General features: G+C 36.5%; 79 protein-coding genes and 2 tRNA genes. 50 read left to right on the top strand and 31 right to left on the bottom strand.

What is annotated here, in order from left to right:
- Positions 1–366: 366 nt before the first annotated feature.
- Positions 367–440, bottom strand: a tRNA-Asp gene (locus D0817_RS23025).
- A gap of 408 nt (positions 441–848) precedes the next feature.
- On the opposite strand from D0817_RS23025, the gene D0817_RS23020 reads away from it, so the two are divergent.
- Positions 849–1,028: a hypothetical protein gene (locus D0817_RS23020; RefSeq protein ID WP_127340692.1), complete on the top strand. Its 180-nt coding sequence runs from the start codon at positions 849–851 to the stop codon at positions 1,026–1,028.
- Positions 1,029–1,351: 323 nt separating this feature from the next.
- On the opposite strand, the gene D0817_RS23015 is transcribed toward D0817_RS23020, so the two are convergent.
- The 4 genes from D0817_RS23015 to D0817_RS23000 form a co-directional block, all read right to left on the bottom strand.
- A tRNA-Asp gene (locus D0817_RS23015) sits at positions 1,352–1,425 on the bottom strand.
- Positions 1,426–1,511: 86 nt separating this feature from the next.
- The gene (locus D0817_RS23010; protein WP_127340691.1) at positions 1,512–2,438 is read right to left on the bottom strand and encodes a DUF58 domain-containing protein; all 927 of its coding nucleotides are present in this window, start codon (positions 2,436–2,438) and stop codon (positions 1,512–1,514) included.
- 97 nt (positions 2,439–2,535) lie between these two features.
- A complete protein-coding gene (locus tag D0817_RS23005; protein WP_127340690.1) occupies positions 2,536–3,132 on the bottom strand; it encodes a DUF4082 domain-containing protein in 597 nt (198 codons plus the stop codon).
- Between the two features lie 68 nt (positions 3,133–3,200).
- Positions 3,201–3,737 carry a hypothetical protein gene (locus D0817_RS23000; RefSeq protein WP_127340689.1) on the bottom strand — a complete coding sequence of 179 codons (537 nt, stop codon included), beginning with the start codon at positions 3,735–3,737 and terminating at the stop codon, positions 3,201–3,203.
- A 203-nt stretch (positions 3,738–3,940) separates the two neighbouring features.
- Between D0817_RS23000 and D0817_RS22995 the strand changes: the two genes are divergently transcribed.
- Both D0817_RS22995 and D0817_RS22990 read left to right on the top strand, forming a co-directional pair.
- Positions 3,941–4,645: a LytR/AlgR family response regulator transcription factor gene (locus D0817_RS22995; RefSeq protein WP_127340688.1), complete on the top strand. Its 705-nt coding sequence runs from the start codon at positions 3,941–3,943 to the stop codon at positions 4,643–4,645.
- Positions 4,646–6,727, top strand: a complete 2,082-nt coding sequence (locus D0817_RS22990; protein WP_127340687.1) for an ATP-binding protein — start codon at positions 4,646–4,648, stop codon at positions 6,725–6,727.
- An 806-nt stretch (positions 6,728–7,533) separates the two neighbouring features.
- Here D0817_RS22990 and trxA read toward each other — a convergent pair.
- Positions 7,534–7,851 carry a thioredoxin gene (trxA, locus tag D0817_RS22985; RefSeq protein WP_041516662.1) on the bottom strand — a complete coding sequence of 106 codons (318 nt, stop codon included), beginning with the start codon at positions 7,849–7,851 and terminating at the stop codon, positions 7,534–7,536.
- A gap of 265 nt (positions 7,852–8,116) precedes the next feature.
- Here trxA and D0817_RS22980 point away from each other — a divergent pair, with 265 nt between their 5' ends.
- The 7 genes from D0817_RS22980 to D0817_RS22950 all read left to right on the top strand — a co-directional run bounded on the left by D0817_RS22980 (position 8,117) and on the right by D0817_RS22950 (position 15,654).
- On the top strand, positions 8,117–10,585 hold the full coding sequence (locus D0817_RS22980; protein WP_127340686.1) for an AsmA family protein: 2,469 nt from the start codon (positions 8,117–8,119) through the stop codon (positions 10,583–10,585).
- Between the two features lie 105 nt (positions 10,586–10,690).
- Positions 10,691–11,008 (top strand): hypothetical protein, encoded by a 318-nt coding sequence (locus tag D0817_RS22975; protein WP_127340685.1) that lies wholly within the window; start codon positions 10,691–10,693, stop codon positions 11,006–11,008.
- Positions 11,009–11,252: 244 nt separating this feature from the next.
- Positions 11,253–11,474 (top strand): helix-turn-helix domain-containing protein, encoded by a 222-nt coding sequence (locus tag D0817_RS22970; protein WP_127340684.1) that lies wholly within the window; start codon positions 11,253–11,255, stop codon positions 11,472–11,474.
- Positions 11,475–11,476: 2 nt separating this feature from the next.
- Positions 11,477–12,706 carry a DNA cytosine methyltransferase gene (locus D0817_RS22965; protein ID WP_238160934.1) on the top strand — a complete coding sequence of 410 codons (1,230 nt, stop codon included), beginning with the start codon at positions 11,477–11,479 and terminating at the stop codon, positions 12,704–12,706.
- Entirely contained in the window at positions 12,703–14,007 is a 1,305-nt protein-coding gene (locus D0817_RS22960; protein ID WP_127340682.1) for a phospholipase D-like domain-containing protein, read from the top strand. The genes D0817_RS22965 and D0817_RS22960 overlap by 4 nt, the downstream gene beginning before the upstream one ends.
- A 113-nt stretch (positions 14,008–14,120) precedes the next feature.
- Positions 14,121–14,558 (top strand): very short patch repair endonuclease, encoded by a 438-nt coding sequence (locus D0817_RS22955; RefSeq protein WP_127340681.1) that lies wholly within the window; start codon positions 14,121–14,123, stop codon positions 14,556–14,558.
- 298 nt (positions 14,559–14,856) lie between these two features.
- Positions 14,857–15,654 (top strand): HNH endonuclease, encoded by a 798-nt coding sequence (locus D0817_RS22950; protein ID WP_127340680.1) that lies wholly within the window; start codon positions 14,857–14,859, stop codon positions 15,652–15,654.
- Positions 15,655–15,905: 251 nt separating this feature from the next.
- Here the strand turns inward: D0817_RS22950 and D0817_RS22945 are convergent, their stop codons facing one another.
- Complete coding sequence (locus tag D0817_RS22945) at positions 15,906–16,139, bottom strand: hypothetical protein (RefSeq protein WP_127340679.1); 234 nt, start codon at positions 16,137–16,139, stop codon at positions 15,906–15,908.
- A 361-nt stretch (positions 16,140–16,500) separates the two neighbouring features.
- On the opposite strand from D0817_RS22945, the gene D0817_RS22940 reads away from it, so the two are divergent.
- Entirely contained in the window at positions 16,501–16,815 is a 315-nt protein-coding gene (locus tag D0817_RS22940; protein WP_127340678.1) for an HPF/RaiA family ribosome-associated protein, read from the top strand.
- Between the two features lie 85 nt (positions 16,816–16,900).
- On the opposite strand, the gene D0817_RS22935 is transcribed toward D0817_RS22940, so the two are convergent.
- Positions 16,901–17,578 carry a hypothetical protein gene (locus D0817_RS22935; RefSeq protein ID WP_127340677.1) on the bottom strand — a complete coding sequence of 226 codons (678 nt, stop codon included), beginning with the start codon at positions 17,576–17,578 and terminating at the stop codon, positions 16,901–16,903.
- Positions 17,579–17,970: 392 nt separating this feature from the next.
- On the opposite strand from D0817_RS22935, the gene D0817_RS22930 reads away from it, so the two are divergent.
- The 5 genes from D0817_RS22930 to D0817_RS22910 all read left to right on the top strand — a co-directional run bounded on the left by D0817_RS22930 (position 17,971) and on the right by D0817_RS22910 (position 22,260).
- Entirely contained in the window at positions 17,971–18,462 is a 492-nt protein-coding gene (locus D0817_RS22930; RefSeq protein WP_127340676.1) for a nuclear transport factor 2 family protein, read from the top strand.
- A gap of 263 nt (positions 18,463–18,725) precedes the next feature.
- Entirely contained in the window at positions 18,726–20,108 is a 1,383-nt protein-coding gene (locus D0817_RS22925; RefSeq protein ID WP_127340675.1) for an ammonium transporter, read from the top strand.
- A 383-nt stretch (positions 20,109–20,491) separates the two neighbouring features.
- A complete protein-coding gene (gene trmB / locus D0817_RS22920; RefSeq protein WP_127340696.1) occupies positions 20,492–21,169 on the top strand; it encodes a tRNA (guanosine(46)-N7)-methyltransferase TrmB in 678 nt (225 codons plus the stop codon).
- Between the two features lie 40 nt (positions 21,170–21,209).
- Entirely contained in the window at positions 21,210–21,845 is a 636-nt protein-coding gene (locus D0817_RS22915; protein ID WP_127340674.1) for a LysE family transporter, read from the top strand.
- A gap of 88 nt (positions 21,846–21,933) precedes the next feature.
- Complete coding sequence (locus D0817_RS22910; RefSeq protein WP_127340673.1) at positions 21,934–22,260, top strand: MGMT family protein; 327 nt, start codon at positions 21,934–21,936, stop codon at positions 22,258–22,260.
- Positions 22,261–22,402: 142 nt separating this feature from the next.
- Here the strand turns inward: D0817_RS22910 and D0817_RS22905 are convergent, their stop codons facing one another.
- Together D0817_RS22905 and D0817_RS22900 are read right to left on the bottom strand one after the other, a co-directional pair.
- On the bottom strand, positions 22,403–23,728 hold the full coding sequence (locus D0817_RS22905) for a sensor histidine kinase (protein WP_127340672.1): 1,326 nt from the start codon (positions 23,726–23,728) through the stop codon (positions 22,403–22,405).
- Between the two features lie 298 nt (positions 23,729–24,026).
- Positions 24,027–25,373 (bottom strand): sigma-54-dependent transcriptional regulator, encoded by a 1,347-nt coding sequence (locus tag D0817_RS22900; protein WP_127340671.1) that lies wholly within the window; start codon positions 25,371–25,373, stop codon positions 24,027–24,029.
- Between the two features lie 157 nt (positions 25,374–25,530).
- Between D0817_RS22900 and D0817_RS22895 the strand changes: the two genes are divergently transcribed.
- From D0817_RS22895 to D0817_RS22885, 3 genes are all read left to right on the top strand, one after another.
- Positions 25,531–26,775 (top strand): efflux RND transporter periplasmic adaptor subunit, encoded by a 1,245-nt coding sequence (locus tag D0817_RS22895; RefSeq protein ID WP_127340670.1) that lies wholly within the window; start codon positions 25,531–25,533, stop codon positions 26,773–26,775.
- Between the two features lie 102 nt (positions 26,776–26,877).
- Positions 26,878–27,585: an ABC transporter ATP-binding protein gene (locus D0817_RS22890; protein ID WP_127340669.1), complete on the top strand. Its 708-nt coding sequence runs from the start codon at positions 26,878–26,880 to the stop codon at positions 27,583–27,585.
- Positions 27,586–27,720: 135 nt separating this feature from the next.
- Entirely contained in the window at positions 27,721–30,150 is a 2,430-nt protein-coding gene (locus D0817_RS22885; protein WP_127340668.1) for an ABC transporter permease, read from the top strand.
- Positions 30,151–30,235: 85 nt separating this feature from the next.
- Here the strand turns inward: D0817_RS22885 and D0817_RS22880 are convergent, their stop codons facing one another.
- Positions 30,236–31,849 (bottom strand): L,D-transpeptidase family protein, encoded by a 1,614-nt coding sequence (locus tag D0817_RS22880; protein ID WP_127340667.1) that lies wholly within the window; start codon positions 31,847–31,849, stop codon positions 30,236–30,238.
- 413 nt (positions 31,850–32,262) lie between these two features.
- Here D0817_RS22880 and D0817_RS22875 point away from each other — a divergent pair, with 413 nt between their 5' ends.
- The 4 genes from D0817_RS22875 (at position 32,263) to D0817_RS22860 (ending at position 34,813) form a co-directional block, all read left to right on the top strand.
- Complete coding sequence (locus D0817_RS22875) at positions 32,263–33,393, top strand: Mrp/NBP35 family ATP-binding protein (protein ID WP_127340666.1); 1,131 nt, start codon at positions 32,263–32,265, stop codon at positions 33,391–33,393.
- Positions 33,394–33,499: 106 nt separating this feature from the next.
- On the top strand, positions 33,500–33,739 hold the full coding sequence (locus D0817_RS22870) for a NifU family protein (protein WP_026982674.1): 240 nt from the start codon (positions 33,500–33,502) through the stop codon (positions 33,737–33,739).
- Positions 33,740–33,952: 213 nt separating this feature from the next.
- Positions 33,953–34,438 (top strand): hypothetical protein, encoded by a 486-nt coding sequence (locus D0817_RS22865; protein ID WP_127340665.1) that lies wholly within the window; start codon positions 33,953–33,955, stop codon positions 34,436–34,438.
- Positions 34,439–34,495: 57 nt separating this feature from the next.
- Complete coding sequence (locus D0817_RS22860; protein WP_026982672.1) at positions 34,496–34,813, top strand: 2Fe-2S iron-sulfur cluster-binding family protein; 318 nt, start codon at positions 34,496–34,498, stop codon at positions 34,811–34,813.
- A gap of 112 nt (positions 34,814–34,925) precedes the next feature.
- Here D0817_RS22860 and D0817_RS22855 read toward each other — a convergent pair whose 3' ends face one another.
- From D0817_RS22855 to D0817_RS22835, 5 genes are all read right to left on the bottom strand, one after another.
- Positions 34,926–35,408 (bottom strand): DUF7832 domain-containing protein, encoded by a 483-nt coding sequence (locus tag D0817_RS22855; RefSeq protein WP_127340664.1) that lies wholly within the window; start codon positions 35,406–35,408, stop codon positions 34,926–34,928.
- A gap of 12 nt (positions 35,409–35,420) precedes the next feature.
- A complete protein-coding gene (locus tag D0817_RS22850; protein WP_127340663.1) occupies positions 35,421–35,942 on the bottom strand; it encodes a DUF4303 domain-containing protein in 522 nt (173 codons plus the stop codon).
- 150 nt (positions 35,943–36,092) lie between these two features.
- On the bottom strand, positions 36,093–37,082 hold the full coding sequence (locus tag D0817_RS22845; RefSeq protein WP_127340662.1) for an aspartate-semialdehyde dehydrogenase: 990 nt from the start codon (positions 37,080–37,082) through the stop codon (positions 36,093–36,095).
- 172 nt (positions 37,083–37,254) lie between these two features.
- Positions 37,255–37,635 (bottom strand): large conductance mechanosensitive channel protein MscL, encoded by a 381-nt coding sequence (gene mscL, locus D0817_RS22840; RefSeq protein WP_127340661.1) that lies wholly within the window; start codon positions 37,633–37,635, stop codon positions 37,255–37,257.
- 68 nt (positions 37,636–37,703) lie between these two features.
- The gene (locus D0817_RS22835; RefSeq protein WP_127340660.1) at positions 37,704–40,172 is read right to left on the bottom strand and encodes a bifunctional UDP-N-acetylmuramoyl-tripeptide:D-alanyl-D-alanine ligase/alanine racemase; all 2,469 of its coding nucleotides are present in this window, start codon (positions 40,170–40,172) and stop codon (positions 37,704–37,706) included.
- Between the two features lie 186 nt (positions 40,173–40,358).
- Here D0817_RS22835 and D0817_RS22830 point away from each other — a divergent pair, with 186 nt between their 5' ends.
- Positions 40,359–40,964, top strand: coding sequence for a hypothetical protein (locus D0817_RS22830; protein ID WP_167470968.1), 606 nt, complete (start codon positions 40,359–40,361; stop codon positions 40,962–40,964).
- Here the strand turns inward: D0817_RS22830 and D0817_RS22825 are convergent.
- Entirely contained in the window at positions 40,959–41,696 is a 738-nt protein-coding gene (locus tag D0817_RS22825) for a porin family protein (RefSeq protein ID WP_306462226.1), read from the bottom strand. The genes D0817_RS22830 and D0817_RS22825 overlap by 6 nt on opposite strands.
- Before the next feature lie 253 nt (positions 41,697–41,949).
- On the opposite strand from D0817_RS22825, the gene D0817_RS22820 reads away from it, so the two are divergent.
- From D0817_RS22820 to D0817_RS22810, 3 genes are all read left to right on the top strand, one after another.
- A complete protein-coding gene (locus tag D0817_RS22820) occupies positions 41,950–42,243 on the top strand; it encodes a hypothetical protein (RefSeq protein ID WP_238160932.1) in 294 nt (97 codons plus the stop codon).
- 158 nt (positions 42,244–42,401) lie between these two features.
- Complete coding sequence (locus D0817_RS22815) at positions 42,402–44,609, top strand: TonB-dependent receptor (protein WP_127340658.1); 2,208 nt, start codon at positions 42,402–42,404, stop codon at positions 44,607–44,609.
- 163 nt (positions 44,610–44,772) lie between these two features.
- A complete protein-coding gene (locus tag D0817_RS22810) occupies positions 44,773–46,881 on the top strand; it encodes a prolyl oligopeptidase family serine peptidase (protein ID WP_127340657.1) in 2,109 nt (702 codons plus the stop codon).
- A gap of 579 nt (positions 46,882–47,460) precedes the next feature.
- On the opposite strand, the gene D0817_RS22805 is transcribed toward D0817_RS22810, so the two are convergent.
- A complete protein-coding gene (locus D0817_RS22805; RefSeq protein WP_127340656.1) occupies positions 47,461–47,706 on the bottom strand; it encodes a hypothetical protein in 246 nt (81 codons plus the stop codon).
- Between the two features lie 396 nt (positions 47,707–48,102).
- On the opposite strand from D0817_RS22805, the gene D0817_RS22800 reads away from it, so the two are divergent.
- Positions 48,103–49,095, top strand: a complete 993-nt coding sequence (locus tag D0817_RS22800) for a Gfo/Idh/MocA family protein (protein ID WP_127340655.1) — start codon at positions 48,103–48,105, stop codon at positions 49,093–49,095.
- A 384-nt stretch (positions 49,096–49,479) separates the two neighbouring features.
- Here the strand turns inward: D0817_RS22800 and D0817_RS22795 are convergent, their stop codons facing one another.
- Positions 49,480–50,430, bottom strand: a complete 951-nt coding sequence (locus D0817_RS22795) for an outer membrane beta-barrel protein (RefSeq protein WP_127340654.1) — start codon at positions 50,428–50,430, stop codon at positions 49,480–49,482.
- Positions 50,431–50,607: 177 nt separating this feature from the next.
- Positions 50,608–55,146 (bottom strand): DNA polymerase III subunit alpha, encoded by a 4,539-nt coding sequence (gene dnaE / locus D0817_RS22790; RefSeq protein WP_127340653.1) that lies wholly within the window; start codon positions 55,144–55,146, stop codon positions 50,608–50,610.
- A 327-nt stretch (positions 55,147–55,473) separates the two neighbouring features.
- Between dnaE and D0817_RS22785 the strand changes: the two genes are divergently transcribed.
- The 6 genes from D0817_RS22785 to leuB all read left to right on the top strand — a co-directional run bounded on the left by D0817_RS22785 (position 55,474) and on the right by leuB (position 62,744).
- Entirely contained in the window at positions 55,474–56,277 is an 804-nt protein-coding gene (locus D0817_RS22785; protein WP_127340652.1) for an SDR family oxidoreductase, read from the top strand.
- A gap of 73 nt (positions 56,278–56,350) precedes the next feature.
- Positions 56,351–57,271 (top strand): helix-turn-helix domain-containing protein, encoded by a 921-nt coding sequence (locus D0817_RS22780; protein WP_127340651.1) that lies wholly within the window; start codon positions 56,351–56,353, stop codon positions 57,269–57,271.
- A gap of 516 nt (positions 57,272–57,787) precedes the next feature.
- Positions 57,788–59,182 carry a 3-isopropylmalate dehydratase large subunit gene (leuC, locus tag D0817_RS22775; protein WP_127340650.1) on the top strand — a complete coding sequence of 465 codons (1,395 nt, stop codon included), beginning with the start codon at positions 57,788–57,790 and terminating at the stop codon, positions 59,180–59,182.
- A gap of 162 nt (positions 59,183–59,344) precedes the next feature.
- Positions 59,345–59,941, top strand: a complete 597-nt coding sequence (gene leuD / locus D0817_RS22770; RefSeq protein ID WP_127340649.1) for a 3-isopropylmalate dehydratase small subunit — start codon at positions 59,345–59,347, stop codon at positions 59,939–59,941.
- Positions 59,942–60,063: 122 nt separating this feature from the next.
- Entirely contained in the window at positions 60,064–61,584 is a 1,521-nt protein-coding gene (locus D0817_RS22765; protein ID WP_127340648.1) for a hydroxymethylglutaryl-CoA lyase-like TIM-barrel protein, read from the top strand.
- Positions 61,585–61,682: 98 nt separating this feature from the next.
- Complete coding sequence (gene leuB / locus D0817_RS22760; RefSeq protein ID WP_127340647.1) at positions 61,683–62,744, top strand: 3-isopropylmalate dehydrogenase; 1,062 nt, start codon at positions 61,683–61,685, stop codon at positions 62,742–62,744.
- Between the two features lie 157 nt (positions 62,745–62,901).
- Here the strand turns inward: leuB and D0817_RS22755 are convergent, their stop codons facing one another.
- Positions 62,902–63,252 (bottom strand): helix-turn-helix domain-containing protein, encoded by a 351-nt coding sequence (locus D0817_RS22755; RefSeq protein ID WP_127340646.1) that lies wholly within the window; start codon positions 63,250–63,252, stop codon positions 62,902–62,904.
- 114 nt (positions 63,253–63,366) lie between these two features.
- Between D0817_RS22755 and D0817_RS22750 the strand changes: the two genes are divergently transcribed.
- Entirely contained in the window at positions 63,367–64,218 is an 852-nt protein-coding gene (locus tag D0817_RS22750) for a hypothetical protein (protein WP_127340645.1), read from the top strand.
- 277 nt (positions 64,219–64,495) lie between these two features.
- Here the strand turns inward: D0817_RS22750 and rbp are convergent, their stop codons facing one another.
- Both rbp and D0817_RS22740 read right to left on the bottom strand, forming a co-directional pair.
- Positions 64,496–64,855, bottom strand: coding sequence for an RNA-binding regulator (gene rbp, locus D0817_RS22745; RefSeq protein ID WP_026982652.1), 360 nt, complete (start codon positions 64,853–64,855; stop codon positions 64,496–64,498).
- 141 nt (positions 64,856–64,996) lie between these two features.
- Positions 64,997–65,479, bottom strand: coding sequence for a DUF6252 domain-containing protein (locus D0817_RS22740; protein ID WP_127340644.1), 483 nt, complete (start codon positions 65,477–65,479; stop codon positions 64,997–64,999).
- A gap of 195 nt (positions 65,480–65,674) precedes the next feature.
- On the opposite strand from D0817_RS22740, the gene D0817_RS22735 reads away from it, so the two are divergent.
- The 4 genes from D0817_RS22735 to D0817_RS22720 all read left to right on the top strand — a co-directional run bounded on the left by D0817_RS22735 (position 65,675) and on the right by D0817_RS22720 (position 68,133).
- Positions 65,675–66,241, top strand: a complete 567-nt coding sequence (locus tag D0817_RS22735) for a 30S ribosomal protein S16 (protein WP_127340643.1) — start codon at positions 65,675–65,677, stop codon at positions 66,239–66,241.
- 15 nt (positions 66,242–66,256) lie between these two features.
- The gene (rimM, locus tag D0817_RS22730; RefSeq protein ID WP_127340642.1) at positions 66,257–66,781 is read left to right on the top strand and encodes a ribosome maturation factor RimM; all 525 of its coding nucleotides are present in this window, start codon (positions 66,257–66,259) and stop codon (positions 66,779–66,781) included.
- A 162-nt stretch (positions 66,782–66,943) separates the two neighbouring features.
- The gene (locus tag D0817_RS22725; RefSeq protein ID WP_127340641.1) at positions 66,944–67,294 is read left to right on the top strand and encodes a four helix bundle protein; all 351 of its coding nucleotides are present in this window, start codon (positions 66,944–66,946) and stop codon (positions 67,292–67,294) included.
- Positions 67,295–67,425: 131 nt separating this feature from the next.
- Positions 67,426–68,133 (top strand): tRNA1(Val) (adenine(37)-N6)-methyltransferase, encoded by a 708-nt coding sequence (locus D0817_RS22720; protein WP_127340640.1) that lies wholly within the window; start codon positions 67,426–67,428, stop codon positions 68,131–68,133.
- Positions 68,134–68,182: 49 nt separating this feature from the next.
- Here D0817_RS22720 and D0817_RS22715 read toward each other — a convergent pair whose 3' ends face one another.
- The 6 genes from D0817_RS22715 to D0817_RS22695 all read right to left on the bottom strand — a co-directional run bounded on the left by D0817_RS22715 (position 68,183) and on the right by D0817_RS22695 (position 74,862).
- Positions 68,183–68,362 carry a hypothetical protein gene (locus D0817_RS22715; RefSeq protein ID WP_127340639.1) on the bottom strand — a complete coding sequence of 60 codons (180 nt, stop codon included), beginning with the start codon at positions 68,360–68,362 and terminating at the stop codon, positions 68,183–68,185.
- A gap of 384 nt (positions 68,363–68,746) precedes the next feature.
- Positions 68,747–70,042 carry an HlyD family secretion protein gene (locus D0817_RS22710; protein ID WP_127340638.1) on the bottom strand — a complete coding sequence of 432 codons (1,296 nt, stop codon included), beginning with the start codon at positions 70,040–70,042 and terminating at the stop codon, positions 68,747–68,749.
- A gap of 2 nt (positions 70,043–70,044) precedes the next feature.
- Positions 70,045–72,237, bottom strand: a complete 2,193-nt coding sequence (locus D0817_RS22705; protein ID WP_127340637.1) for a peptidase domain-containing ABC transporter — start codon at positions 72,235–72,237, stop codon at positions 70,045–70,047.
- 267 nt (positions 72,238–72,504) lie between these two features.
- Positions 72,505–72,696: a hypothetical protein gene (locus D0817_RS22700; protein ID WP_127340636.1), complete on the bottom strand. Its 192-nt coding sequence runs from the start codon at positions 72,694–72,696 to the stop codon at positions 72,505–72,507.
- 477 nt (positions 72,697–73,173) lie between these two features.
- A complete protein-coding gene (locus D0817_RS25745) occupies positions 73,174–73,326 on the bottom strand; it encodes a hypothetical protein (protein WP_161568458.1) in 153 nt (50 codons plus the stop codon).
- A 75-nt stretch (positions 73,327–73,401) separates the two neighbouring features.
- Positions 73,402–74,862: a vitamin K epoxide reductase family protein gene (locus tag D0817_RS22695; RefSeq protein ID WP_238160931.1), complete on the bottom strand. Its 1,461-nt coding sequence runs from the start codon at positions 74,860–74,862 to the stop codon at positions 73,402–73,404.
- Positions 74,863–75,220: 358 nt separating this feature from the next.
- Here D0817_RS22695 and D0817_RS22690 point away from each other — a divergent pair, with 358 nt between their 5' ends.
- Both D0817_RS22690 and D0817_RS26065 read left to right on the top strand, forming a co-directional pair.
- The gene (locus D0817_RS22690; protein WP_127340634.1) at positions 75,221–75,367 is read left to right on the top strand and encodes an rSAM-modified peptide; all 147 of its coding nucleotides are present in this window, start codon (positions 75,221–75,223) and stop codon (positions 75,365–75,367) included.
- A 44-nt stretch (positions 75,368–75,411) separates the two neighbouring features.
- Complete coding sequence (locus tag D0817_RS26065) at positions 75,412–75,597, top strand: rSAM-modified peptide (RefSeq protein ID WP_193555368.1); 186 nt, start codon at positions 75,412–75,414, stop codon at positions 75,595–75,597.
- Positions 75,598–75,613: 16 nt separating this feature from the next.
- On the opposite strand, the gene D0817_RS22680 is transcribed toward D0817_RS26065, so the two are convergent.
- Complete coding sequence (locus D0817_RS22680; RefSeq protein ID WP_127340633.1) at positions 75,614–77,359, bottom strand: helix-turn-helix domain-containing protein; 1,746 nt, start codon at positions 77,357–77,359, stop codon at positions 75,614–75,616.
- A gap of 165 nt (positions 77,360–77,524) precedes the next feature.
- On the opposite strand from D0817_RS22680, the gene D0817_RS22675 reads away from it, so the two are divergent.
- From D0817_RS22675 to D0817_RS22650, 6 genes are all read left to right on the top strand, one after another.
- Positions 77,525–78,706 (top strand): acyl-CoA dehydrogenase family protein, encoded by a 1,182-nt coding sequence (locus D0817_RS22675; RefSeq protein WP_127340632.1) that lies wholly within the window; start codon positions 77,525–77,527, stop codon positions 78,704–78,706.
- 86 nt (positions 78,707–78,792) lie between these two features.
- Entirely contained in the window at positions 78,793–79,575 is a 783-nt protein-coding gene (locus D0817_RS22670) for a DUF3050 domain-containing protein (protein WP_127340631.1), read from the top strand.
- 62 nt (positions 79,576–79,637) lie between these two features.
- A complete protein-coding gene (locus tag D0817_RS22665; protein ID WP_127340630.1) occupies positions 79,638–80,390 on the top strand; it encodes an SGNH/GDSL hydrolase family protein in 753 nt (250 codons plus the stop codon).
- A 367-nt stretch (positions 80,391–80,757) separates the two neighbouring features.
- The gene (locus D0817_RS22660) at positions 80,758–81,585 is read left to right on the top strand and encodes an AraC family transcriptional regulator (protein WP_127340629.1); all 828 of its coding nucleotides are present in this window, start codon (positions 80,758–80,760) and stop codon (positions 81,583–81,585) included.
- A gap of 70 nt (positions 81,586–81,655) precedes the next feature.
- Positions 81,656–82,618 carry a nitrilase family protein gene (locus D0817_RS22655; RefSeq protein ID WP_127340628.1) on the top strand — a complete coding sequence of 321 codons (963 nt, stop codon included), beginning with the start codon at positions 81,656–81,658 and terminating at the stop codon, positions 82,616–82,618.
- A gap of 77 nt (positions 82,619–82,695) precedes the next feature.
- Positions 82,696–83,202: a GNAT family N-acetyltransferase gene (locus D0817_RS22650; protein WP_127340627.1), complete on the top strand. Its 507-nt coding sequence runs from the start codon at positions 82,696–82,698 to the stop codon at positions 83,200–83,202.
- Positions 83,203–83,258: 56 nt separating this feature from the next.
- Here D0817_RS22650 and D0817_RS22645 read toward each other — a convergent pair whose 3' ends face one another.
- A complete protein-coding gene (locus D0817_RS22645) occupies positions 83,259–83,594 on the bottom strand; it encodes a hypothetical protein (protein WP_127340626.1) in 336 nt (111 codons plus the stop codon).
- A gap of 976 nt (positions 83,595–84,570) precedes the next feature.
- Between D0817_RS22645 and D0817_RS22640 the strand changes: the two genes are divergently transcribed.
- Genes D0817_RS22640 through D0817_RS22630 form a run of 3 tightly spaced genes read left to right on the top strand, consistent with a single transcriptional unit; the run spans position 84,571 to position 91,577 of the window.
- Positions 84,571–87,708, top strand: coding sequence for a hypothetical protein (locus D0817_RS22640; protein WP_127340625.1), 3,138 nt, complete (start codon positions 84,571–84,573; stop codon positions 87,706–87,708).
- 12 nt (positions 87,709–87,720) lie between these two features.
- On the top strand, positions 87,721–91,374 hold the full coding sequence (locus D0817_RS22635; RefSeq protein ID WP_238160930.1) for a DUF6443 domain-containing protein: 3,654 nt from the start codon (positions 87,721–87,723) through the stop codon (positions 91,372–91,374).
- A 2-nt stretch (positions 91,375–91,376) separates the two neighbouring features.
- Positions 91,377–91,577, top strand: a complete 201-nt coding sequence (locus tag D0817_RS22630) for a hypothetical protein (RefSeq protein ID WP_127340624.1) — start codon at positions 91,377–91,379, stop codon at positions 91,575–91,577.
- The last annotated feature ends 290 nt before the right edge of the window (positions 91,578–91,867 follow it).

Below are 91,867 nucleotides of genomic sequence, written 5' to 3'. Positions count from 1 at the left end.
TTTAATACTTAATTCACCACAAAACCTGGTGGTCAATTTGCTCCGGAATTAGGTGGTCAGTTTGCTCCGGAACGGGTGGTCAATTTACTCCGGAATTAGGTGGTCAAATTGACCGGTTTTTCCAGCAAACCGACTATACTAACGGCCATGAATGAAATCTGGAATTAAAATTCTCATGTTCTAAAAATGCCAAATTCCAAAGCTGGGCAGTAAAGATTTAACCGCAAAGAGCGCTATGATTTACGCAAAGGTTCGCAAAGTGATAAATAAACTTTGCGAACCTTTGCGTTTTTCTCCTTGCGGACCTTGCGGTTAAATATAAAAATAAAAAAGCCTTTCCGTTAAGAAAGGCTTCTTCCAATATTGCGGTCTGGACGGGACTCGAACCCGCGACCCCATGCGTGACAGGCATGTATTCTAACCAACTGAACTACCAAACCAACTGCGTTATTGTGAGTGCAAAAATACAATAGAAGTTGGGTTCTGCAAGGTTTTTTTCGTTTTTTAAACAAATAAAATAGTTAAAATTTTAACCAATTGATTTCTATTGAAGTACAAAAACAAAAAGAGCCGGATTTAACCCTTATTAGGTAAGATAAAAACATTAAACTGTGTTAAGTGTATTATCATAATCCTTGAAGGATGAAAATTTTTTATTTTTTACCCTCTTCTACAATTTATAAATTATCTGTGTCAGAATTTTAAAACTGCAATCTAAAAGTATTTATGTTGAATAAAAACTTAATATTTGTAAGGATATGCATCACTGTTTTTTTTTAGTGTTGCAGACACAAATTCCAAGTGTCTTAAATGATTGGAATATTAAACAATATTAAAACCATAGATCTATGTTAAAGAATTTAAAAGGTGCCGAAAAATTAACCGTTAACGAATTAAAATCTATTAATGGGGGCGTTAACCCAACATGCCCGGCAGCAGATGTTACAGACACTTGCTTTACCGGACCGTATTATTGTCCAAATCCAAGAAATCTTCCAAGATGTGTAAAGGATGATGACCAAAACTAGCTGTTCGTTTATTTGAAGTAAAATTTAGGAATTAATCCTAATTTAACCGCAAAGTACGCAAGGTTTAAATCGCAAAGGTTCGCAAAGCTATAAACAAACCTTGCGAACCTTTGCGTTTTTTTCTTTGTGTGCTTTGCGGTAAAATCTTAAAACCCGATAGGTCCTAAATCAAAAAAGCCATCCACAAAAGTGGAAAGCTTTTCATTGGTCTAACTACTAAACCAGCTACGAGTTACAAATTCGTAGCAAACAACACAACTAATCTTAGATACCGTATTTGGGCAAAAAAGCCTTTCCGTTAAGAAAGGCTTCTCCCAATATTGCGGTCTGGACGGGACTCGAACCCGCGACCCCATGCGTGACAGGCATGTATTCTAACCAACTGAACTACCAAACCTCTGCGTTATTGCGGTTGCAAAGATAGTACAGAATTTCATTTCTGCAAGCGTTTTGCTAAAAAAAATTAAATATATTTTTAATTCGTTAGCCAAAGTTTTGTTTTTCAACTAAATATGTAGTCAATATTTTTTCAAAATTATCTCCCACGTTCACCGGAACGTACTTAATCTGGTTCTTTGCACAGGTCAGCGCAAGTGTTTTAAAGTACTCCTCTGCCCTTTTTTCGTATTCTGCTTTTACATTATCGGCAAAAATAGACACTTCTTCTCCTGATTCTAAGTCGATAAATTTTCTGGGAGTATTGTCAAAATCGAATTTCAGTTCCGTTTTGTTGTCAATAACGTGAAACAGGACCACTTTATGCTTGTTGTGTTTTAAATGCTGAAGGGCATTAAACAACTTTTCATCCTCCTCTGATTGCAGCATATCCGTAAATAAAATAATCATCGAGCGACGGTGCATTTTTTCGGCAATTTGGTGCAGATAAGTAATGGTATCGGTGCTTTTTTTGACTTTTGGCTGTTCTAATAACTGTTCTAATTTATTGAGCAGCATTCTGTGGTGACGGTCACTCCCTTTTTCAGGAGCATAGTATTCGTACGTATCCGAGAACACACTCAAGCCAACGGCATCGCGCTGTTTCTTCAGGATATTCATTAAAACCGCCGAAGCCAGGACAGCAAAACCAATCTTCTTTTCGTAAAAAGGCTGATTTGATTTTAATTCCGGGTAATGCATCGACGACGAGTTGTCGACAATCAGGTGACAGCGCAAATTGGTTTCTTCCTCAAAACGTTTGGTGTACAGGCGATCGGTTTTGGCAAACAATTTCCAGTCAATATGTTTGGTGCTTTCTCCGGCATTATACACTTTATGCTCCGCAAATTCAGCCGAGAACCCGTGAAACGGACTCTTGTGCATTCCCGATATAAATCCTTCCACCACCTGATTTGCCAGCATTTCGAGGTGCTGAAAACTGGATACTTTCTCTATTTCCGATTCGATCTTCATCTTTCAAATGTATTAAAAGATTAAATCATTTAAAAATAAAAAAAGGCCTGACTGACGCCAAACCTTTTTAACTAATTCAAATCATCCAAAATAAAAATTATTCAGTTCGTTGAAATTTAAAACTCATATCTCCTGCATAATAAGTATTACGTGCATTTGTCGGAAAAATAGTTTCTACAGCTGTACTTGAGATATACGCATATCCTGTAATGGTTATATTTCCGGCTACAATCGGGTAAGTCGCTGCCGATCCGTCTGTTTTGGTTCTGTTGATCCAGTCGTCGCTGTTTACCGTGAAGAAATATTCTTTATCTTTCGTCAAGGCAATCGGAGTGATCGCTTTTTCAACGGTAACATTGGCTGTTGCTACATTTATAACTTCAGATTTTATAACTGTTTTGGTTGCTGCATCCCATATTGTAATTCTTAAAGTTGGGTTTACATCCGGAATTTTTACCACCAAAGCGTTTATTTTTCCTGTTACTGTTGGTTTAAAGCTAAAACCATATTCGTAGATTCCTGAGTTTTTTACATCAACCGCTTTTTGGCTGAATCCTGAACCTGCCATATAAGCATCTAAAGGATTTTCTTCTGCATATTTAATCGGTTCCGGTCCGTTATCGTTGTCACTGCTGCAGGAAACAGCAAACACAGCAAGGCAAAAAATGGACAAAATTGTTTTTAAAGTTTTCATAATAATTAATTTAACTGGTTATTTATCTGGTCTTTTAAATTCTAAATATTTATTTATTTTTCTAAAAATTAAGGCTGAATATTAAAACGTGCACAAACTTCCTGATAACTCATTTTAGAATAATCCGGTTTTGCAGTTTTAGCTGTTGCAGCGGCAACGCCACCCGGAATCAGGATATAACGCCAGCTAAGTGTTGTTGGAAGGTTGACAGTTCCTCCTGCGTCATGTCTAAATCGGAACAATTTGATTTTCTTTACCGTAGAGATAGCTGTAATGGTGTTAGCAAATCCTCCTGCTGTTGAAGTGTAAGGCAATGGATAGTTTCCTGCTCCGAAAGACATATAAACCAATACCGTTCCTTTCGAAAGAATATCTTCTGTTAATTGGGGCGCAACAATGCTGGTAGACATTCCTGAAGTCCCATCAATAGTTTCTGCAACTGCTGTTGGAGCTGTTAACCACGCGCTGTAAATAACGTTGGCTGTTCCGGTTGCTCCTGTTTGTCCATCGATTCCGTCTTTTCCGTCAGTTCCGTCATCGCTGCTGCAGGACATGGTAGAAATGGCGACTAAAAAAAGCGTAAAAATGGTTTTTGAAATTTTCATAATAATTTTGGTTTTAAAATTTGGCTAAATGATTCGTATTTAATTCAATAACATTATTTTTGTAAATGTCAACCGATCGTAAAAGAATATTCTTTTGGCTGATGACGTAATTACAAAGCAAATTTGCAGCATTAAAACCGGCGGAAAAACAGCTAATAGACAGACGACATTTTAAATAGACAGACGACCTAAAACCGAATTAAATGACCAAAAAATACACCTGCATTATTATTGACGATGACGAAATAGACAGACTTACGGTGGTATCGTTTGCCAAAAAATTTCCGGTCCTGGATATTTTAGGTGTTTTTGAATCGGCCGATGAAGCGCTTCCGTTTATCGAAGAACAAAAAGTCGATATCTTATTTCTGGATATCGATATGCCGGGCCTAAACGGAATAGAGTTTAGAAAAAAGGCCATGGAAATTCCGGTTTGTATTTTTATCACCGCACATCCGGAACATGCCGTAGAAAGTTTTGAAATAGAAACACTCGATTTTATCGTAAAACCTCTAAAACTTGATCGCTTCACACAAACCATGAGTCGTGTCGAAGAGTTTATGGAAATTAAACTCAAAGCTTTACTTTTTGAAGCCAGTATTGGCGGCGATACCATTTATATCAAAGAAGGCCACGAACAGACCAAAGTCAAACTGCATGAAATTTTATATCTCGAAGCCCTGAAAGATTACACGCTGGTGATTACAGAAAAAAAGAGACATTGCGTGTTGTCGAGCATCGGCAATCTTCTCAAAGAAGATCATTTTCAGTCCTTCATACGCATTCACAGAAGTTTTGCGGTGCAGAAACAGTTTATTCATAAAATGAACTCGACGGAAATTATTCTAAACAATAATATTTCAATTCCGGTGGGGAGAAGTTATAAAGAAAACCTAAATCTGATCTAGATGAGAAAGGGCTGTTTTTTATTTCTGTTTTTTATAACGCTTTCTGTTTTTGCACAACAAGAACCGAATTTGTCCCGCTATAAAACCACAAACGAAAAACTAAAAGTCTGGCTAAAATATACCAATGTGTTTTTAGATTCCGAAGATTATCCTAAACTGCTGATCGCGGCACAAAAAGGGATTGCACTTTCTAAAGATCATCCCGCGTACAAATCAAGGTTTTATTTCTTAAAAGGAAACGCTTACGAATTCAACAACAATCAGAACAAACAAGCATGCGTTAATTATGAGCTTGCCTTAAAATTTGCACAAAAGGCCCGCCATCTTAAAAACGAAACCTCAATTTTAATGCGCCTCAGTTATGCCTATTACGCCCTTAATGAAACTTCAAAACGAAAACAATTAATAGCCCATATCAAACAAGTTCTGGACACGACAAAAAGCACCTATACCAAATCTGTGCTTTACGGAAGCCTGGGCGAATATTATCTTGACAATGCCGAATATGAAACCTTTATTAGTTATCAGCTCAAAGCGATTAATTATAAAAAACTGCTTAGAGAAACCGTGGCCAACGATGAGACCATCGGCGTTTCTTATAGCCAGATTGCAGCTGCTTACACCAAAATGAAACAATACAATAAAGCCATTGAATATTTAAATTATGCCCAGCCTTACATACAGACTTCCCCTTATGTCAGTGCTTTTTCCTGCAACTATTACCTACAGTGTTTTGTTCCTTTAAAAAACCTCGACAGCATTCAAAAATATTACCGCTTAGTATATACTTTTCCTTCTAAAAAAGATTCGTTATTTCTTAATTTAAGTTTTGCCAATAGAAGCGTATCGGAATATTACGCTAATGAAGGCCAAATAAATACCGCCTTTAGTTATGCTAAAAAAGCAGTTGTATTAGGAAAAAAATCAAATGATGAGGATATCATTATGGAAGCAAACGCCATAATGGGAAGGGTTTTATATGAAAAAGGAGAATACAAAAAGGCCATCGAAACCTTAAAAAAAGCTTCAGAAAATGCATTGACCTACGATAAGGAATCCTTTGTAAATATCAATAAAAAACTATCGCAGAGTTATGCCGCATTGGGGCTGTGGAAAGAAGCGTACCATTACAACGAAATCTACAGCAAATACAATGACGAGATAATGCAGGAATCGGCCAAACAAAGCATTGCCAATGCCGAAGCAAGTTATCAGAACAAAACCAAAAAGCAGGAAATAAAAAGCCTTTCAGCACAAAACACGATTAAAAACATTCAGATTGAAGAAACTAAAAAACAGCTTTTATTTTTAGTTTTCGGACTGGCATCAGTCGCCATTATCGGATTATTGTTATTCAAACAAAGTCAGAACCGCAAGAAAACCAATCAGAAATTACAGGTTTTGAATCAGGAATTAGATGAAGCCAATAAAATAAAAGCCCGCTTTTTTAGTATCCTGAACCACGATTTACGAAGCCCGGTTTCCAATTTAATTCACTTCCTGCACCTTCAGAAAGAAAGTCCCGAACTCATTGACGAAGCCACCGCTTTGCGAATGCAGACCAAAGTCATTAGCGGGGCGGAGAATTTGCTCTCCTCTATGGAAGATATTCTGTTGTGGAGTAAAGGGCAAATGGAAAACTTCAAACCTCATCTTCAGGAAACGCCGGTTGCCGTTTTATTTGATGAAACCGAAAAGCATTTCTCCGGAATTGAAAACATCGAAATTTTATTTGAAGATCCCGAAAACATCATTTTAGATACTGATGCCAACTACCTGAAAACCATTATCCGAAACCTGACCGGAAACGCCATAAAAGCACTGGATAAAACTCCGGACGGAAAAATAATCTGGAAAGCCCAAAAAGAAAACAACCAAACATGTCTTTCCATCACTGACAATGGCCGCGGCGGAACTCAGGAACAATTTAAAGCCTTATACGACGACTCCGAAGTGATCGGAATCAAATCCGGATTGGGATTACACCTTATCCGCGATCTCGCAACCGCCATTAATTGTAAAATCGAAGTAACTTCAAAACCCGACTCAGGAACTACTTTTACGATTAAATTCTTAAAATAGAGTTTGCCACGAATTGCACGAATTAGCACGAATTAAAATGTGTTTATTTTTTTTTGCCACAGATTAAGGGATTTTCACAGATTAGAAAAATCTTTTTAATCCTTTAATCTGTGGCAACCTTTTTTAAGCAACATCATAATAAATAATTTGTAAAAATTCGTGTAATTCGTGGCAAAAAAAATCTTTTTAATCCTTTAATCTGTGGCAAAAAAAAATCTTTTTAATCCATTAATCTGTGGCAACCTTATTTAAGCAATTTGGCAACCGCCATTAATTGTAAAAATCGAAGTAACTTCAAAACCCGATTCAGGAATGACCTTTACGATTAAATTCTTAAAATAGAGGTTGCCACGAATTTGCACGAATTATTTTCACGCAGATTTAAGCAGAACTACACAGCTTTCATTTTACCGCAAAGCACGCAAAGTTTTTGCATCAGCTTGGTTTGGTAAAACACAAGTTCGCAAAGCTGGTTCAATACAAAGCTTTGCGAACTTTGCATTTTCTGAAGATACTTTTGTAGGTAAAACTTTGCGTGCTTTGCGGTAAAATCAAAGTAGTCCTGGCAAAATAAACGTACAGATTAGAAAAATCTTTTTAATCTTGTAATCTGTGGCAACCTTTTTTAAGCAAAATCAAAATAATTAATTCGCGGCAATTCGTGACATTCGTGGCAAAAAAAACCTTTTAACCTGTAACGATTAGACCCGACAGGTTTTAAAAACCTGTCGGGTCTGACATTTTTTTATAAATAAAAAAGGTCTGACTTTCGCCAAACCTTCTTTATATAAATCATAATCTTACGATTACAACAAAGCGTCTAAACTATCTGCGTAGGTTTGTTTCGGAGCAACTCCTACTTGTTTTCCTACTACTTCACCGTTATGAAAAACCAAAACGGTAGGTATGTTACGCACACCATATTTTGCAGCGAATTCCTGGTTAGCATCTACATCTACCTTACCAACAACTACTTTACCTGCGTATTCTTCGCTAATCTGATCAATGATCGGACCAACCATTCTACAAGGACCGCACCATGCTGCCCAAAAATCTACCATTACTGGTTTATCTGATTTCAAAACTACTTCGTCAAAAGTAGCATCTGTTATTGCTAATGCCATAATAATTTTTATTTAAAGTTTATCCCTTGAATTTCTCTCAGGGGAGCAATTTTTAATTTGTTCCTTAACTGAGTACAAATTTAGAAATTTTAAATCAATCAAACGCCATAACCAAATTAGTTTTCATTATAAACGTATTGTCATTAATTATATTAGTACTAAAATTCTTATTTGTAAGTTTTGTCCTATACCCAATTGAGCGTCCTGTTTTTAGGAATTTCACTCATTTTTAGTGTACCTTTAGTAATCCGGAAAACCCGTTCAGATGAAAACAGCCTTACTTCACATAAAAAATTTCTTGCAATCACCACATTTTAAAAAATACGCCAGACGATTTGGCTATTTCGTTGCAGGCTGCATTGTACTGGTTCTTATTCTGGCCGGAAGCCTGTCTTTTTATTTCAACCGGAACAAGACTGAAATCATCGCGAAGATCAACACCACAATCAACGAAAACATCAACGGACAGTTTCATGTGGGTGATTTTCAGTATAAGTTTCTAACCGGTTTTCCGAACTTCACGCTGGCTTTAAAAGAAGTTGAACTCAAAGACAATCAGTGGAAAAACCATCAGCACACTTTACTAAAAGCCAAAGAAATCGAAGTCCGCCTGAACATCTGGAGCCTGCTGCAAAACGAAATCAACATTCATAAAATCCTCATTAACGACGCGGATATTTACGTCTACAAAGCCGAAAACGGTTATTCGAACGCCGATATCTTTAAACCCAAAAAGAAAAAATCACCCGCAGATCAATCCAATACCGGAACGACAATCGATCAGGTAGACCTTAATGATGTACATTTTATTCTGGACAATCGTTTGGGACATAAACTGTTTGATTTTGATGTTTCGAGCCTGAAAACCAAAGTAGAATACGACGGAGACGACTGGCAAACCGATGTATTTCTGGACACGCAGATCAAAAGCCTTGCTTTTAATACCAAACATGGCAGTTTTGCCAAAGAAAAAGAACTCAGGGGAACTTTTAATGTTGCCTATTCTTCCGAAAAAGAAAAAATAAATGTCGTAACCCGAAACCTAAAAATCGGAACGGACTCTTTTGACATCATCGCTTTTTTTAATCTCGCTAAAGGCAATGCCTTGTTCGGCATCAATATTGGGACTACCATTTTATGGCAAAATGCTTCGAATGTCTTATCTGCCAACATCAGTTCGAAGTTAAACCGGTTCAATTTGAGTAAACCCATAGACGTGAATTGCGACATCAAAGGTGATTTTAATGCCGAGGGTGATCCCAAAATTGTCGTTCAGGCGATTATAAAAGACAACGAACTGAGTATTCCCGACGGATTAATCAAAAACTGTAATTTCAAAGGAATTTTTACCAATAATTTCAAACCCAAAGACGGTTACAACGACGCCAATTCGGCAATTATCCTGACCCAATTTGCGGGTGATTATGAAAATATTCCGCTTACGATTCCGCAATTGTCGATTAACAATCTCAATAAACCTGTGGCTACCGGAAACGTAAGTTCTGATTTTGAGGTGGAAAGGCTCAACGAAATCAGCAACGACAAATGGATTCAGTTTACATCCGGTCACGCCAAAGCCAACCTGAAATTTCAGTTTGATATCGTCGGTTTGCACATCAAAAAACCGCGTTTTATTGGTAAAATAAATGTTGACGATGCTTCCTTTCATTACATCCCGAAGAATCTTCATGCCATAAAAACCAATATCCATCTCAATTTTACAGAGAAAGCTTTACTGATCCAGGAAATTGCTTATAAACACAATAAGAATACGATTTTCATCGAAGGAAAAATTGACAATTTCCTGAACCTCTATTACGACGCTCCGGAGAAAATGATCGTCAACTGGAAAATTTATTGTCCGAATATCGACCTCAAGCAATTTCTGGGTGTTTTGGCTACCTCCAAAAAAACAAAAGCGATTGCAAAAGCGGGCAAAAGAACCACCATATCCAACCATCTAAGAACCGTAATCGATAAATGTTTGGTCGTAATCGACATCAAAGCCGACAAAATCAATTATAATAAACTAACGGCGACTCATACCACGGCAACGGTTCAGATGATCGATTCGAAATTAGTCATCAAAAACGGTTCGCTGCAAACCTCCGGCGGAAGCATCACCTTTAACAGTGAAGTACAGCCCAGCGGAAAAAACTTTGCCTTTAGCGCTGATGCGCAGGTCAAGCGGGTAGATATTGCGAGTTTTTTACGCTCTTTCAACAACTTCGGCGTTACTTCTTTTAATCCCGGCAACATCAAGGGAAAACTCAGCAGTCAGGCCAATGTAACGGGTTTTATCAATGGCAATGGCTCGCTGATCACGAATTCGATGCACGGCAACCTGACGTTCAACGTCAAACAGGGGGCTTTGTTAAACTTCGAGCCTATTGTAAAAATCGGGAAGTTTGCTTTTCCTTTTCGCGATGTCAAAAATATTACGTTTAGTGACTTATCTGGCATTCTTAAACTTCGCGGAGAGCAGATCGATGTCAATGATTTCACCATTAGTTCGAGCGTTTTAAACCTCGATGCCGCAGGTATTTATTCCTTTGGCCGTGGCACCAATCTCGCCCTCACCATCCCACTCCGAAACTCCAAAAACGACATCAACCTCGCCACCCAGGCCGAACGCGATGCGGTTCGCGAGCGTGGTCTTGTCCTGCATTTAAATGCGGTTGATGATGAAGGGAAAATGAAAATTAAGTGGGGGAAGAAGGGTAAAGAGAAATAAAGTTATTTTCACATTTTTCACCCAATCTAAAAAAGCGTATAAATACGCTATCAGACGTTTTAATTTAGTGCTATACTTGTTGTCACTAACTTAATCAAATAAAATATGCCACAAGCAGGAGATTCATTTATCACAACACTAAAACAAGCTCATTTAGAATGGGGAGAATTTAGACATACAACCAGTCGTGGAATTATAATTGGTGAAGGTTATTTACAGATACCTTCTGATGAAGCATATAGGCTTGGAATTACTAATAATAAGTCACCTTTAAGATCCGCAGAGTATGATTTTAGCACTTTTGATGGCTTTATTACTAATAGTAAGCTACTAGCAGCTGGCAATCAATCAAGGGCTGAATTTGCAAAACAATTTCAGGGATCAGGAGCTTTAAAATTACTGGGGATTGGTACAACCATATAAATGCTCAAATTGGTGACCAAATTGAAATTAAATTTATAAGTCCAACAGAAATTCTTTTAACAAAAGTATAATTAAGTCTTAAATAAAAATCTAGCCTTTACGATAATTATTAACGCTGATCAGAAATGATTGGCGTTTTTTTTACGGGATAATAAAACACAGTTAATATCACGTTGAAAACTATTTCCTCATGAGGTCAATTGTAAGCAGGTCAATTGTCCTCACAAAACTACTTTTATAAACTATGAATATCAAAGAAAAATTCGGATTCAAAGTCAAAGAACTTCGAGAACAAAAAGGATACTCAATCGAGTATTTAGCCAATATTTCTAACGTTGACAGAAACTACATTTCAGATATTGAAAAAGGTCAACGAAATGTTTCAATAGAAATTATAGAAAAAATAATTACTGCTCTTGATAGTGATTTTGGGGCTTTTTTTAACGACAACAATTTTAAGAAATGAAAATGAAAGAGCAAATATCAATCGAAGAATTCGATGAAAAGAAGTTTAAAAGCAGAACTTCAGAAATAGACGATGAAAAAAAAGCGGTTGTTACCCATTATTTGCATAACATGCATAATGGAGTTAAAAAGCATTACGAAAAAGAAGCGAAAAAATATTTAAACGAAATTGTTGAATATAAAAATGAGGAAGAAAACCTGAATATGGTTTCCGATTCCGCAATACAACAGTTGTTATATGAAGTTGAAAATGTTCCATTTACAACACCACAAAATTATACTTTCAAATTCATCGACTTGTTTGCTGGAATTGGTGGCTTTAGAATTGCATTACAGAACATTGGAGGAAAATGTGTGTATACAAGTGAGTGGAATGTAGATTCACAAAAAACATATCGTGCTAATTTTGGTGAAATTCCATTTGGAGATATAACCAAAAAAAGCGTCAAAAATTATATTCCTGATGATTTCGATATATTATGTGCTGGCTTTCCTTGTCAGGCTTTTTCAATTGCTGGAAACAGAAAAGGCTTCCAAGATACAAGAGGCACATTGTTTTTTGATTTGGAAAAAATAATTGAAACTAAAAGACCTAAAGTCATCTTTCTTGAAAATGTAAAAAATTTAGTTTCTCACGACAAAGGAAAAACCTTTAAAGTTATTTTAGAAATATTAGAAGAGAAACTTGGTTATAAGGCTTATACTAAAATATTAAATTCTTCTACGCATGCAAATGTTCCACAAAACAGGGAGAGAATTTTTATTGTTGCATTCGACACAGTACAAGTAGAAAATCATGCAGATTTTAAATTTCCTGAACCCATTCCTTTAACAAAAACAATTCATGATATTTTAGAAAAAGGAAAACAAGCCGATAATCTGTATTATAAAAAAGATCATCAGTATTATCCAGAATTAAAAAAAACAATGACTTCAAAAGATACTATATATCAATGGAGACGTGTTTATGTCAGAGAAAATAAAAGTCAGGTATGTCCAACTTTAACTGCAAATATGGGCACAGGTGGTCATAATGTACCTTTAATTTTAGACGATTATGGCATTCGAAAATTGACTCCAAAAGAATGTTTTGCTTTTCAAGGATATCCAATGGATAAATTCATCATACCAAATATTGCTAATAGCAAATTATATATGCAGGCAGGAAATTCAGTAACAACACCTTTGATTGAAAGAATCAGTACTGAAATTATAAAAGTCTTACTACCATGAGTGTTTGGGAACAATTTTCTGGAGAACAAAGAGATGAGTATGTAAAATTTTTGCAAGTTTATGGAGCGTTATCTAATTTGTTTCGTCAGAAACAAGGAGATCTAATACCGTATCTTGATTCTAAATTTCAAGAAACAGTTTTTACGAAAATTTTCAATGGACAAAATGTAGATATCGGCAACACCCCACACGATGTTCTGTCTGTATTTGGTAATGAAAGAGTTGGAATTGGTTTAAAAACTTGGATGGGAAGCAAACCTTCTTTTCAGAAAGTTATGCAACTTAAACGCTATCAGAGCGAAATTAATGAGTATCGTAATGATTTGCATGCATTAGCTTATAAAATTTCTGAAATTAAGAACGAAAGAATGAAAAGCGATTATGTTCGCTTAGGTTTGTCAGAAGATAAAAATATTTATCATTACATAACTCGGGACAAAGGTATCTTTACTGTAAATGAGTGTGCATATCCATTAATTGACTTAACCAGGCTTAATAATTTTAACTTAACGCAATCAGCTTTGTCTTGGTCTGATGGGAATAAGGATTATAGATATACTTTTGGCGACTCTCAAATATGGCAGAAATTCGACTCAAACAATTATAACACTTTAATTCTAAATAAATTTGATGTAAAAATCATTGAAGATCCTTTTTCATTTCTTCTAAAAGCATATTTTGATATCATTGAAACTTCTACTGTTGCAGAGCCAGATATAGTTGAAGCGTACTTACCATTGTATTCATATGAAACAAAAGAAGTAGAAGAAAAATCCGGATTAAATGCTTGGAACGGAGCGCCTAAAAGCAAAGGGAGCAATACTTTAAGGCCACTTAACGAAGTTTATATACCAGTTCCAGTAGAATTTCATCGAAAACACCCTAATTTTTTTACCGAAAACATACTAGAGTTTTTGAAATTTAGAAAAAGTTATGATGGAGCCAAAAATGAAAAGCCTGAAATACGTTTCTATTTACAATTACCCAATGGCAAAAGAATTCCTTCTTTACTAACAGGAGATAACATGAAAAACTTTCAATCAGGAAGTAACACAGAATATGATGAGAGTGGTAAAAGATACGGACAATCTGCATTAGGACAATGGTTATTAGTAGATGTACTAGGATTAAAAGAACGACAACCAGTAACACGTGAATGGTTAAAGAAAAAAGGAACTGATTCTATTCGTTTATGGAGAAAAAAAGATGACTATAAAACAATTAATATCGACTTCGCACCCATAGGTTCTTTCGAAAAATTTATGAAAGATGAACCAGTACCACTAGAAGATGAGGAATAAATTATCTTTGAATACATATTTAGAAAATAAAATAATATAATTTTACTCTAAGAGCATGTAAGATATTATAGAATATTAATTATTAAATTTCAAAAATAATTAATAGTATTATTATGGATTGCTTCACCCCTGAACAACGCTCCAAAAATATGCGTGCAATAAAAAGCACCGCAACAAAAGCTGAACTTACTTTAGCTAAAGCATTATGGAATTTAGGTTATAGATATCGAAAAAATAATAAAACAGTTTTCGGCAAACCAGATCTTACTTTTAAAAAACATAAAATTGCAATTTTCGTAGATTCAGAATTCTTTCATGGAAAAGATTGGGAAACCAGAAAAAAACCTGGAACAAATCCGGAGTATTGGATCAAAAAAATTAACAGAAATATTCAAAGAGATATTGAAGTCAATGCTTATTTAGAATCTCATAAATGGAAAATTTTACGTTTCTGGAGTAAAGACATACAAAAGAATTTAGATAACTGCATTCTTGAAATTCAAAACGCAATAAACGAAAGACAAATAAAAAACATAAACCCGCACAGCTAAGGTGTCCTACGCGTGTAAAAAGCGTTACGGTTCGTTTCCAATACCGCCACCATACCACACGGGTAATTTTTTCTAATATTTAGGACCGCGAAGATATCAAAAAACCTTTGCAATCACTACAGATTTCATTATCAACCAAAAAAACTTTAATCTGTTTCAATAATTGCAACTGAATCACTTTTAGACATTTCTCCGAGATCACGACTACAAGCTGAATAATCTATAAAAGCTAATTGTTTTTATTTCTACGAGTTATTCTATACTTCCTATTCTTTATATTTACTGAAAACAAATTTAAATGCCACAACCAAAATCCAAACCTTTACTTTGGACACGAGATGAGTTTATTCTTGCTTTCAATTTATACCTTAAAATTGAATACAAAAAAATTAACGATCAAAATCCAGACGTAATTAAATTAGCAAATCTAATCAACAGAAGTCCTGGTTCAATATCTATAAGATTAGCCAACTTTGCTAGTGTAGATCCATATCATCAACAAAGAGGTGCTGGAGGATTACAAAATGGAGGGAATCAAGTTCAACAAATCTGGAATGAATTTTTCAATAACAAAGAAGAATTGATATTTTTAAGCGAACAGATTCTTGCACAAAAAGAGAATACTTCAATTGAAAATAAATATGAAGACATACTTTTCGATATAAAAAACCTCAAAGGACAAGATATCATTAGAGCAGTAAAAACAAGAGTTAACCAATCTGTTTTCAGGCAAATGGTTTTATCTAACTATAATAATAAATGTGCAATTACAGGTATTGATATTCCTGAACTTCTACTAGCAAGCCATATTATTCCTTGGTCAAAAAATGAAGAACATCGATTAAACCCAGAGAATGGAATTTGCTTTTCCGCTCTTTACGACAAAGCTTTTGATACAGGATTAATTGGAATCAACACAAATCATGAGATAATATTCTCTGACACAATTAAAAAGAAAAAAGAAAGCGAATTCTACAATAAATATTTTACTTCTCTTGAAAATCAAAAAATCATTGTAGCTCAAAAATATTCTCCCCGAAAAGAATTTCTAGAATATCATTTAGACACAATTTTCAACAAACAAATAACCGTATAAGAATAGAGAAAGCTACTATTAATGTTGGCTTTTCTTTATTGTATTTTTACTTTTTGATTTCATTTGTACAACAAATTTGTTGTAAATATTCTGTTGTACTTTTTTCTCCAACAAAACTTTTACAACAAAACCGTTGTAAATATTTTGTTGTAGTTTTTTTTACAACAGAAATTTTACAACAGAAATTTTTTCAAAATAAACGGTTTTAAACAAAAAAAAGCCACTATTACAGTGGCTTTTCCAATTTTTAATCAGTCAACATCCAGATACGGATTTAGGATTTCGGCTAATTCGTTCATCCAGTAAAAGCAAACTTCGAGACTTCTTTTATCTGAGTGCAGCGGTTCGTGGTCGCGCATGACGCCGAGCGCAAGCAGATAATTGACGTGTCTGATGGTTTTGGCCATACTCTCCGGATCAATTGATTGGGTGAAGAAATCATTTAACCTCAATTCGGTTTCTTTTGAAAAGGTGTTGGTACTCATAATTTAACGGTTAGGAATATGAAGCCCGCATAGCTTAGGTGTCCTACGCCGTTAAAAGCGTTGCAGTTGTTTCCAATACCGCCACCATACCACACGGGCAAAAGTTTAATCGAGTTCATGTTTTAACGTTTAGGACTGCGAAGATACCAAAAAAGATGGAAACTTCTGCAAGTCAGCACAAAAAAATACAGGATAAATTCTTACAATTTATATTTTCCTATTGGTGTGGAGTTTGTGATGTGATTTCTCCTTCGTCGAAATGACAAAATGGGGTAAATATTTTCATAATGTTTTATTAACTCACTTGGCTTTTCACTCTAATTAAGATAGCTTTGAGAAACAATCACTAAATATAAACCATATGAAAATTCAAATCAATACAGACAAGAACATCGAAGGCCACGAAAGATTAGCAACTTATTTTTCTGAAGAACTGGAAAAAGGCCTAACTCGTTTTGAAGAAAAAATTACCCGCGTTGAAGTACATTTCGGAGATGAAAACGGAGAAAAATTCAGCTTAAACGACAAAAAATGCGTGATCGAAGTTCGTGTAGCCAATTTACAACCCTTAACTGTAACAGACCACTCCGATACGATCGAAAAAGCGTTCAGCGGTGCGCTGTCCAAAGCAAAAAAATCACTTACTACGACTTTCGAAAAAATGAAAGAGTATTAATTTATATAGATCAATCTACCATAGCGATATCGCTAACGAATAGAAACAAAAAACCGAATACGATTTGTATTCGGTTTTTTTGTGTTTATGATTTTGGTAACGGCTGCCCAACTGGAATATCGCAACGATGTCCCGGTTGCCCGTGTGCCGGATTCATGCCTTCTGCTACCTGATTGGCGGCTTCTGTACTCAGCAATGCCGGTACGTTACTATTGGCAGGCGGTGGTGTTACGGTGATTTTTTGCGAAAACGATCCGCCTTGCGAAGGAGCCGAAGCTGTAGCGGTGGTGCTTGCTTTCGGAGAATTCAGCGGTGCTCCAACGGGAATATCACATCTATGTCCCGGTTGCCCGTGCGACGGATTCATTCCTTTGGCTACTTTTACCGGTGCTGCCGTTGTAGTCGTCGTTACAACCTGCTTGCCCGGATTGACCTGCATGGTTTGTGCTGTCTGCGTCGTGGTGGCCTGCGTTTGTGTTTGTGTCGGAGCCGAATTTAACGGTGCGCCAACCGCAATATCACAGCGGTGGCCGGGTTGTCCGTGTGCCGGATTTATTCCGCCGGTGGCGTTCATTACGGTATTCGGGTTGGCAGTTGGCGCAGGTGCGGCCGCTGCTGTATTGACTTTGGTGGTGTCTTTTACCAGTCCCAATTTTACCAATTCTGAGGTTGGGGTGTTTTCCTGTGGTTCGAGTTCCTTCTTGCAGGATACCAAAACCAAAGAGGAAAGGACTATAGAGCTTATAATGATTTTCGAATTCATAACGGTAGTATTTTTAGAGCACTCAAATATAGTAAATAAACCATATAAGGGATATAAGTTCATTTAAGTTTTGATTACTGTGTGTTTTTAACCGCTAGGAGCGCTAGGATTAACATTGTAATGGAATAAACCATGTAAGGGAGGTAAGTTCATTTAAGTTTTGAATACTGTGTTTTTAACCGCAAGGAGCGCTAGGATTTACGCAAAGTACGCAAGGCTAAAAAACTTTGCGCCTTTGCGTCTTTGCGTGCAATTCTCGACGCTTTGTGCATTTTTTTAATCACGCAAAGGCGCAAAGAAAAAAATAAAACCTTGCGTGCTTGGCGCTTTTTTCATTGCGCCCTTTGCGGTTAAATATATTTACTAACTTTAAAACCAAAAACAAACCCATTATGAAAAAATCACTTCTCCTTTTATTATTCATTGCGACTTTTGCCCATGCACAAAATGCTGAAAAAGAAAATATCAACAATACTTTAGACCACTGGCACAAGGCAGCTGCCGAAGTAAAGTTTGAGGCCTACTTTAATGCCATGGCCGATGATGCCATTTATATCGGAACCGATGCCACCGAAAACTGGACCAAACCCGAATTCAAAGTCTGGGCAAAGCCTTTTTTCGACAAAGGAACTACGTGGAATTTTAAGGCTTTGGAACGCCATATCTTTTTTGACAAAACCGGAAAAATCGCCTGGTTTGATGAATTGCTCAGTACACAAATGAAAATCTGCCGCGGATCGGGTGTTTTGGTGAAGGTGGGAAAAGAATGGAAAATTCAGCATTATGTTTTATCAATGACCGTTCCGAATGATGAGGTTGACGCTGTGACCAAAATAAAAGCGCCCACTGAAGATGCCCTGATTGCAAAGCTTCAGAAAAAATAAACAAATTAAGGGATTGTTATTATAATCCTAACTTTTTGAGTGCTTTACAAAACCGAATATCGATTTAATTATAACATATTTATCAAGTAAGCCTGTTTTTTTAATCCCGAAAATAGCATACTGTCAAAAAAAGGTATAGAATTTTGTAAAATTGACTAAAATAAAGCCTAGCCCTCTATTTTATGAGCCCTAAAAAGCTGAATATTTATTTTTTTTTAACTTTGACCCCAAAAAAAATAGGGTTTAAATAAAGTATCTGAAAAATGAAAATAGAAAAACGCTGGATCATTTCCTTTATTATTATAAGTATTGTTTGTATTACAGGCGCATTTTGGCCAACGGTTACCGAAAACAATTACGTACTGTCTGAATTTGGAACTACAGACCACATTGTTCCTGCCGATGTTGCCTGGATGCTTACCTCCTGCTGTCTGGTTTTGATTATGACTCCCGGATTATCGTTTTTTTACGGCGGAATGGTCGGCAAGAAAAATGTAATCTCGACAATGCTGCAAAGTTTTATCTGTCTGGGTGTGGTAACGCTTTTATGGGTTACCGTGGGGTTCAGTTTAGCTTTTGGAGACCCGGTAGGTTTTGGCTCAGGAGAACATTTTTACAGTTTCTTTGGCAACCCGACCACTTTTGCTTTTATGGATTATGTGGGCGTTCTTCCGCATAAAAAATTAGCGAGCACGATTCCGTTTATGTTATTCGCTTTGTTTCAGATGAAGTTTGCCATTATTGCTCCGGCGATTATTACCGGTTCATTTGCAGAACGCGTTCGTTTTATATCGTATTTAATTTTCATCAGTTTGTTTACGATTTTCATCTATGCGCCTTTATGCCATGCCGTTTGGTATCCAACGGGTGTTTTGGGCAGTTATTTTGGCGTGAAAGATTTTGCAGGGGGAACCGTGGTACACATGAGTTCCGGCTTTGCTGCTCTGGCCGGAGTGCTGGTTTTAGGAAAAAGAAAAAACAGTTTACATATCCCGACCAATATTCCGTTTGTCTTATTAGGAACCGGAATGTTATGGTTCGGCTGGTTCGGGTTTAATGCGGGTTCTGCTCTTGCCGCCAACGGAACCGCTGCCATGGCTTTTGCCACCACCACGACCTCATCGGCAGCAGCCATGCTGACCTGGGTTTTCTTTGACCGAATGAACGGAAGAAAGGTTTCGGCTCTCGGCGCCTGTATCGGAGCTGTGGTAGGTTTGGTGGCCATAACGCCCGCAGCAGGTTATGTTTCGGTTCCGGAAAGTATGTTTTTCGGATTTATAACGGCTTTGGTTTCCAATTATGTTGTGAACTGCAGCTTCTCGAGAAGATTTGACGATACGCTTGACGTTTTTGCCTGTCACGGTGTGGGTGGAATCATGGGAATGATCCTGACCGCGATTTTTGCGCATGGCGAAAAAGCTAGTTTACTGCACGGTGGCTGGAACGTATTTATGCATCATATGATTGCTTTGGTGCTGGTTTCGATCTTTACTTTCTTCGGGGCTTATTTCTTATTCAAGGTAACGAACTTTATTATTCCGCTGCGTGTTTCCGAAGAATCCGAACACATCGGACTGGATTTATCCCAACACGACGAAACCCTCGACCCTAAAATGCTGGCCGTACCGGAAACACAATACCATTAAAATAGTTGGTTTGCCACGAATTATAATTAAAGGATATGCCACAGATTTCACAGATTCACACAGATTGAAATATAATTTTATTAAAAAATCCTTTCTAAACTTTTAAATCTGTGGCAAAAAAACAATTACAGAAATATATTATCCTAAAATAGTAGTCACAAATTTCGAAGATTCACAGAGATTAGAAAAAGAAATCCAACAAATCTGTGAAATCTGTGGCAAAAAAACATAACATTACGCATAAAATAGTAGCCTCAGATTTCGAAGATTTACACAGATTAGAAAAAAGAAATCCAACAAATCTGTGAAATCTGTGGCAAAAAACAAAACCTGCCTAATTCATTCGTTTATATTCCTTAATTTTGCTGAAAATTTTTGTAAAAGTGGGAAGTAAAAATAAACTTAAAAGATTCAGGGAAAACGAAACATTTGAAAACGTTTTTCAACCAACCAGAGAAGAAGTGGTGGGCAATTTAATGCCCTTAAGAGGAAAATGGAATACTGATTTCTTTAAAAATGACAATCCGTTAGTTTTAGAATTAGGCTGTGGAAAAGGAGAGTATTCTGTTGGATTAGCCGAAAAATATCCCAACAAAAATTTTATAGGAATTGATATAAAAGGCGCGCGTTTCTGGAGAGGTGCGAAAACTGCTGTTGAAACAGGCCTGCATAATGTTGCGTTTATCCGAACTCAAATCGAACTGATTAATCATATTTTTGCTGAAAATGAAGTGGATGAAATCTGGATTACTTTTCCGGATCCGCAAATCAAATACAAAAGAACCAAACACAGAATGACGAATTCTGAGTTCCTGAAATTATACAAAACAATCCTCAAAAAAGACGGTGTTGTAAACCTGAAAACCGACAGTGAATTTATGCACGGTTATACCTTGGGATTACTTCACGGAGAAGGACACGAAGTTTTATACGCCAACCATAATGTGTATACAAACGAAGGAAGTCCGGAAGAAGTAACTGCTTTCCAGACTTTTTATGAGAAACAATATTTAGAAATTAACAAGGCAATTACGTATATTCGTTTTAAAATTAAAGATTAATTTAGTTTTAAAACCAAATACTAACCCATCATTTAACTGAATGGCATTACTTACTCCATTACTTTCAGGTTTTATTGCCGCCTTCATCGGAATTATTCCTCCTGGTCTAATCAACATGACGGCAGCCAAAATAAATCTGAAAGAAGGAAAAAAGAATGCTTTATGGTTTGTCGTTGGTGCGGTTGTCGTTATTTTTTTCCAGGTTTCCTTAGCCGTTTTATTCGCACAGGTCATCGACAACAGGCCGGACGTTGTAACCTTATTGCGTGAAGTTGGATTTGCGATTTTTTCGATCCTGACGATTTACTTTTTGTTTATCGCCAAAGAACCTAAAGCCAAAAAATCGAAGATCAAAAAAAGCAGTAAAAAAAGCCGTTTCTTTCTGGGCATGCTGCTTTCGGGACTGAATTTCTTTCCAATTCCGTATTATGTTGTGGTGAGTGTCACTTTGGCTTCTTACCATCTTTTTGCTTTTGAAAACAATGTGATTTTTACTTTTGTATTTGGATCTGTTTTAGGTTCGTTCGCTGTTTTGTACAGCTACATTGCTTTCTTCGGAAGAATCGAAAAGAAAACCGATTATATCATGCGAAATATGAATACGATCATTGGCAGCATTACCGGTTTGATTGCTGTGGTGACGCTTTTTAATATTCTGAATTACTATTTTGGGTAAAAATATATTTGCCGCAGATTAAAAATGATTCTTGTTGTGAGGAGTATTTTTCACGCAGATTTTGGAGATTTAGCAGATAAAATCAACTATGGCTGAAGATAATTTTTTCGAAAGAGTTTATGCGATTGCCAGACAGATTCCGTATGGGAAAGTAACTTCGTATGGTGCGATCGCAAAGGCATTGGGGACAGCCCGTTCGGCACGAATGGTGGGCTGGGCTATGAATGCCTGTCATAACATGGAAGATGTTCCCGCTCATCGGGTCGTCAACCGAAAAGGACTTCTAACCGGAAAACACCATTTTGACGGAACCAATTTAATGCAGCAGCTTCTGGAAAGCGAAGGAATTGTTATAGAAAATAATCAGATTATCGATCTCGAAAAACACTTTTGGGCACCGGAAATTGAACTTTAAATAACTTTACCATATAAGTAATGTAAGTTCATTTAAGTTTTGCGCGGAACGTTTGAGGTCATTTGTCAAAATGGAACAAGCTAGAATAAACATCCCTGTTATATGAACTTATAATCACTTATATGGTAAAAAAGTTCAAGAGCTAAATCAAACAAATCACAAAACTCGTCCGGTCTTCATCGGTCTGGTAGCTTAAGTAACCGCCGTGTGCTTCTATGATATTTTTAGAAAGCGTTAACCCAATTCCGGCGCCGTCTTTTCTGGTGGTGAAAAACGGGAGAAATACTTTGTCCCTGATCTCGTCGTCGATTCCTTTTCCGTTGTCTGAAATGGTGATGAAAAAGCGATTGTTTTCGGTATAACTGGACAAAAACATTTTCTTTTCGCTCTTCTCTTTCAAAGCATATACGCTGTTGGTAATTAAATTGATAATCACCTGTTCCATCTGGTTTTTGTCAATCAGGATCGATCGTGAACTATTTATTTCGTTTATCAATTCGATATTTTCCGCTTTCAGAATCGGACTCATGATTCGCATACAGTCTTCAAAAAGCGCATTGATGGGTGTCATTACTTTGGTTGGTGTCGGCAGCATGGCCAGTTTTCGGTAATTCTCTACAAAAACCTGCAGGTGATCGCTTCTGTTTATAATGGTCGAAATACTGCTTTTGATGTCCTCAAAATCTTCTTCCTCCAATTGCTCCTGATCGACAATGTGCAGTAAATTTTGGGAAAGTGCCCGAATGGGCGTCAGGGAATTCATTAATTCATGTGAAATAATCTTCATCAGATTGATCCAGGCTTCTTTCTCCTTTTTTTCAATGACGCGCTGTATGCTGTCTAATAAAATGATGAAATATTCTTTGTCGTATGTTTTGGTATGGGAAGTCTGCAACACAAAAGTCTGCAGATCCTGCTCTTCAATTTTTATCGAAATAGCTGATTTTAATTCGGCAAAACCCAGTTTCTCGATTTCAGTACAAAGCGAAGGCAGATAATTTTTAAGGTATTTCCAATGACTGACCTTTGGGACTTTAAAAAGGTTTGAAAAACAATCGTTCATCAGGAAAATATGCCATTCGTCGTTTTCTTTTTCCAGAATTAAAGTGGCGGTATCAATATTGTCCAGAATCGATTGATAAATAAGTTCTTTCGACGTCTGCTCTTGTTCCTTAAACTTTAATGTATTGTACAACAGATACAACGTCTTGAAATTTTCTTTTTTATAGTCTTGCGGGAAATTGGTCGAAAAATCATTCTGCAATATCGAAAGCAGGGTTTTATCGTAAAACAGCAATCGGTTTTTTATGGCAACATACATTTCCGAAATCAGTATAACCGCAAAAAAACCAGCTAAAATGGCATTGTAATAAAGGCCTTTGTAAATCAGAAAAACGCAAAAGAAAAACAATACCATAATACACAGTATTCTTAAAAACAAAGCATTGTAGAATTTCAGGTTTTTCATTGTTTATTTATTTATCGCCACAGATTAAGGGATTTCACATGATTTATTAAAATGGTTTCCCGCAGATTTGGCAGATTGTGCAGATAAAATAGATTAAAAAAATCCGCTAAATCTCCAAAATCTGCGAGAGTAAAAACTGTTTATCAATATAATCTTTTAAATTATTACTTAAATATTGGCTCCCGCAGATTTGGCGGATTGAGCAGACTCTCACTGATTAAAAGTTTAAAGTTTCTAAGCTAATTTATCTGCTAAATCTCCAAAATCTGCGAGAGAAAAACTATTCATCAAGCTACATCTAGGTATTTTTCAAATCGTATTTTTCAATTCTGCGGTACAAAGCCGCTCTTGACAACCCCAGTTCCTCAGCTGTTTTACTAATGTTTCCGTTGTGTTTGAATAAGGCTTTTTCGATCGCATTTTTCTCCAGTTCGGATAACGGGTTATCATCATTTTCCTGAAAATCCTCGAAATCAAGAATATCAAGATCGGTTACCGAAATGGTCTGGTTATCGGCCAGAATCAAGGCACGCTCAATTTTATTCTCCATTTCACGGATATTTCCTTTCCAGGGATACTTCTCTAAATAAGGGCCAACATTGGCTTCAAAATGCCAGTTTTCCTGATTGTATTTGGCCGCAATCTGATCTAAAATAAAATCCGCCATCGGCACAATATCATCTTTTCGCTCACGAAGTGACGGCAGCGAAATTTCCATCGTATTGATTCGGTACAGTAAATCTTCCCTGAAGGTTTTGTTTTTTACCTCAGCCTTAATATCGCTGTTTGTGGCTGCAATAATTCGTACATTCAGCGGTCGTGGCTTGCTTTCTCCCAGACGCGTAACGGTCTTGGTCTGTAAAACATGCAGTAATTTAACCTGCAGATGAAGCGGTATATTTCCAATTTCATCCAGAAAAATGGTTCCTTCAGCAGCCATTTCGAACCGTCCGGGCGTATCGGTTTTGGCATCTGTAAAAGCTCCTTTTGCATAGCCAAAAAGCTCACTTTCGAATAAACTATCGCTCAGTGAACCCAAATCTACATGTACAAACGGCTGTTTCTTTCGCGCTGAATTCAAATGGATAAACTCGGCGAAAACATATTTTCCGGTTCCGTTTTCTCCCAAAATCAAAACATTGGCCTCTGTTCGGGCTACTTTTTCGGCCATCAGATAGGCTTGTTTTATTTTAGCCGAGGTACCTACAAAATATTTTTTATCTTCTTTTTCAGCTGGTGTTTTTTTGCTGTTTTTTCGGCTTTCGGTAACTGCTTTATCAATGGTTTCCAGTAATTTTTCGTTGTGCCAGGGTTTCAGTACATAATCGAAAGCCCCTATTTTGATGCCTTCAACAGCGGTATCAATTTTTCCGAAAGCAGTCATTAAAATCACAACGGTTTGCGGCGAAAGTGTTTTGATTTCTTTCAGCCAGTGAATTCCTTCGCGTCCGTCTTCAAAACCTATCCGGTAATTCATGTCCAGTAAAACCACATTAATTTCATTTTCATTCAGGATTGAAATTATTTTTTTTGGACTGTTTGCCGTAAAAATGGTTTCAAAATGCTTTTTCAGAATCATTTTTGCCGAAAAAAGAATTTCTTCCTGATCATCAACAACTAATATTTGGGCTAGTTTTTTTCGCATGTCATTTGTTTTTGTTCGATTTCGAACGGTCAACTGTTCATTATCGGACACTCCTTTTTTTGATGTTTTTTAAAGTCTCTTTAAAATCAATGCTTTACCAATAATACTTTTTATGGCACAATATTTACCTATTGATTATCAGTAAATTATTTAAAAAATGGACAAGGTAATTCCTCGTAAAAATAGAAAATTTAGAAATCTCACAATACTAATTGGTGTTTTTTTAGCTTTGGCAGTAATTGTCTTTTTTTCTTTCAGTACTAAACGAACGCTGAATGTAAAAGCAGAGGAACTGACGGTTCAAAAAGTCGAAAGAGCATTTTTTGAAGACTTCGTGGTTTTTCAGGCCAAAGTAGAACCTCTGAACGTAATGCTTGTCAACGTAACCGAAGGCGGATCGGTAAAAGAGATTTTTGTAGAAAATGGTGCCATGGTAAGCAAAGGACAATCGTTGGCCCGTTTGTACAATCCGAACACCGAACTTAATTACCTGACGCAGGAAACGGCCATTATCGAGCAAATCAACAATCTGAATTCAGGCAAACTGAACATTAGAAATCAGGAGCTGAACCTCAACAAAGATTTGGTGCTGATTGAGCATGATTATAACGATGCCAAAAGATTGTACGACATGAACTCAAAATTGTTTGACAAAGATGTGATTTCGAAAAATGACTGGAATACGTTTAAGGAAGGACTACGTTTTCAGGAAGAACGAAAAAGAACGATTCACCAAAGTATTCAAAAAGAAAAACAAAGCAATCAGGTTCAGATTTCGCAAATCAACCGCTCTATACAAACGATGGAAAAGAGTCTTGAAATTCTGAGAAACAACAAAAATAACTTTTTGATCACGGCTCCGGAATCCGGAAGACTGACTTCTTTTGAACCGGTATTGGGAAAAACATTTCAGGCCGGGGAAAGCATCGGAAAAATCGATTCCAAAAAAGGATACAAACTTATCGCAGCAGTAGATGAGTTTTATCTGGAGAAATTACGCGAAGGCCTGAAAGGTCAGGTAGAATTTAAAGGCCAGACTCTTGAGGTTTTGGTAACCAAAGTAATTCCCGAAGTAAAAAGCGGCCATTTTACCGTTGAACTGGCTTTTACCTCTAAAGAAAATATTGTATTACAGGACGGATTAAGCTTCGGTGTGAAACTGATTTTATCGGAGAAAAACAAAACGCTCGTCGTTCAGAAAGGAAGTTTCAATCAGGACACCGCCGGAAAATGGATTTTTGTAGTAAAAGGAAATAAGGCTCAAAGAAGAACCATCAAACTAGGCCGCGAAAACCCTTCGTATTACGAAGTACTGGAAGGATTAAAAGAAGGCGAATCGGTAATTACATCTTCTTACTCCGATTATAAGGATATTGAAGAGCTTTCTATTAGTTCGCAGTGACAGTTTGCAGTCACAGTTTACCATTTACAATTCACAATTAATAAAAGTTTCAATCATCAATCAATCAAAAAATAAATCAACAACACCTAATACTTTAAAAATATGATAACCATTCAAAATTTAACCAAAGTTTTCAGAACCGAAGAAGTAGAAACAGCTGCCTTAAACGGAATTAACTTAGAAATTAAAAAGGGTGATTTTTTAACGATTATGGGGCCTTCGGGCTGTGGAAAATCGACTTTACTAAATATAATCGGGCTATTAGACAGCGCAACCGACGGAAGTTATAAATTACTGGAGGAGGAAATGATTGGCTTAAAGGAGAAAGGAAGAGCACGTGTCCGTAAAGAAAACATCGGGTTTATTTTTCAGAATTTCAACCTGATCGATGAGCTTTCGGTGTATGATAATATCGAATTGCCGTTGCTGTACAACAATGTCAAATCATCAGAGCGAAAACATAGAATTGAAGCGATTGCCGAAAAATTAAATATCTCACACCGTTTAAAACACTTTCCGCAACAACTTTCGGGAGGGCAACAACAAAGGGTTGCAGTAGCAAGAGCCTTGGTCAACGATCCCAAAATTATTCTTGCCGATGAGCCAACAGGAAACCTGGACAGTAAAAACGGTAATGAAGTAATGGAACTTTTAACCGATTTGCACGCTAAAGGTGCAACAATCCTGATGGTGACTCACTCTGATTATGATGCTTCGTTTTCGCAAAAAACGATTCATATGAAAGACGGGGTAATCTTCTCTGAACGTTTCAACCAGAGAAATGTGGATGTTTTTATGGACACTAAATAACAATTAAAATGATCAAATTTATTGTAACTGCAATCTTAATTCTGGTAGGATTTGTTTGCAAAATAATGACTATCGAAACTAAAAACAAGGTTACTGCCCCGACTTTGACCGAACTAATTTTAAAGAAATAAAAAGATGATCCGAAACTGGTTTAAAATATTTATTTATCATTTAAAGCAAAACAAATTGTTTTCCTTTTTAAATATCTCAGGGCTAAGCATTGGAATTGCCGGTATTATTTTCGCTATTTTATATTGGAATAATGAAAATGCATACGATCAATGGAATCCGGAAAAGGAAAATTCCTTTCAGGTACTTAACCAAATAGGAATGACTGGCGATATTTGGGCCACGAACTCCATTCCGTTTGGGGAAACTTGTAAAGCTACAATCCCTGAAATTGAAACAATATCTTTCATGAATGTTTGGTACAATGGAGATGTTGTTAAATTTGGAAACAAGAAATTATTTGATAAAAAAATAATGGTTTCTGATAATGGCTTTTTTGATATTTTCCCTTTTGAAATATTAAAAGGTGCAAGAAAAGATATATTAAAAGAAAAATTTAGTGTTGCTATTTCAGAAGAGCAGGCGGATTTGCTTTTTAGAAATGAAGACCCAATTGGTAAATCGATTACCTATAATAACGAGTCTTATGTGGTAAAGTCCATATATCGCATTTCACGACCTTCATCTTTTGAACCAAATTATGTTTTTAGTGGTATTAGACGCCCTGAATCTGGAGATGAATGGGGGAATTTTAGCTTTGGATTATTTATTAAAATCAAAAAAGGAGCTGATCCTGCTGTTGTTTTAAAAAAAATGCAGAATGTTGATTATATTAACCGAACTTTAAAAGAAGCAAAATCAAGTGGCAAGTCATTGAAAGATTTCATAAAGGAATATGGTCAGACTATTGTCATAATAGATCAGTTGAAAACAGCTCGTTTACACGGAACAAAAACAAGTGGAAACAATCTTCCCGAAGGAAAGGGAAATTTGCAATTGCTTTATATAATGGTAGGTTTATCAATTTTAATTTTGGCTTTATCTCTTGTTAATTACATCAATCTTGCAACTGCATCTGCTATAAAACGCGCCAAAGAAGTTGGCGTTCGCAAGATCGTAGGCGCTACCAAAAAACAAATTATTGCTCAATTTATATTTGAAACAGCCATACTTGTAACTACAGCTATCCTGTTTGCTTTAGCAATTGTCGAACTTTCATTGCCTTATTACAATAGTTTTTTGCAAAAGACATTAACTCTCAATGGTGGCGAATTTTACCTGCAGCTTATTTTTATTTTTGGATTAGTAATCGTTCTTGCAGGTATTTTCCCAGCCATTTATATCTCAAATTTTGAAACACTTAAAGTCTTAAAAGGAAATTTCTCGAGAAGTAAAAGCGGTATCTGGATTCGAAATTCAATGCTTATTTTTCAGTTTGGCATTGCTGCATTTTTTATTATTGGTGCTTTGATTGTCAATAATCAGGTGAATTACATGATGAATAAAGATCTTGGCTTTAGCGGAAATCAGGTTATACGAATTGCGTTTAATTATCAGCAAGAAAATACAAAAGCACAAAAGTATTATACTACTAAACAAGAAATTTCAAAAATATCCGGGGTTCAGGAAGTTTCAACATTTGCCGGAACTTTTGGCAATAGTACTAATTCGAGCTCAGGATTTACCCATAATGGCGTTTTTGTACAGCCCCGAAATGTAGAAATGGATTTTGGTTTTCTGGAAATGATGAAAATTAAAATGGTCAAGGGTCGCAATTTATCGCCAAAATTTGCCTCAGATACTATTGACAACTGGTTAATAAATGAAACGCTTGCGAAAAAATTAAATCTTAAAGACCCTATAAATACGGTTATAACTTCTGGTTGGGGAAATGATGAAAAGGAAAATTTAAGGTTTAAAGTAGTAGGAGTTGTTCAGGATTTTCACATTACCGGGCTTCAAAATAAGGTTCCGCCAATGGTATTTATTAATATGAAGACTTTAAAATGGAATAATTTCCAACATATGTATGTAAAAGTTTCTCCAAATAATTTAAGCGAAACCTTAACTAAATTAAATGCTTATTGGGCGAAAAATGTAAATCCGGATTATCCTTTTGATTATGAATTTGTAAACAAAGGATTTGCTAAAACGTATCAGGAACAGGTAAAACAAAAGGATTTGTTTTTCATCTTAAATTTGGTTGTCATTATCATCGCCGTTTTTGGATTGTTTGCTTTGGCTTCTTTTTCTATGGAAAGACGATTGAAAGAAATCGCGATCCGGAAAACGCTGGGTGCAGAAACTGATGTTTTGCTCAAAGAACTTTCAAAACAATATATTGTTTTTTGTTTCATTGGTTTTGCAATTGGCGTTGTTCCGGCTTACATTTTATTGCAGAAATGGCTCGAAGATTTCGCTTTCAGAATCGGGGTTTCGATTGTTCCGTTCAGTATTGCATTAGTTTCTTTGCTGGTTTTGACGCTGATAATTGTTTTAACCAAAGCGTATCAGGTCACTAAAATAGACATCCTGAGGTATTTGAAATACGAATAGTTTTTAGTTTTCAGTCGCAGTATTCAGCCGCAGTGTTCAGTCTCAATGTCCGTTAGAACTGGGACTGAACACTGCGACTGCGACTTTACTTCACAGTACCTGAATCTGAATATAGTAGCTGATCAAGGCTTTCATCGCGTCCGTAAACGTCAGGAAAAAAACTAATTTCACCCTGATCATTTACCCAGGAAGTAAAATAGCCGATATAAATCGGGATTTTCTTTTTAAGCATGCAAGTGGTTTCTTTTTCGCCATTCATTGCTTTATCAATTTTATCTGCCGGCCAGTCGGGATCATTTTTCAAAATGGCAAGTGCCAGTCCTTTTGCTTCTTTTACGTTGATACAGCCATGACTAAATGTACGTTTTTCGAAGTCGAACAAACTTTTTGCGGGTGTATCATGCAGGTAAATATCATTGGGGTTCGGAAACATAAATTTAACCAGTCCGAGAGAATTTTTGGGCCCCGGTTTTTGTCGGACAAGCCCCCTGTTCCATTCCATATTGTGGTCTGCGAGGTAATTTTTGTCACTGGCCATCTGCAGTTTTAATTCATTTTGAATGATACTTTTCGGCACATACCAATACGGACTAAAAACAATTCGATCCATATTGCCGCTAAAAATAACCGTTTCGGTCATTCTTGTACCCACAAAAATATCTGATGTAAAATCATATTTCCCGTCTTTGACATAAATCAGCCGGAACGAAGGAATATTGACCATAATGTATTCATCTGCTTTTGCGAGTTTCGCCGGTATCCATCTGCAGCGCTCCATATTGAGCATGATGGTTTTTATTCTTTTTGAAATCGGCTCATTCAGCTGATCGATATGTTCTTTGGTTAAGGTATAATTCAGCTTCAGGCCATATCTTTTCTTGTAATTCAGAACGCCAGCCATGAGTTCTTCGTCATAAACATCACTTTTAGAATCCTGTGCCAGATCACCTGTTACAAATAAACGCTGTCTTATATCCTTAATCGTATTCGATATATCAAAAGGTTTTAGGTCTTTGTAAGTTGCAGGGTCAATTGTAATGGGCTTCCACAAATTATCAGTCTCCATTTTTCGGTATTTTTTTAAGGCTGACTGAAGTTTGTAATACTGACTGAATAACAGATTATCATCTTCATCTAACCGGTTTGAATCTACTATAAGCGAATCTAATATTTTGACATACGAAATTGTTTTGGCCGGCAAAAACCATCCGATTTTCTTTAAAGTTGCCGGATCAACGCCCGAATACACATTACTGGCATAAAAAACATACATGTTGGTAAGCAGCAATTCTGTTTCGGTCTGAGAAGGTTTTTCAGCCGAACTTTCATTAAAAACTTCATCTATATCGTCTTTATAAGGCATTTCCTTTTCGATTCCCTGCTCCTTTAAAACATTTACCTTTTGATACAGCAAATGACCAAATTCAGTGATGTTTTTTTGATCGTACCATATTGATTTAAACCGCCGGTTTTTATAAATATCCAAAACATCGTTTTTGTATTTTTTTAATTTCGAATATTTTTTAAAAAACTGATTCACAGAAACACTATCCAATGTAACTGTTGTGGCACAATTGGTAATGGCAAATGACTTTTCAAAAGTTTTATTAGATGTACTTTCGATGGCTTCAGCCGAAGTGAAAGAAAAACAACAAATGCCAATGGCAATCATGAATTTAAAGGGAATAAAATTTCGCATAATTTTATTTATTTAGATTGATAAATAAACTCACATAAAATTAGCAGGCTTATGGCGCAGTCATCATAACTTTTGCCTGTTTTTTCTAAACGATGAAAAATTGAAATTTGAGGTAATTCAAAGATAAAGAACATTTCTGAAATTACTTCTGGTTCAAGGTTAAAATTGTAATAAAATTCATATGTTTTTAATGTAAAATACGTTGCATACAGCAAAGCAAATAAAGCTTTTTTTCCTCAAACACAATGGAAGAGAACTTTGGTACCCATAATTTTGAATAATCTCAATATCAACAAATCCAATGTAAAAAAGTTAAAATCCGAACATAATCCGTTATCTTTGCAGTCTGAAATCAGTTTAAATAAAAAGAGTTTTTAAATTACTTTCACTCAATAGAAAAATACAACGTTAAAATGAAATTAGACAGAAAAGAAATTCTTAAAGCTCTAGAAACAATTACTATAGCCGGAGAAGGAAAAAATATGGTTGAAAGTGGCGCTGTTGCCAATGTAATTACTTTTGGTGATGAAGTGGTGGTAGATTTAGTACTTCACACTCCTGCTATGCACATTAAAAAAAGAGCAGAAGACGATATCAGGAAAACCATTCACGAACTGGTGTCTCCTGAAGCAAAAATTAAAGTAAATATTAAAGTTGAAACTCCTGAGAAAAACGAAATTAAAGGTCGTGCAATTCCGGGAATTAAAAATATAATCGCCGTTGCTTCCGGTAAGGGTGGTGTAGGAAAGTCTACTGTTACGGCCAATCTTGCGGTAACACTGGCAAAAATGGGATTTGCAGTGGGTATTCTTGATGCTGATATTTACGGTCCATCAATGCCAATTATGTTTGATGTTGAGAATGAAAAACCAATTTCTATTACCGTTGACGGAAAATCGAAAATGAAACCGGTGGAGAGCTACGAAATAAAAATACTTTCTATCGGATTCTTTACCGCTCCGAGTCAGGCCGTTATCTGGAGAGGTCCAATGGCTTCAAAAGCATTAAACCAAATGATTTTTGATGCAGACTGGGGAGAATTGGATTTTATGTTAATCGATTTACCTCCGGGGACAGGAGACATACACCTTTCGATCATGCAATCGTTACCAATTACAGGAGCAGTAGTCGTAAGTACACCTCAGGCTGTAGCGCTTGCTGATGCCAAAAAAGGGGTTGCCATGTTTATGCAGGACAACATCAATGTTCCTGTTTTGGGGATCATAGAAAATATGGCGTACTTTACACCTGAAGAATTACCTGACAATAAATATTACATCTTTGGACAAGAAGGGGCCAAAAACCTGGCCGAAGATTTAGATGTACCTTTTCTTGGAGAAGTGCCAATTGTACAGTCTATTCGTGAAGCGGGAGATTATGGCCGCCCGGCAGCTTTGCAGACAGCTTCAGTAATTGAAACTGTTTTTGAAGAAATTACGCGAAATGTGGTACAGGAAGTAGTAAACAGAAATGATAGCTTACCCGCTACCGAAGCCATTAAAATTACAACTATGGCAGGTTGTTCAGCAGTTAAAAAAAATTAGATAATGAGATAATTGGATAATTAGATAATGCTGTTTTGAAAATTTAAATTTCACAGATAACACATTTTCTAATTCTCTAATTCTCTAATTGACACATCAAAATATTATGACAACAGAAGAATTAACAAGCAACGTATTACTGGCTCTGGACGAAATCAGACCTTTTTTAAATTCTGACGGAGGAGACATTACACTCATTTCTATTGACGATGACAAACATGTAAAAGTTCGTCTTGAAGGGGCATGTATTAGCTGTAGTGTAAACCAGATGACATTGAAAGCGGGCGTTGAAACCACTATAAAAAAATATGCACCGCAGATTGAAACTGTAGTAAATATCATGTAATAAAAAGTATTTTTTGTGCATGTTTCTACGCAGTAGAATTAACAAGAATAATAGGCCTTAAGGTGTTTTTAGGTATAAAATCAAAAAAAGGATTCAAAAAAATGCTTGTTTTTGCGATTTTAATAAAAAATAATATAAAGTTTTAAGAGATTATATTGCCTTATTGTTACAGAATTAACTTAAATTTGTGACAGAACCCTTAAGCCATGATCTATGAAAAATTTTTACACTTTATTTTTAATATTATTTTTTGTTTCTGCGAACTACGCACAACAAAGTTCCAAAACCCTTGTGGTTGATAAAGCCTGGGTAAATGAGTCTGAGGAGTGGTCTGATTTTACTTATGCAGGACAAATTGTATTTTCGACAAATCCAAGTGCAGAAGAAGGATCATTGAGAATTGGTAATTACGATTTTTTATATGATTTCTGCGAAGGCAAAGCGAAATTTGCGAATAAAGCAACGTATAGCGCAGCTGAATTTGCACACCCAAGAAAACTTTCTGTAACAACAGATAAACAAGGAGTGGTCAATTCAACTTATGAAGGGACTTTAATTTTTCAGTCTGACAAAGATTATTACTCCGTAATTGCGGTAGTGACATTGTTGCAAAAAGAAGGAACGATGCTTGGTGTAAAAATGCATTTAAAAGATAACGACAGAAGAGAATATGCTTTTAGTTTAAAACCTAACAGTTAATAAAGATAAAGGGTTTGTTCACGTTTTCAGATCCCAAAAAAAATTCCAACAATTAAAATGGATGTATTAATAAAGATTAAAGATCGAGAAGGAGTTATTCACGAATTACAGGCTCCAACTGATATGGCAATGAATATAATGGAGTTATGCAAAGCATACGAACTTCCTGTTGAAGGAACCTGCGGCGGAATGGCAATGTGTGCTTCCTGCCAGTGTTATGTTCTGAATGATGTTGCATTGCCGGAAATGGGAGATGAAGAAGAAGCCATGCTGTCGGAAGCATTTTATGTTAAATCTAATAGCCGCTTAGGCTGTCAGATCCCAATTACAACAGAATTAGAAGGGCTGGAATTAGAACTGGCACCGGAATATTAAATACTAAATTCCAATATTTTAAAATTCCAAATTCCAATAGTACTGAGTGTACTATTCGAATTTGGAATTTTTTATGCATTTAAACCCGACAGGTTTTAAATGTATGAAGTTTTTATTTTTCCGAATCTTTGTACTCTTTCCATTGATTATACCGTTTATCTATCACCGGCTTAAATGAATTGTAATTCTCCCAGGTATTTTCTACCTCATAAATAGATTCATATTCAAAATCCTTCCTTTCTGCCATGTCATCAAAATGATTTGCATAATCATCATTGTAGCCCCCATAAGTTTTAGCGAAATCTGATTCTTCTTCGGCATAATAGACTTTGGCAAATTCATTTCCTAAATCATTAAGATCGTAATCGGTAAGTTTTTCGTCGCAATTGTTGATTAAAAATTCAGCTCCCGTAAGCTCTCTGTTTTTTACCGCACTAATATCCTCCTCGGAATCTTCCAATTGCTCCTCAGACAAAAGATTATTATCTATACACCAGGTTAAAAACATGCCTATATGAGTTGACGCATTTTCTTGAGGTAAATCATCTGGGTAATCTCCTCCGTAATGCCAGGAGGAATCATCGTACTTTGCCATGTTTTTAATCTATTATAATTTAATTCTTTTCAATCTTTCCAGTGCTATTTCCAAATTCTCATCATGATCTATGCAAAAAGAAATAAAGCCTTTACTTTTCGGAATATTTTCAAAAGTTTTTGTACTTCTAAACTCCAATAGACATTCACAAAACAATTCTCTTAAACTTTCTACAAATTCATTCCACGATTTGTAATCATCATCAGGAAAACCAGCAAATATATCATTCAGTTCTTCATCTGATAAAACATTCATGCTTTCAAAACATTGATACTCCCAATCTCCTGTATTATATTTCAAATCTCTTATTTCTTCATCAGATCTATAATTTTGACCAAACTTCCCATTTTGATAATACTCCAGAGTTTTATCGAAGTCTGATAATGTATTAAAACATAAATTCAGCTCTGCATATTCAGCATTGCAATCATAAGCAAAAGCATAAAACTCAAGTTCAGGATTATTCTTTAAAAATTTACTCACTGCTTTAATAGTAAAACTAATTACTTGCTCCTTTATTTTTAGTTTCTCCATGAGGCAAAACTAATTAAAAAACCGGTTTTAATTAACCTTATTCAGACATAAAACTAACAAAATAAGACACTGTATAAAAACAAAAAAACCGCAATCACATTCCTGCAATTACGGTTTTCTCTTTATAACAATTTTCTTTAATCTCCGGTTTTACACCAAACCTGCCTGAATTAAATATTCAGCGATTTGAATCGTGTTTGTCGCGGCACCTTTTCTAAGGTTATCGGCAACAATCCACATGTTTAAGGTGTTTTCCTGGCTTTCGTCACGACGGATTCTACCCACAAAAACATCATTTTTACCTTCAGCATACAAAGGCATTGGGTAGGTAAAGGTGTCTAAATTATCCTGAACGGTTACGCCATCGGTGTGGTGTAAAATTTCGCGCACTTCGTTTACATCAAAATCATTGGTGAACTCCACGTTTACAGCCTCACTGTGACCTCCCACAACCGGTACGCGTACCGCAGTGGCCGTAACTCTGATCGTATTATCGCCAAGGATTTTTTGAGTTTCACGAACTAATTTCATTTCTTCTTTCGTGTAGCCGTTGTCTTCAAAACTGTCGCAATGTGGAATCGCATTTCTGTGAATAGGATATTTATACGCCATTTCTCCCTGAATTCCTGCGTACTCATTTTCTAATTGTCTTACCGCTTTTACGCCTGTTCCGGTGATCGACTGGTACGTAGAAACAATAATTCTTCTGATGTTGTATTTTTTGTGCAAAGGCGCCAATGCCAGTACCATCTGAATCGTAGAACAGTTTGGATTGGCAATAATTTTATCTTCCTTTGTTAATATTGATGCATTGATTTCAGGAACAATCAGTTTTTTGGTCGGATCCATTCTCCACGCAGAAGAATTATCGATTACTGTAGTTCCCGCAGCTGCAAATTTTGGTGCCCACTCCAATGAAGTCTCTCCTCCTGCAGAAAAAACCGCAATATCGGCTTTCATATCTACAGCGGTTTGCAATCCTACAACTTTATATTTTTGACCTTTATATTCAATTTCTTTTCCAACTGACCTCTCAGAAGCAACGGGAATCAATTCTGTAACGGGAAAATTTCTTTCCGCTAAAACTTTCAGCATTACTTCGCCAACCATACCAGTGGCACCTACAACCGCTATTCTCATTTTTATATTTTTAGTATGAATTAATCTAAATTACAATGCAAAAGTATACATAATAAAAATCAAAACAAGGCGATTCACAAAAAATAACAAAATGTTACAAAACAAACAAAAGTAAAAAAACCGTCCCAATTAAGGAACGGTTAAATTAGACTTAGTGTAGCGGTATATTTTATTATTGTTTATTTTTCAAAAGATCTCTGATTTGGATCAATAACTCTTCCTGAGTCGGGCCAGCAGGTGGCGGTGGCGGAACGTCTTTCTTTTTAAGATTGTTTATTCCTTTAATAATTAAGAATAAAACAAAGGCAACAATGACAAAGTTAATGACTGCCGAAAGGAACAAACCGTACTTGACCCCTCCAAATGCCGTCAGCTCTTCTATAGTAGACAAATGGGCCGCATCTAATGCAGGTTTCAGTAACAATGGTGTAATAACATTCTCAATTAATGAGCTTACAATTTTCCCAAAAGCAGCTCCAATTATAACCCCGACAGCCAAATCGACTACGTTGCCTTTCATTGCAAATTCCTTAAATTCTGAAAATATTCCCATGATTCTCTCTTTAGTTTAATAATTAATTGATATCGAAAATACGTAATTTTCTCTAAAATATCTGAAATCTACCTGAAAAAAACGCGCTTCACCCGTTGCGAAATACTCGTGAGGATCTCGTACGGTATTGTCTGCAAAGCGTTTGCAATCTCCGTTACGGTCGGATTTTCTCCGAAAATAACAACGGAATCTCCTTCTTTGCACTCAATTTCAGTTACATCAACCATCAGCATATCCATACAGATACTGCCCACAATGGGTGCTTTTTGGTTTTTAATATTGATGTACCCCACCTGATTTCCCCACAATCTCGAAATGCCGTCGGCATAACCAATCGGGATGGTTGCAATTTTTGTTTCTTTCTCTGCCATAAAACGACGGCCATAACCCACGCTGTCTCCTGCCGGAATGGTACGAACCTGCGAAATAATCGATTTTAGGGTTCCTACATTTTCGAGATATTTCTGTTCCACTGGGTCGTTTGAAACGCCGTATAAACCAATTCCAAGACGTACCATATTATATTGGGCTTCCGGAAAATTGCTGATTCCGGATGTATTGAGGATATGACGGATCGGATTTATGCCTAATTCTGTTATCAACTCAGAAGATAATTTTTCAAATAAATGGATCTGGGAAATTACAAAATCATAATGATTCATATCATCACTTGTCGCAAGATGTGATAAAACACTCTGAACTTTGACGGTTGTATTTCCTTTTAAAGTGGCAATTAATTCCCCGATCGTATTTTCTTCAAAACCCAAACGGTGCATCCCTGTATCTAATTTGATATGGATTGGAAAATCTCTCAGGTTTTTTTCGCGGGCGATTTTCAAAAAGGCATTTAATCCTTTTATGCTATAAATTTCAGGTTCCAGCTGGTATTGAATAATGGACGGGAAGCTTGTCGATTCCGGGTTCAAAACCATAATCGGTAATTGGATGCCGCCACTTTTGAGCGAAATTCCTTCGTCGGCGAAAGCCACGCCCAAATAATCTACTTTGTGATATTCTAATAATTTTGCAATTTCCAAACCTCCGTTCCCGTAGCCAAAAGCTTTCACCATTACCATCATTTTCACCTTGGAGGCTAGCTTGGCTTTAAAGAAATTCAGGTTATGACTGATGGAATTGAGATTGATTTCGAGAATCGTTTCGTGCGTTTTCTCTTCGAGTAAAGTTACAATCTCTTCAAACTGAAAAGACCTTGCCCCTTTAATCAGAATAGTTTCATTGGCAAAATTCAGGCTTTCAAAACCGGAGATAAAATCGGCTGTGGTCTGAAACATGACAGCATTTGAAAATTTATCTGCGAAGGACGAAATCGTCTTTCCTATTCCTATGATACGGTTTACTTTATTGTCTGCGATTAGCTGTGCTACTTTGGAATATAATTCTTCATTTGAAAATCCGCTCTGGAAAATATCCGACAAGATAACCGTTTTAGAAGCGTTCTTTTTCTGGCTTTCCAAAAAGTCCAAAGCAATTTTGAGGGATTGAAAATCGGAACTGTAACTGTCGTCAATAATACTGCAATTATTAATTCCGTTTTTTACCTCAAGGCGCATTTCTACCGGATACAGCAGCTGCATTCGGTTTTGAATCGTTGGGGAGTCGTATTTGAAATACAGCAAAACCAACAAACAGGAAACGGCATTTTCTATAGAAGCAGAATCCTGAAAAGGAATTTCTAAATTAAAAATTTCATTTTGATATTGATACTGAATACGGGTGGTGTCGTTTTTACTTTCTTTTTTAAGAATAAAAACATCCGCAGTTTTATCGCTGAAACTCCACGAAAAAAGCACCCTGTCCTTTAATTGGTTTTCTTTCGAAAAAGAAGCCAGACAACTATCGACAAGTTCATTTTTCTGATAGATAATTACTGCTGCTCTTTTGAAAAGCTGGAGTTTTTCGTTTATTTTTTGTTCCAGATTGTGAAACCCTTCATCGTGGGCAGAGCCAATATTGGTTAAAACGCCAATATTCGGTTGGATGATCTGCTCCAGATTGGCCATTTCATTGACCATAGAAATTCCGGCTTCAAAGATACCCAGATTATGTTTTTCATTAATGGCAATTACCGATAAGGGAACTCCCACCTGAGAGTTGTAACTTTTAGGGCTTCGGATGATATTGTAATCGGGGCTCAACAGAAAATTAAGCCATTCCTTTACGATCGTTTTGCCGTTGCTTCCGGTTAGTCCGATAACAGGAAAATGAAATAAATCCCTGTAATACGCCGCAAATTGCTGTAGGGCACTCAGGCTATTTTCGACTAGCAGGAAATTGGCTTTTCCCTTTGCTTTTTCAGGAATATACTGCACCACGAAATTCTGAACGCCTTTTTCAATAAGTTCGGGAATATACAAATGAGCATCATTGTTTATGCCGGACAGGGCAATAAACAAAGTTTTTGATCCGTTTTGTAAAGAACGGCTGTCGATCGAAACGTGATCTACAAAAGTAGCTGTATTGAAACCAATCCATTCGGCCTGAAGAACAGGAATGAGGTTTTTTAGGTCTATGCTCATTTAAAAATCTTTTTGTCAAATTTAAAACATTAAAGACAGAAAAGAGTTGTGATTTTCTTAAAAATACAGGCAGTGATTATGGCGAAAAAAGTGCCCCTGGAATAATTTTATTTCTGAAAACGTATCAAATTAGCAGCAAAAAACTTTATTTTATTATATTTGTTTAACACCTCAAATTACCCGGTTTTGAAAAAAATACTGCCTCTCTTCTCTTATATCCTTCATCCGATTTTTATATCGGTGTATGCCACTTTGTTTTATCTGTACTGTAAAGAGGATATTTTTACGAACAGGGAAAAATATTATGTTCTGTTTCAAATCCTGATTATAACCGTTTTGGTTCCGATATTGTTTTTCCTGTTACTTCGCTCCACCGGACATATAAAATCGGTGATGGTTCCTGAAACTTCACAGCGCAGAATTCCGCTTATTTTACAATGTTTTTTATACATTTTATTAGTAAAAAGAAGTATCATTATTACACGTTATCCCGAGCTTCATTTCTTTTTCCTGGGCGCCTTATTCAGTACCATTGTAGCACTGGTACTTTCTCTTTTTAAAATAAAAGCAAGCCTTCACATGCTGGCGATCAGCGGACTTACCGTTTTTATTATCGGACTAAACATTCACCTGCAGATGCAAAATCCGTTTTGGACCGCTTTAGTGGTAGTCTTAACGGGTGTAGTAGCATCGTCACGGCTGGAAATGGGAGCCCATACCAGTACAGAATTGCTTATTGGTCTTTTGGCAGGAACCCTTCCCCAGATTTTATTCCTGTTTTTGTGGTTATAGGATATAGAAAATAAGACCCGCATTGATGGTCTGAATGTTTACATTTTGTCCGGAAATCGTTTTAACTGAGGATTTAAATAAAGGATTTAATCCGTAATAAATATAAACATTCCAGGTATTATAACCCGCTGCCAGGTAAGTACCGTACTGCAGTTTATTTATGTCGGGATTATTGTTGATTTTATAAGTCGTTTCCCCATCATCTACAGCAGATTTGGTAGAAAATGCATAACTAAATTTAAGTCCTCCGTAAATTCTCCAGAATTTATAACTTTCATAAGTGGAACTTCTCCAGCGAAATTCTACCGGAAGATCTACCAAATATTGCCGGTATCGGTTTGAGACAATCTCATTATAATCATTTACACCATAGACCCGATTTCCCTGACCGTCTTTGGAAATCGTAAAATTCTGAAAGAAGTTCTGATAACTCAAACCAAGACCTGTAGCAATGGCAAGGGTTCTTTTTTTGTTAATGGGCATATCGCGTAAAAAACCGGCCGAAAGCCCCACTGAGAATTTATCCTGTTTCAGTGCAGGAGGTATATTGACGAAAAGATTATAGGTAACGGAAAAGTAAAACTGATCTTCACGGTACAACGAATCGATTTTAACGATTGGCTCTATTTTAGGTTTTGTTTCTTCCTGGGAAAAAACAGTAAAAAACGACACTAAAAAGAAACAGCTAAAAAGTAATCTCATATCGTATTTTGATTTTAAAGAGTTTTTCAAGTAAACGTTTTTTGAGGATGATTTATTTCACTTACAAATATAATATAATGCCCGTTCAAGAAAGGATTAGAAAGCAATTATTCTCTTTTTCAGTAAAAATAAACCGATTTCCCCGGCAAGTTTTAATAAATCAGCAACAGAATTTAAAAAAAGCAATTCATTTTTGATTGGTCTTTTATACCTTTGCATAGCAATGAAGAAAAAGCAGCTCCTATTAAGTGTCTCTCTGGCTCTGACAGTATTGTTCTCAATATTGTTTCAGTCCATACACAGTTATGAGCATATTGTAAAGCAACTTTCCGAGAAACAATGCCATCACGACTATAGTGATCCAAGCGGAGAAATCACACATGAGCACCATAATTATGATCTTTGTTATGTATGCCATTTTTCTTTTGGAAGCTATATCGTTCCTGAAGAATTTTCATTTCAATTTCATACTTTCCATAAAGAAATACCTTATTTCTTTGCCCTTTCAGAAAAAATATTTCCATTTTCAGAAAGCGCTTACTTACTTCGTGGTCCCCCGAACGCTATAGTTGCTTAATTTCGAAACATCGAAATAAAATCAAAAATCTTTTAAGTTACATTTCAAAAAAGCATTGGGTTTCCCCATCCTGACCATATCAGGATCGGCAGACTTTAGTATTGTTTTGATGTTTTATTTTAAAAGAAAAATCCATTTAACTATAGCATCATTTTCAAATGAAAAAATTACTACTAGCCCTTATTTTAGGGTTTTCAGGGCTGCTTTCAGCTCAAAATTCCGTTTCAGGAACCGTATCCGATCTTCAAAATCAACCTATGCCGGGAGTTTCTGTGTATGCTCCGGAATTACATAAAGGCACCACAACTGACGCCAACGGAAAATATGAATTTACCAATCTTCCAAACGGAAATCTGCGCCTTTCTTTTACTTTTGTCGGTTACACCACGCAAAACAAAACAATTGCCAAACTGGTAAAAGAGAATACGCTCGACATTACATTGCTTGAATCTATTTTTGAAATGGATGAAGTAATTGTCTCTACGCCTTTCAATAAACTGCAATCGCAAAACGTGATGAAAGTAGAACATGAAAGTATCAAAACATTACAGCAAAAAGGAACCTCAACTTTAATAGAAGGTTTGGCAACCATTCCGGGGGTTTCTCAGATTTCCACGGGAACTTCTATCGGGAAGCCCGTAATCAGAGGTCTAAGCGGGAATCGTGTTTTGGTGTATTCGCAAGGTGTGCGGATCGAAAATCAACAGTTTGGAGACGAACACGGATTAGGATTAAATGATGCCGGAATCGAAAGCGTTGAAGTCATTAAAGGCCCTGCTTCCTTGTTGTACGGATCGGATGCTTTGGGTGGGGTTTTATACTTTAACCCTGAAAAATTTGCCGATGCGAATACTTTCAAAGCCAATTTCAGTCAAAAATACTTTACTAATACGCAAGGAAGCAATTCCTCGATTGGACTGAAAACGTCTACGGACAACTGGAAATTTTTAGCCCGCGGAAGTTTCAATACCCACTCCGATTATAAAATTGCCGATGGAGACCGCGTAACCAATTCGCGTTACAACGAAACGGATTTTAAAACCGGAATCGGCTACAGCAACTCCACTTTTTCAAGTGTATTACGATACAATTACAATAAATTAGACATCGGGATTCCCGAAGACGGGATTGCGGAACAGTCTTCCAGTAAAGACACACAGTTTCCAAGACAGGGAATTTTCAATCATTTATTGAGTTTAAACAACGTGATCTTTTTCGAAAATTCGAAATTAGATGTTGATTTAGGTTACATTTCTAATGACCGAAGTGAATTTGAAGACAGCAATACAGCGTCTTTGCACATGAAGCTGAACACTTTGAATTATAATGCAAAATACCATTTTCCGAAATTTGGTAAAATTGAAACTATTCTTGGCGTACAGGGAATGCATCAGACCAATACCAATTCGGGAGAAGAATATTTGATTCCGGATGCGACTACCAATGATTTTGGGGTTTTTGGAACTGCAAATTACGAATGGAACAGTAATGTTATTCAGGCCGGACTGCGTTTTGACAACCGAAACGTGAGCTCTGAGGCGCATGGCATTGTAGACGAAGAAGGTTATTTTCAGGCTTTAGACCGCTCTTTTGACAGTTTTAATGCTTCATTAGGCTACAAAACCAAACTGGCTGAACCTCTAACCCTTCGCCTGAATGTTGCTACGGGATTCCGGGCACCCAACTTAGCTGAATTAACGTCAAATGGTGTTCACGAAGGCACCAACCGATACGAAATTGGAAACGCTGCCTTAAAAACCGAGCAAAACGTTCAGACAGATTTGAACCTGGAATACAAAAATTCGCATTTTGAGTTTTTTATTAACGGATTTTACAATCACATCAACAATTACATCTACACTTCCCCAACAGGGCAAACCTTAGAGGACAATGATGTTTTTGCCTATATTCAGGATAATGCCAAACTATACGGTGGTGAAGTTGGTTTTCACTTTCACCCGCACCCGTTAGACTGGCTGCATTTTGAAACCAGCTTTGAAACCGTGACAGGTAAAAAAGACAATAACGATTATTTACCTTTAATTCCGGCTAATAACTGGAATAACACGCTTAGAACGGAATTCAAAATTAAAAACTGGTTAGAGGAAGGATTTGCATCCGTAAACGTTTCGTCTACTTTTGATCAGGATAACGTGAGTGGTTTCGAAACTGCCTCAAAAGGGTATATACTGGTCAATTTAGGTTTTGGAGGAACGGTTAAACTAGGTAAAACGGCCTTCGATATTAACCTGAATGGAAATAATTTATTCGATAAAAAATATATTGCACATCTCTCCAGATTAAAAACAGACGGTATTCCGAATATTGGAAGAAACATTGTGTTAGGAGTTAACTTCAACTTGTAATTTTTGTCTTAACCGCAAAGTGCGTCAAGGAATAGCGCAAGGTTCGCAAAAGCTTTATTTTAAACTTTGCGAACTTTGCGAAAAACACCTTGCGTACTTTGCGGTTAATTTTTTAATCATCCCACAAAAAACGCTATTTTTGTTACAACCATAAACTTTAACTATGAAAAAAACAATTCTTATAATGGCTATTACTACCGCAGGAATTTCATTTGGACAAAATAAAATTCAGTACCCCGAAACCAAAAAAGGAGAAACAATTGATACTTACTTTGATACGAAAGTAAATGATCCGTACCGCTGGCTTGAAGATGACAAATCAGCAGAAACCGGGGCCTGGGTAAAAGCTGAAAATGAAGTAACTTACGGTTATCTGGATAAAATTCCCTTTCGTGAAGAACTTAAAAAACGAATGGAAAAACTTTGGAATTACGAAAAAATAGGCGCCCCCTTTAAAGAAGGAAAGTTTACGTATTATTCTAAAAACAACGGACTTCAAAACCAATCTGTAATTTACAGAAAAGGTGAAAAGGGTAAAGATGAAATCTTTCTGGATCCCAATACTTTTTCGAAAGACGGAACGACTTCACTGGGTGGTTTAAATTTCTCTAAAGACGGATCGAAAGCAGCTTATTCCATTTCAGAAGGCGGAAGCGACTGGAGAAAAGTGATTATCATTGATGCTGTTTCGAAAAAAGTTTTAGAAGATACTATCGTTGATGTAAAATTCAGCGGTGTTTCCTGGTTAGGAAATGAAGGTTTTTATTACTCCAGCTATGATAAACCAAAAGGAAGCGAATTATCTGCCAAAACAGATCAGCATAAATTGTATTTCCACAAACTGGGAACTGCTCAAAAAGACGATAAAATAATTTTTGGAGCAGATCAAAAAAGAAGATATGTAGGTGGTTACGTGACGGAAGATGATCGCTATCTGGTGATCTCGGCAGCCAATTCTACATACGGAAATGAATTATACATTAAAGATTTATCCAAACCGGAAAGTCCGATTATTACGATTGTTGACAATTTTAACAGCGACAACCAGATTATCGAAAATGTAGGCAGTAAACTGTTTATTGATACTGATTTAGGCGCACCGAACAAGCGCATTGTTACCGTAGACGTAAGCAATCCAAAACCGGAAAACTGGAAAGATTTCATCAAAGAAACCGAGAATGTTTTGGCCCCTTCAACGGGATCCGGATATTTCTTTGCGAATTATACCAAAGATGCTGTTTCATTGGTTTTGCAATATGACTACGATGGAAAATTAGTTCGTGAAATCAAACTTCCGGCTGTTGGAACTGCAGGAGGATTTGGAGGAAAAAAAGAAGAGAAGGTGCTGTACTACAGCTTTACAAACTACACGACTCCGGGAACTATCTTTTCTTTCGATCCTAAATCAGGGAAATCAGAAATTTATCAAAAGCCAGTAGTGGATTTCAAAAGTGAGGATTACGAATCAAAACAGGTTTTTTACACTTCTAAAGACGGAACAAAAATCCCGATGATTATTACCTATAAAAAAGGACTGAAATTAAACGGTAAAAACCCAACGATTCTTTATGGGTACGGCGGATTCAATATCAGCCTGACGCCGGGTTTCAGTATTGCCAATGCAGTCTGGATGGAAAACGGCGGTGTATATGCTGTTGCCAATTTAAGAGGCGGGGGCGAATACGGGAAAAAATGGCATGATGCGGGAACCAAGCTGAAAAAACAAAATGTATTTGATGATTTCATTGCTGCTGCAGAATATCTGATTGCCCAAAAATATACTTCATCTGATTTCTTAGCCATTCGCGGAGGTTCTAACGGAGGTTTATTAGTAGGTGCCACGATGACGCAGCGTCCTGATTTGATGAAAGTAGCTTTACCGGCTGTTGGAGTTATGGACATGTTGCGTTACAATGCTTTTACTGCCGGAGCGGGTTGGGCTTTTGATTACGGAACTGCACAGGACAGCAAAGAAATGTTCGAATACCTAAAAGGATACTCGCCAGTTCAGAACGTTAAAAAAGGCGTACAGTATCCGGCAACTATGGTAACGACAGGAGATCATGATGATCGCGTTGTTCCGGCGCACAGTTTTAAATTTGCTGCCGAATTACAGGAAAAACAAACCGGAGACAATCCTGTTTTAATCCGTATTGATGTGAAAGCCGGACACGGTGCAGGAAAATCTGTTGCTGCCACCATTCAGGAAAATGTAGATATTCAGGCGTTCACGCTTTACAATATGGGGTTTACGGCTTTACCTAAAAAGTAAAACTAAATCTGTTTTTTTTAGCCACAGATTTAAGGACTAAAATGATTTTTTTGCCACGAATTCACGAATTATTTTTGTGAGTTCGTGGCTATTTTTTGCATTATTTTTTTGCGATGGACTACTTTGATTTTACCGCAAAGCACGCAAAGTTTTACCTATAAAAGTATCTTCAGAAAATGCAAAGTTCGCAAAGCTTTGTATTGAACCAGCTTTGCGAACTTGTGTTTTTACCAAACCAAGCTGCTACAAAAACTTTGCGTGCTTTGCGGTAAAATAAATCTGTGTACATCTGCTTAAATCTGCGTGAAAATAATTCGTGCAAATTCGTGGCAAACCTTTTCAAACAATTTTTAAATTTGAAATCTGTTACTGCCACCATTCAGGAAAATGTAGACATTCAGGCGTTCACGCTTTACAATATGGGGTTTACGGCTTTACCTAAAAAGTAAAACTAAGTCTGTTTTTTTTAGCCACAGATTTAAGGATTAAAATGATTTTTTTTGCCACGAATTCACGAATTATTTTTGTGAGTTCGTGGCTATTTTTTGCATTATTTTTTTGCGATGGACTATTTTGATATTACCGCAAAGCACGCAAAGTTTTACCTATAAAAGTATCTTCAGAAAATGCAAAGTTCGCAAAGCTTTGTATTGAACCAGCTTTGCGAACTTTTGTTTTTACCAAACCAAGCTGATGCATAAACTTTGCGTGCTTTGCGGTAAAATCTTTGTACATCTGCTTAAATCTGCGTGAAAATAATTCGTGCACTTCGTGGCAAACCTTTTTCAAACGATACTTAAATTTGAAATCTGTTGCTGCCACCATTCAGGAAAATGTAGACATTCAGACGTTCACGCTTTACAATAAGGGATTCACTACTTTACCTAAAAAGTAAAACTAAGTCTGTTTTTTTTAGCCACAGATTTAAGGATTAAAATGATTTTTTTTTGCCACGAATTGCACGAATTATCGCGAATCTAATTCTTGGATATTAGCGTAATTCGTGGCTATTCTTTTTGAATTTTTATTATAATTTACTCTCGCAGATTTTGCAGATTTAGCGGATTTTTTTCCAACAGAATCTGCAAGATCTGCGGAAAAAAATAGTTCATGCATTAGCAACTGATTTTTTTACTCCTATACAAATTAAATAATTCGCGAAAATTCGTGCCATTAGTGGCAAACCTTTTTTAAATTTGAAATAACTAAAAAACCAGAAAAATGAAAATTGTAAAATGGGGAATCATAGGTTGTGGGAATGTAACCGAAGTTAAAAGCGGGCCTGCTTTCCAGAAAACCCCAAATTCAGCTTTAGTAGCTGTAATGCGCCGGGATGCTGCCCTTGCCGAAGATTACGCCAAACGCCATAATGTGGCAAAATGGTACTCGAATGCAACAGATTTAATTAACGACCCGGAAGTTGATGCTGTTTATATTGCTACTCCGCCATCCTCCCATAAAGAATATACAATTTTGTGCGCCAAAGCCGGAAAACCGGTGTATGTGGAAAAACCAATGGCATTGAACTTTGAAGAGTGCAACGAAATGATCAGCGCCTGCAAAGAACATAATGTTCCGCTATTTGTGGCTTATTACAGAAGAAGTTTACCGAGATTTTTAAAAATAAAGGAACTCATAGATCAAAATAAATTAGGCAAGATCAGACATGTAAATTGTGTTTTATATCATCCGTTTGAAAAAAGATACGACGATGATATTAATTTGCCCTGGACGGTTTTGCCCCATATCTCCGGAGGTGGTATTTTTGTTGATCTGGCTTGTCATACTTTAGATTTTCTGGACTTTGTCTTTGGCCCTATTAAATCGGTTCTCGGACATGCAACTTCACAACTTCTTGCTTATCCTGCCGAAGATTCGGTTTCGATGTCGTTTTTATTTGAAAACGGAATTCATGGAACCGGTCTATGGAATTTTGCCAGTTTTGAGCGTTATGACAATACTGAAATTGTAGGTGATAAAGGAAAAATCTCTTTCTCTACTTTCGGAAATGACCCGATTCATATTCAATATGCAAACGGGGAAAAAGAAACTATTACAATCGAAAACCCGCTTCATATTCAGCAGCCTTTTATCGAAACCGTCGTTGCCGAACTTTTGGGTAACGAAGGGGTTTCTCCGTCAAAAGGAACCTCAGCAGCGAGAACAACCTGGGTTATTGATGAAGTGCTGAAAGAATTTAGAAATTCGAAATAATCATTACGATTTTAAATTGCCTCCGGCTTTAGCCGAAAGCTGAAGAATCAAATATAAAAAGGCTTTAGCCAAAAGACGTGAGCTTTTGGCTAAAGCCTTTTTTATCCTTCAAAATTTAATATCACACAATTTCGGAACCCGACAGGTTTTAAAACCTGTCGGGTTGGCGTAAACTAAAAGCTTTTATGAAAATGATTGCCATAGCCCCGATAGCAGTGCAAATCCTTTTGTGGCGGGGTTCGCCGCAAAAGATTGAAACGAATAGCGGGATTAGCTCCTAAAAAGATTTAGTTTTATTAGAGAAATGAAATGACACAAGGCCAAAAAAAAGAGGATATTCATTTCGAATATCCTCTTTTTCTAAAAACTATAAACTGTAAAAAATTATAGGCTGTATTTAATTCCTAAAGTTAAACCTAAACCTGAAATTCCAACATATGAACTTAATTCATCCATTGCATCATTAGGTCTTGTAGTATCTCTTTGATCAGGAGTAGCTGTATTTGGGTTAAATAAAGCATTATTAGAATTAACATCTAAATGATCTTGATAGTTTGTATGAATTTGCGCTGTAGTTCTAGTTGCTAACGCATCTTGTCCATTCACTGTAAATTCAGTTGTTTCTTTTGTTTTACCATGCACTGTAAAGTTACGGTACTCTAATTCCGCAAAAGCTGAAAGATGTGTAGTAAGCTTGTAAGTTGTACCTAGAGCTGCAGTAAATCCTAATGTCGGATTTGGTTTTACTTTATCAACACTGTGAACATTTCCAAAAGCAGCTGGAGCTCCTTGAGGTGTAAAAGCAATTGGAGCATATGCATCAGAAGTAATTTCTAAATCTCCATGGATAGGAACTAAAATCCCAACTTTAGTATAAGGTTCAAAACCTTTAGATTCACCTAAAAACATTACAATTGCAGGTGCTACATCAAACGCAGTGATTTGACCTACCGATTTAAAACTATATACACCAGTTGGAGTAATAGGTAAATCAGATGTTGTTTGAGCCATTTTCTTATCATTACTAGTGTAATAATTAACTCCTAACTCAACTCCTATACGTGTTGAAAAGCGATATCCTGCAGTTATACCTGTTCTAAAACCTTGTCCGAAAGAACCTGTTACACTTTTTTCAGAAACTAATTTTCCTCCTACATATGTTCTATCTAAAGCTGCATTTCCTCCAACTGTTGGAAATTCAGTTGAAGCTGTTTGGTTAAAGTATGACCCTCCCAATTTAAAATACCAGCTTTCTGGTTTGTCTGCTTTTTCTGTCTGCGCCATTGTGGCCATAGAGCAAACTAATAATCCTAATAAAAATAGGTTCTTTTTCATAATTCTGATTTAATTAATTTATACAAACTTAGATTATTTTAACACAATCTTACAGTTTGCTTCGTTAGACTTGTAGCGAAATCGTTGTAATTTTGAGCAATATTACTAAAAAAGTATTATGCATGCATATTTTTAACTAAAAAAAAATGCATACTCTTAAATTTTAACTGTTAAAATTTAGTTCAGCTTAAAATTAACCTGCATTTTTTCTAATTCCTGCAGTAATTCGGTCGAAATTTTAATCTTTAATCTTCTGCTTGGCATCGTTAATTTGGTTACTACCTTAATTTCCTCAACTTCATTTACTTCCTGAATTTTAGTTTCTTCGAGTGGTGCATCTTCATTTTCATTCTCCTCTGCAAAAACAGCATCCTCGGTTTCTTCAAAATCGGTTGGTGTTTCTACTGCCACGAGTCGTTTTATTTTCTCCAGTTCCATGATTTCAAAAGTCACGGTATTATCGCCTTTATTTTCATTAAATAAATGACTCAGTCTGTGAATAAATTCCGTTTGCAGATCTTTAATATTCAGCAACAAAACCAATTTTTTGGCAAAGGCTTCCAGAATATCCTGCAATTGCCTGATCTCAACAAACTGCATTCTCGGTTCTGATTTTTTACCTGTATCGTGATTGACCCAGCCGTCTTTTATTAAGATTTTCAGGAAAGCAAAATTATTCTGAATCAGGAAATGGCGAAACTTTAAATATTCTTCACCAAAAATCTTAAACTCATAACTTTCATCATAGCCTTCTAAGTTGAATACCGCCCAGCCTTTTCCGTTTTTAGCGACACGGTGCTGTACATTATTTATGATTCCGGCAAAATTCAGGTTTTTACCGACATATAATTCCATGCTTTTCAGGGCTTCGAGTCGGGCATTGCAGAAGTATTTCATTTCAAACCTAAAATCATCCAGCGGATGTCCGGAGATATAAATCCCCACCACTTCTTTTTCTTTGGCCAGTTTTTCCATGGTACTCCAGTCTTCGCACGGAGGCACAACAGGTTCGGCAATCTGGACTTCACTTGCTTCTCCGAATAAACTTACCTGAGATGAGTTTTCATTTTCCTGAAATTTCGCCCCATAACGCATTGCTTTTTCATAGAATGTAATTCCGTCACCATCGTCATGAAAATACTGCGCTCTTGTTGTTCCTTCAAACGAATCAAATCCTCCGGCCAAAGCCAGGTTCTCGATTGCTTTTTTATTGGCCGCACGCAAATCAATTCGTTTTGCCAAATCAAAAATAGATTTATATCTTCCGTCTTTTCTGTTCTCGACAATTGTTGCAACGGCTCCTGAACCTACTCCTTTGATGGCTCCCATCCCGAAACGGACAGCATAATTATCATTTACCGTAAATTTATAGTACGACTCATTCACATCAGGGCCTAAAACTTCCAATCCCATACGTTTGCACTCCTCCATAAAAAAGGATACCTGCTTGATATCATTCATATTATTCGAAAGCACCGCTGCCATATATTCTGCAGGGTAATGTGCTTTCAGATACGCCGTCTGATAGGCAATCCAGGCGTAACAAGTGGAGTGGGATTTGTTGAAGGCATAACTCGCAAAAGCTTCCCAGTCTTTCCAGATTTTCTCCAGAATTTTTGCATCATGGCCTTTTTTTGCCGCCTGCTCCACAAATTTAGGCTTCATTTTATCCAGAACGTCTTTTTGTTTTTTACCCATCGCTTTACGCAAAACGTCGGCTTCACCTTTGGTAAAATCAGCCAGCGATTGCGACAAAAGCATTACCTGCTCCTGGTAAACCGTAATTCCGTAAGTCTCTCCTAAATATTCCTCACAGGCATCTAAATCGTATTTGATTTCTTCTTCGCCATTTTTTCTTCGAACAAAAGAAGGAATATACTCCAAAGGTCCCGGGCGATACAAGGCGTTCATGGCAATTAAATCACCGAAAACCGTCGGTTTCAGGTCCTTCATGTATTTCTGCATTCCGGGTGACTCGTACTGGAAGATTCCAACCGTTTCTCCTCTTTGAAAGAGTGCATACGTTTCCTGATCATCAATTGGGAAAACATCCGGATCCAAATCAATTCCGGTTCTGTATTTTACCAGCTTAACGGTATCTTTTATCAGGGTAAGGGTCTTCAGACCCAGAAAGTCCATTTTTAGCAATCCTGCACTTTCGGCCACCGAGTTATCAAACTGGGTTACATATAAATCAGAATCTTTAGCGGTGGTAACCGGAACGAAATTCGTAATATCCGATGGCGTAATGATTACCCCACAGGCGTGAATACCGGTATTTCGCATCGATCCCTCCAGGATTTTGGCCTGCTGGATGGTTTCTCCTGCCAAATCGTCTTCGTTGGCAATCGCGATCAGTTCTTTTACATTGTCAAATTCATCCGAACGAAGTGCTTTTTTAACCTCATCTTCGTTTTCAGAAATAAAACGCGCTAAATTCCATTTCGACGGCATCATGGCCGGAATCAGTTTTGCAATCCTGTCAGCTTCAAACAACGGCAAATCCAACACACGCGCCGTATCACGAATCGCCGACTTGGTGGCCATTTTACCATAGGTAATAATTTGCGCTACCTGATTTTTACCGTACTTATTGATTACATAATCCATAACACGTCCACGGCCCTCGTCATCAAAATCGATATCAATATCGGGCATGGATACACGATCCGGATTCAGGAAACGCTCAAAAAGCAAGTCGTACTTAATCGGGTCAATATTCGTAATTCCCAAACAGTAAGCAACGGCAGAACCCGCTGCAGATCCACGGCCCGGACCTACCGAAACGTCCATGTTCCGGGCTTCGGCGATAAAATCCTGAACGATCAGGAAGTAGCCCGGGTATCCGGAATTCGAAATCGTTAATAACTCGAAATCCAGACGTTCCTGAATTGATTCCGTAATCTCTCCATATCTCTTTTTGGCACCCACCATCGTCAGGTGTCGCAAATATTTATTCTCTCCTCTTACTCCGCCATCGGCTTCATCTTCCGGAACTATAAATTCTTCGGGAATATCAAATTTCGGAAGCAATACATCTCTGTAAAGCGAGTAAATCTCAACCTTGTCGACAATTTCCTGAATATTGATAATAGCATCCGGCAAATCGGCAAAAAGTTTTTTCATCTCTTCCTGCGACTTGTAATAGTACTCCTGATTGGGTAATCCGTAGCGATAACCACGGCCACGGCCGATTGGTGTTGCCTGTTTTTCCCCGTCTTTTACACACAATAAAATATCGTGCGCATTGGCATCTTCCTTATTTAAATAATAGGTATTGTTTGTGGCAATTAACTTGACATTGTGCTTTTGGGAAAACTCAATCAGCGTTTTGTTGACACGATTCTCGTCTTCCTGGTTGTGGCGCATGACTTCCAGATAAAAGTCATCCCCAAATTGTTCTTTCCACCAAATCAGGGCTTCTTCGGCCTGGTTTTCACCTATGTTCAGAATTTTACTCTGGATTTCTCCGTATAAATTTCCGGACAATACCATGATATCTTCCTTGTATTGTTCGATAATTTTTCGATCGACCCTTGGAACATAATAAAACCCGTCGGTAAAGGCAATCGACGACATTTTGGCCAGATTGTGATAGCCTTTTTTATTTTTGGCCAGCAATACAACCTGATTACCGTTGTCTTTTTTGCTTTTATCCAAGTGGTTGTCGCAAACATTAAATTCACAGCCCACGATTGGTTTGATTTCGGTTTCCGTTGGCTCTTCACCAGCCTCAGCCAAAGCTTTGTTTTTAGCTGATGCCGCCTTGTTGTGATTCATAACGGCGCTCACAAAATGGAAAGCCCCCATCATGTTTCCGGTATCGGTCATGGCAACGGCCGGCATTCCGTTTTTGGCTGTAGCCGCAACGATATTGCCAATTCCTATGGTGGATTGTAAAACCGAAAACTGGGTATGATTGTGTAAATGCGCGTATTTTGCCGCTTTAAAATCTTCTCTGTCAGAATCTGAAACCGTTGTCTGCCTTGCATTTCCTTCTAAAGCTCTTAACTGCTCCCTGATTTTATCAGAGGCTGCTTTTAAGTTGATGTGTTTCAGACCAATGAGCGGAAACTCCTGCGGGTTTCTATTTTGAAATTCCCTGAAATAATCCTGCGGGACATCTAATTCTTCTTTGGTAAAAACCTCTCTTCTGATTAGTTCCAGAAAGCAACGCGTTGTTGCCTCAACGTCGGCAGTTGCGTTGTGGGCTTCTGCAAACGGTTTATTAAAAAGATAGCTGTGTAATTCTGTTAAGGTTGGCAATTTAAATTTACCGCCACGACCTCCGGGAAGCTGCAATAAGGAAGCGGTTACTTCGGTACAGGTATCTAAAACCGGCATAGCACTCATTGGAGAATCCACTCCCATTCTATGGAATTCTGCTCCCATGATGTTAACGTCAAAACCTAAATTCTGACCGACGATAAATTTGGTTTTGCTTAAAGCGATATTGAATTTCTCTAGAACTTCGGCCAGGGTGATTCCATCGGCTTCAGCCAACTCTGTTGAGATTCCGTGAATACGTTCTGCATCATACGGAATATTAAATCCGTAGGGTTTAACCAAATAATCCTGATGTTCGATTAATTGTCCCATTTCGTCATGCAGCTGCCATGCGATCTGTATACAGCGCGGCCAGTTGTCAGAATCGGTTATCGGGGCATCCCAGCGTTTGGGTAATCCGGTGGTTTCGGTATCGAATATTAAATACATAAGTTTAAATAGCAAAAATTAAATTCCAAATTCCAATCTTCCCCATATAAATATCTGATTATATGGATTATAAAAAATTGCCTTATAGAAAATGGAGGGAGTTCAAATTTACACTTTTTTTAAGCGAATGAAAAATGAATTATCAACAAAAAGCATTAATCAGGATCATGATTAGAAACTGTTAAAAACCAATAAAAATGATAAAAATTCGATTATTTGATCCTGAAAAATTCGATTATCCATTTTGGATACTCATTGCACCAAAATGAACACTTTTAAACTGCAGCCTATCCTGAACTTTGCCTTATCAAATTAAAACAATTAGTTATGAAAACAATTTTTATCACAGGCGCTTCTTCCGGATTAGGAAAAGCTGCAGCAAAATTATTCCAAGCAAAAGGATGGAATGTAATCGCAACAATGAGAAATCCTGAAAAGGAAACAGAACTTTCTAATTTAAACAATATAACCCTGCTGCCATTGGATGTTACGAATTATGACCAGATACAAAGCACGGTTCAAAAAGCACTGGTATTAAGCGATATTGATGTCGTTTTCAACAATGCAGGTTATGGTTTGATAGGTCCATTGGAGAGCTTTAATGACGACCAGATTACCAAACAGCTCAACACCAATCTGCTTGGAGTAATTCGCGTGACCAATGCTTTTATTCCGTATTTCAGAGAAAGAAAAAGCGGATTGTTCATCTCAACTACTTCTATCGGCGGATTGATTTCTTTTCCTCTGGGCTCCGTATACCACGCCACCAAATGGGGACTGGAAGGCTGGAGCGAAAGCATGGCGTATGAACTGAATCCGTTTGGCGTACACATTAAAACGGTTTCCCCGGGCGGGATCAAAACCGAATTCCTGCACGGCTCACTTGATTCAGCTACTAAACCTGAATACGAAGCAATGACAAAAAGCTTGTTTGCAAGTGTTGATACGATGTTTGAAATGGCATCTACTGCAGAACAAATTGCGGACGTAGTTTACGAAGCTGCCACAGACGGAAAAATCCAACTGAGATATGTTGCCGGAGAAGATGCTAAAGCACTCTACAAACAAAGACAGGAACAAGGAGACGAGGTTTTTCGTGCTGCCTTCGGCAAACAATTTCTGGGCGCCTAATTCAGTACAATACCGCACAGCTTTTGATACCCTGTGCGGTATTATTATTCTTGATTTTTTATACATTTATATCATGGAAAAGAAAAACAACAATCCGACCAGAATTTCCTCAATATCACAATTTCATAGTTTGTTCCGGTTACCTAAACCGGTTCATCCTCTGATTACCTTGGTGGATAATACCAAACTTGTTATAAATGCTGATCTGACCAATAACCATTTCCTGCTCGATTTCTATAAAATATCATATAAATATTCTACTAATGGAAAAATGGGTTACGGCCAGGGATATTATGATTTTAATGAAGGAGGCCTAATGTTTACCTCCCCCAACCAATTGATTTTTACCGATAATGAAGAAGGGGCTGAATATTTTGGCTATACGCTTTTTTTTCACCCGGACTTTATCAGGAATTATCCTTTAGGAAAAACGATTAAAAAATACGGCTTCTTCTCCTACGACACCAATGAAGCACTGCATCTTTCCGACAGCGAAAAAACGACTATTATCGGATTATTAACAAGCATTGACAAGGAACTTCATACTACTATCGACGAAATGAGCCAGGATGTGATTGTATCGTATCTTGATGTTTTACTTAATTACAGCAATCGTTTTTACAAACGCCAGTTCATTACGCGAAAAACAATCAGCCACGACTTATTACTCAAAGTCGAAGAAACGCTGGATAATTATCTTAATAATGCTGAAACACTAAAAAGAGGGCTGCCTACAGTAGATTTCCTCGCTTCACAAATTAACGTTTCGAGTCATTACCTGAGTGACATGCTTCGGAACCTAACCGGGCAAAATGCGCAACAGCATATCCATTCCAAACTAATAGAAAAATCAAAGGATTTCCTTATTAGCTCCAATCTTTCGGTAGCGGAAATAGCTTATCAACTGGGTTTTGAATACCCTCAGTCCTTCAGTAAACTTTTCAAAAAGAAAACCAGCCTCACCCCATTAGAGTTTAAAAATTCACTCAATTAGCCTTCGGAATTATCTGCATTCTCAAATCATTTTTTTACCTCAAAAATCATAAATTTTCATAAAAATACACTTCTTGGATGTCGTAGTATTTTGGTAAATTTCAGAATAATAAAAATCTTTAAAAATTGCTGTTTTAAGCCCTCAAAACCCTGGAGGCAGCAGATTCCTAAAACAAATCAAAACTGATAATTATTACTACTTTTATTCAATTTGTTACATTTTTTTAGCCAAAACACCCTGTTTAGTAGCGATTTTAAGATAATTTTGCAAAATATCAAAACAAAAACCAACAAGAAATAATTTAAGCAGAAAAAGAAAAATAAATTCAATTTTCTATTCCTTTTTCGATAAAAATCCAAGCGCATAAATGCCAATTGCAATTTGTATTCCGGTTTGGGTATCGTATATAATGAAATATTGAAATTGACGCCCTTGTATCTTTTTTTACTTTTGTTTTCCTATTATAATGAGCAGGAAATTGCTGTGGTTAGAAATTACAATTAAAAAAAATAAAAAATGAGTAAGACATTATTTGACAAAGTATGGGATTCACATGTAGTGCGTAAAATTGAAGATGGACCGGATGTGTTTTTTATTGACCGTCATTTCATTCATGAGGTTACAAGTCCCGTTGCTTTTTTAGGATTAAAAGCCAGAGGCGTAAAGGTTTTATACCCGGAACGTACTTTTGCAACTGCCGATCACAATACACCAACCATAAACCAACATTTACCAGTGGAGGATGCCTTGTCTGCCAATCAGCTTAAAGCTCTTGAAGATAATGCTGCCGAATACGGAATTTCGCACTGGGGATTAGGTCACATTAAAAATGGAATTGTGCACGTAGTGGGTCCTGAAAACGGAATTACTTTGCCGGGTGCTACTATTGTTTGTGGGGATTCCCACACGTCTACTCACGGTGCCTTCGGAGCGATTGCTTTTGGTATCGGAACTTCTGAGGTTGAAATGGTACTTTCTACGCAGTGTATCATGCAGCCAAAACCAAAGAAAATGCGTATCAACGTAAACGGTGAATTGAGCAAAGGTGTTGGTCCAAAAGACGTAGCACTTTATATTATTGCACAATTGACGACTTCCGGAGGTACCGGATATTTTGTTGAATATGCCGGTGATGTTTTTGAAAATATGACTATGGAAGGCCGTATGACGGTTTGTAACCTAAGTATCGAAATGGGTGCCCGTGGCGGAATGATCGCTCCGGACCAAAAAACTTTCGATTTCCTTGAAGGAAGACTTTATGCCCCAAAAGGTGAAGCCTGGGACAAAGCAGTTGCTTATTGGAAAACTTTAAAAACCGATGCTGACGCTGTTTTTGATGCGGAATTAAACATCAACGCTGCTGACATCGAACCAATGATTACTTATGGTACGAACCCTGGAATGGGAATTGGTATCACCAAACATATTCCGAACGCCAATCAGGTGGAAGGCGGAGAGGAAACGTATAAAAAATCCTTAGCCTATATGGGCTTTGAAGAAGATGACGTGATGATTGGAAAACCAATTGACTTTGTTTTCCTTGGAAGTTGTACAAACGGGCGTATTGAAGATTTCAGAGCCTTTACAGAAATTGTGAAAGGAAGAAAAAAAGCAGATAATGTTACCGCCTGGTTAGTTCCGGGTTCCCACGTTGTGGAAGCCCAGATTAAAGAAGAAGGTTTATTGGATATTCTTACCGAAGCCGGTTTTGTATTACGTCAGCCTGGATGTTCCGCATGTCTGGCGATGAACGATGATAAAGTTCCAGCCGGAAAATATGCGGTGAGTACTTCAAACCGAAACTTTGAAGGCCGTCAGGGTCCCGGTTCAAGAACATTACTGGCAAGTCCGATTATGGCTGCCGCTGCTGCTGTTACCGGAAAACTAACTGACCCTAGAGAATTATTTTAGATTGGAGAGTTTAGATTTTAGATTTTCACTTTGTGTAGTCTTCTGTCTAAATATTTTCAAACAAAAAACTGATTTACATTATTTAATACAAAAAAATTTAGCGTTTAGAATTCATCCCAGCGAAAAAATCTAAAATCTAAAATCCAAAAATCTAAAATTAAAATGGCATACGATAAATTTAATATACTTACCAGTAGTGCGGTGCCACTACCAATTGAGAACGTAGATACAGATCAAATCATCCCGGCCCGTTTCCTGAAAGCGACAAAACGTGAAGGTTTTGGAGACAATCTTTTTAGAGACTGGAGATACAACGGAGACGATTCTCCAAAAGCGGATTTCGTTTTGAACGACTCCACTTACAGCGGAAAAATCCTGGTGGGAGGAAAAAACTTCGGTTCAGGTTCTTCCAGAGAACATGCTGCGTGGGCCGTGTACGATTACGGTTTCAGAGCTGTGGTTTCAAGTTTCTTTGCCGATATCTTTAAAGGAAACTGTCTGAATATTGGTGTTTTACCGGTTCAGGTTAGCCCTGAATTTGCCGATACCATTTTCAAAGCCATCGAAGCAGATCCGAAAACCAAGTTAGAAATCAACTTACCCAACCAGACGATTACTTTATTAGCGACAGGACAACAAGAGTCTTTTGCCATTAACGGATATAAAAAGAACAATATGATCAATGGTTTTGATGACATTGATTATCTGCAAAATATTAAAGAAGATATTGTGACTTTCGCCGATAAACTTCCGTACTAAAAAAATCTTGTTCATTCTATTCAGACCCGACAGATTCCAAAAACCTGTCGGGTCTTTCTAAATTAAAGAGAGAAAAACATAAAACAACTATAATTTCATTTTTAGAAATATAGCATATCAATATGGAAAAAAGAAAAATTGAAATAATGGATACGACGCTTCGTGATGGTGAACAAACCTCCGGAGTATCATTTTCTGCTGCAGAAAAACTGACCATTGCGCAATTATTATTGGAAGAATTAAATATTGATAGAATCGAAATTGCTTCTGCTCGGGTGAGCGAAGGCGAATTTCAGGGCGTAAAAGGCATTATGTCCTGGGCTGAAGAAAAAGGATACGCCAACCGGATCGAAGTTCTTACCTTCGTAGACGGAGGATTGTCTATTGAATGGATGAAGAAATCGGGTGCAAAAGTCCAGAATTTATTAACGAAAGGTTCTTTAAATCACCTCACCCATCAATTAAAAAAAACACCCGAACAGCATTTTTCCGAAATAGCACAAGCTATCGCTTTAGCAAAAGAGAATAACATAGAAACCAATGTCTATCTGGAAGACTGGAGCAACGGAATGCGTAATTCTCCTGAATATGTTTTTCAGTATTTGGATTTCTTAACGCAGCAGCCCGTAAAGAGGATTTTACTTCCGGACACGCTGGGTGTATTAATTCCGTCGCAGGCTTTTGATTTTATCTCAAAAATTACAACTAGATATCCCAATATTCATTTTGATTTTCACGCCCACAATGATTACGATTTAAGCGTTGCCAATGTGATGGAAGCTGTAAAAGCCGGCATCAGCGGTTTACACGTGACCGTAAACGGAATGGGGGAACGCGCTGGTAATGCTCCTCTGGAAAGCACCGTAGCCGTGATAAACGATTATATGCCGGAAGTGCGCATCAATATAAAAGAGACCTCGTTATATTCGGTGAGCAAACTGGTGGAAACATTTACAGGATACAGGATTCCGGCCAACAAGCCCATTGTAGGCGATAATGTTTTTACACAAACTGCCGGAATTCATGCCGATGGCGACAATAAAAACAACTTGTATTTTAACGATTTGCTTCCGGAACGCTTTGGAAGAAAAAGAAAATACGCTCTCGGAAAAACCTCTGGAAAAGCTAATATTGAAAAAAATCTTCAGGAGCTGGGTTTAAAACTCAACCAGGAAGACTTAAAATTAGTTACACAGAGAATCATCGAATTGGGAGACAAAAAAGAAACTGTTACCAAAGAAGATCTTCCCTATATCATTTCCGATGTTCTGGACAGTCATACCTACCAGGATAAAATCACGATTGAGTCCTATATATTAGTACACTCAAAAGGAATGCGTCCGTCAACCACTTTGCTATTAAAAATTGATGACGAAGTTATCGAAGAAAATGCACAGGGCGACGGTCAGTTTGATGCTTTCATGAACGCGTTATCTAAAATCTATAAACAAAAGAAATTAACATTACCAAAACTCATTGATTACGCCGTGAGAATTCCACCGGGCAGTAGTTCTGATGCCTTGTGTGAAACGATTATCACCTGGGTAAATAACGGAAAAGAATTCAAAACCCGAGGATTAGATTCAGATCAGACTGTTGCAGCCATTATTGCAACACAAAAAATGCTGAATGTGATTCCGTAAAGCTACTAAGGTGCTAAGTTTCTAACACATTAAAAAAGCTTAGGAACTTAGCATCTCAGAACCTTAGAACCTAACAAATAACATAACAAACATAAAAAATGAAATTTAACATAGCCCTTTTAGCAGGAGACGGAATTGGTCCTGAGGTAATAAATGAAGCGGTAAAAGTATCTGATGCTATTGCAAAAAAATTCAATCACGAAATAACCTGGACACCAGCTTTGACGGGAGCTTGTGCCATTGATGCGGTTGGGGTTCCTTATCCTGATGAGACTCACGAAATTTGCATGAAAGCGGATGCCGTTTTATTTGGGGCAATCGGTCACCCAAAATACGATAATGACCCAAGTGCCCCTGTTCGTCCGGAGCAGGGATTATTGTTGATGCGTAAAAAATTGGGATTGTTCGCAAATGTGCGTCCAACTTTTACTTTCCCATCTTTAATTGATAATTCTCCTTTAAAAAGAGAGCGAATTGAAGGAACAGATTTGGTTTTCTTAAGAGAATTAACAGGCGGAATCTACTTTGGCGAAAAAGGAAGAAGAGACGACGGAGAAACTGCTTTCGATAACTGTGTGTATACCAGAGCCGAAGTACAACGCCTTGCCAAAAAAGGTTTTGAATTAGCCATGACACGAAGCAAAAAACTATGTTGTGTAGACAAAGCAAATGTTTTGGAAACTTCACGTTTATGGAGGGAAACTGTTCAGGCAATGGAAAAAGACTATCCTGAAGTTACGGTTTCTTATGAATTTGTTGATGCTGTTGCCATGCGTTTGGTGCAATGGCCAAACTCTTATGACGTATTGATTACTGAGAATTTATTCGGAGATATTTTAACCGATGAAGCTTCTGTAATTTCAGGTTCAATGGGATTAATGCCTTCTGCTTCTGTTGGGGAACATACTTCCTTATATGAGCCAATCCACGGCTCTTATCCACAGGCAACCGGATTGAATATTGCGAATCCGTTAGCCACTATTTTATCTGCCGCCATGATGTTCGAAGATGCTTTTGGACTAAAAGCCGAAGCTGAAGCTATCAGAGCGGTTGTAAACAAATCGTTAGAACAAGGAGTTGTAACGGAAGATTTAGCACCAAAAGGATCAAAAACCTACAAAACCAGCGAAGTTGGAGACTGGCTTGTAGCGAATTTATAGTTTTATTTGTTTCAGGTTTTATTTTGTTCAAGTTTCAGGTTATTATTGGGAACGTGAAACAAAACAAACTTGAAACCTGAAACAAAATTTTAGTCCATGAAAAAAAGGATCAACTTTCGTTGATCCCTTTTTTTCTTATTACTGAATCTTTTTTTTTTTATTTTTTCCTTAGGATCTCTATCAACTTCGCTTTTTGTTTATTATCCTCTATGAGCTTTTTTATATCCTCAATTATTTTTTCAGGATAAAAATTAGTTGATGCAGAAATATTATAATCACTTCGTAATTCCTCCTTTTTATTAATTTGATGCTCTTTTTCGATAAAAAATTCAAGGCTCGTATCAAAATAACTACAGACTTTATACATCAGTAAAAAGTCAATTTTTTTTGTTTGACCATTTTCAATTTTAGATAATTCGCTCTGAGAAATATTCAATGTGATAGCCAATGAATACTGTGACAAATCTTTTTGCTCCCTGAGTTTCTTTATCTTAAATCCTACCGACATTCTCCTCTTTAATTCGATTAGTCAAAAACGAATGTAAAATATTTCTTTCAGAATAGCAAATAAATTAGTTATTTATAATCTTTGTTTATAAGAAATATCTCTAAATTATTGATTGTGAAAAAATTATTATTAGGAATAGTCGCCTTTATTTCTCTCTTTTCATGTGATGGTGATGAAAAAATTGATGGTAAAGCTATTAATCAACTACATCAATTAAGTGATGATGAAATTATTGCAGTTAGCAATATGATGTTAGTTCCGTTTGAAAAAAGAAATACTACAAAAACTTTTCAGAAAGCAGAAGATCCCTCACCAATTGTGGCATACTCACAAATTTTAGCTGCACAAGAAATGACCATGAAAATAGATTCGGGAACTCTCTCGATTATGGATAATTCATACGAAGAAAATATAAAACTTTTAAAAGACTTAAATCTAATTAGCCCTTTAGAAATAACAGTAATTGATAACTTTAGCAAGCAAATCAACACAACACACAACTTTGAAAAATCAATAAATGATTTTTCAAAATCTATATTAAATCTACCTTTATCCATTACTAAAAAGCAAAAATATATTAATTTTATTGATGGCTTAAGAATTCTAAATCAAATGGAACCTGAATATTTTAAAGATTCTTTAACTCCCGAAGATGCCTTGTTTGGCAGTTGCTTATCCGCTTCAATAGGAGTAGGTATTGCTTTTGTAGGGCTTGCAACAATTGAAGTTGGATCTTTCGGATTGGCTACAGGCGCAGCTGTGGTAGGTTTTATATGGGCAAGTGCTGAATGGGGCAAGGCTTGTAAAGGACAAAGGGGAAAAATAGTTTCTGCACAAATCAAAAAATTACCTAAAAAGATAGAATTTGATGGAGACGGCAATATTCTTACTGAAAAAGAGAATAATTCTGTCAGAACTAAAGACAGATTTTTTGACGAAGTAATCTTTAACGTTATTATAAAATAAAAAAACGCAATATTATGATAAAAATAAACTTAAAAATACAGTTTTTACTTTTTGTTGTCTGCCTGTTTTTTATCGGTTTAGGCATAAATGACATTTTAACAGAAGGTTTGAAATCAGGTGTAAATCTTTTTTATCAGATTTCACCAGTAATGCCTTTTGTCTTCTCCGCTTTTATCTTTGGAAATAATATCTATTCGAAAAAATCTTCGAAAAAGTAATTATATAAAAAAAGGGATCAACTTTCGTTGATCCCTTTTGTATATTTTAGAAAAAAATATTAATATCCTCCTCTGTTACCACCACGGTCATTTCCACCACGGCTGTTTCCTCCACCATAACCTCCGCGTGAATCTCCACCACGACTGTTATTGTTGAAGCTTCTTCTTTCGCCTTCTGGTTTCGGTTCAGATTTATTAACCACAATTGCACGACCTTGAACAGTAGCTCCGTTCAATTCATCAATTGCTTTTTGAGCTTCAGCATCGTTTGGCATCTCAACAAAACCAAAACCTTTGCTTCTTCCTGTAAATTTATCAGTAATGATTTTAACTGAATCTACTGCTCCGTAAGCCTCGAAAGACTCTCTTAAATCTGCTTCCTCAATACTGAATGGAAGGCTTCCAACAAAAATGTTCATATGTACTTATTTATAATAATGTAGCAAATGTAATCTTATTTTTCTCTAATCTACTATATATTAGTTTATTTATGTTTTTATTTTGATTTTAAAATCACAATTTCACCAGAATCGAAGCAATCAGAAATCAAATCACTAATCTCACTGTGTCTGAACAGGTTCAATCGGAACTTTATAAAAAACTCCTTCCGTAAAATTAACTGCCGGTTTTTCGGTATCACTTTTATCCAGATTTACAGCAGTAAATCTAAAAGTCCCTGAGATAGTATTGGTTTCCGTATCATAATCCGTAATAACTATCTGTCCGTTCCCGGAATTGGTTCCTGTAGAAAAAGCAGTCGCTTTTGAAGCTGTAGTGTCTGAATATAAAGCTTTTGACAGGTCATCAGCGCCCAGAGCATAGGTTTTCTCAATAGGGGAAGCGGCCTGAAGAATGACTTTTTCAAATCCTAAAGAACCTTCAATGATAATACTGCCATTGGAACTACTATAGGCTTTATAACTTTCTGCTCTCCAAAAAACGTTATCCTTTAAGGTCTGAAAGGCAGGGTTATTAAACTTCACTTCTTCTGTACAAGAGGCAATCAAAAAGAGTAATGAAAGAAAATAAAAACATTTTTTCATGTAGAATAATTTTAGCGCAAAAATATCTCATTTGCGAGAAATAATTAAAAAGCAAGGCCAAAAACAACAAAATTTTAGGAATAATTTACCGTAAACGTATTTAGTATCATTTTGAACGTACAATTCAGAAAAAAATTATATCTTTGCGCCCTTAATTAACAGAGGTCGAGTACCTCAAAATTTAATCATAAGATTATGTCAGTAAAAATTAGATTACAAAGACACGGTAAAAAACAAAAACCTTTTTACTGGGTTGTAGCTGCAGATGCACGCTCAAAAAGAGATGGTAAATACTTAGAGAAAATCGGTACTTACAATCCAAACACAAACCCTGCAACTATCGAACTAAACATTGATAGTGCCGTAAAATGGTTGCACAATGGTGCACAACCAACTGATACTGCCAGAGCAATTCTTTCTTACAAAGGAGCTTTATTGAAACACCACCTTGATGGAGGTATTCGTAAAGGTGCTTTAACTCAAGAGCAGGCTGATGCTAAATTATCTGCCTGGTTAGATGCTAAAGCCGGAAAAGTTGATGCTAAAAAAGAAGGTTTGACAAAAGCGCAAGCTGATGCTAGAGCTAAAGCTTTTAAAGCAGAACAAGAAGTTAATGCTAAACGTTTAGCTGCTGCAGCTCAGGCTGAAGCTGATGCTATCGCTGCTGCAACGCCTGCAGTTGAAGAAGAAGTTGCTGAAGTTGAAGAATCAACTGAAGAAGCTCCTGCTGCTGAAGAAAATAACGAAACAACTGAAGCATAATTTTATTTAGCGGGAATGCGTAAAGAAGATTGTTTTTATTTAGGTAAAATCGCTAAAAAATTTAGTTTCAAAGGTGAAGTTCTGGCTTATTTAGACACGGACGAACCTGAGTTATACGAAAATCTGGAATCAGTGTTTGTTGAATGCAACAAACATCTGGTTCCTTTTTTTATTGAAAAAAGTTCCTTGCACAAAAACGATTTTCTCAGAATTCGTTTTGAAGATATGAATACCGAAGAAGATGCAGATGCCATTATGGGCAATGCTATTTATCTTCCTTTAAATATGCTGCCAAAACTTACAGGCAACAAATTTTATTTCCACGAAGTAATCGGTTTTGAAATCGAAGACCAGCGTTTAGGCGTATTTGGAAAAATTGCTGCCGTAAACGATACTACTGCACAGCCCCTTTTTGAAGTTTTAAACGGTGAAGTTGAAATGCTGATCCCTATGATCGATCATTTTTTAGTGAAAATTGATCGTGATAATAAAAAGGTTATCATGAACCTTCCGGAAGGATTGGTGGAGATGTACCTTTAGTTTTAAATTCCAAATTTTTTCAAATTCCAAATTCCAAAACTAAACTGTTAATTTCAATTTTGGAAATATTTTTTTTGAAAGAAAAACCTTCTTTTTATTTTTTTCTTATTATTTTTAGACCCCAACCTTTGGGAACTGGAATTTAAAAAGATTAAAATTTACATGACTAAACCTTACGATTTAGAAGAAAGAACTTTTCTTTTCGCAAAAGAGTGCAGAATTTACATCAGAACTCTGCCAAAAACGACATCAAATATTGAAGATAGTAAACAATTAGTCAGATCATCTGGTTCGGTTGGAGCAAATTATATAGAAGCCAATGAGAAATTAGGAACAAAAGATTTAATATTCAGACTTAAAATATCCAGAAAAGAAGCAAAAGAATCTAAATATTGGTTGCGCTTATTACATGAATTAAATCCTGATCAAAAAACACTTTCTGATTCGTTATTATTCGAAATAGAAGAATTACGAAAAATTCTATCCGCAATAATAACTAAAACATCAAAATAATTAATTAAGATTTTAATTCTACTTTTGTAACTCAAACAAAAACATTCATTTTCATTTTATATTTAGAATTTCTTTTATTGAAATTTCTTTTTTTAATTGGAATTTGGAATTTAAAAATTGGGATTTATCATATGTTTTCATTCAAGCAATTCTCTGTTCAACAAGATAAAACCGCTATGAAAGTTGGAACCGATGGTGTTTTATTAGGTGCCTGGGCTCCAATAGACCACAATCCATTTAGCATTTTAGACATTGGCGCCGGCACCGGAATCATTGCCTTAATGCTTGCTCAGCGAACTCATGCGGAACAAATTGATGCTTTGGAAATTGACGAAGAGGCTTACGAACAAGCTGTTGAAAATTTCGAAAATTCTCCCTGGGGCGATCGCCTATTCTGCTATCATGCAGGTTTAGATGAATTTATTGAAGAACCTGAAGACGAATACGATCTCATCGTTTCGAACCCTCCTTTCTATTCCGAAGATTATAAAACCGAAAATGAACAGCGTGATCTGGCCCGTTTTCAGGATGCCATGCCTTTTGAGGAATTAGTCGAAGCTGCAGACCTGCTGCTTTCTGAAGATGGAATCTTTGCCTTAATTCTTCCTTATAAAGAAGAACAAAATTTTATAGCCCTGGCTAAAGAATCAGAGTTGTACCCTATAAAAATTACCCGCGTAAAAGGAACTCCAACCTCACATATCAAGCGCAGTTTACTGGCTTTTAGCAGAAACGAAAAAGCAGCAATTGAAATCGATGAATTAGTTATCGAAATCGAAAGACACCATTACACTCCCGAATACAGGGAACTGACTAAGGATTTTTATTTAAAATTTTAATTCTAATATAGAGAGAAAGCCATGCTCCCTCTCTATACTTGTAATGTGATTATCTTTCGCAACACCAGCTTCCGGGATATTGCACCGGATAGACTCCTCCACAAGTTGGACTTGGATTCACACAATAGCCTGTTTTTGCAGAATAGCTCCAATCTCCTCCTTTTACTAATTTCTGTTCTTTTTCAGTTAACTCTTTAACCCCTTGTAAGTTTAAAACTTTTTTTAACATAATTTAAAATTTAAGATTTGTTAATAACTCAATCATTTTAAGACACCTGAGCTTTATGTCTACTCTCGCGCAAGAATATTTTAATTCATTTTAGAATTATATAAAAAAGAGCCATTCAACGGGGGAGCTGAAAATCTAAATGACATAAATATTTAATATACCAACAAGGATATATTACCATAAATTGAGACACAATCAATCTGCAAAGATGATTATGTAAAACTAACCTTATAAAGATAAATATTGATCACTGAAAATGAAGCAAATAAAAGGTTAATTAAAAACATTTTCGCACTATTTTGTTAAATTAAAAAGTTACAAGTACGACTTCACCATAGAATAAGCATTCTTGATCAGTACTATAAGATGTAAAGCTTTGTGGTCCTAAACCTGCTCAAAAATATTTTTAAACTGATATAAAATCCTTTCGAGCAATCGTAAATCCTCGGTTACGATTTCGGCACTGCCTTTCATTTCCTGCTGGAATATGATTTGTTTTTTATATGAAGTTTCTAATCCGTTTGGCAAGGCAACGTCCAGTAATAAATTGCCGTCTTTATCAGGAACCAGAGAGATGTTCTGAATTTTACCGTATAAAACCCCGAATTCACGATCTGGAAAATTGGCCAGTCTGATATTCACTCTCTGCCCTACTTTTATTTTTCCGGAATTCAGCGCCGGTGCTTTTACTTTACCAATAAATCCATTTTTAGCATCCGGGATTATTGAAAAAACATTATCTCCCGAATTGATGGTTTGATTTTCTGTCCAGACCTGCAAAAAAGTAACAACACCACTAATCGATGACTTTAAGGCATAAGTAAGTTCCCAGTCTTTTATCACTTTTTTTAACTGGTAAAAAGACTGTGCCATATTTCTTCCCAAATTAACCTCCTCCTTAGTGCTGTTTATATGAGAACTCTGACTTGATTTCGTATTATCGATCAATGATGACCTTAATTGGGAAATAGAGGACAACAGGCTTCTGTAGTTCTTCTGCGCCTGAAGGTAATTTAGTTTTTTTGCTTCCATTTCCTGAGTGGAAACAATTCCCTTATTAAACAATGTTTCGAAACGGGAAACTTCATTCTTCTGAAGCTGTAATTCGCTTTCATTGATTACTTTTTGCTGCTGCAAAATTTCCAAACGCTCTTTAATCTGAATGTTTTCTGAACTCTGCGCCCTGTTTTCGACTTCGAAGGGCTGTAAATTTTTATTTAATTCCTGCGCCTGATAATCTTTTTGAAAAACCGCATAAGCGCTTTCAATTTCTCCCAACTGCGCATTTTTGAGTAAACCAAATGGAAAATCTTTCTTTGAATCATTGATACGGTAACCTTCCACGATACTTTTCAATAAAAAAACATCTTTATAACTGGCTGTATTCTCTATAACAGCCAGGGTCGTGTTTTTCTTAATAAGTGATTTATCTTTAACCAGTATTGCTTCTATGCGCCCGGATGTTTTAGAAACTATTTTCTCCGGTGGGATATTGGTTGTAATTACAATTTCGGTATTTACAACATCTGGGTATTTAATAAACCAGGACACGAAAAACAGTATAAAAAGGATGGCAAATATCAGTACCGTTCCCCAACGTATCATCCAATGTGGCACTTTGGTGAGAATGTCCTGAACTTCTTCACTTCTTAATTCAAATGTATTATGATCTTCTGCCATGATTAATTTCCTAATTGCAATTGATTTCGAACCAATTCAAAATAATTCCCTTTTTGTTCTACTAAAGCCGAATGACTTCCAATTTCAATAATTTTTCCTTTATCTAAAACCACAATCTGATCTGCATTCATCACGGTACTTAAGCGGTGTGCAATTACAACTACTGTTTTATCTTTGAAGAAAATATCCAGCTTCTGCATAATTTCCTTCTCATTATTAGCATCCAAAGCAGAAGTGGCTTCGTCAAAAAACAGAATTTCCGGGTTTTTATAAACGGCCCTTGCAATGAGTAACCGTTGTTTCTGACCTGTACTCATCCCTAATCCCTCGGCACCTATTTTTGTGTTGTACCCCAGCGGCAAACCGCTTATGTATTCTTTTATATTAGCCACATCGGCTGCATAGACCAATCGTTCCTTATTTACCCTGTCAACACCAATGGCAATATTATTGGCAATAGTGTCACTAAAAATAAAACCTTCCTGCATTACGGCACCAATATTAGCTCTCCAGGCCTTTTGAGAAATATTCTTCAGTTGCAGATTACCAATAGTTACCTCTCCTTTTTCGGGTTCATAAAACTTTAACAGTAATTTCATCAGGGTTGTTTTCCCACTTCCGCTGACGCCTACAATCGCTGTAACCTTATTGGCCGGAATTACTAAACTCAGATTATCTAATACGGGAATATCAGATCCCAAATAGCGGTACGACAGATTTTTTATCTCAATATCAGCCTCAAAAGGCACTTCGCTGGTCTGATGGGCTTCCTGCTGGGTTTCATCTTCCTTGTTATGAATTTCAGATAATCTGGCCAATGAAATTTTAGCATCCTGAAGTTCCCTGACAAACTCGATAAGCTGCGTAATCGGGCCGTTTAAACTTCCAACAATTGAACTTATCGCCAGCATCATACCCAGTGTAATAGAACCGTCAATAACCAATTTTGCAGATAAAAATATGATAAAAATATTCTTAAGCTCATTTATAACAGAGGAGCCAATAGTCTGTGTTTGTTCTAAAACCAGTCCTTTTATGGAGACCCTGAACAATCTGGCCTGCACATACTCCCAACCCCAGCGCTTTTGCTTCTCGGCATTGTGAAGTTTTATTTCCTGCATACCGTTAATCAGCTCCATTACTTTACTTTGTTCCTGCGACACTTCCGCAAAACGTTTGTAATCCAGAATTTCTCTCCGTTTTAGGAATAAAGTGATCCATATAAAATAAAGAACACTTCCTGCAAAAAACACAAAAAAGATCTTGAGATTAAAGTAAGCCAGAACACCTCCCATCACAAACATATTGATTACAGAAAACAATACATTTAATGACGAAGTCGTCAGAATTCGCTCTATTCTTCGGTGATCGTTTATACGCTGCATTATATCTCCCGTCATACGGACATCAAAAAAGGAAATCGGCAGGTTCATTAGTTTAATAAAAAAGTCTGAAATCAACGAAATATTTATCCGTGTAGAAAGATGAAGCAAGATCCAGCTCCGGATAAGTTCTAAACCTGTTCTTCCTGCAAAAAGAAACAATTGCGCAAAAAGAATGAGATATATAAAATGAATGTTTTGATTTTGAATTCCAATATCTACAATACTCTGGGTTAGAAAAGGGAAAATCAATTGCAGCAAACTGCTCGCCAGCAAGCCTACACTTAACTGAATCAAAAATGATTTATAGCGCAAAACATATTGTGATAATAATCCGAATCCGAAACCATTATTATCTTCCTTATCAAAATCTGTCTGAAAGAATTTTGGAGTTGCTTCTATCAGCAATGCAATTCCTTCCTGAGTCGATTCATCGGCATTGTTTCCGATCCAGAATTTAATAAAATCTTCTTTATTATATGCAATTAAGCCAAAAGCCGGATCTGAGATATAATAAATACCTCGTTTTATTTTGTAAAGTACTACGTAATGATTTTGATTCCAATGTAAGACACAAGGCAAAGGAGCTTCTTCGAGCCTTTCCGGGCTTAGCTTAACCCCCAAAGTTCTAAAACCAATTTTCTCAGCTGCATCGCTAAGAAAAAGCAAATTACTTCCTTCACGAGTCGTTTCACTATGATCTCTCAACTCCTGAATATGGATTGTTTTGCCGTAATGTTTTGCTATGATTTTTAAACATGTCGGGCCACAATCTTTAAAATCTGCTTGTTTGTAATTGGTGAATTTTTTCAATTCTAAATTGATTTTATGTAATAACAATATTATACAAAAATTCTTAAAAAAAGAACATTATGTCCTGAATATATTGGATTAAAAATTTAATTAGATATTTTTTTAACGATATGATAAAAATAAATTAATTATCTGCATATCAAATCATTACCTGAATCATGTCCTTTATTAATAAAGTTGTTTTAAAAAAATTAATTCTTATAAACAAAAAAACAGAGAGGACAATTATTTCCTCTCTGTAATATTATTTTTCATATCCAATAAAAACTATCCGCATAACTCTGATCCGATCTCAAGTATACACATATTCTGGATCGTATTCCATTTTCCGCCGGCTGCTGCACATTCTGCTATAGAAATAGCAGCGAAACAATGATACTTATCAATTCCGCCTTTAATTTCTTTTTGCTCATTTGCAGTTAAAATTTCAACTCCGTTTAAATTTTTTAATTTTTTCATAATTTGGGTTTTTTGTTTAATGTTACTTTAAATAGTTATTGTGAGTAAGACAATTCGTGATTAGATAAATTTAATTAAAATGGATTGTGAGTTGCTTCCATTAAAATTTACATTAACCCGGTTTAGATGTTTGAAACTATTAGACTTCATTTTTTCAGATGTTAAAAGCTTCGGGAACGACACAATAATAGTATTTTTACTACTATTTTATTTAAGGGCAAAAAAAAAAGAGGACTGATCCTCTTTTTATATTGAATAAATTTTAGTAACTAATTTCTCTAGGAGATGGTACACTGGTTAGTCCTAACCAAATAAAACCAACCAAGTGACCAATTATCCTGAGAATCCCAACACCAATCATCAATGTGGGGATATTTGCTCAATGTTCCACGATCGAGCGCCTACAAATTCAAAAAAAACATGACTAAATTTTAAATAAGGCTTTATTTTTTATTCTACTAAAACTGTAAAATCATATTATGGGCGTATGCAACGCCATGAATCATATTCACAAATCGATCCTTTCGGACACGTTCCGTCTTCGTAACAGGCAAGACCTCCTTTAATTACTTTTTTTTCTTCCTTAGTAAGCTCTTTGGCTCCTTCAAGGTTTAATATTTTTTTTAACATAACGTAAGTTTTTGTGAGTTATACTTCAGCTACTTAGAGACATCGAAGTTCATGTCTGTATTTGTATTACTTTATTTATGCTATTTTTTCTAAAACTTCTATTTCTTTTTCTTCTACAAAATCATTTAAAAAATATTTCAATTCGCTTAGCTCATATTCATTGGGAAATATTTTCTCATTGACAATCTTAACAGGCGTATAATTAAAATTGTTTTTAGAACACCATTCGTATTGTTTTTGTATCTCCTGGTTTATCAACATGCTTACAGGTTCTGTATGCCATTTTTTCAACCATTTTTTAAGACCTGTTTTTTTAATGTGCCAATCTGAGATCGCTTCTACAGTTTTCCCCGGAGTAGCCCTGTTTATGGTTAAAAGTCGCTCCACAACAATCTTATAAGGATTATCTATATTTTCAGGATTAACATTAAACAATACATTTAGAAATATCTTGTCCGGAAATCTTAACACCAGATCAAAGGCTTCCTGAAAAGTTTTGTGACAATGTCCGCAACTTGGGCTTATTATCACTGATAATTTTATTCCTGCATTTCTGTTTCCAAAATTCAGCCCTCTTAAATCTTCAAATCCTGCCGTGTATGGCACTTTTTTGGATAAAAAATTTAATAAGGAGAAGTTTCTTTTAAACTTTTTCAACTCTTTTAAATCACCATCAACATTTAATATGTTCCTGATAATGGGTTTTAAAGCCATCCATAACGTTATTAAAAAGATTAGTGAGAATAAGAATGGGAAAACATTGCCAAAACTAAAACTCAGGGTAAAAAAATCGGATGCAAACCAAATAACACTTTGTACCAAAATCAGAGTTGAAACTGCCAGGCACATTACACACCATTTTTGAATTTCAAATTTCTGTATCCAAATTGATGTAACAACAACCGGAATTGCCAGTAAGCTCAGAAAACCAATAAAAATTGCGGATTCTGCAGGCTTAAGCAGGATTGCCAAAAAACCTGAACTAAAAAAGATCAGAGGCAAATCTGAAAAACCAACCCATTTTCTACTTGAACCATCAAAATTAAGAACGGAATTGCAAGAAGTATTAGGAGTAAGATTGCAAATCTTAGAAATAAGACTATTTTTTAAACCTAATTTTTCCTGAACAATTAAAATGCTAACGATTAATCCTAAAAGCGATGTAAATAAAAATGTTCCGCTTAAAAAATTATAACTATTATAAAAAAAAGACAATCCAACTAAAAGAAATAACGGAACGTAATACTTTACGTTTTTAAACTGCTCCTGCAATCCGTCTCTTCCCACTATGTTGTTTGGCTCAATTGCTACTATCACACCATTCCAGTCTAAAAGAAAACTATCATACGATATTTTCTGACTTCCATTTTTTATAGTTTCAATACGAACATAATCGTTTGTTCTTTCAACCAAAGTAAGTTCTTCTTTAAAATAAGCTAAAAAATTAGATGGTAAATTCTCGATCTGTTCTTTCGAAACACGTACTGCAGCATTCTCCACAGACAACAAATCCAACGAATCTGTTATCGCAAACAAACTTGGATAATTTGGGTGAGAAAGAAACAAATCTTTAAACTCATTTTTTATATCCGAGTACTTGTTAATTAGAAGAAATTTCTGAACCAGTTTTAACATCTTATCGTGGCATTTAAATCATAACTACGATGCAAATATTGTAGTTTTTATTTGAAAAAAATGCCTTTGTATATACTTTTTATTAATTATAGCACATACAATTTATAAATTATACCAGCCTGAATAAAACACTCAAGTATTTGTATTTCAATAAATTAAACTAAATTTACATGGCGTAAAATCGCAAAAAGCCCATTCTCGATTAAGGGTTTTGCTTTTTGTCTAGTTTTGAAAAAGTTAAATCATAACACACAAAAACATGACAAAAAAAAAATTAAAATTCGAAGATTTTGACGCAGAAAAATTATCAGCAAATCAGCAAAAAAAAGTACTTGGAGGGAATATTCCCGAGGAGGAAAAAGATCCGGTTCGAGGTTCAGGAGGTAATAATAATGGAAATGGATAATTAAAATAAACAGATAAAAAGCATAACTTTAATAAATGAATATTATGGAAAGTAAAAAGTTAACATTCGAAGATTTTAAAGCTGAAAAAATAACCAGAAACCAACAAAAAATGGTTCGCGGTGGTGATGGTACAACTGGCGGAGAGGATCCTACGGGCGAAGATCCGATTGATGGAAAAGACCCTATCAGAGGCGGCGGAGGTACCGGCAACGGAAATGGAAACGGCTAAGATTTCCCCGAAAAAATTAAATATTATTCGCAAACTGAGCTGGAGATACTCCAGTTCTTTTGCGAAATGATTTTGCAAAAGATACTGCATTCTTAAAACCTACACTCTCTGCAATCGCCTGCGTAGAGTATTTGCGGTACATATGATTGGTAATCATCTCATTGATTACATAATTAATTTTAAGCTCATTAGAATATTCCCCAAAGGATTTTCCAAATCTTTTATTGACCACATAAGATAAATAAGTGGTATTTGTCTTTATCTTTTTGGCGACGTAAGACAACGTAAAATCAGCATTTAAGTATTCCAGTTTATTTTCTAAGGCCAGCAGTTTTTCTACAATTTTATTCTCTTTAGCCTCGTCGATACTCAGATTAGCATTTTCTTTCTTCAGCAATACGTCTTCTTCCTGCTCCACTGCGGCAATTTCGATCTGAGGATTTTCTTTTTTCTCGAGATTAGCTTTAAATTCTTCAATCAGCGCATTCATTTTTTTATGCGCCTTATTTTTATCCCTGATATTTTTAATCAGTAAAAAGACAATTCCAATAACCAGTAAAACATAAAAAACCTTCAGTGCCTTATTCAATAACACATCCTTTTCATATTTTTTCTGAATAGTGACCATCTCATTGCTCAAATCACCTGTTCCTAATTTGTAATTAACCTCTAAAGCCTCATTGTTTAATTTTGCTTCCGATTTCTCATAATTATCCAGGTATATTTTTGAATGTTTGAAAGCCATTTCAGGTTCTTTCTTTATATTATAAATTTTTGCCTGATAGTAATTGGACTTTAAAAAGCTTTCATCTTTTCTGTTATCCACCATCGAAACAGAATCTACTTTTTTGAAGAAAACCAGCGCTTTGTCATACTTTTTTATTTCATAATATAAATTACCCAGATTATAGGTTGCAATTTTATGCTCTCTGTTAAAATTATTCTGTTGCGCAAAAAATATAATATTGTAGTAGGTCTTTTCAGCATTCTTAAAATCATTTTTCATATAATAAACATTCCCTAAACTTATTTTAGCAGAAATATTATTCATTGGCAGATTTTGAGAATAGGAAACTGTTTTTTGGTAGAAATATGCTGCAGAGTCCAGCAATCTGGTCTGGCTCTGGTTTTTCATATACCAACTTTCATAAGACCCTGCCAGAGTAAGATTATTATTACTCTTTATGGTATGAAACTGATCTTTGGTATAAAAGCTTTCATTTTTGTCTATAAAATCATTGATCTGTTTTAAGTTTTTTATAGCCAGTTGGTAATTGCCGATCGCATCATTAATAAAAGCAATGTTACTTTTGAATTTTACAATCTGAATAATATCGTCTATCTGAACTGAAATTTTCATTCCTTTCTGGTAATTTTCCAGGGCAGCACTATAGTTACCTTTAGCGGCATCTATCAATCCTCCATAGTTGTACAGGTACGACTTAAGCTGAATCTTATCTCTGGATTCCGGCATTTTATCTAAGTACTGAAATGCCAGTGTATATCTTTCTGTGGATTTTGCGGTGTTATCTTTTAATTGAAATAAATAGGCCAATGCAACATTTGCAAAAGCCATGTGCTTATTATTGTCCGATTTGGCCATTTTATAAGCATATACTGCTGCACTATCTCTATTTGCGTTAAGATTTAAACGTATTTTATCCTGCAAGAGCAAATATTCTTGTTCCGTTAACTCTTTCTTTTGTTGTGCAAAAGAATTATTCAGGACAAAAAAAAGTAAAAAAGAGATGATCAGCCTCATTTATATTGTTTTTGGGACTCAAAAATAGTTTATAAATAACCAATAAACTAAATTTAATTCGTCTTATTCTTATTTATTTTTATTCAATGTTGCTAAAATATAACAAATTACCTTTGTTTTGTTATATTTTTATTGCGTAAATTTGTTTTGTAAAACTAACTAAAGATGAAACCAGACTTATTTCAGGCCCCGGATTATTACAACCTTGACGATTTATTGACAGACGAACACAAATTGGTTCGTGATTCTGCACGTGCATGGGTAAAAAGAGAAGTTTCTCCTATTATAGAAGAATATGCTCAAAAAGCAGAGTTCCCGAAACAAATTATTAAAGGGCTTGGAGAAATTGGTGGTTTCGGACCGTATATTCCTGAAGAATATGGCGGAGCAGGATTAGACCAGATTTCTTATGGCCTGATCATGCAGGAAATTGAGCGCGGTGATTCGGGTGTGCGATCCACTTCATCTGTGCAGTCTTCCTTAGTAATGTATCCAATCTGGAAATACGGAAACGAAGAACAAAGAATGAAATACCTGCCAAAACTGGCAACCGGTGAATTTATGGGATGTTTTGGCCTTACAGAACCTGACCACGGTTCTGATCCGGGGAGCATGATCACCAATTTTAAAGACATGGGTGACCATTACCTTTTAAATGGTGCCAAAATGTGGATTTCGAATGCTCCGTTTGCTGATATTGCAGTTGTATGGGCCAAAGATGAAACCGGCAGAATCCATGGTTTAATTGTAGAACGCGGTATGGAAGGTTTTTCTACTCCCGAAACACATAATAAATGGTCTCTTCGCGCCTCCTCAACAGGAGAGCTGATTTTTGACAATGTAAAAGTTCCTAAAGAAAATCTTTTGCCTAACAAATCTGGTTTGGGAGCACCTCTTGGCTGTTTAGATTCAGCGAGATACGGAATCGCCTGGGGAGCAATCGGAGCAGCAATGGACTGTTACGATACAGCACTTCGTTATGCTAAAGAACGTATTCAGTTTGGAAAACCAATTGCGGGAACTCAGTTACAGCAAAAAAAATTAGCCGAAATGATTACCGAAATTACAAAAGCACAATTGCTAACCTGGCGTTTAGGCGTTTTAAGAAATGAAGGAAAAGCAACGACTGCACAGATTTCGATGGCCAAAAGAAACAATGTTGATATGGCTATTCATATCGCCCGTGAAGCCAGACAAATGCTGGGCGGAATGGGAATTACAGGCGAATATTCGATTATGCGTCACATGATGAATCTCGAAAGTGTGATTACCTATGAAGGCACACATGATATTCATTTATTAATTACGGGAATGGATGTAACTGGAATTCCAGCATTTAAATCGTAATCAACTATTAATATATATACAAAATCAATATAAAAAAGCTTCTTGGTAACGGGAAGCTTTTTATCTTTGCCTCAAAATTTACGAAAATGAATATTGAAAGTATAAATAATAGCATTCAACCCCAAAAAGATCAGCTTTTACAACATTCACTATATAATAAAATACAAAGTATAGATGATTTACATAGTTTTTTGGAAAACCATGTTTTTGCTGTTTGGGATTTTATGTCATTATTAAAGGCATTGCAGGCTAAACTTACCTGTACTACAACACCCTGGTTTGCGACAAAAAATCCGGAGACGAGATATTTAATCAACGAAATTGTCCTGGCCGAAGAAACCGATTTAACAATTGACGGAAGGAGACAAAGCCATTACGAGATGTATCTGGAAGCTATGGAGGATTGCGGAGCAGATACCAACGGTATCAAGGCCTTTTTGTCTCAAGTACATTCGCTTCATAATATCTTTGTTGCCATCAAGCAAAGTACGCTTCATCCTGATGTAAAGTCCTTTTTAGATTTTACTTTCAGGGTTATCGAACAGGGGAAACCACACGAAATTGCTGCTGCTTTTACTTTCGGAAGAGAAGACCTCATTCCGGGTATGTTTACTGAAATCCTTAAAAATTTCCAGAAAAACCTGCCGGAAACCGATTTAAGCAAATTGCTTTATTATTTTGAAAGACATATCGAACTTGATGCAGACGAACACGGACCAATGGCGATGCAAATGATTACGGATCTTTGCGAAGAAGATGCCCAAAAATGGAAAGAGGTGGAAGAAATTTCAATTTTAGCATTAGAAAAAAGAATTGGTCTCTGGAATGCCATTGAAGAAGAAATCCTGATGAAAGCAGAAATGGTGTAAAACCAAAACTGCCTTTTTAACGTAACTATTTGTTTAGCATTCCAACTTAATTTAACCAAATTATGGCAACAGAGTTCAAACAAATAGTTATTGTTTTATTTTCAATTTTCCTTATGAGCTGCAGTTCTGATGAAATGTCTTCACAAAACAACTTTATAATTGTACCTCCTGCAACAATTCCGGTCACTCCTGTTGTCAATTCAATTAATTATCTGGCTCTGGGAGACAGTTATACCATTGGTCAGAGTGTGTGCGAAACCTGCCGATATCCCGAACAGCTCAAAGCAAGCCTTAAAGCCCTTTATCCTCAAAAAAGCATTTCACTGGACGTCATTGCCAAAACCGGCTGGACTACTACTAATTTAATTTCCGAAATAAAAGCACAAAATCCAAAATCGAACTACGATCTGGTCACATTGCTAATAGGCGTAAACAATCAATACCAGGGCAGAAATTTTTCGATCTATGAAAAAGAATTTCCGGAGTTGGTTACCAAAGCGATTGCGCTGGCCAAAGGCAATAAAAAAAATGTAATTGTTATTTCTATTCCGGATTATGCCTATACTCCGTTTGGTAAAGTCCAGATGGAAGGCCAGGGCGAAAAAATAACTGCAGAAATAAACAAATACAATATGTTTGCAGAGCAATATTGCATGAGTAACAATGTTGTTTTTGTTTCGATTACCGACATTACACGTCAGGGGCTTCTTAATCCCGCGCTGGTAGCCGGAGATGGCCTGCATCCGTCTGAAAGTGCTTATAAATTATTCACAGAGAGACTATTGCCGAAGGTAAAAACGGTGCTTCAAAATTAATAGTTTATGCTGCTGTGTATTTTTCATAAGTACCTTAAAACAGTAAATGTATCAAAAAAGAGGAAATAGCTCCAAGAACAAACCATAGCAATCTTGAAACACGATTGTCACGGATGATTTCCATTTTATCCAGATCTTCCATAGTGTTGATTTATAGGACAAAAATAAAGTAACACAAAAAAGCAAATAGTCCGTAAAAGTCATAAGTCTGTCAAAATAAGACAACTATTGATCTTTATAAAAAAATAATAGCTTTTATAAAGCGCCCCACCCTAACAAATCGGAGCACCCAGAAGAATTCTCAAAAAATATATTTAATTTTACTTTCCCGTGCTGCTACTAACATAGGGGAATACCCATACAGACTATGCAAGTTTTGCCTCCCAAGGAATTATCAGCTTATATAAAACATTATCTTTTTTTAGAGAACAACAACAGCACTTCGCAGCAACTCCGCTTTTTTTCTGATGGCAATACCGGTATCGTATTTTCACAAAAGAGCAAACTGATCTCCGGATTAAGCAATTCCGAAACACAAAATTACCTGCCCGGTTCTTTTTTATACGGACAGCCAGACGGTTTTAAAAATATTTATTCGGACAACGGAATGCTGATTGTTATTGTTGTTTTTCAGCCTAATGGCATCAACCAGCTATTGGGAATTTCCGGCAGTGCATTTCGCGATGCTATTATTACTATTGATGCCGTATTGGGCAGCAAAGGTTTGGAATTGGAGGAAAAATTAGCGGAACAGGCCACAATTCAGGGGAGATTACGACTGTTAAATCAATTTTTTAAACGGATTGAAGCAAAAAAACCCAAAACCAGCCAGTTAATCACAAATGCCTCACTAGATTTTATTCTCAAAAACAACGGCCAGCTTACTATCAGTCAATTAGTGACTTACACAGGTTATACGGAAAGACATATCGAAAGAAAATTTACCGAGGGCGTTGGATTAAATCCGAAACAATTCGCTAACATAATAAAACTGCATCATTTTTTAGGGCTTTTGAAAAACAAAACGGATACTACCTCGCTCACCTCACTTTCTTATGAAGCCGGTTTTTCGGACCAGTCCCATTTAATACGGGAATTCAAAAAACATACGGGAATAACACCACGGGAGTACCTGTATCATACCGAAAAGCTAACCAATAATTTCATTGAAACCTTCCCGAAAAATACTCTTTAAAATGTCGGTTTTGTACAATTTCTAAAGTACCTGTCGTGCTATTTTTGGTCTATTCTTAATTGTTTACCAAATGAAAAATCTAAAAATAGCTACTGCTCAGTTTGAAAACAGGAGCGGCGACAAGGAGTACAATTTATCTGTAATTGAAAAACTTTCAGAGAAAGCATCCCAGGAAGACTGTGATGTAATCGCATTTCACGAATGTTCTGTCACAGGATATACGTTTGCCCGGCATTTATCAAAAGAACAACTGCTTGAGGTAGCAGAAATCATCCCTGAGGGCAACAGCATTCTAAAGCTTACAGCAATAGCAAAAAAGAATAACATTATTGTATTGGCGGGGCTTTTTGAAAAAGATGAAAATAACAATTTATTCAAAGCTTATGTCTGTGTCGACAAAAATGGTTTAGTGGCCAAATACAGAAAGCTGCATCCGTTTATCAATCCGTATCTCACTCCGGGAGACGCTTATTGCATTTTTGAAATCGGCGGCTGGAAATGCGGTATCCTGATTTGTTACGACAATAATATCATTGAAAATGTGCGCGCCACCGCTCTTCTGGGAGCTCAGATAATCTTCATGCCACACGTGACCATGTGTACCCCTTCTACGAGGCCGGGCGCCGGCTTTGTGGCTCCCGAACTTTGGAAGAACCGTGAAACCGACCGCACTTCCCTACGAATAGAATTTGACGGAATGAAAGGCCGTGACTGGCTGCTGAAATGGCTGCCGGCAAGAGCGTATGACAATGCCATTTATGCGGTCTTTTCAAACCCCATCGGTATGGACGACGACCAGCTGAAAAACGGATGCGCTATGATTATTGATCCTTTTGGCGACATCATTACTGAATGCCGCTCTTTTGAGGACTCTTTTGCCTCAGCGATCCTTACTCCTGAAAAATGCCTTCAGGCCGGAGGATACCGTTATATAAAAGCCCGAAGACCCGATTTATATAAAGACATTATTGGTCAGGATCATATAGCCGAACAAAATGTAGCATGGCTTAGCATTGAAGAAAAAAAGAGTTAAAACCAACAATGGCAAAGCATTTCAACTCTTAAAAATTTATCTTTGGTGTAGATTCATCTACAGCATAATTACAACTAATGGAATTTTTTAACACAACAAATCAGGATATCGATGCCGTTTTCGATATCTACCAGAAGGCTACCGCTTATCAAAAAACCGTCAACACAAAAAGCTGGAGAGGCTTTGAAAAAGCACTGATCGAAAAGGAGATTGAAGAAAACCGCCATTTTATAATCAGGGAAGAAGGCGAAATTGCCTGTACTTTTGTGCTTACTTTCAACGATTTGATTATCTGGAAAGAAGCTGCTGCAGATCCTGCCGTGTACCTTCATCGTATTGCCACGAATCCAAAATTCAGGGGACAATCATATGTCAAAAAAATCGTAGAATGGGTTAAGGCGTATGCCAAAGAAAACGGCAAAGAATATATCCGACTGGATACCCATAGCGGCAACGAAAGAATAAACCAATATTACACAAGCTGTGGTTTTGAGTACAAAGGCATCAGTACTATAGAATGGACAGCTGAATTACCGGAACATTATAAAGAAGGTTCTTTTAGTTTGTTTGAAATTAAGCTTTAAAAATCCAAGCCCTTGCGAAATTTTCACAAGGGCTTGGATTTTTTCATAATGCTTCTTTATTTGTAATTTTCAAAATCTACATCTACTTTTTCAAACTGTTGCGCCTTTTCTAAAATCGAATTGATTCGGTGCAGGCCCTCCTGATTGTTATCGGCCATAATAAAGGCAAATCCCCAGATATCTTTTGAAACGGTAAATGTTCCGGCATCGGAGTCTATGGTCATCAGCACCTCATCGTTCATCCAAAGATCCAGAATATCAATCATTTTTGGGTTTATTTCTTTGATTGCCTCCATAAAATCCGGAAAAAAGCTTTCCTTTTCGGCCCCGCCAAAAACATCGATTAAAAGTTCTTCTGACTGGTATCCCGGGCGAAAATAATACTGATACATTTTTTTTCTGTTTTAGTTAAACAATAGTACGCAGATCCTTTATAATTAGAAACTTTTTAGAAGGAATTTTGCCGTTCCTTTTACCCTTGTCATGGACAGTGTTAACATGGCTTTTTCTCCGTCACGTTACCGTCACTCCTCCGTCACCGCTCCGTCACTCCTATACATGAACTTTATAGTAGATTTTGGGTAGATTTGGTCTTTTTTTTTCATGTTGTCAGGAATACTGGCTCTTATTTCGCGGCTTTTTTCCATAGCCGTAAAAGAACAATCCCCTCTCCCGAAACCAAAATACCAATCGTATCTTTTTTTACGTTCCTGAAAGTATAGTTTCTTTTTAAATGAACAGCTTTTTTTCGTTTTTGACCTCCTTTTAAAGCCTCTTTACTACGAATATCAAATGAAACCCTACACTTATCAATCGCTTTTTGTATAAATCATTTTATTCTATACGTTTGCAGCACCTAATTTCAAGAACAACCAAAGTTATGTTTAAAGAAGGGAAAATGGCTATTGACAGCAGGTCTGTTTTTTAAATTATGAAGGTTTTTTAAGACTATTTTATTTTCAAAATAAAAATCAAAAAATGTTAGAAACGTAAAAATATTACCCATGAGTTAATTAGATTCGCACTCGGAATTAACACTCCGATTAACGTCCCTTATTTTATGAAAAAACTATACTTGCTGCTGCTCTTATCGTCTTGTTTAAGTGCGTTCAACACTTCTTTTGGGAAAATAGTGGATGCAAACGGGATCTGTTTGTTTTACTAACTACGAACGTAAATATTACTTCACTGCCCTTAATATAAAGCTCTATTTATAAAAACAATTAAAACTATAATTCTAAAATGACTAAAAACACAAAATTCAAATTAACGTTTTTAACCTTTTCATTATTTTTTAAGATTTCAGTTATTTGTTCACAAAATACGTACGAACCTAAAATTTTTCCTCCTGATCCCAATGTTCAGTTAATGAATAAGTTTATAGAACAGCCTGTTTCATTAAACTCCGGACTGGCAAACGTTTCAATACCAATCTATACCATTGGTTTAGACGGTTTACAGCTACCTCTAAATTTAGATTATTTTACAGGGGGCGTCAGGGTTAACGAAATAGCCTCAGAAGTTGGCCTGGGCTGGACTCTGAATTTAGGAGGAAGTATCTCAAGGGCGGTAAGAAGTAATCCGGATGATTTAGATGGCGGATATATGAATACAATATATACCGTTGCACAGGCAAGAGCAGGAGTTGAGAATGTTGAATTCAATAATGACCTGCAATATCTTGACCAAAGAGATTATGAGCCGGATGTTTTTACTTTTAATTGTTCCAGTTTTAGCGGCAAGTTTTATTTTGATAAAGAGCAGAATGAGTTTATACAGGTACCTAAAACAGATGCTAAAATCAGGTACAGTAGAAATTCTGCCGGGCAAATCATCTCATGGATCCTGACGGACGATAAAGGAAATCAATATTTTTTCGGACAAACTGAAGACCTTTCAAGAACACAGATTGAGAGAAGCAGTTCAACAATATCCAGGTCATATACCGATACAGGAATTGTTGGCGGTGCGTCCAATATAGCGGACCATATTATTACATGGTACCTTATGGAAGTAAAAACAGTAGCTTCTAATAAAGTAAGTTTCTTTTACACTGAAAGTGCCGAATATTCTGATGTCATCAAGACAGAACAAAGTTTTTTATATAAGGGAATTTTGGTTAACAACGATCAGGGACAAGAACTTTCCTCTGGTTTTTTACAAAGAATAATAAAAAACACTTCCGTTTCTAGAATTGAAACAAAAAATGAGCAGATTCTTATAGCCCAAAGCAGCCAGTCGAGATTAGACGCAACGAATGCTAAAAGTCTGGAATATGTCACCGTACTCAATAACAAAGGCAGCCAGATTAAAAAATTCAAATTCAATTATGGGTATTTTTCTTCTCTGGAAAATACAAATGAAACGAGAATTTCAAATCCGGAGCAATATAAGTATCGCTTAAAACTTTTGTCTTTAAACGAACTCAATACTGAAAATACCGCCGTTAAAACGACCAGTTTTACTTATGAAAACAGTTTTCTTCCCAACAGAAACTCCAATGCGCAGGATGCCTGGGGCTTTTACAATGGGAAATCAAATGTAACCTTAATTCCGGATCTTGCACAGATAACCAAAATCAACAGAAGCTTTTTAGCCAATAGGAATATCGATGAGGACTTATCCAAAGCTTTTATACTTAAAAGCATGAAACTTCCAACAGGAGGGACTGTAGAATATGAGTACGAATCAAACCGCGTGGGTTTGATTGAGAACAAATCCTATCCTGAAAATTTTGATCAAAAAGAAAGTAAAGCACTTTATTTTACGCCACTGGTTCCGGATCCTGGCCCGGAAGGAAATGGCAATTTAAATTTTGACAATTATTACCGTCAAAATTTTACCATTCAGAATGTAACCGGTCCGGTAGCAATAACCGTAAATATTGAAGGTTGTTCTAATACCCCTGTCCCCTCTTTGGATTGTCATTTTTTCCTAAAAATTAAAGGAATCACAAATCCGGGGTATACGCAGAATATTTATAGTGGCCAATTTACTTTAAACCTTCCTGATGGCGAATATTATGTTGAAGCAACCAAAAATGGTTCTCCTGTTTCTAACTATGCCTTTACCTCGTCTTTATTCTGGAACGAGAAAATGTTAAGTCCGGAAGGAGGAGAACGGGTTGGAGGGCTGCGTATCGCAAAAGTAACCCTGAAAGAAGCCAATCAGCCTGATATCGTTAAGCAATTTAAATACATTAACCCTGCACTCGGTGTAACCAGTGGCAGAATGTATCAATACCCTGTTTTTTTTGAAGCTAATTATAAAGGCAATGAAGATGTTGGTTCTTTTAAAGCAACTTCCAGCAGTATAGTACAAACCTCCCTGACAGCAAATACGCCTGTTTCGTACCAATATGCAGCCGTTTTAATGCCTTCGAGTAAAGATTCAAAATTAAACGGTAAAATTGAATATGAATATGCTACTAATTTTTCTTCTTTGGAGAACACTGGTGTATACAGAACCATTAGTCTTGATAAAACAGAGAAAAATATTGGATGGCTGGAAGGAAAACTCCTTCATGAGAAAACATTTGCGTATGATAATGATAATAAGACCTATAACTTAATAGAGGAAACTATCAATAATTATGAAATTTTAGATCCAAAAAGTATTCCCAACTTTGGAGTCCTTTTTGAACACAGGGGAGTGTATCAGGCTTTAGCTGGCGGACCTGCGGAAGTTAATTTCTATAGATTTGCATTTTATCCCCTTTTTACAGGAAGACATAAAATGACCTGGTCGTTAAATAAAAAATATCTTACCAACGGGCCCGTTGAGCAACTGACCAATTACCAATATAAAACTGAGACCGATTTATTAAAATCACAAAAAGAGAAAACGTCTCTCGCAAATGAAGAGACCGAAACGAAATACTACTATGCTCCCGATGCTGAAATGAGCACGGAACCCTTCATCAACGAATTAAAAACAGCCAATATTGTTAGTACCCCTCTGGTCGTACAAACCTTTAAAGCGGGAGTAAAATTATCGGAGCAAAAAACAGTTTACGATAAAAGTGCTGCCACCAGCGGCTTGTTACTTCCCAAAACGGTATATGCCAACAAAGGATTAGCGGCTATAAATGTAAATCTGGATAAAAAAATTACTTTTAATCAATACGATACAAACGGAAACATTCTTCAATATACTTTAGAGAGCGGTGTTCCGGTGAGCATTATCTGGGGTTATACCAAAACACAGCCGATTGCCAAAATAGAAAATGCCACCATCCCGCAAATTACCACAGCATTAGGTGTTTCAGACCTTAGTGCTTTAAACGAAACGAATCTTACCGCTATCAACAACTTACGAAATAATAGCACTTTTGTTAATGCTATGATCACCACCTACACCTTTATTCCCGGGGTAGGCATCAGTACCAGAACCGATCCTAAAGGAGATACTACCACTTTTACCTATGATACTTTCGGAAGGCTGGAATTCGTAAAAGATAAAAACGGAAATATCCTTTCTGAGAACCAATACAACTACAAACCCTAAACCAAAAACAGCATGAAAAATTTTATAAAACTTCTTTTGGTTTTGTTTCCTGTTATGGTCATTGGCCAGACAAAGACCCAAAATTATATCAAGACGGTAACCTACAAGACAGCAAGTCTCACGGCAATACCAACTCCCACCCCTACTCAGTCCTCCCAAAATATAACCTATTTTGACGGACTCGGAAGACCCGTACAGCAAATTGCCGTACAGCAGTCTAATACTGGAAAAGACATTGTAACTCCAATTGAGTACGATGGTTTCGGCACGCAGGTAAAGGAATACCTTCCGTTTGCTTCGGCTCAAACCACTTCAGCATATATCAATCCAACAACCCTGGTTTCGGATTTAGTAGCACAATACAAAACCAATTACGGGACTATCAATGCCAACCCCTATAGTGAGAAACAATTAGAAGCTTCACCGCTTAATCGTGTCCAGAAACAAGCTGCTCCCGGAAACGATTGGAGTATGGGATTGGGGCATGAGATCAAAATGGACTACCAGACCAATGTAGGCAATGAGGTCAGACTCTTTACGGCTACCGCTGCCTGGGATCCTGCTGTAGGACTGTATGCAATCTCTTTTTTAAACAGTGGCACCTACTATGCCGCCGGACAGCTGTACAAAACAGTAACTTATGACGAGAATACGACAGCTCCGCTATCAGAACTAAATGGTTCCACCGTAGAGTTTAAAAATAAAGAGGGTCAGGTAGTATTAAAAAGAACCTACGGTACTGTAGGAACCGGAACCACAAATGAAAAACACGATACTTATTATGTGTATGATGTTTATGGTAATTTAACTTATGTCATCCCGCCAAAAGCTGTAGATCTTATTGGTGCTCCCACAGGCCTGCAGGCTGACGTGACCTCTACGGCAGTAGTTGCTTCCGCGACTTCCTTAGCCCTGACGGCTTCCAATTCGATTCGATTATTACCGGGATTTAATGCCAAGGCAGGCAGCACTTTTTCTGCTGTTATTGACAATGGTAATCAAACGATTCTCGACAATTTATGTTACCAATACAAATACGATTACCGCAACCGTATGGTAGAGAAAAAACTGCCCGGCAAACAATGGGAGTTTATCGTTTATGACAAATTAGATCGTGTTGTGGCTACAGGGCCTGCTAATTCTCCTTTTTCAGATCTTACGTCGGTGGGATGGCTCGTTACCAAATACGATGCTTTCAACCGACCGGTACTGACGGCATGGTTACCGGCCACCGTAAATAATACTACCAGAAACACCTTACAGGGAACCCAAAACACCACTACCGCTAACTTTAGCGAAACCAAAACGGAAACGGCAACCAACACTACTATAAAAGGAGTCGATTTCCTTTACAGTACTGTCGCCTGGCCAAAAGCAGATTATCATGTACTGACGGTAAATTATTATGACGATTATAATTTTCCAAATGCACCTGTAATGGAAACAAGCGTTGCAAACGGTGACCAGCTTGTGTATTACAACAACACAACCAAAAAACCAAAAGGACTCGCTACGGCAACCTGGACAAGGGTTCCTGATGTCAGTACCGACTATAAAAACGAACAGACCTATACCTTCTATGATGAAAAAGCAAGACCTGTTCGTTCCTATACCAAAAACTTTCTGGGAGGTTATACCTCTACCGACAGTAAACTGGACAGCTTTTCCGGACAATTGCAGTATAGCATTACCAAGCACAAAAGATCACCTTTGGCCTCTGATATTGAAATCATCACCAAAGACGCTTTTACCTATTCTGATCAGGACAGGTTAAAAACCCAGACTCATCAAATCGGGACAGTAACAACACCTGAGATTATTGCCAATAATTCTTATGATGAGTTGGGACAGCTGATTTCTAAAAAAGTTGGAAATACGATTGCGGCTCCAACCCAAAAAGTAGATTTTACCTATAACATTCGTGGATGGATGACGGGGATTAACAATACGGCTGCGCTTCAGCAAGGCAGTGATCCAAAAGATTTGTTTGCTTTTAAGATTAATTATAATAATATGCCTGGCATTACAGGTGGTAAAGCACTATACAACGGAAATATCTCGGAGACCTTCTGGATCAGTAGTTCTGAAGCAACCCCGGTAATACGAGGATATGCTTATTTATATGATAATCTTAACCGACTCAGGACAAGTTTTTATAAACGTGATGCTACCGTTAGCAATGCATACAGTGAGAACCTGACCTATGATAAAAATGGAAACATAGGAAGTCTCAGTCGTAACGGAAACAGTGAAACTGCCACACAAATTGATGCTTTGGTCTACACTTATACCAATAGCAATACCACCAACCAGCTTTTAAAAGTAGTCGATAGCGCCCCCGCTACTACTAAAATTTATGGTTTTGCTGACAGTGCCGCCAATACGGACGATTACAGTTATGATGCCAATGGTAATATGACCAAAGACAACAATAAAAACATCACGGCTATTACTTACAATCACTTAAATTTACCAACTAAGATAACTTTTGCCACCACTGGAAATATTGTGTACATTTACAATGCTGTGGGACAAAAAGTACAGAAAATTGTAAATGAAACGGGGAAAACTGCTATAACGACAGATTATCTAGGCGGTTACCAATATGTAAGTGCGCTACCTAAATTTTTTCCAACAGCCGAAGGGTATGTGGAAGTTTCAGGAAGTTCTTACAAATATGTATACCAGTACAAGGATCATTTGGGTAATATCCGTTTGAGCTATGACAAAAATCTTGTTCTTCAGGATGAAAACCAATATTATCCTTTTGGGCTACAACAAAAAAGACCTACCGATGTAATGGTAGCATCTAATTATAAGTATAAGTACAATGGAAAAGAGTTCCAAGACGAGTTACAGCTTAACGTTTACGATTATGGAGCACGTAATTATGACCCTGCTCTTGGTCGCTGGATGAATATTGACCCATTGGCTGAAAAATCAAGACGTTTTTCACCATATGTTTATGCGTTGAATAATCCTGTCTTCTTTATTGACCCTGATGGAATGGAAGCGATTGGTGGTATTACCGACCCCTCCGAATATAAACTTAACTCTATTTCTTATAACAGTAAAAATAAAACATATTCAATTAATGAAACTGTTAATACCACAAAAACAAATTCATCTTCTCGAAAAAATGAATTTGGAGCCACAGTCAAAACAACAAGTACAGTTAATACAACTATGAATTTTAATACAGTAATAAATAGTGCTGGAGAGGTATTGAAGACAGATAATAGCGTATCTACTACCACTACAGTTACAGAATCTCTAGTTAGTGAAAATGGTTCTGATATCCCAACAGATAATATAATGTCAACTAATTCAGATACAGTTTTAACTACTGATAATAAATCAATTGGTCCAATGGGAGCTACATTTGATAAATACTTAGATGAGGGTCATGGTATATTTAAAACACCAATTAGAAATGACCAAGAGGTAGTTGATGATTTGAACAAGGGACCTGAAGACCCTCATGCCACATCTGGCGGTTATGGTAGGCTTGTTAATTTTGCGGTTCGAAAACTTGTCGGAAATGATAATAAATTTTCAGAAGTAAGTAGAAAGTCAAAAACAGAGGGATTAAATAACAGTGATTTTCATTCTTCAGCATCAGTTTATTTTGCTAAAGCATTACAAACCACATTAACAAAAAAATAATTATGTCAAGAGAACTATTTGCATCAAAATTAACATCAATATGGATTGGAGGGCTTTTCTTTTGGATTTTCAAAGGATTTAAAGGGTCTTATCATGATATGATTTCTGAAAAATATGAAACCAGAAATTTATGGGTTGGGTATTTTATAATGTTAGCAGGAGCTTTAGGATTGGTTTATTTTATAGTTAAAGACGACCTATAAATATTACGATAATACAGATTTGCAATCTGCGTTCACAAAGAATCAAAAAAGCCACTTCAAAAGGAGTGGCTTTTAGTTAAATAATAAATGATATTATTACGGAATAGCCGTAAATGTACCTGTAGTGATATTGAATCTTTTTTCTACTATTTTAGTACCGTCACTGGAAAAACCGGTCAATTTGACCACCTAATTCCGGAGTAAATTGACCACCCGTTCCGGAGCAAACTGACCACCTAATTCCGGAGCAAATTGACCACCAGGTTTTGTGGTGAATTAAGTATTAAAAA

Source organism: Flavobacterium cupreum, assembly GCF_003996965.1.
GTDB lineage: Bacteria > Bacteroidota > Bacteroidia > Flavobacteriales > Flavobacteriaceae > Flavobacterium > Flavobacterium cupreum.
The sequence above is the reverse complement of the archived record's forward strand: the minus strand, read 5'-3'. Positions and strand labels throughout refer to the sequence as shown.

Excerpts from the sequence above, each read along its gene's own strand:
- D0817_RS23020 (WP_127340692.1), top strand. The coding sequence starts at position 849 with ATGTTAAAGAATTTAAAAGGTGCCGAAAAATTAACCGTTAACGAATTA.
- D0817_RS23010 (WP_127340691.1), bottom strand. The coding sequence starts at position 2,438 with ATGAAGATCGAATCGGAAATAGAGAAAGTATCCAGTTTTCAGCACCTC.
- D0817_RS23005 (WP_127340690.1), bottom strand. The coding sequence starts at position 3,132 with ATGAAAACTTTAAAAACAATTTTGTCCATTTTTTGCCTTGCTGTGTTT.
- D0817_RS23000 (WP_127340689.1), bottom strand. The coding sequence starts at position 3,737 with ATGAAAATTTCAAAAACCATTTTTACGCTTTTTTTAGTCGCCATTTCT.
- D0817_RS22995 (WP_127340688.1), top strand. The coding sequence starts at position 3,941 with ATGACCAAAAAATACACCTGCATTATTATTGACGATGACGAAATAGAC.
- D0817_RS22990 (WP_127340687.1), top strand. The coding sequence starts at position 4,646 with ATGAGAAAGGGCTGTTTTTTATTTCTGTTTTTTATAACGCTTTCTGTT.
- trxA (WP_041516662.1), bottom strand. The coding sequence starts at position 7,851 with ATGGCATTAGCAATAACAGATGCTACTTTTGACGAAGTAGTTTTGAAA.
- D0817_RS22980 (WP_127340686.1), top strand. The coding sequence starts at position 8,117 with ATGAAAACAGCCTTACTTCACATAAAAAATTTCTTGCAATCACCACAT.
- D0817_RS22975 (WP_127340685.1), top strand. The coding sequence starts at position 10,691 with ATGCCACAAGCAGGAGATTCATTTATCACAACACTAAAACAAGCTCAT.
- D0817_RS22970 (WP_127340684.1), top strand. The coding sequence starts at position 11,253 with ATGAATATCAAAGAAAAATTCGGATTCAAAGTCAAAGAACTTCGAGAA.
- D0817_RS22965 (WP_238160934.1), top strand. The coding sequence starts at position 11,477 with ATGAAAGAGCAAATATCAATCGAAGAATTCGATGAAAAGAAGTTTAAA.
- D0817_RS22960 (WP_127340682.1), top strand. The coding sequence starts at position 12,703 with ATGAGTGTTTGGGAACAATTTTCTGGAGAACAAAGAGATGAGTATGTA.
- D0817_RS22955 (WP_127340681.1), top strand. The coding sequence starts at position 14,121 with ATGGATTGCTTCACCCCTGAACAACGCTCCAAAAATATGCGTGCAATA.
- D0817_RS22950 (WP_127340680.1), top strand. The coding sequence starts at position 14,857 with ATGCCACAACCAAAATCCAAACCTTTACTTTGGACACGAGATGAGTTT.
- D0817_RS22945 (WP_127340679.1), bottom strand. The coding sequence starts at position 16,139 with ATGAGTACCAACACCTTTTCAAAAGAAACCGAATTGAGGTTAAATGAT.
- D0817_RS22940 (WP_127340678.1), top strand. The coding sequence starts at position 16,501 with ATGAAAATTCAAATCAATACAGACAAGAACATCGAAGGCCACGAAAGA.
- D0817_RS22935 (WP_127340677.1), bottom strand. The coding sequence starts at position 17,578 with ATGAATTCGAAAATCATTATAAGCTCTATAGTCCTTTCCTCTTTGGTT.
- D0817_RS22930 (WP_127340676.1), top strand. The coding sequence starts at position 17,971 with ATGAAAAAATCACTTCTCCTTTTATTATTCATTGCGACTTTTGCCCAT.
- D0817_RS22925 (WP_127340675.1), top strand. The coding sequence starts at position 18,726 with ATGAAAATAGAAAAACGCTGGATCATTTCCTTTATTATTATAAGTATT.
- D0817_RS22915 (WP_127340674.1), top strand. The coding sequence starts at position 21,210 with ATGGCATTACTTACTCCATTACTTTCAGGTTTTATTGCCGCCTTCATC.
- D0817_RS22910 (WP_127340673.1), top strand. The coding sequence starts at position 21,934 with ATGGCTGAAGATAATTTTTTCGAAAGAGTTTATGCGATTGCCAGACAG.
- D0817_RS22905 (WP_127340672.1), bottom strand. The coding sequence starts at position 23,728 with ATGAAAAACCTGAAATTCTACAATGCTTTGTTTTTAAGAATACTGTGT.
- D0817_RS22900 (WP_127340671.1), bottom strand. The coding sequence starts at position 25,373 with ATGCGAAAAAAACTAGCCCAAATATTAGTTGTTGATGATCAGGAAGAA.
- D0817_RS22895 (WP_127340670.1), top strand. The coding sequence starts at position 25,531 with ATGGACAAGGTAATTCCTCGTAAAAATAGAAAATTTAGAAATCTCACA.
- D0817_RS22890 (WP_127340669.1), top strand. The coding sequence starts at position 26,878 with ATGATAACCATTCAAAATTTAACCAAAGTTTTCAGAACCGAAGAAGTA.
- D0817_RS22885 (WP_127340668.1), top strand. The coding sequence starts at position 27,721 with ATGATCCGAAACTGGTTTAAAATATTTATTTATCATTTAAAGCAAAAC.
- D0817_RS22880 (WP_127340667.1), bottom strand. The coding sequence starts at position 31,849 with ATGCGAAATTTTATTCCCTTTAAATTCATGATTGCCATTGGCATTTGT.
- D0817_RS22875 (WP_127340666.1), top strand. The coding sequence starts at position 32,263 with ATGAAATTAGACAGAAAAGAAATTCTTAAAGCTCTAGAAACAATTACT.
- D0817_RS22870 (WP_026982674.1), top strand. The coding sequence starts at position 33,500 with ATGACAACAGAAGAATTAACAAGCAACGTATTACTGGCTCTGGACGAA.
- D0817_RS22865 (WP_127340665.1), top strand. The coding sequence starts at position 33,953 with ATGAAAAATTTTTACACTTTATTTTTAATATTATTTTTTGTTTCTGCG.
- D0817_RS22860 (WP_026982672.1), top strand. The coding sequence starts at position 34,496 with ATGGATGTATTAATAAAGATTAAAGATCGAGAAGGAGTTATTCACGAA.
- D0817_RS22855 (WP_127340664.1), bottom strand. The coding sequence starts at position 35,408 with ATGGCAAAGTACGATGATTCCTCCTGGCATTACGGAGGAGATTACCCA.
- D0817_RS22850 (WP_127340663.1), bottom strand. The coding sequence starts at position 35,942 with ATGGAGAAACTAAAAATAAAGGAGCAAGTAATTAGTTTTACTATTAAA.
- D0817_RS22845 (WP_127340662.1), bottom strand. The coding sequence starts at position 37,082 with ATGAGAATAGCGGTTGTAGGTGCCACTGGTATGGTTGGCGAAGTAATG.
- mscL (WP_127340661.1), bottom strand. The coding sequence starts at position 37,635 with ATGGGAATATTTTCAGAATTTAAGGAATTTGCAATGAAAGGCAACGTA.
- D0817_RS22835 (WP_127340660.1), bottom strand. The coding sequence starts at position 40,172 with ATGAGCATAGACCTAAAAAACCTCATTCCTGTTCTTCAGGCCGAATGG.
- D0817_RS22815 (WP_127340658.1), top strand. The coding sequence starts at position 42,402 with ATGAAAAAATTACTACTAGCCCTTATTTTAGGGTTTTCAGGGCTGCTT.
- D0817_RS22810 (WP_127340657.1), top strand. The coding sequence starts at position 44,773 with ATGAAAAAAACAATTCTTATAATGGCTATTACTACCGCAGGAATTTCA.
- D0817_RS22805 (WP_127340656.1), bottom strand. The coding sequence starts at position 47,706 with ATGGTGGCAGCAACAGATTTCAAATTTAAGTATCGTTTGAAAAAGGTT.
- D0817_RS22800 (WP_127340655.1), top strand. The coding sequence starts at position 48,103 with ATGAAAATTGTAAAATGGGGAATCATAGGTTGTGGGAATGTAACCGAA.
- D0817_RS22795 (WP_127340654.1), bottom strand. The coding sequence starts at position 50,430 with ATGAAAAAGAACCTATTTTTATTAGGATTATTAGTTTGCTCTATGGCC.
- dnaE (WP_127340653.1), bottom strand. The coding sequence starts at position 55,146 with ATGTATTTAATATTCGATACCGAAACCACCGGATTACCCAAACGCTGG.
- D0817_RS22785 (WP_127340652.1), top strand. The coding sequence starts at position 55,474 with ATGAAAACAATTTTTATCACAGGCGCTTCTTCCGGATTAGGAAAAGCT.
- D0817_RS22780 (WP_127340651.1), top strand. The coding sequence starts at position 56,351 with ATGGAAAAGAAAAACAACAATCCGACCAGAATTTCCTCAATATCACAA.
- leuC (WP_127340650.1), top strand. The coding sequence starts at position 57,788 with ATGAGTAAGACATTATTTGACAAAGTATGGGATTCACATGTAGTGCGT.
- leuD (WP_127340649.1), top strand. The coding sequence starts at position 59,345 with ATGGCATACGATAAATTTAATATACTTACCAGTAGTGCGGTGCCACTA.
- D0817_RS22765 (WP_127340648.1), top strand. The coding sequence starts at position 60,064 with ATGGAAAAAAGAAAAATTGAAATAATGGATACGACGCTTCGTGATGGT.
- leuB (WP_127340647.1), top strand. The coding sequence starts at position 61,683 with ATGAAATTTAACATAGCCCTTTTAGCAGGAGACGGAATTGGTCCTGAG.
- D0817_RS22755 (WP_127340646.1), bottom strand. The coding sequence starts at position 63,252 with ATGTCGGTAGGATTTAAGATAAAGAAACTCAGGGAGCAAAAAGATTTG.
- rbp (WP_026982652.1), bottom strand. The coding sequence starts at position 64,855 with ATGAACATTTTTGTTGGAAGCCTTCCATTCAGTATTGAGGAAGCAGAT.
- D0817_RS22740 (WP_127340644.1), bottom strand. The coding sequence starts at position 65,479 with ATGAAAAAATGTTTTTATTTTCTTTCATTACTCTTTTTGATTGCCTCT.
- D0817_RS22735 (WP_127340643.1), top strand. The coding sequence starts at position 65,675 with ATGTCAGTAAAAATTAGATTACAAAGACACGGTAAAAAACAAAAACCT.
- rimM (WP_127340642.1), top strand. The coding sequence starts at position 66,257 with ATGCGTAAAGAAGATTGTTTTTATTTAGGTAAAATCGCTAAAAAATTT.
- D0817_RS22725 (WP_127340641.1), top strand. The coding sequence starts at position 66,944 with ATGACTAAACCTTACGATTTAGAAGAAAGAACTTTTCTTTTCGCAAAA.
- D0817_RS22720 (WP_127340640.1), top strand. The coding sequence starts at position 67,426 with ATGTTTTCATTCAAGCAATTCTCTGTTCAACAAGATAAAACCGCTATG.
- D0817_RS22715 (WP_127340639.1), bottom strand. The coding sequence starts at position 68,362 with ATGTTAAAAAAAGTTTTAAACTTACAAGGGGTTAAAGAGTTAACTGAA.
- D0817_RS22710 (WP_127340638.1), bottom strand. The coding sequence starts at position 70,042 with ATGGCAGAAGATCATAATACATTTGAATTAAGAAGTGAAGAAGTTCAG.
- D0817_RS22700 (WP_127340636.1), bottom strand. The coding sequence starts at position 72,696 with ATGAAAAAATTAAAAAATTTAAACGGAGTTGAAATTTTAACTGCAAAT.
- D0817_RS25745 (WP_161568458.1), bottom strand. The coding sequence starts at position 73,326 with ATGTTAAAAAAAATATTAAACCTTGAAGGAGCCAAAGAGCTTACTAAG.
- D0817_RS22690 (WP_127340634.1), top strand. The coding sequence starts at position 75,221 with ATGACAAAAAAAAAATTAAAATTCGAAGATTTTGACGCAGAAAAATTA.
- D0817_RS26065 (WP_193555368.1), top strand. The coding sequence starts at position 75,412 with ATGGAAAGTAAAAAGTTAACATTCGAAGATTTTAAAGCTGAAAAAATA.
- D0817_RS22680 (WP_127340633.1), bottom strand. The coding sequence starts at position 77,359 with ATGAGGCTGATCATCTCTTTTTTACTTTTTTTTGTCCTGAATAATTCT.
- D0817_RS22675 (WP_127340632.1), top strand. The coding sequence starts at position 77,525 with ATGAAACCAGACTTATTTCAGGCCCCGGATTATTACAACCTTGACGAT.
- D0817_RS22670 (WP_127340631.1), top strand. The coding sequence starts at position 78,793 with ATGAATATTGAAAGTATAAATAATAGCATTCAACCCCAAAAAGATCAG.
- D0817_RS22665 (WP_127340630.1), top strand. The coding sequence starts at position 79,638 with ATGGCAACAGAGTTCAAACAAATAGTTATTGTTTTATTTTCAATTTTC.
- D0817_RS22660 (WP_127340629.1), top strand. The coding sequence starts at position 80,758 with ATGCAAGTTTTGCCTCCCAAGGAATTATCAGCTTATATAAAACATTAT.
- D0817_RS22655 (WP_127340628.1), top strand. The coding sequence starts at position 81,656 with ATGAAAAATCTAAAAATAGCTACTGCTCAGTTTGAAAACAGGAGCGGC.
- D0817_RS22650 (WP_127340627.1), top strand. The coding sequence starts at position 82,696 with ATGGAATTTTTTAACACAACAAATCAGGATATCGATGCCGTTTTCGAT.
- D0817_RS22645 (WP_127340626.1), bottom strand. The coding sequence starts at position 83,594 with ATGTATCAGTATTATTTTCGCCCGGGATACCAGTCAGAAGAACTTTTA.
- D0817_RS22640 (WP_127340625.1), top strand. The coding sequence starts at position 84,571 with ATGAATAAGTTTATAGAACAGCCTGTTTCATTAAACTCCGGACTGGCA.
- D0817_RS22635 (WP_238160930.1), top strand. The coding sequence starts at position 87,721 with ATGAAAAATTTTATAAAACTTCTTTTGGTTTTGTTTCCTGTTATGGTC.
- D0817_RS22630 (WP_127340624.1), top strand. The coding sequence starts at position 91,377 with ATGTCAAGAGAACTATTTGCATCAAAATTAACATCAATATGGATTGGA.